The following is a 112,663-nucleotide window of genomic DNA, read 5'->3' as shown; positions in this document are numbered from 1 at the left end:
TGCCGCTGCGCGCTGCTCTTCCGAGCCGCTGCGGGCGACCTGCCGAGTGGCGCCGTGCAACTCCTCGAGCACTGCCCGCAGATCAGTGGCGGGCTCGGCGCTCGCGAAGCTGGCGAACGGATCGGTGGACGTCTCGCGACGACCCTCGACGTACTCGTTGCCGGCGTCGGTCAGGGTGACGAGCTTGCGGCCGGCGTCAGCGGTGACGCTGACCAGACCCTCGTCCTCCAGCTGGTTGATGGTCGGGTAGATCGCGCCGGGGCTGGGGGTCCAGCGTCCGCCGCTGCGGTCGGCGATGGCCTGCATCAGCTGATAGCCGTGCATCGGCTCCTCAGCGAGCAGCATCAGGACAGCCGTTCGGACATCGCCGCGTGGGGCTCGGCCGCGGCCTCCGCCGCGTGGGCCTCGGCCACCGCGTCCGCGGTGCATCGGCATGCCTTCTCCCATCCGCGGTCCTCCGCGGCGGGGATGGTGATGACCGCGTCGGCGGCCTTCTCGTTCGTTGGGGATGTTCATGGGGTCCTCCTCGATATTGTTCATGACACTAAAGATATATCGTTAGCGTCTTTAACGCAAGAGTCAGTTTGCGGGGCTTCCGTCGGCCCCTGGGGCGGGGTGTTCACTGAGCCCCATGGACGTTGAGCACGAGCTGACGATCAGCGAGTTCGGCCGCCGGGCCGGCCTGTCGATCAAAGCCCTCCGCCTGTACGACGTGTCGGGGCTGCTCGCCCCGGCCCGGGTCGACCCCGTCACCGGCTATCGCCAGTACTCCGTGACGCAGCTCGAACGCGCTCGCCGGATCAGCGTGATGCGCCAGCTCGACATGCCGCTGCGCACGATCACCGAAGTACTGGCCGGATCGGACGACGAAGGAGTGATCCGGCTGGACCGGTGGTGGGCCGCCGAGCAGGCGACCAACGAGGCCCGCCGGGCGACGCTGGAGTACCTGCGGGATCGGCTGCTGCGGTCGACCACACTCGAGTTGCCGCCTCGGCCGGTGCTCACCCGCGAAGTACCGGCCACGAAGGTCGCGTCGATCCGCGCGGACTCCGACCAGCAGTCGCTGATCGGCGTGATGGTGTCGTCGATCATCGAGATCCGCGCGCATCTCGACCAGGCCGGCGCCACGACGCCCGGTAGCTCGTGGGTGATCTTCCACGGACCGGTGACGCCGGAGAGCGAGGCGACCATCGAGGTCTGCGTGCCGTTCACCGGGCTGGTCGATCCGGCCGGGCCGATCGCGATCCGGGTCGAAGCCGCGCACGTCGAGGCGTACTGCGTGATCTCCAAGGACGAGTGCTCCTACCCGCGGATCATGCTCGCCTACGACCTGGTCGACGACTGGGTACGCCGTACCGGCCGGCTGACGACCGGGTCGGTGCGCGAGATCTACCACCCTGGCTTCCCGTCCGCCGCAGGGTCCGACCTGACCGTCGACATCGCCCAACCGATCGAAGGATCTGCTCGATGAACTACGCGTCCCACACCGCCTACAGCGACCCGGGTGCGCACGCTGCCCGCCTTGACGCACTGCCGTCGGACCTGCCCGGGCTGACCGCGGCGATCCGGAATCTGCTGATCCACTATCGCGGTGGCGGCATCGAGTTCACCGGGGATCGGTACGAGGAGATCAACCATCGCTGGGTCGAGGCGATGCTGACCACCGACGAGCGGCGGAACGGTACTTCGCTGCTGACGCCGCGCGAGCCGTTCGACCGGATCGTGGGGTGTTGTCGCGACTACTCGTTGCTGACGATCGCGGCGCTGCGGCAACGAGGAGTGCCGGCGCGGAGCCGGATCGGGTTCGCGGGGTACTTCGGGCGGGGGTTCAACTACGACCATGTGGTGGTCGAGTACTGGAACGGCGAGCGGTGGGTGATGGTTGATGCGCAGCTCGAACCGGACCCGGCCCGGAAGTTCGATTCGCTCGACATGGCGCCGGGGTGGTTCCGGTCGGCGGCCGAGGTGTGGCTGGGGTATCGCAGTGGCGCGCTGGACGGTGACGAGTTCGGGGTGGACCCGGCGTTGCCGCTGCGGGGTGGATGGTTCATCCGGAACTACGTGCTGCTGCAGTTGGCGCATCTGCGGGGTGATGAGTTGCTGCTGTGGGACGGGTGGGGCGCGATGTCGGGCGAGCTGTCGGGCGATCTGGACCTCATCGACGAGCTCGCTGGGCTTTTGGTTGCCTTTGACAACGGTGATGCCGCGGCGGGCGAGGTACTGGCTGCGCTGTATCTGGCGGATCCCGAGTTGCGCCCGGGCGAGACGGTCCTACAGCTCTCCCCGGCGGGGCATCCCCCGGTGACCGTCGACCTCAGTCGGCGAGTGCCGGTCAGGTCTCGGCGAGACAGTGGTGATGACAACCGCGCCGAAAGTGAGGGCGATGGCGAGCCAGGTCGTCGCGGGTGGGTGCTGAACGTCAAGTAGGTCGAGGAGTACGGCGCCCAGGAGCTGCCCGACGATGCTGGCGAGGCCGAAGACGAGTACTCCGAGGCGACGGACGACTGTGGTGGCGATGGCGATGATCGCTACGCCGATGAGGCCACCGCAGTACAGCCAGGGCTCGGTCGGGAGGTGGCCGGGTGGGCCGCCGCGGAGCAGGAGTTCGATCGGCAAGGCGATGCAGAGGGTGCAGCCGGCGACGACGAAGTTGACGAGCGCTGCGGCCCAGGGTGAGCCCGCGATGGCGCCGACGCGGGCGTTGAGCGCGGACTGCACGGATAGCGCCAGACCTGCTGCGACCGGGAGCGCGAGCAGCCAGAGTGAGCTGTGTTTGGTTAGTTGATCGCGCCCGGCTATTGCTACCGCTGCGACACCGGTCGCTGCGCCGATGAGTCGGCGCGTGGTGATCGGGCGTGGGTCGCCTGGGGCGAGGCCGGCGCGGTCGACGGCGAGACTGCCGGCCGACGTACCGCCTACCACTGCGACCACGAAGACGCCGACGCCTAATGAGGTGACGCTGACTCCTTGGCTGACGACGTACAGGGCTCCGCTGACGCCGCCGAGACATTGCCACCAGCGGAGGGCGTTGAGCTGGAGCGCTTCGCGGATCTGCTGGAGAGCGCGGCGGCCGACGCGGGAGGTCGGGACGATGGCGAGCAGGATGAGGATGCCGCTGCCGGTGGAGATCATCGAGGCGAGGATGCCGTCGCCGAGGCTGGCTCCTAGGCCGCCATTGAGTCTGGCTTGCACCGCCAGGCCGATACCGCCTGAGGCTGCGAGTGCCATTGCTGGCAGGCGTCGGAGTTCGGGGTGCCTCACTTGGGCGATTCTCCCATGGTGTTTTTCCCGCGCTGGCGCCACGCTCGCTCCTTCGTCGCTCACACGGCGCTTAGCTCCCACCCACCCTGGGGCGCGGGCTCCTGCGTCGCCCGCTTGGTGAGAGCGGGGTGGTTGCCGGGGCGCCGTGGTCCGGGGTGACTGTGGATTCGTGCGGGTGCTGTCTCGCGGCTGGTGATTCCCCGCGCTGGCGCCACGCTCGCTCCTTCGTCGCTCACACGGCGCTTAGCTCCCACCCACCCTGGGGCGCGGGCTCCTGCGTCGCCCGCTTGATGAAGGCGGGGCGGTTGCCGGATACCGGCTACTGGTGTGGTGCGGCTGGTTGCCGGTCAGCCGGGCGAAGGCGCCTTGGTCGTGAGTTGACTGTGGATTCGCGGGGGTGCTGTCTCGCGGATGGCGATCCCGCACTATCCCCACGCTGACCCGGAAACACTCACGCCGTTCCGGCCCAGCTCGATGCGCACCCCGTCCTCACCCCCCGGTGACCCGCTCGGCGAATAGTGTCCTAGACCAGATCTCCAGCTTCCGCCCCGAAGCTCTGGCCGAGCGATCTCGTGAGGGCGTGAAGACATCACCGTGGACCAGAACGCAGGCAACAGCCGGGCCGACCTGCCGCCGCCGCTCGACACTGCCTCGGGCAACATGCCGGGCAGGACGCAGCTCAAGGCGCCAGTCAATCGAGACGGCATGCCCGCACCGCTCGACGCAAAGGTTCGTCTGTTGGTCGGGCCGGCCAACTTCGCGGGGCAGGGCAGCCACTGGGCTCGGGCATTGGAGCAGCGCGTGCCAAACGCGAAGGCGACCTCGTTCGCGTTCTTTCGCGGCGTACTCGACTACCCGGTCGACTACGGCGTACCGGCACGCACCTACCGCCGCAACCGGCGCTGGCAGCTGACCTTCTACAACCACGTCGTGCGCAACTACACGCACGTGCTGATCGAGGCAGCCCGGCCGATCTTCGGGCCCTTGCACGGGCCGGACGCGTCCGGTGACATCACCTATCTGCTCACCAAAGGCCTCAGCGTGGGGCTGATGGCGCACGGCTCCGACGTCCGGATCCCGAGCAAACACGTCGAGTCCGAGCCGTGGTCGCCGTTCCCCGATCTGGAGCCCGAGACCGTCGAATTGCTCGAGATCAACGCCAGGCGTGCGGTCGAGCTGTTCACGTCGTACCCAGGCCCTGTCTATGTCTCGACGCCCGATCTGCTCGACTACGTTCCCAACGCCGTCTGGTGTCCGGTGATCGTCGACGTCGACGCCTGGCGCAGCGACGCTCCAGTACTCGAACACAAAGTGCCGGTGGTTGCCCACGCGCCCAGTAAGTCGGCCATGAAGGGGTCTGAGCTGATCGACCCCATCTTGGAGAGCCTCGCCGAGCGGGGGCTCATCACCTATCGACGGGTCGAAGGTGTCGATCCGGCGGAGATGCCGAACGTGTACCGCGACGCCGACATCGTTCTCGACCAGTTCCGCGTCGGCAGCTACGGGGTCGCGGCGTGCGAGGCGATGGCGGCCGGCCGGATTGTCGTGGGGCACATCAGCCCGCATGTTCGCGATCGGGTGGTTGCCGAGACCGGGCTCGAGTTACCCATCGTCGACGCGACGCCCGACACCATCGAGCAGGTCGTACTCGAGCTCATCTCGCATCCGGAGCGCGGTCGCGAGGTCGCCGCGCGTGGGCCGGCCTTCGTCCGGCAGTTGCACGACGGGCGCCGGTCGGCCGAGGCGCTCGCGCCGTTCGTCGAGCAGCCGGGTACGGTGCCGGCCGATTGGAAGCCGGCCTGGATCCGGCGCAAGGTCGTGATGATGGCCGGTAACGACATCGTCGTGGACGCGCGAGTACTCAAGTACGCGCAGACGGTGGCCAACTGGGATCTCGACGTCACCTGCATCGGCATCCCCGGGCGGCGGGTGCGCGGGACCCGCAAGCTCGGCAAGGTGACCGTGTTGTGCCCGCCGATCCAGTCGAAGGTGCTGGTGACGGGATGGCGACGCCGGCTGACTCTCCTCAAGGCCAACCTCCGGCCATGGTTCAGCACCGAGGCCGAGTACCTGCTCGCCTACGGCCGCTGGCAGTACGCGAGCCGGGAACTGCGCGGCGACCGCGGCCGCGACCGCCGCGATCTCGACCGCTCCACCAGCTCAACCAGCTCGTCCGACTCAACCGGCTCGCCCAAGCGCTCCGTCGTCGAGCGGCTCCAGCGGGCCGTGCGCTGGCGGACCCTGCGCCTGCACCGCGCCGTACTCCAAGCCCGCGTGTACTTCGTACGCCGGGCCAAACGCGACGTCGACCTGACCGATCTCGGCATCGGCAAGCGCCGCGCCCGCCTGCTCGCGCTGCATCGCCGCCTGCCGACCGGCCGCTGGCGGCGGGTGATGCCCGAACTGGTCGATCAGGAGCTGACACTGGGCCCACTGCTCGACCGGCTGCACATCGAGGTCATCCACGTGCACGACGTGTTCATGCTCGGCATCGCGGCCCGCGCGGCGCACCGGGCGGCGCTCGACGGGCGCACCATCAAGATCATCTACGACGCCCACGAGTACATCCCCGGCGTACCGGTGGTGGCGCCGCGCCGGGTGGCCGCCTACAGCGATCTCGAACGCGAGTTCATCGGTGACGCCGATCGCGTCATCACGGTGTCCGAGCCGCTGGCCCGCTGGCTGCAACGCGATCACCGGCTGGCCAGCCTGCCCGATGTCGTCCTCAACGCGCCGGTCGAGCCGCTCGCGGACGCCGAGGTCGAGGGGCTGCGCGAGCAGTTGCGGCTGCCCAAGGAGATTCCGCTGCTGGTGTACGGCGGCGGCGTCAACCGTGCTCGCGGTGTCGGGACGGTCGTCGAGGCGTTGCCGCAACTGCCCGGCGTCCATCTCGCGATCGTTGCCCGGGCCAACTCCGTCACCGCCGAGTTGCAGGCGCGCGCCGTCGAGTTGGGCGTGGGCGACCGCGTGCACCTGGCGCCGTTCGTCGACGCCGAGCTCGTACCGCTTTACTTGCGCTCGGCAACCATTGGGCTGAGTCCGCTGCTGCACGCGCCCAACCACGACATCGCGGTCACCAACAAGTTCTGCGAGTACATCGGCGCGGGGTTGCCGATCATCACCAGCGACACCCCGGCGCAGGCCGACCTGGTCACCGAACTCGACCTCGGCGCGGTCTACACCGCCGGCGACGTCGACGATTTCGTCCGGGCCGTGACGACGGTGCTCGCCGACCGCGAGCGCATCGCCCAGCGGATCGCCGACGACCCCGAACTGAAGCACCGCTTCTCCTGGGCCGCGCAGGCCGAGGTACTCCGATCCGTCTACGCCGACGTGATGGGCACCCTCCCCGACGCCGCCTGGGCGCCCGGCGCCACCACCGTCCACCAACTTCTCCCCGGCCCACCGAAGTAGCCGTTAGGTTGATCGCGTGACGGCCTACCAAGATCTGCCGGCAGAGCTCACCACCGAACGACTCCGCTTGCGACGCTGGACTCCCGCGGACGCCGAGGAGCACCGCGGCCTGTGGCTCGAGCGAGATCCCCGCGCGCTGCGGCGAATCGACGCGGACGGACGCCCGACCGTCGAGGAGATGCGCGACCGGCTCCGCGACAACCCACTCGCCGCGGCCCCGGGCCTCGGCCTGATCCCGATCGAGCGCCGAGACACCGGCGAGTTCCTCGGGTACTGCGGACTGACGATCGGCGAGGGATCTTTCGACGAGCCGGAACTCGCCTACGAACTGGCCCGCCGGGCCCACGGTCACGGCTACGCGACCGAAGCCGCTCGCGCCATCGTCGAGGCCGCGGCAGCCACTGGCCGACGACGCCTCTGGGCCACCGTTCGCGAGTGGAACACTGCTTCGTTCCGCGTTCTGGAGAAGCTGGAGTTCTACCGATCCGGCCGCGTCACAGAGGATCCGGTCCGCGGCGACTCGGTCTGGATGACCCGCGAACTGCCATAACTGCCGATCTGCAACCAATGGTTGCACTATCGGCTGACCTCCTCTAAGCTCATGTGCAACCAAACATTGCAGATGAGAAAGGCTTCACCATGAGCGACTTCAGCACCTCCGTCACCATCGCCGCCTCCCCCGCCGTGGTCTTCGCCGCGATTCTCGACACCAAGGGCTGGTGGAACCAGGACATCGAGGGTCCGACCGCCCAGATCGGTGACGAGTTCCGGTTCGAGGTCGAGGGCCTGCACCGGACCCGGATCCGGGTCACCGACGTGACGCCGGCGCAGCGGGTCGAGTGGTTGATCGTGGAGAACTACTTCGGCTTCGTCAAGGACCAGAACGAGTGGGTCGGCGACCGGCTCGTCTTCGACCTGGAGCCGACCGCCGATGGCACCACGGTGAGGTTCACGCAGTACGGGCTGGTGCCGGAGCTCGAGTGTTACGACGTCTGCTCGAACGCCTGGGGGTTCTACATCGGAGAGAGCCTCCGGACGTTCACCGAGCAGGGGCAGGGCGACCCGGAGTCGGCCGCCGGGCACGCGGCGCCGGCCGAGCAGGCCCGCGCGGCGATCAACGCACTCGAGTCAGCCTGACGCGCTCGACTCAGCAGGCTCGCTCGACTCGGTCAACTCGGTCGACTCGCTCGGCTCGCGCGATGAGCGGGTCAGCACCGACGCCTGAGCTCGCGATGACGTACGCAAGGCCCGGACCCCGGCGGCACTCTCCGCCAGTCCGGGCCTTCGTCGTCAGTCCTTCGTCGTCAGTCCTTCGTCGTCAGTCCTTCGTCGCCAGGTCCTCTGCCGTCAGGCCTTCTGCTGGTTGGCCTTGCGCTGGATGGCTTCGGCCAGCCGCTTGATCCGATTCAGCCGCGCATCCCACGCCGAACCGACCGACGCCAACTGGGCCGCCGCGCGAGCCAGCTGAGCCTCATCCACCCGGTACAACTTCTCGCGCCCCGCCGACCTGGCCTGAACCAGGCCGACACGGTCGAGCACAGTCAGGTGTTTGGCCACGGCCTGACGAGTGACCGGCAACTGCTGGCCGAGACTCGTGGCTGTGCCCTCACCGGCGGCAAGCAACAGGTCGAGGAGCTGACGCCGGGTCGGATCGCCGATCGCGGACCACAGATCGTCGTCGACGGTCGAGGCACTCATGACCGCGCACCGACCTTCTCGGCGTACGTCACCAGACGCGGCAGGAAGAAGTCCCAGCCGGTGACATGCTCGTTGTACTGCGCCTCCAGTACTGCGACCTCCCAGCCCTGCTCGCGGAAGCCGGTCTCGGTCATCCGAACTCGTGTGCCCTCCCCCGCCGGTACCAGGTCGAACCTGACCAGCAGCGAGTTGCCCTCCGCCGCGGTCTCGCCGGCGGGGTGCGTCCAGCGGAACGAGAACATCTCCGGCGGCCGCGCCTCGACCACGGTGAACTGGACGACCTTGCCACCCGCGTTGCAGTCACCGAACACGATCTCGCCCGGCGCACCCGGCGTCGCGTCGTACCGGGCGTCGTCCGGCCACCACTCCTTGAGATGGTCGGGACTGCTGACCACGTCGAAGACGATCTCGGGCGACGCGTCGATGTAGATCTCCCGCTCGAGCGTTCCGAACTCCATGCCGATCCTCCCGCAATGCTTGGTTGCGCATCAGCTTAGTCTCAGCCTCCGGCCGTTGGGAACCTCGTGCCGTCATCGCGCGTTGCGGCTGTGTGACAGCGATGGTCAGCGGACCGCCCAGCAGCGAAAGCACGGCGCCCGTGAAGCGTGAATCCGGTGGTCGAGGGTGGTTCCGGGCGTTCTGGCGATGGCATTTCTACGCCGCCTTCCTGGTCATCCCGGTGGTGTTGCTGCTGGCAACGACAGGTCTGATCTACCTGTTCCGGTTCCAGCTCGAGCCGGCCCTGCACGCCGACGTGATGAAGGTCGACCAGCCGGCCGGCCTGGTGGCACAGCCGTACGCCGAGCAACTGGATGAGGTGAAGGCAGCATTCCCGGACGCGACCGTGGTGTCGATGACCGAACCGTCCGGCCCCGATCGCTCGACGGTGTTCTCGATCGAGACCGCCGACGGCGGAGTACGGGACGTGTTCGTCGACCCGTACGAGGGCCGGGTGCTGGGCTCGCTGAACCCGGACACCACGTTGTCCGGTGCGGCGATCCGCTTGCACGGCGACCTGATGGCCGGCCGGCTCGGCGACGCCGTGATCGAGATCGGCGCGTGCTGGGCGCTGGTGATGGCCATCACCGGTTACTACCTCTTCGCCAAAGGCCGGGTCGCCCGCGCGCGACGCCGTACGGCGAAAGCGGCAGGCGCAGTACTGCGTTCGCGGCACGCGTTGACCGGCTCGATCCTGGGCGTAGGCCTGTTGTTCCTGATCATCTCCGGCCTGCCGTGGACCGGCTTCTGGGGCGCGAAGGTCCAGCAGTTCGCCACCACCCAAGGCAGCTCGATGTGGGGCGAGGACCCCGGCGCGCTCTCCGATCCGGTCTCGACCCTGGACGAGTCACTCCCCCACAGCCACACCGTCCCCTGGGCCCAAGGCGACTCGAAGATCCCACGCTCCGACCCCAACCAGGCCCGCCGCTCGACCGCGAACCTCGACACAGCCGTTGCCGTCGGCACCCGAAACGGCCTGACCCGCCCGCTGACGATCGCCCTGCCAGGCAGCGCCGAAGGCGTCTACTCGGTCATCGGCTACGCCTTCCAGAACCCTGCCAAGGAACGCTCTCTGCACGTCGACCAGTACGGCGGCGCGGTGATCTCGACCTACGGCTACGCCGACTATCCCTTGCTCGCCAAGACAGTTGCCCAAGGCATCGCTCTGCACGAGGGCCGGCGACTCGGGACGGTCAACATGGTGCTGACCACAGCGTTCTGCGTCGGCGTGATCTTCATGTGCGTCTCCGGCCCGATGATGTGGTGGCGACGACGGCCGAAGACTGCGGCTGTCGGTGCACCTCGCGGTCGGATGCCGTTGAAGAGCACGCCTTTGTTTGCAGTACTGGTGGTGGCGCTGGGGCTGTTTCTACCGCTGTTCGGGATCACGCTGGCTGTTGTGCTGCTGCTGGATCTGCTGGTGATCCGGCGAACGCCGCGGTTGCGGGAGTGGTTCAACACCACTGGTTGACGGCCGGTGGTCAGGTTGAGTTCGACCGACCTAGCATCTACCTTTGAGGTATGGCTGAGATGCAGGAAGTGACGTTCACCGACCTACTGCAACGTCCGACCGAGACCGTCGAGAAGCTGAAGTCGAGCCGCCGACGGGCCCTACGGGTGCACCGCCGCGGCAGCGAGGACGACCTCGTGCTGATCACTGCCGCCCGCTCGGCCCAGGACGACCAACTGCTGCAGGTCGCGACACGTCTCCTGCGAGCGATCCTGAGCGATCCAGTCGTGCGATCGAGTCACCTGCTGGACCTGCTTCCCCAGGTGTTCCCCTGGCTCCACTTCCTGCCCGACGGCGACCGGATCGAATTCGCCCGAGAACTCATCGCGGTCTGGGATGCCAGCGACGACCTCGACACACCTGTACCGATCCTCCAGTTGATCACCGAGTGGCGGAACACCGCCGAGATCTACGCCGACCCCGAACTGCTGACGGTCCTGCGATCGGAGGTCATCGAGGACAGCGGAGCCGTCCCAGCACCGGGCGAGCTCTCGTGACCCCAGGCAAGAAAGGTGACCGAGTAGCACCACCGGCCGAGCCTGGTCGCTGGCTTCTAAGATTCGGAACAACCGACGCAGCCAAAGGCTGGGACGACCTGGTCCAGCAGGCCGGCGCCAACCTCTGGACGGCTTACGAGACGATCCGCTCAGACCCGACGCCGTTCCCGACGACGCCGCGCCACCATCGGCTGAAGGGTTCGCTCGGCACCGTCGGTGGTCTTGAGCAGTGGCAGTACGAGGTCACCGCCGGAGGACGGATCTGGTACGTCGTCGACCCGGACAAGAAGACGGTCTGGATCAAATGGGCAGGGACTGGGCACCCGAAGGCCACGGAGTAGGCACTGGCTGGAGGGAGAAACTGGGGCTCTGCGAGAGGAACGAGCGCTGCGCCAGCGAGGGGATTCACACGCGCGAGAGCAACCCGGACGAATCCACGGCCACCCACGATCGCGGCGTCCCGGCAACCACCCCGCTTTCACCGAGCGGGCGACGCAGGAGCCCGCGCCCCAGGGTGGGTGGGAGCTAAGCGCCGTGTGAGCGACGAAGGAGCGAGCGTGGCGCCAGCGCGGGGAATCACCTACCCGCGAAACAGCACCCGCACGAATCCACAGCCACCCCACAAACCAAGCCTCCCCGGCAACCACCCCGCTCTCACCAAGCAGGCGACGCAGGAGCCCGCGCCCCAGGGTGGGTGGGAGCTAAGCGCCGTGTGAGCGACGAAGGAGCGAGCGTGGCGCCAGCGCGGGACAACAACAGAAACGCGGGTCCCGCCTAGTGAGGTAGGCGGGACCCGCGTCTTAAAGCAAAAACCTCAGAACTCGGACCCAGCCGGCAGGTCCGGGGTTTCCGGGTCCTCCGGGTCGGACGGGCCGGCCGCGAGGCCGAGCTCAGCGGGACTGGCCAGCATCGCGTGGTTCGGCAGGACACGGATCGTGTACCCGAACGGCCCGGTGCGGTCCAGCTTGAGTTCGCCCTCGTACCGATGCCGGTTGCCCTCGTACGTCTCGGCCAGTGACAGCGAGACGCGGGCGGGGTCGGTGATCTCGTCCTCCGAGTTCACCCGGCCGTGCAGAGCCTCGACATCAATATCAGCCGGAGCCAGGTCACCGAGGGTGACGAAGGCACGGATGCCGACGGTGGTACCGAGCTGAGGAACATCCCCCAGCCCCTGCAGTTCAACGTGATCGACCCGGATAGCCGGCCAGGCAGCCCGCACCTGCTTCTTCCAGGCAGCCAGCTCGCGAGCACCCTCGTACGTCGAGTTGAGCTTGCGCGACGACTCCGCGGCCGGCACGTACAGCTGCTGCACGTAGTCGCGGACCATCCGGGTCGCGAGCACCTTCGGGCCGAGCTCCTTGATCGTGTGCCGGAGCATCTCGATCCAGCGGCCGGGGACCTCGCCGTCGTAGAAGCGCGGCGCGACCTGCTTCTCGATCAGGTCGTACAGCGCGTGCGCCTCGAGGTCGTCACGTCGGTCCGTGTCCTCGACGCCTTCGGCCGACGGGATCGACCAGCCGAACTCGTCGTCGTACCACTCGTCCCACCAGCCGTCGCGGATGGAGAGGTTGAGCGCGCCGTTCAGCGCAGCCTTCATGCCGGACGTGCCGCAGGCCTCGTACGGGCGCAGTGGGTTGTTCAGCCAGACGTCGCAGCCGGGGTACATCGGCTGCGCGAGCGCGATGTCGTAGTCGGGCACGAAGACGATCCGGTGCCGGACCTCGGGATCGTCGGCGAAGCGCACCATCTCCTGGATCAGCTTCTTGCCACCCTCGTCGGCCGGGTGCGACTTGCCCGCGATGACGATCTGGATCGGCCGCTCCGGGTGCAGCAGCATCGCCTTCAGCCGGGCCGGGTCGCGCAGCATCAGCGTCAGCCGCTTGTACGACGGAACGCGGCGGGCGAAGCCCATCGTCAGCACGTCCGGGTCGAGGATCGAGTCGACCCAGCCCAGCTCGGCCTCCGAGGCGCCCCGGTTCACCCAGGACGCGTGCACCCGCGCGCGGGTGTCGTCGATGAAGCGCTGGCGCAGGATCCGCTTGGTCTCCCAGATCTGCGCGTCGGTGGTCTTGTCCAGACCCTCGAAGATGCCCTCGCCGTCGACGGCCGTGTCGGTGTTCGCGTACGTCAGGCCGTGGATCTCGCGGGCCACCCAGGTCGGCGCGTGGACGCCGTTGGTGATCGAGGTGATCGGCACGTCGGTCGGGTCGAAGCTCGGCCACAGACCGGCGAACATCCCCCGGCTGACCACACCGTGCAGCTTGGAGACGCCGTTGGCGCGCTGGGCCAGCCGCAGCCCCATGATCGCCATGTTGAAGACGGCCGGGTCGCCGTTCTCGAAGTCCTCAGCGCCGAGCGCCAGGATCCGGTCGATCGGCACCCCGTCGCCGAACACGTCGGGCGAGAAGTGCTGCTGGATCAGCTCGACCGGGAACCGGTCGATACCGGCCGGGACCGGGGTGTGGGTGGTGAAGACGGTGCCGCCGCGGGCGACCTCGAGCGCGGTGTCGAAGTCGAGGCCCTGGTCGGTGGCGAGCTCGCGGATCCGCTCGACGCCGAGGAAGCCGGCGTGGCCCTCGTTGGTGTGGAAGACCTCGGGCGCCGCGTGACCGGTGACCCGGCAGAACTCGCGGACGGCGCGGACACCGCCGACACCCAGCAGCAGCTCCTGCAGCAGCCGGTGCTCGGTCGTTCCGCCGTACAGGCGGTCGGTGACCTCGCGCTCGGCGGGCTCGTTGTCCTCCATGTCGGCGTCCAGCATCAGCAGCGGCACCCGGCCGACCTGGGCGACCCAGATCTGCGCGCACAGCATCCGGCCACCGGGCAGCGCGACGCTGATGGTGGCGGGCGCGTCGTCGGCGTCGCGGAGCAGGCTGATCGGCAGCCCGTCCGGGTCGACCAGCGGGTAGCGCTCCTGCTGCCAGCCTTCACGGTTCAGCGACTGGCCGAAGTACCCGTGCCGGTAGAGCAGACCGACGCCGATCAGCGGCACGCCCAGGTCGCTCGCGGCCTTCAGGTGGTCGCCGGCCAGGATGCCGAGCCCGCCGGAGTACTGCGGCAGCACGTGGGTGATGCCGTACTCCGGGGAGAAGTAGGCCACCGAGCTGATCGGCGAACCTGCCTCGGCCTGGAACCACCGGTCGTCGGTCACGTAGCCGTTCAGCTCGCTGACGGCCAGCTCGAGCCGTCGCAGGAAGGCTTGGTCGTTCGCCAGCTCGTCGAGCCGGGCCGCGGGGACCTCGCCGAGAAGCCTGACCGGATCGCCACCGGTGCTGCGCCACAGTTGCGGATCGACAGCCTCGAAGACGTCTTGCGTCTCCGGGTGCCAAACCCAACGCAGGTTGTTCACCAGGGTGCCGAGACCGGTCAGCGGCTCGGGAAGGACAGGGCGGACGGAGAATCGTCGTATCGCTCGCACCGGGACACCGTACCGGCCCGAAGGCCCGACGGCACCCTCGGGATGCATCGATCTTGCAACGCGAGCAAGATCTTGCAGACCAGACCACTCACCCCGCAGGTTCACTCCGTATCAGTCTGTGAGCAACCAATCCAGAGTTTGATCCAAACCGTGACGCCCGCATGGCGCGTCGTACTGGTGGGAACCGATAACGTCAGTGCTGTACTTCCCTGTTCCTGCTACTGCGGAAAGCGAAGGTTCGTTAACTCCATGACTGGGCGCATCCCGATCACCGACGTCACCCCGACCGTCGACGCCGGAGCGTATCCGGCCAAGTCCTCGGTGGGCGAGACCTTCACCATCGCGGCCACCGTGTTCCGCGAAGGCCACGACGCGGTGAACGCGAACGTCGTGCTGACGTCGCCGACGGGACAGACCAGACGGATGCTGATGACACCGGTCGGTCAGGGCTCCGACCGGTGGACCGTCGACGTCACCCTGCAGGAGCAGGGCGCGTGGACGTTCGCCGTCGAAGGCTGGAGCGACCCGTACGGCACCTGGCGGCACAACGCCGAGATCAAGATCCCGGCCGGCATCGACACCGACCTGATGTTCGCCGAGGGGGCCGCCTTCTTCGATCGCGCGGCCGCCGGCGTCCCGCCCGCGGTCCGGGTGGACCGGTCGACGCTGAGTGACGCCGCGCAGGCGCTGGCCAACGGCGCGTTGCCGGCCGAGGCGCGACTGGCCGCGGGCATCTCGCCGCAGGTGCGGTCCGCGCTCGGGCGCTATCCGGTGCGCGAGCTGATCACCTCCTCGGAGACCTATCCGGTGTGGGTCGATCGGCAACTCGCCCTGTACGGCAGCTGGTACGAGTTCTTCCCGCGCTCCGAGGGCGCGACGTACGACGAGGACAAGCAGGAATGGACCTCCGGCACCTTCCGTACTGCGACCAAGCGGCTCGACGCGGTCGCCGCGATGGGCTTCGACGTGCTCTACGTGCCGCCGATCCACCCGATCGGGATGTCGTACCGCAAGGGCCCGAACAACACCCTCGACCCGAAGCCGGGCGACCCGGGCTCACCGTGGGCGATCGGCAGCGCCGACGGCGGCCACGACGCGATCCACCCCGAGCTGGGCACCTTCGAGGACTTCGACGCGTTCGTCGCCCGGGCCCGTGAGCTCGGCCTCGAGATCGCCATCGACTTCGCCCTGCAGGCCTCGCCGGACCACCCGTGGGTGACCGAGCACCCGAAGTGGTTCAACGTCCGCGCCGACGGCTCGATCGCGTACGCGGAGAACCCGCCGAAGAAGTACCAGGACATCTACCCGATCAACTTCGACAACGACCCCGAGGGCATCTACGCCGAGATCCTGCGGGTGATGAAGCTGTGGATCGCGCACGGCGTGACGGTGTTCCGGGTCGACAACCCGCACACCAAGCCGGTCAACTTCTGGGAGTGGCTGCTCGGCGAGATCCGCAAGACCGACCCGGACGTGATCTTCCTGTCCGAGGCGTTCACCCGGCGGCCGATGATGCAGGAGCTGGCCAAGGTCGGCTTCCACCAGTCGTACACCTACTTCACCTGGCGCAACGAGAAGTGGGAGTTGGAGGAATACCTGGAGGAGCTCACCAAGGAGACCGGCCACTTCCTGCGGCCGAACTTCTTCGTGAACACGCCGGACATCCTGACGGCGTACCTGCAGTACGGCGGGCCGGGCGCGTTCAAGATCCGCGCCGCGATCGCCGCCACCTCCTCCCCCGCCTGGGGTGTCTACGCGGGCTTCGAGCTGTTCGAGCACGTCGCGCTGCGGCCGGGCTCCGAGGAGTACCTGGACACCGAGAAGTTCCAGCTCCGCCCACGCGACTGGGAAGCCGCCGCCGCGGAGAACCGCACGCTCGCGCCGTACCTGACGCTGCTGAACAACATCCGCCGCCGGCACCCGTCGCTGCAGCAGCTGCGCAACCTCAGCCTGCACACGGTCGACGACGAGCAGATCATGTGCTTCTCCAAGCGCGTCACCGGCCCGGACGGCCACAGCGACACGGTGATCGTCGTGGTGAACACCGACCCGCACGCAGTCCGCGAGTCGCTGGTGCACCTCGACATGGCCGCGCTCGGCATGCGCCCCGAGGACACCTTCACCGTGTACGACGAGATCACCGGCGCGACCTGGCGCTGGGGTCAGCAGAACTACGTCAAGCTCGACCCGAACGGCGATCCGTGTCACATCCTCGCGGTACGCCGCGGGCAGGCCTGATCGACTGACATCATGGCCCCCACACAGACGAGGTGGGGGCACTGATGTCGGTACTGGAGAAGGTCTCACCCGAGACGCGGCGCAAGACCGGTTGGCTGTTACCGGTCGTCCTGACTGTCGCGGTCGAGAACCACGCACGGGGCCACGCGCAGGTGATCGAGCGGTCGGAGCAGTTGTGGCTCGGCGGGTTGGGGCTCGCGGGTGTCGTGGCCGGCGTGCTCTGGCAGCTCTACTCGCCCCGAGATCTGGGTGAGCGGCTGCTGTTCGCAGCCGGGTCTTCGTACTGATCTCGGTCCTGTTGTTGATTCCTGTCGGTGGCGAGTGGATTCAACCCACCCGGTCTCTGGTCGTCTGGGTAGGTGTCATCAGCGGACTGGTCATCGCCACCCGCTTCACCCGGCGCGAAGCCCCGTAACCGCTGGGTTCTGGTGGTCCGTCAAACGGAAGCCGGTACCGCGTACCGCGTCGATGGTGACTGTCGTGCCGAGCTCGTCGAGTTTGCGGCGGACCCGCTTCACCAGCGAGTGCACGTCCGCAGTACCGCGTAGGTGGCGGTTTCGCCAGACTGCCTGGTGCAATGCCTCGTACGTCCAGACTCGCAGTGGCTCGGTCATCAGCCAGGTGAGCAGGTCGTGCTCGAGGTCGGTCAGCGGGACCTCGCGGTCGCACCATTGAGCAACCGATCGCGCCGAGTCGATGGTCAGCACGTCGGCCTCGGGGCCGTGACTCTCGGTACGCCGTCCTGGCACCTGGCGGGGCGGCGGTTCGGTCACCGACTCGGGCTCCGGGGGTTCGGGGTGCTCCGGTGGAACCGGAGGCGAGGGCTGCGCGGGTGTGAGCAGCTTGCGCAGCTCGTCCAGGCTGGAGACGAGCAGCAGGGGCGCGACGTCGTCGACGAGCTCGGCGAGCCGGACGCGCTCCTCCAGAGACGCTGCCACCGCGATCAGCAGTGGAAACGGCTCCTGGGCGGAACCGGTCAGATCGAGGGCGCCGTCGTTCGGGGCGGGGACACGGGCGGTGACCATCTGATTACGATGTCAACCTCTGCCTTGAATCGTCAACGCATTGACAAATACTGACGAGTTTTGCCTAGATGAGGCCGACCGTATGTCACATCTTGCTCACCAAGTGTGCTTGTTCAGACCTTCTCGTGACACATAGGGTCCTCGGCAGGATCGCCGCGTAACAGCTGGCGACCTGGGGGGCACGGAGTGTTCACAGAACCGGTTCACCACCCTGACCGCTGTGAAACCTTGCACCTCTGCACCATGACTCGGGGGAGTCGACTCGGGGTCGTACAAGTGAGGGGCTGCAGAGATGTCACATCAACGGAAGAGGGGGCTCGCCAGATCGCTGGTGAGCACTCTGGCGGCGTTGGCCGTCGTCTCCACCGGGCTGGCGGCGGCCGGCCAGGCACAGGCGGCACCGCCCACCAAGCCGAGCGGCACGCCCGCCGCAGCGGCTTCCAAGATCAAGCCTGACCTGCTGTCGAAGCTGGAGGGCAAGGACGCCAAAGGGGTCACCGACTTCTGGGTCCGGTTCAGCGACAAGGCCGACCTGACCCAGGCCAGCGCGATCGCGGACTGGAACCAGCGTGGAACGGCCGTCGCGGCCGCGCTGCGCAAGACCGCCGCCGAGAGCCAGGCCAAGGTCAAGGCCGAGCTGGACGCGCAGCACGCGACGTACAAGACCCTGTGGGCCACCAACGCGATCGTCGTCAAGGGCGGCTCGCTCGCGATGGCGCAGAGCATCGCCGGCCACGCCGAGGTCGAGGGCGTCTACAACCCGGTCAAGTACGAGGTGCCGGAGACCACCAAGAGCGCCCAGCAGAACGAGATCAACGCCGTCGAGTGGGGCATCGCCAACGTCAAGGCCGACCAGGTCTGGGCGCAGTACGGCGACAAGGGCGCCGGCATCACGGTCGCCAACATCGACACCGGGGTCCAGTACGACCACCCCGCGCTGGTCAACCAGTACCGCGGCAAGCAGGCCAACGGCACGTTCGACCACAACTACAACTGGTTCGACGCCGCCGGCACCTGCTCGGGCGCACCGTGTGACACCAACGGCCACGGCACCCACACGATGGGCACCATGGCCGGTGACGACGGCGCCGCCAACCAGGTCGGTGTCGCGCCGGCCGTCAAGTGGATCGCCGCGAACGGCTGCTGCCCGAGCGACGAGGCACTGATCACTTCCGGTCAGTGGATGCTGGAGCCGACCAACCTCGCCGGGGCCAACCCGGACGCGAGCAAGCGGCCCAACGTCATCAACAACTCGTGGGGCAGCACGCAGCCGTCCAACGACCCGTTCATGGAGGACGTCACCCTCGCCTGGACCGCGTCCGGCATCTTCGGGGTCTTCTCGAACGGCAACAGCGGCTCCGCGTGCAACACCAGCGGCTCCCCCGGCAGCTCGACCAGCAACTACTCGGTCGGCGCCTACGACATCAGCAACAACATCGCGTCGTTCTCCGGCCGTGGTGCCGGTCAGGGCGGCACGATCAAGCCGAACATCTCCGCTCCGGGCGTCAACGTCCGCTCCAGCGTTCCCGGCAACGGCTACGCGAGCTTCAACGGCACCTCGATGGCCGCTCCGCACCTCGCGGGCGTCGTCGCGCTGCTGTGGGCCGGCGCACCGACGCTGAAGGGCGACGTCGCGGCCACCCGCGCGCTGCTCAACGGCACCGCGATCGACGCCCCGAACGCACAGTGCGGTGGCACCGACGCCAACAACAACGTGTTCGGCCAGGGCCGGCTCGACGCCCTCGCCCTGCTGAACGCCGCTCCCGTCGGCGACACCGGCACGCTGGCCGGCAAGGTCACCGGCACCGGTGGCGCCGCGATCGCCAACGCTTCGGTGACGATCAAGCAGACCGGTGCGGCCGACAAGGTCGTCGCCACCACCGCCGAGGGCAACTACTCGGCCGTGCTGCCGGCCGGTGACTACTCGGTCGTCGTCGCCGCCTTCGGCTTCGTCGGCCAGACCTCGACCGCCACGGTCGCGGTGAACACCACCACGACGAAGAACTTCACCCTGGCGGCCGCTCCGACCGTCAGCGTCGGCGGTACCGTCACGGACGGCTCCGGCCACGGCTGGCCGCTGTACGCGAAGGTCAGCGTCGAGGGTCCCGGTGGCGTGTTCGACTACACCACCCCGACCAACGGCCGCTACTCCTTCAAGGTGCCGTCCAGCGCGACGTACACCCTGAAGGTCGAGTCGCAGATCCCCGGCTACACCACGGTCAGCCAGCCGATCACCGTCGGCGCGGGCAACCTGACCAAGAACGTGGCCGTCCCGGTCCGTTCCGACGCCTGCCTGACCGCTCCGGGCTACCGCAACGGCTCCGACGGCGTCTACGAGACGTTCGACAGCCAGGCTGCTCCGAGTGGCTGGACCGTCGTCGACAACAAGAACAACGGCCAGGTGTGGAAGTTCACCGATGTCGGCAACCGCGGCAACCTGACCGGTGGCACCGGCGGCTTCGCGATCATCGACAGCGACAAGTACGGCTCCGGCGGCGCGCAGGACACCTCGCTGGTCAGCCCGGTCGTGGACCTGTCCGCGGTCACCGCTCCGAAGATCAAGTTCAACCAGGACTTCAACTACCTGGCCGGCGAGAAGGCCGACGTGGACCTGTCGATCGACGGCGGGGCCACCTGGACCAACGTGCTCACCCAGGCCGCGGACGTCCGTGGCGTCAAGGAGATCGCGATCCCGCAGGCGGCCGGCAAGTCCGCCGTACAGGTCCGCTTCCACTACTCCCTCGCCTCGTACGAGTGGTGGTGGGAGGTCGACAACGTCCTGATCGGCACCACGGTCACCTGTGAGCCGACCGGCGGCGGTCTGGTCGTCGGCAACGTCAAGGACGCCAACACCGGCGGCTACATCAACGGCGCCGTCGTCACCCGTGACGACAAGCCCAGCGAGACGGCCACCACCGTCGCGACCCCGGAGGACACCGGCCTGGCCGATGGCTTCTACTGGCTGTACTCCGCCGAGGACGGCCCGCACGGCTACACCGCCAAGGCGAGCAACTACACCAGCGCGCAGGCGACGGTCGACGTCGAGGCGGACTGGGTCACCCCGGCCGACTACACCCTCAAGGCCGGCCGCATCTCGGTGGCTCCGGCAACCATCGGCGCCACCCTGAAGCTCGGCGCCAAGACCACCAAGTCGTTCGTCGTCACCAACACCGGTGGCGCGGACGTCGACCTGAAGTTCGGCGAGCGCGAGGGCGGCTTCACGCTGCAGAACGCCAACGGCAGCACGACCACGAAGTCGCAGGTGCTGAACAGCACCGGAGCCCCGCTCCAGCGTCTCCAGGTCGCCACCTCGTTCGCGAACAAGGTGTCCGGCAAGAAGGCCGAGACGCCCGCCACCCGGAACCCGCTGGCGGCGCCGTGGACCGACATCGCAACCCTCCCGGCCGTCGTGATGGACAACCGGGTGGTCAACCTGGACGGCAAGATCTACTCGATCGCGGGTGGCAACGGCTCGGCTTCGACGGGCAACAGCTACGTGTACGACCCGGCCACCCTGGCCTGGACCGCGATCGCCCCGCTGCCGGGTGCCCGTAACGCCGTCACCGTCGGCGCCGTCGGCGGCAAGCTCGTCGTCAGCTCCGGCTGGGGACCGAGTGGTCCGGACGCAGCGACCTGGTCGTACGACCCGGCCGCCAACGCCTGGTCCGCAGTGGCCAACAACCCGACGCCGCGTGCGGCCGCCGGGCAGGCTGTCCTCGACGGCAAGCTCTACGCCATCGGTGGCTGCACCACTGCTTCCTGCACCCCGATGTCCAACTCCGTGGTCGCTTACGACGCGGCTGCGAACAGCTGGTCGACCCTGGCCAACTACCCGAAGTCGGTAGCGTTCGCGTCCTGTGGCGCGATCGACGGCAAGATCTACTGCTCCGGCGGTAACGACGGCGTGGCGGCGACCAAGTCCGGCTACGTCTTCGACCCGGCTGCCAACTCCTGGACCGCTATCCCCGACTCGCCGTCCGACCACTGGGCGGCGTCCTTCGCCACCGCCGGTGGGAAGCTGCTCGTCGTCGGTGGCGTCCAGGCCACGGCCGTCACCAACGCCGGGTTCGCCTTCGACCCGGCGGCCGGCACCTGGGCCGCGCTGCCGAACGCCAACCAGCCCCGCTACCGCGGTGGTGCGGCTTGTGGCTTCTACCGGGTCGGCGGTTCGTCCGGTGGCTTCACCCCGACGGTGGAGGGCGAGGTTCTTCCTGGCCTCGACGCCTGCTCCGAGTCGTCTGCCGACGTCCCGTGGCTGAGCCTGGACAAGACCGAGGCCACCCTGGCCCCGGGCGAGAAGGTCACCGTCGCGGTGGCACTCGACGCCACTGTCGACCAGCCGGGTACCTACACGGCCTCGGTCACCATTGGCGAGAACACGCCGTACAGCGTGGACCCGGTCGACGTGAAGCTCACTGTCACGCCGCCGACCACCTGGAGCAAGCTGGCTGGTACGGTCACCGGAGTTGCTGTCTCCGGTACCACGGCTCCGCTGCCGGGCGCCACGGTCCAGGTCGACTCCTGGGCCCAGTCCTACACCTTCATCACCGACAAGGACGGCAACTACGCCTACTGGCTGGACCGTCGCAACAACCCGCTGACGCTGATCGCGGCCAAGGACGGCTACAAGCCGCAGACTCGGTCGACCAAGCTGGTCAACGGACAGACCGTCGTCGAGAACTTCGCGTTGAAGGCGACCAAGTAGTAGTCAGGTAAAAGAAAACCGCCCCCCATCCAGCTCAGCTGGGTGGGGGGCGGTTCTTTTGCTGCCTCGGACCGTCGGAATCAAGCTCCGCCGGGCCGGAGGTCTTCAGCAACTTGGTCTTGTTGGCGATCCACCAGCAGGGAGGCGGTGTCCTCGTCGACCTCCAGGCGCAGCGCGATCCGGTGCACCAGCTCCCGCAGATCGAACGTCGGGAGCACGACTCCAGCAACCTCCGAGACCACCAGATCAGCCATATACGTCTAACGCGCGGACGGCCGATTGGTCACACGCCACTTTCGAACCCGGTACTGCGGGTCAAGCGGCCGGCAACAGGTGGAACCCGACCCCGCGGACGGCGTGGATGGTGACCGTCGCGCCGATGCTGGCGAGCTTCTGCCGGAGGCGTTTCACCACCGAGTGGATGTGCGAGCCGTGACCGAGGTGCTCGTTGCCCCAGACCGCGTGGTGCAGCCGCTGGTAGGTCCACACCTTGCCCGGTTCCTCGACCAGGCAGACCAGGAAGTCGTGCTCCAGCCGGGTCAGCCGCATCTCGCGGTCCTTCCAGCGGACCACCCGGCGGTCCTCGTCGAGCCGCAGGCCGGCCACCGTCGCCGGCGACGCCGCGACCGCCAACTGGGTGGGCTGCTTCGAGCCGGCTTGCTTGGGGGCGGGCTGCTTCGAGGCGGCCTGCCCCGATCTGGGCAGCGCTGCCTCGATCTGGGCAGTGACCGCCGGCCGGCTGGTCACCGTCGGCAGCACCGCGGGCGTCAGTACGACGGGCGCGGCCGCCACCATCGTGGTCAGGTCCAGGAAGGCCCGGGCCTGCTCGGCGCTGGACACCAGCAGCAGCGCGTCGGCGCCTCCCAGCAACCGCGCGAGTTGGACCCGCTCGGCGGTGGACGTAGCCACCCCGATGATCAAGGACGAGTCCGGCAGCCTCTCCATGGAGCCCCTCCTGTCAAACGCTTGCCGGGGTCAGACGCAGGGACCAGTACGGCGAACCGCGAAGGTTAAGTCAAGGGATTCCCCGCACCCGCGGATGGCACAAATGCGACCTGTCCGAGACAGGCCAGGAACGTTCTACACAGCGCCACGGAAAGGTCCCGAAAGTCGCAGACAGTAAAAGCGCCCGGGACCTCTGCAGGACGGTGCAGAGGCCCCGGACGCCGGGAATCGCCTTCGGAACCAGGCGAAGTCTGGTCAGCCGACGGTCTTGACCGCCGTGATCAGCGAACCGTTGCTGGTGTCACCGGACAGCTCCCAGAAGAAGGCGCCGCCGAGACCCTGGGTGTTGGCGTAGGACATCTTGCTGCGGATCGTGGCGGGGGTGTCGTAGCCCCACCACTGGCCGTTGCAGAACGCGTACGCCGTACCGCCGACCGTCCCGGTGGACGGGCAACGGGTCGAGATCAGCTTGTAGTCCTCGATGCCGGCCTCGTACTTGCCCGGTGCCGCTCCGGTCGCGCGGCCACCTGGCGCGGCCTGGGTGACGCCGGTCCAGCCACGGCCGTAGAAGCCGATGCCGAGCAGGATCTTCGAGGACGGGATGCCCTTCGACTTGAGCTTCTGGATCGCGCCGTCGCTGTGGAAACCGGCCGTCGGGATGCCGGAGTAGTTGGTCAGCGGCGAGTGCGGAGCCGTCGGGCCCTGGGCGTTGAAGGCGCCGAAGTAGTCGTACGTCATCGGCATGATCCAGTCGAGCTTCTGCGCCGCGGTGGCGTAGTTGGTCGCGTCGATCTTGCCGCCGTTGGTGCCGTCGGCGGTGATCGCCGCCGTCACCAGCGCGGACGAGCCGAACTTGGTGCGCAGCGCGGAGATGATGTTGTTGAAGGCGTTCGGGCCGGAGGTGTCGCAGCTCAGGCCACAGGCGTTCGGGTACTCCCAGTCGATGTCGATGCCGTCGAAGACATCGGCCCAGCGCGGGTCCTCGACCAGGGCGTGGCAGGAGTTCGCGAACGCGGTCGGGTTCTTGGCCGCCTCGGTGAAGCCGCCGGACCAGGTCCAGCCGCCGAACGACCAGACCACCTTGATGTTGGGGAACTCGCGCTTGAGCTTGCGCAACTGGTTGAAGTTGCCGCGTAGCGCGCCGGCGTCCCAGGTGTCGGCGACGCCGTCGACCGAGCCGGCCGCGTCGTACGCCTTGTCGTAGGCGGCGTACGAGTCGCCCATCGTGCAGCGGCCGCCGGTGGTGTTGCCGAAGGCATAGACGATGTTGGTCAGCTTGGCCGCCGACCCGCTCGTCTTGATGTTCTTGACGTGGTAGTTGCGGTCGTAGACACCCCACTCGGTGAAGTAGCCGACGACCTTCTTGCCGGCGGCAACCGTGCGGGTGGTGTCCTGGACAGCCGCCGTCTGCAGCGGCGCCGCAGCGGATTCCCGGGGCTCCGCGGCAACTGCTGCCGGTACTACGCCGGTGGCCAGCATCGCCATCGCGGCGAGCAGAGTGGGCAGGGGTCGAACTCTCATGGTGTTCCTCCAAGGGGGGCGGAAGAGGGACTGTCCGCACCCTACCCAGTACGGGGAGTTAAGAAAAGGAGGAAGCGAAATAAAAGTGTCCTGCACGATCACGTCAAGTTTTTCCGGGGTGGTATGCGCGTCCCGCGCGGTACGGAGTAGTGTCCTCGCGCACGGTCACCTTTGGCCGCTCTTGACGGAGGAACAGTGCCCGGATCCTCGGACGACGATCCCGCTGCGGCCGCCCAGACGAGTACGGGACTCGTTCGGCGGCCTGGTTTTGTCTGGCTGCTGGCGGTAGTTCTCGTCCCGGTGCTGCTCACCGCGCTGGTGATCGGGATCAAGACCGGGCCGACCGAGGACGATCTTCGGCAACGCTCGCAGGCAGCGCTCGACGCGCGTGGCATCACCGGCGTACAGGTCGAGTTCTCCGGGCGGGACGCGACTGTCGTCGTACCGGCCGGGGCTGATGCCGGCGAGGCCGAGAAGGTCGTTGCGGCGGTCGACGGTGTCCGCACCGCGCATGCCGACAGCGGTGCGCGGCAGGTTGCATCGGAGCCGACCACGGCGCCGTCGACAGGCACCGCCGAGGAGCCAGTCGGTACGCCGAGCGCCGAGCTCTCGTCGCCGCCGGTCAGCACCGACGCCGCTCCCTTCGAGCTGAGCCGGACGGACGACTCGATCACCGTCAGCGCGGTCGTACGGAACCAAGCAGCGAAGGACAAACTCGTTGCCGAGGTCCAGGCGTTGCTCGACAACGGCACCGAGTTCGTCGACCAGATCACGATCGACGAGAAGACCGCCCTGCCGAACCCGACGGCGTTGACCGCACTGCTTCATGCCTTGTCGACGGCGACGGGTGCCGCGTCGGTCAAGTACGACGGCGACAAGGTGACGTTGACCGGCAAGGTCGCCGACCAGGCGACCAAGGCCACTGCTGCTCGTGCGGCCGCGGCCGCAGTACCGGGTGCCGGGATCGCCAACGAACTGCAGGTCCCGGTGATCGCGAAGCCGCCGATCAGCCAGGCCTGCCAGACCTTCGAAGCCCGGCTCGCCCAGCTGACGGTGGACGCGAAACTCGTCTTCCTGGCCGGGACCGCCAGGCTGAACGACGTCTCGAGATCCTCGGTCGCCCGCTACGCGGCGCTGCTGAAGAGCTGCACCACCTTCGACGTCGAGATCAGCGGCCACACCGACAGCTCCGGCACCACCCGCACCAGCCTCCCGCTGTCCCAGCAACGAGCGGACGCCGTCGAGGCGACGCTGATCAAGCTCGGCGTAGCCGCCGGGCGCCTCACCAGCCGCGGTTACGGCGAAACCCGCCCGCTGGCGCCCAACACCACGTCCGCCGGCCGGATCGCCAACCGCCGGGTCGAGATCCGAGTTCGTTAGTTTCCTAGGGGATCCCATGAGTTGGCTGATCGCGCAGGTCTGGTTCCTGCTGCTCGCCGCATTCGTCCTCGGCAGCGCCGCCGCCTGGCTGCTCTACCGCACCCTGCCCGCCGGCTCGAAGGGTCCCCGCTGATGGCCTACCTGTTCCGCAACAACTGGCCCTGGACCCTGCTCGCCTTCCTGATCGGCGCCATCCTCACCTGGTTCCTCCTCGCCCGCCGCACCCACCCGGCCGCTGTCCCCGAGGAGACGCCCGTCGAGGAGAAGACCCTCGTCGGCGCCGGCGTAGCAGCACCCGGTACTGCGTCCGCTCCTCCCCCACACTTCGAGGAGCCGGTCGAGCCTTTCGACCAGACCCTCCACGAGCCGGCGGAGCTGCCGGAGGAGGAAACAGGCCTCGACCCGGAGCCACTGCCGGACCCTGAGCCAGTAGATGAGCCAGTCGAAGAGCCCGAGCCCGCCAAGCTGACTGCGAAAATGGAACCCAACGGCGGCGTACTGCGGGAGCCTGCGTTCTCCGTGCGCATGGACGCCGACGAACCAACGCTTTTCGACGACCACGAATCGAACGACGTCCAGGTGACCTCCGCGCCAGCACCGGCCGGCAAGTACGGCGAGGGCTCCGCCGACGCCGTCGCGCACCAAGGACCGCCGGACGGGTTCACCATCAAAGGCAACGCGCAGTCGATGTTGTTCCACACCCCCGACTCCCCGTACTACGGCCGCACGAAGGCCGAGGTCTGGTTCCGCGCCGAGGCCGACGCCGAGCGGGCCGGCTTCACGAAGTACGTCCGCAAACCGCGGAAATCCAGCCGCCCGCGCGACTGACGCGTGAGCGGGGAAAAATAACGACCGAAACCCTGGAAAGCAACGCGTTCCAGGTCACGGTTCGCCATAGGAATAGCGCGATCAGGCCCCCATTTGCTTGTACTGGCAAACGGCCGTCACACTGAGCAGAACGTCGGCCCGGACCGCCCATCCCACGGCGTCGTTACACATCACCCGGACACCTCGGCGGCGCTGGCCGTCCCTTTTGAGAACCCGCCGAGCGGGTAAGGGAATCCAGTGCGAGCCGAAAAAAGTGTCCACCCGCGCGTCGCCGGATCGACCCGGCGGCGCAACCCCGCAGTACCGCTAGGTTTGGACCGAGGGGATGACACCCGATGGAGGTGAGCGTGACCGACATGCTGCCGGAGCAGCACCACGGACTGACGAAGAGTGACCCGCTGTGGTTCAAGCGGGCTGTCTTCTACGAAGTTCTGGTGCGGTCCTTCAAGGACTCGAACGCCGACGGCATCGGCGACTTGCAAGGCCTGACCGAGAAACTCGACTACCTCGAGTGGCTCGGCGTGGATTGTCTGTGGCTACCGCCGTTCTACCCCTCACCTCTGCGTGACGGCGGCTACGACATCTCCGACTACACGAACGTGATGCCTGAAGTCGGCACGATCGCCGACTTCGCCGCGTTCATGGAAGCGGCCCATGCGCGCGGGATGCGCGTCATCGTCGACTTCGTGATGAACCACACCTCGGACCAGCACCCCTGGTTCCAGGAGTCCCGCAACAACCCCGACGGGCCGTACGGCGACTTCTACGTCTGGTCCGACACGGACACGGCGTACTCCGACGCGCGGATCATCTTCGTCGACACCGAGACGTCGAACTGGACCTGGGACCCGGTCCGCCAGCAGTACTTCTGGCACCGGTTCTACTCCAACCAGCCCGACCTGAACTTCGAGAACCCGGCAGTCGGCGACGCGATGATCGAGGCGCTGAAGTTCTGGCTGGACCTCGGCGTCGACGGTTTCCGGCTGGACGCGGTGCCGTACCTGTTCGAGGAGGAGGGCACCAACTGCGAGAACCTGCCCAGGACGCACGAGTTCCTGAAGCGGGTCCGCAAGGAGGTGGACGCCAACTACACCGATCGCGTCATGCTCTGTGAGGCGAACCAGTGGCCTGGTGACGTGGTCGAGTACTTCGGCGACCGCGAGTCCGGTGGTGACGAGTGCCAGATGGCTTTCCACTTCCCGGTGATGCCGCGGATCTTCATGGGAGTACGCCGCGAGTCGCGGTTCCCGATCTCGGAGATCCTGGCCCAGACCCCGCAGATCCCCGACACCTGTCAGTGGGGCATCTTCCTGCGCAACCACGACGAGCTCACGCTCGAGATGGTGACCGACGAAGAGCGCGACTACATGTGGGGCGAGTACGCCCAGGACCCGCGGATGAAGGCCAACATCGGCATCCGCCGCCGGCTCGCGCCGTTGCTCGACAACGACGTGAACCGGATGGAGCTGTTCACCGCGATGCTGCTGTCGCTGCCCGGCTCGCCGATCCTGTACTACGGCGACGAGATCGGCATGGGCGACAACATCTGGCTCGGTGACCGCGACGGTGTCCGGACCCCGATGCAGTGGTCCCCGGACCGCAACGCGTCGTTCTCGACCGCGACCCCGGGCAAGCTCAGCCTGCCGGTGATCATGGATCCGGTCTACGGATTCCAGGCGGTGAACGTCGAGGCCGAGATGGAGAACGCCTCGTCGCTGCTGCACTGGACCCGGCGGATGATCCAGACCCGTAAGCAGCACCCGTGTTTCGGGATGGGTACCTTCACTGACCTAGGCGGTTCCAACCCGAGCGTGCTGTCGTACATCCGGGAGTTCGGCGACGACGTGGTGCTGTGCGTGAACAACCTGTCGCGCTTCCCGCAGCCGATCGAGCTGGATCTTCGGCAGTGGCAGGGTGTGGAGCCGGTCGAGCTGCTGGGCGGGGTGCACTTCCCGACCATCGGCGAGCTGCCGTACCTGCTCACTCTGGGTGCGCACGGCTTCTACTGGTTCCGACTGCCGGTCAACAAGGCTGCTGATCGTGAGGAGAGCTCTTCGTGACTTCCCATCTGGACCAGGTCCAGTCCTTCTGCGCCAACCAGCGATGGTTCGGTGAGAAGGGACATGACGTCCACGTCGATGCGATGGCCACTTCCACCTGGCTGTCGGACGAGGGCGTCTGGCCCGCGGTCCGGATCGGATTCGTCTACTGCGCCGGGCCGCCCGGCGCGGAGAACGCGATCCGGGTTTACCAGCTGCCGCTCAGCTACCACCAGGCGCCGGCCGACAACCTCGGCCATGCCCTGATCGGTGACTGGGCGGAGCAGGACCTCGACGACACGAGGGTCTGGGTCTACGACGCGCTGCACGACAAGGAAGCCACGCCGTACTGGCTGGATGCCCTCACCCATGGGCGGCAGCTGACCGGTCTGGAGTTCCACCCGGTGCACGCGCCGGACAGCGCGACCGTCGTACCGGACGACGCGCAGTCGCTCGTCCTGACGGTCGAACAGAGCAACACGTCGCTGGTCTTCGGCGACACCGCGCTGCTGAAGGTGTTCCGCCGGCTCGAGCCCGGGAGCAATCCCGGGGTCGAGATCGAGTCGGCGCTCACCGAGGCCGGCTCGGAGCTGGTGCCCGAGGTGCTCGGCTCGGCGCGTGGCTCCTGGCCGCGCGCCGGCGGCGGCACCGACTCGGGTGAGCTGGCGATGATGACGGCGTTCCAGAAGAACGCGACCGACGGCTGGTCGTACGCGACCACCTCGGTCCGGGACCTGTACGCCGAGGCAGATCTGCACGCCGAAGAGGTTGGTGGCGACTTCGCCGGTGAGTCGCATCGCCTCGGCGCGGCCACCGCGCAGGTGCACGCCGAGCTGGCGAAGGCACTCGGTACGGATGTCTGGGAGCCGGCCCTGATGGTCGAGCACGCGGACGCCATGCGCCGTCGGCTCGACAAGGCGGTCAAGGCGGTGCCCGAGCTCGCCGAGTTCGGTCCCGGTCTCACCCGGGCGTTCGACGCGCTCGCGGCCTCCGGCGTACCGGTGACGGTGCAGCGGATCCACGGTGACTTCCACCTCGGCCAGGTACTGCGCACCATCCACGGCTGGAAGCTGATCGACTTCGAGGGTGAGCCGGCCAAGTCGCTGGTCGAGCGGCGCGCGCTGGACACCCCGATCAAGGACATCGCCGGCATGCTCCGCTCGTTCGACTACGCGGCGCGCTCCTTGCTGGCCGACCACCTGGGCGACCAGCAGATCGCCTACCGCGCCGCCGAATGGGCCAACCGCAACCGCCGCGCGTTCTGCGACGGCTACGCGGAGGTCTCCGGCACCGACCCGCGCGACCAGGGCGTGCTGCTGAGCGCGTTCCTGGCCGACAAGGTCATCTACGAAACGCTCTACGAGGCCCGCAACCGGCCCTCGTGGCTCCCGATCCCCCTGGCCGCCGCTGCCCAACTCAGCCTCAGCGAGTAGCTCGGGCCGCACCACCAGGCGGGGTTTTGTGTACGGACTCCGGCCACGGGTACGGGGTGCAGAAGATGAGGCTTCGATCGGGCAGGATGGGGTGTATGGATTCGAGCAAGAGCGACCAAGTGGGCAAGCCGGACTCGGAGACTGTGAGCGAGCCGGTTGCGGTGGCCGCCGAGACTCCGCAGCAGGAGGCCGAGACCACACACGTCGACGCGTTCGAGCCTGCGCAGGGTAGTACTTTCCAGCCCGCCTCCGAGTCGGTGGCCAAGCCGGGATCCATTGTCGACAAGGCAGTTCGGGTCGATCGTGGTGTGCTGGAGCGGATCGTCGCCGGCACGTACCACGATCCGCACCACGTGCTCGGGCCGCATCTCGGCGACGGGGTGGTGACGCTGCGCGTGCTGCGTCCGTTCGCGAACACCGTGACCGCGGTCTTCGACAACGCGAGTGTGGAGCTGGAGCACGAGTTCGAGGGAGTCTGGGTCGGCGTCCTCGACGTCGACAAGGTGCCGGACTACCGCCTCGAGGTGACCTACACCGACGGTCCCGCGCTCGAGATCGACGACCCGTACCGCTATCTGCCGTCGCTCGGCGAGATGGACCTGCACCTGATCGGCGAAGGCCGGCACGAGCAACTGTGGACCGTGCTCGGTGCTCACGTCCGCCGGTACGACGGACCGAACGGCACCGTCACCGGTACGTCGTTCGCCGTCTGGGCGCCGAACGCGCAGGGCATCCGGCTGACCGCCGACTTCAACTTCTGGGACGGCCGCGCGCACCCGATGCGCACGATGGGCTCGTCCGGCGTCTGGGAACTGTTCGTCCCGGGCATCGGTCCCGGCACGCGGTACAAGTTCGACATCTGCGGCCGGGACGGCGTCTGGCGGCAGAAGGCCGACCCGATGGCCAACCTGGCCGAGGTGCCGCCGGCCAACGCGTCGGTCGTGCACGAGTCGACCTACGAGTGGCAGGACGCGGCCTGGCTCGACCACCGCGCTGCCTCGCAGGCGTATGCCGAGCCGATGAGCGTCTACGAGGTGCACCTCGGCTCATGGCGTAAGGGCAAGTCGTACCGCGAACTCGCCGACGAGCTGGTCGGCTACGTGACCGAGATGGGCTTCACCCACGTCGAGCTGATGCCGGTGATGGAGCACCCGTTCGGCGGCTCCTGGGGCTACCAGGTCACCTCGTACTTCGCGCCGACCTCGCGTTTCGGCGACCCGGACGACTTCCGGTACCTGGTGGATTCGTTGCACCAGGCAAACATCGGGGTACTGGTCGACTGGGTGCCGGCGCACTTCCCGAAGGACGCCTGGGCGCTGGCCAAGTTCGACGGCACCGCGCTCTACGAGCACCCGGACCCGCGCCGCGGCGAGCAGCCCGACTGGGGCACGCTGGTCTTCGACTTCGGCCGGCCGCAGGTCCGCAACTTCCTGGTCGCGAACGCGGTCTACTGGGCCGAGGAGTTCCACATCGACGGCCTGCGGGTCGACGCCGTCGCCTCGATGCTCTACCTGGACTACTCCCGCGAAGAGGGCCAGTGGGTGCCGAACCAGTACGGCGGCCGCGAGAACCTCGAGGCGGTCTCGTTCCTGCAGGAGATGAACGCGACGCTCTACAAGCGGGTGCCGGGGGTGATCACCGTCGCCGAGGAGTCGACCTCGTGGCCGGGTGTCACCCGCGCGACGCATCTGGGCGGGCTCGGCTTCGGCTTCAAGTGGAACATGGGCTGGATGAACGACTCGCTCAGCTACCTGGAGCACGAGCCGATCTACCGGCAGTACCACCACAGCGAGCTGACCTTCTCGATGATGTACGCGTACTCCGAGAACTTCGTGCTGCCGATCTCCCACGACGAGGTCGTGCACGGCAAGGGCTCGCTGCTGCGCAAGATGCCGGGCGACCGGTGGCAGCAGCTCGCCAACGTGCGGGCCTTCCTGGCGATGCAGTGGGCACACCCGGGCAAGCAGCTGCTCTTCATGGGCTGCGAGTTCGGCCAGGAGTCGGAGTGGTCCGAGAAGGGCGAGCTCGACTGGTGGCTGCTGGACCACGCCGACCACCGCGGTCTGCAGCAGCTGGTCAAGGACCTGAACCTGAACTACAAGGACACCGAGGCGCTCTGGGGTACCGACCACGCGCCTGAGCGATTCTCCTGGATCGACGCCAACGACGCGAGCAACAACGTCTTCTCCTTCGTCCGGTACGGCGACGACGGGCAGCCGACGCTCGCCTGTGTCACCAACTTCTCGGCGGTGCCGCACTTCGGGTACCGGATCGGCCTGCCGTTCGCCGGCCACTGGCAGGAGCTGGTCAACACCGACGCGCAGGTCTACGGCGGCTCGGGGGTCGGCAACTTCGGCGGCGTCGAGGCCGACGGCGAGAGCTGGCACGGGATGGCGGCCAGCGCGGAGATCTCGGTCCCGCCACTGGGCACCGTCTGGTTCCGGTACGACGCCTGACAGCTGGTCGGCAGCTGCCCCAGGAAAGTCGAAAGCGGGTGAGCCCGCGTCCGCCCCGACGCACTCTCACCCGCTTTCATAGTGATAGACGGACAGGATGCCGAAAAAGTTGGCTCTTTCGCCGAATTTCTTTCAGATATTTTTCGGCGATACTTTCTGTCGAACCGGCGATCACGGTCCGTCGAGATTTCGCGCCTCGCGGACCGCTGGTTGGCTGACAGGCGTTTGCGGGTAGCGTTCGCCGGGTGACCGCCGCGCCTCCTCCACAGCCCACTCTGACCGATGGTGAACTGACGCTGCGGCCGTGGCGGGACGAGGACGTCGACGTCGCGCACGGGCTGGCCGACGACGAGATGGTGCGCTGGTTCGACTTCCCCGGGATCCCGCCGAGGTCCGGCCTGGTCGAGGCGGTCGAGCGGTGGCGGGCGCAGTACGCCGATGATCGCGCGGTGGTGAACTTCGTGATCGAACTGGCGGGTGAGACCGGGCCGGTCGGGAGCGTCGAGCTCCGCCGCCTGTCGCCGGGTGTCGGCAACGTGTCCTGGACGACGTACAAGCCGTATCGCGGTCGGCGGGTCGCGCAGCGCGCAGTACGGATGCTGGTGGGCTATGCGTTCGGCGAGCTGGGGCTGGATCGGCTGCAGGTCGAGGTCGATCCGGAGAACCGCGCCTCGGCCCGGGTCGCGATCCGCTCGGGCTTCCGTCGTGAGGGGTTGCTGCGAGGTGGCGGGTTGCTCCAGGGTGAGCGCCGCGATGTTGCCGTCTACGGTCTGCGGCGGGACGACCCGCGGGCCGACAGTCTGCCGGGGTGGACGGCGCTAATGGATTCGGTGCTGCCGAAGAAGCGGGTGATCGCCCACGTCGTGGTTCGCGACACCGGCGGCCGGGTGCTGCTCTGCAAGGTGAGCTACAAACAAGACCTCGAACTGCCCGGAGGTGTGGTCGAGCCCGACGAGGATCCGGCGACCGGTGCTCTGCGCGAGATGCAGGAAGAGCTCGGCTTCGAACTGCCACTGCTCGGCGTGCTCGCGATCGACTGGCTGCCGCGCTGGCAGGGCTGGGGTGACGCTATCGAGATCCTGTACGACGGCGGTGTCCACGACCCGTCGCTGTTGGAGTCGCTGACCCCGGACGGCTTCGAGATCCTCGACGTCGCCTGGTACTCCGCTTCGGAGCTTGCCGCGCTGGTGTCGCCGCTCAATGCACGCCGGCTCCCGCTGGTGCTTGCCGCGCCTGACATTCTTCACAACCTGCGCGACGGGGATCCGATCACAGCGCAGCCCTGAGGTCCTCACGGTTGAGGTTGGCGACGCACCAGGTGTAGTGGCCGTCGGCGGCGGTCGGGCTGTAGATCGTGGCTGTGGCGATGGAGTAGGCGGCGCGGTACAGGTACATCCGCTCACGGTCGTGGCCGATTGCTTCGAAGCGGTCGGTGAGCAGGTCATCGATGCTGCGGGCTGCTGGGCTGTACATGTCATAGAAGGCCGCCGCGGTCGAGGCGTCGAAGGTGTTGTCGCCGGCGGTGCTCAGGAAGCCCCAGTCAAGCAAGGCAATCTGGCTGCTGTTGGTGTCGACCAGCAGGTTCGGCGTACAGATATCGCCGTGCACTATCTGCTCCTGGTCGAGGCTCACCACGGACAACCCAGCCAGGACCCGCTCCAGCAACTCCTCGAAGTCCTCGACCTCAGCCGCGAGGTATTCGCACGACTTCACCGCCCGCTGCCGCACCACCTCCGCGAGCCCTTCTCCCCACTCCCCCTGCAGCGGTCTCTCACCCAGTAGCGGCAAGGCCCTCGCCGCTGCACCCGCCTCGGTCCTTCCCAACGCGCCGACCACCTCGACAAACAGCTCGAGCCCCTCCTGCTGACTCACCGCGCCGCTCTCCAGCAGATCGCGCAGCGGCGTACCGCTCAGCCGTTTCTCCACGCTGACCGCATGCCCCTCGACACTGTCGACGACGCTGATCTCCGGAGTCCTGAACGGCAACTCCTGCTCACCGAGCTCAGCCAGGAACGCCTGCATCGGCAGGACCTCATCGGCAGTCCGGTCGAACCACACCTTGCCGACCAACCCGTTGCCGAGGTCGTAGACGGTGCCTTCCATCCCCTGCCCGAGCAGAGTCACCGGCGCGGCGGCGTGCTTCTCGAAGTACTCGATGACGTGGATTGCCATGAGTCAGGTTAGAGCCATCAGCCAGGTGGGAGCAGCGCGGCGCGGCGGCGGGTGAGGAAACGGCGTTCGGTCTCGTTGGCGGTCAGCGTGATGGCCTGGTCGTAGGCCTCGATCGCCTCGGCCGAACGCTCCAGCCGTGCCAGCACATCGGCTCGGGTGGCCGGCAAGTACGCGTAGCTCTTCAGGACCTGTTCGTTGCCTAAGGCATCTAGCTCCGCGAGTACCGCGGTCAGGTCGGCGCCGGGCACCAGACTGTGGGCGGCCGCGCGATTGAGGGCGACGATCGGCGACGGCCAGCTGAGCAGCATCGCGTCGTACATCCGGACCACCTGGTACCAGTCGGTTTTCTCCCACGAGGATGCAGTCACGTGCAGCCCCGCGATCGCTGCTTGCAGCGCGAATCGCCCGTGGCCGCGCTGAAGTGCTGCCGTCGCCCGCGAGACCCCTTCGGCCAGCAGCTTCACGTCCCAGCTCCGACGATCCTGATCCGCCAGCAGCACCAGCTCGCCGTCCGCACTGACCCGGGCGTCACCACGCGCCTGCGTCATCTGCAGCAAGGCGAGCAGCGCCTCCGGCTCCGGCTCGTCCGGCATCAACCGCACCAGCAGTTGCGCCAACTCCAACGCTCGTCCGGTCAGGTCAGCCCGAGTCAGCTCCGGCCCAGCCGCCACATGCCCCGCCGTATAGGCCAACTGCACCACGGTCAGCACGACATCCAGCCGCTCAGCGAGCTCCTCATCGGCAGGAATCCGGTACGGGATGCGGGCAGCAGCGATCTTCTTCTTCGCCCGCGTGATCCGGGCCGCCGCGGTCGCCTCGCTGATCAGCAACCCGGCCGCGACCTCACGCGTCGTCAGCCCACAGATCAACCGCAAGGTCAGCGCGATCTGCGAATCCCGAGCCAGCGCCGGGTGGCAGCAGGTGAACACCAACCGCAGCGGATCGGTCGGCTGCTCTCGCTCCCCCGGCGACCCCGGATCCTCGATCAGCAACGGCAACTTGCGCCGCAACGTCGTCTCCCGCCGCAACCGATCGAGCGCCAGCCGCCGAGCCACCGTCACCAGCCAGCCGGCCTGATTCGCAGGCACCCCATCGGGCCACGTCCGCAACGCCTGCACGAACGCGTCCTGCGCGCAGTCCTCCGCCAGATCGAGATCTCGCGTCAACCGCACCGTCGAGGCCAGCACCGTCGACCAGTACGCCCGATGCGCCGCGTCGACCAGCCCCGCGATCTCGCGCGCGCCGTATGTCCCCGACTCCAGTGCGGTCACCTCCTTCCCAGCACGATCACTGTCCCGCATCGCTCCACCCCACACCATCACCCCAGGCCGAGTGTCAGGTCAGCCGGAACAGTCTCTCCGCGTTACCGGACGCGATCTTCTCGCGATCCGCAGCGTCGGGGACGGCCGCGAAGAACTGCTCGATCGCCGCCGCGTCGGGCTGGTGGAAGGGGTAATCGGTAGAGAACAGCACCCGGTCAGCGCTGGTGAAGTCCAGGGTGTGCCGCAGCAACCGCTCCTGGAGCATCCCGCTGCTGGTGATGTGGATATTGGACTGGATGTACTCCGAGACCCGCCGGTCGAGATGCTTGGCGATCGAGGACAGGCTGTCGACCCGGTCCATCCAGAACAACAGCATCTCGCCCCAGTGACCAAGGACGAGCTGGAGATCAGGGTGACGATCGAACGTGCCCCGAAGAATCAGCCGCAGCGCGGAGAGCCCCGCCTCCAGATGCCACCCCCAGCCGAACGTCGCCAGGCCGAGATCGGTCAAGGGATCAATCCCCCGGTACGCCGCATCGCGCAGGTCGTCGGTCGGGATCTGCGGGTGAATGAAGATCGGCTGGTGCAAGCGGGCCGCGGTGGCGAACAGCTCGTCGTACGCGGGATCGTCGAGGGTGAGGCTTCCGGCGCGCCCGTGAACCATCGCGCCGACGTGCCCTAGTTGCGTGGCAGCCCGTTCGAGCTCGGCGGCGGCCGCTTGTGGATCGCTGGTCGGCAGGGTCGCGAGTGCACGGAAGCGATCTGGGTGTGCGCTGACGGCGGCTGTTGCTTGATCGTTCGCTTCGCGCGCCAGCACCACAGCCTCTGGGCCCGGCAGCGCTTGCGTGGCGGGCGTGACGACCGAGAGCAAGGAGATGTCGATCCCGGCAGCATCCATCGCCTCGATCCGGCCCTGACCGATGTCCTCGAGCCGAGCCTGGGTGTCGCCCCGGCTGTTGAAGGCGACACTCTCGTCCCGCGCTCCCTGCGGCAGGCGGTCGAGCGCGTCGCGGATGCCGACGCTGTTCCAGTGTTCTTCAATCGCGATGATCTTCATGGTGCTTGTCTCCTTCAGCCGGCGGAGGCGGGTCGTGGTTTCGCTCATCGCTTGTTGAGCCAACAGTAGCCCACTCGCTCAACGACTGTAGAGTGAGTGCTGTGAGTGAGCCGACAGACGCACAAGAGCCAACTGATCCGGGTACGCCGACTGCCGCGGGTGAGGCAGACACTGGTGGACTGCCTGCTGCGGGTGAGGCGGACACTGATGAGGTGGCTGCAGGCGAGGCGGACACCGGTGAGGTGGCTACTGTGGGTGAAGCAGATGCCGGCGAGCCGAGGAGCAGGGCCGAGAGGCGGGCTGCCACCGCCGAGCGGATTCTGGCCGCCGCACGCGAGGAGTTCGGCCAACGGGGCCTGGAGGCCACGACCATCCGCCGGATCGCCCAGCGCGCGAACGTGGACCCCTCCCTCGTCATGCAGCACTACGGATCAAAGGCCGCCCTCTTCGCCATGGCCATCCAGATGGAAGATTCCGCTCCGGAGGAGGTCGAGGCCCACCTGCACGACGTCCTGGATGTCCGACTCGCAGCCCTACCACCCGAGACCAGAGCCCTGGTCCGCTCCATGCTCACCGCCCCCGAGGCAGAGGCCGCGATGAGCTCCTTCCTCAACGAACGAGTCACCAACCTGAGCGGCGCCCTCGACGGCGAGGACGCCGAACTCCGTGCGGCCCTGATCGTCAGCAGCATCCTCGGACTCACCATCGCCCGCCACTTCCTCAAACTCGAAGCGTTCACCACCGCCTCCACCGAAGACATCACCCGAGTAGCCCGCCCTTGGATCACCACCGGAGTCACCCCCACCCCCACCCCCACCCCCACCGCCGACCTCACCACCTCCGACCCCGTCCCCACCAACGCCGCCGACCCTGCCGATCTCACCCCCACCGCCGACCTCACCCCCACCACCTCCGACCCCACCGCCGACCCTGCCGATCTCACCCCCACCGCCGACCCCACCACCACCAACCCCGCCCCCGCCGCCGACCTTGCCGATCTCGCCACCACCGCCGACCCCGACCCCACCGCCGACCCCGACCCCATCGCCGCCCCCGACCCCGGCACCGCTCAACAAGCTGCGCCACCGTCGTAGACCGCCACCGTCGCCCGCTCCTTCCCCAGCCCCTCTAACCTCCAACGGAGGCAATCAGGAGCCCCGAAGCCGGGAGCGTCGTACCCAAAGGCCGCCGCGCACGCCTAATGCGGGCCGCCTCAAAGCGGGCGAGCATGTACAGGTCAGCCCGGTACGGCCGGTGTTGTCTGTCCGGCACCGCGCGCCCGATGAGGGGCAGCCGAAGCGGGCCACTCGGTACTGAGTGCCTGGCGCGGAGTAGCCCCGTGCAGGTGTTCCCGGGCGCGGAGTGGCCGGCGCCGGGGTGCCCGACACGGAGCTGTCCGGTGCAGGTGTCCCACGCGGAGCTGCCCGGTGCAGGTGTCCGACGCGAAGCTGCCCGGCGCAGGAGTCCGACATGGAGCTGCCCGGTGCTGTGTCTGACGCGGAGCTGCTCGGTGCTGTGTCCGACGCGGAAGTGTTCGTACAGGTGTCTGGCCCAGAGGTGCCCCGTACAGGCGTCCGGCGTGAAGGTACCCCGCGCAGGTGCCCGACGCGGAGGTGCCCGGTGCAGGTGCCCGACGCGGAAGTGCCCGGTGCAGGTGTCTGGCCCAGAAGTGCCCCATACAGCCTCCGGCATGGACTACTCCGTGCAGGTGTCCGACACGGAGCTGCCCGGCGCAGGAGTCCGACATGGAGCTGCCCGGTGCTGTGTCCGACGCGGAAGTGTTCGTACAGGTGTCTGGCCCAGAGGTGCCCCGTACAGGTGTCCGGCGTGAAGGTACCCCGCGCAGGTGCCCGACGCGGAGGTGCCCGGTGCAGGTGCCCGACGCGGAAATGCCCCGTGCAGGTGTCCGGCAAAAGGGGTGCCCATGCGGTGCAGGAACTGTCCGGCCTGTGCAGGAAGTTGCCCGCCCAGGAGTTGTCCGCGCAGAGGTTGCCCGGCACAGGAGTTATCCGCGCAGAGGTTGCCCGGCACAGGAGTTGCCCGCGCAGAGGTTGCCCGGCACAGGATTTGCCCGGCACAGCGGTAGCCCGGTACAGGAGATGCCCGGCACAGCGGTAGGCCGGTGCAGAAGCAGCGCGGTCCAGGGTTGCTCCCAGTACAGCGGTGGCATCTGCGCAGCGGTGGCTCCGGCGCAGAGTTGGCGCGGTGCAGGGAATCGCCCGGGGCAGGGGCGCCGCGGCTGGGTGCGGCGGCGCCCCTTGCGGGGTCAGGCTGGGGGGCCTGATTCGCCTGAGGTGTCCATCAGGGGGCGGATTTCGATGTTGCCTGAGGGGCAGAGTTTGGCCAGGGCAAGGGCTTGGTCTAGGTCTTTGCACTCGACCAGGTAGAAGCCGCCGAGGGCTTCCTTGGTTTCGATGAACGGGCCGTCGGTGACGATGGGGTTGCCGTCGGGTTGCTTGACCGTGCTGGCCGTGGTCGAGCGGTCCAGGGCTGCTCCGCCGAAGATGCTGGCGCCGGCTGCCTCGACTGCTTCGGCGAAGGCGTTGTGCAGCTTCATCGTCGACTGCCACGCCTCGGGCGTGATGTTGTCGTACCACTCTTCGCTGTCGAACAGCAGGAACATGTACTGCGCCATTGCTGGCTCCCTCGTCTCGGGGTTTCTCTTGGACATCTTGCTGACGAACGGCCGCGGACGGAATCGACAACACCCCCAGGATCAACTTTTCGCCTACTGTTGACCATGTACTCAACAGGAACCGAGGAGGAACTCGTGGTGCACCTGGACGTGTTGATCGTCGGGGCCGGTCTGTCCGGAATCGGCGCCGCCTACCGCCTGCAGACTCAGGCGCCAAGCCACTCCTACGCGATCCTGGAGGGGCGCGCCGATCTCGGTGGCACCTGGGACCTGTTCCGCTATCCCGGCGTGCGTTCCGACAGCGACATGTTCACCCTCGGCTTCCCCTTCCACCCGTGGCGGGCCGCGAAGGCCATCGCCGACGGCCCGTCGATCCTCAGCTATCTCCACGAGACGGCGGCGACGTACGGGATCGACAAGAACATCCGCTTCAACCAGCACGTCGTACGGGCGTCCTGGTCGTCGGACGAGGCACTGTGGACAGTCGAGACGACCACGGACACCTACACCTGCTCGTTCCTCTATGTCTGCAGCGGCTACTACAACTACGACTCCGGCTATGTCGTGGACTTCCCCGGTCTCAAGGACTTCCAGGGGGAGGTCGTGCACCCGCAGCACTGGCCCAAGGACCTCGACTACTCCGGCAAGCGCGTAGTGGTGATCGGCAGCGGCGCCACCGCCGTCACCCTGGTGCCAGCCATGGCGCCCACCGCTGCGCACGTGACCATGCTGCAGCGCTCCCCCAGCTACGTCGCCTCGCGTCCTGCGGCCGACGCCTTCTCGGACAAGCTCCGGGCAGTACTGCCGGAGAACCTGGCGCACCACCTCATCCGCGGCAAGAACGTCGCCTTCAGCAGTGCCGTGTACGGCGCCTTCCGCCGCTGGCCGGCGCATGCGGCCTGGCTGCTCAACAGCACTGTCGCCAAGGAGTTGCCTGACTCAGTACCGGCCGACCCGCACTTCACCCCGCGCTACAAGCCGTGGGACCAACGCCTGTGCCTGGTGCCCGACGCTGACCTCTTCCAGGCCCTACGGGACGGTACTGCGTCAGTGGTGACCGACGAGATCGACACCTTCACCCCCGACGGCATCCGGCTGCGCTCCGGCGAGGAGCTGCCGGCAGACGTGGTGGTGACCGCCACCGGTCTGCAGATGGTCGCCCTGGGCAAGATCGAGCTGACTGTCGACGGCGAACGAGTGCATCCGCACGACACGTTCGTTTACAAAGGCATGATGCTGAGCGGCGTCCCGAACCTGGCCTGGTGCATCGGCTACACCAACAACTCCTGGACCCTCCGCTCCGACCTGACCTCGCAGTACGTCTGCCGGCTGCTCAACCACCTCGACGCCACCGGCAGCGCCATCTGCGTCCCGGAGATCGACCCGGCCGAGTACGACGCTCCGCCGCGGCCTGTGGTCGACCTGTCCTCCGGCTACATCCGCCGCGCGGCCGCCATCCTCCCCCGCCAGGGGTCATACGGCCCCTGGCGGCTCCGCCAGAACTACCCCCGGGACCTGGTCACCCTCCGCTTCGGCCGCCTTGCCGACGGCGTCATGCGGTTCAAGCCGGCAAAGGCGCTGGCGGGGGCGGGCCGACGTAGCGGGCCGACGGGCGGATGATCTTGGGATCGCCCGACTGTTCGAGGATGTTGGCGGTCCAGCCGATCACGCGGCTGGTCGCGAAGGTCGGCGTGAACATGGGCCGCGGCAGGTCGCACAGGGACATCACCACGCCGGCGTAGAACTCGACGTTGGCGTAGAGGTTGCGGCCCGGCTTCAGCTCGGCCAGCACCTCGACGATGCGCTGCTCGACCGTGGTGGCGAAGTCGACGAGGTCGCCACCGAGATCGCGGGCGATGTCGCACAGCATCAGGGAGCGTGGGTCCTCGGTGCGGTAGACGGCGTGCCCGAAGCCCATGATCCGGTCGCCGGCCGAGACCTTCGCGTGGACCCAGGCGTCGATCCGGTCCGGCGTACCGATCTCGTCGAGGCTGGCGAGAGCACGATCCGGCGCGCCGCCGTGCAGCGGCCCCGAGAAGGCGCCGATGGCTCCAGCGACCGCCGAGACGACATCGGCCCCGGTCGAAGCGATCACCCGAGCGGTGAACGTCGACGCGTTGAAACCGTGGTCGATGGTCGAGATCAGGTAGTGCTCGATCGCGCGTGCCTTGGCGGCCGTCGGCTCCTCGCCCGTCACCAGGTAGAGCCAGTTGGCCGCCGTCGACAGGTGTGCTCGCGGTTCGAGCGGCTGCAGCCCTTCGCGCAGCCGATACAGCGCCGCCAGGATCGTCGGCGTGACTGCGCAGACCAGCATCGCGTCCGCCTTCCGCCGTGCCGGGTCGGCGTCCCACAGTGGCGGGAGCTCGCGAGCAGCGGCCAGTAGCGACAGCGCAGTACGGAGGCCTGCTAGCGGATTGAAGGACGACCCTGCAGCGGCAATTGCCGCTAGAGCAGCCTGCACTTCGGCTGGCAGCATCCTCAGCGATGCGATCTCGGAACTGAAGGCATCGCGCTCAGCCGCGGTCGGCAACCGCCCCTCGTACAGCAGGAACCAGACGTCCTCGACCGTCATCGCCCGGGCCAGGTCGATCGCCGAGTACTGCCGATAGTGATAAAACCCTTCGTCACCCCGTACGTCGCCCAGCCGGGTCTCGGTGACGACGACGTTGCGCAGTCCGGGCGGTACCTCGATCGGTTCATTGACTGTGATTGACATGGAATTCAGCGTTGATTGGCAATCAAGTATTGTCAATGTTGATCCAGTCAACATCAACGCTCCGGGAGCGCGGCGATGACGCAGCAAGGTGACGAGAATTACCTGACCACGGCCGAGGTCGCCCGGCGGCTGAAGGTGAAACCAGAGACCGTCTACGCCTACGTCAGCCGCGGCCAGCTCACCAGCGTCCGGGCGCGTGGCCGCCGCGGCAGCCTGTTCGCCGCCGCCGAGGTGGAGCGCCTGGTCGGCCGCACGGTCGACCATCCAGGAGCGATCGAGCGGATCGAGACCCACCTGTCGCTGCTTCAGAACGACGAGCTGTACTACCGCGGCCACCTGGTCCGCGACCTCGTCAATGGTCACACCTTCGAGTCGGTCGCCGAGTTGCTCTGGACGGGCGAACTGGCCCCGAGCGAGCCGTTCGCGGCGCCGCCCGAGCTGGTTGACCTCGCACGCCAGGCGATGGCAGTGGCACCAGCCGGCGCCCGGACGGTCGACCGTCTGCGGATCGCGGTCGCAGTACTGGGTGCCGCGGACCCACTGCGGTTCGACCTGGACCCGGCGTCGATCGTCGCTACCGCCAGGCAACTACTCGGCGCGCTGGTCACCGCACTGCCAGGAGAGCCGCTCGACGGCGGACTCGCCGCGAGACTCTGGCCGAAGCTGTCGCCGAGACCCGCTCGCCCCCACCTGCTGAACTCCACCCTCATCCTGCTCGCCGACCACGGCCTGGCCGCATCGACCATCGCCGCACGCGTCGCCGCCAGCGCCCGGGCCAACCTGTACTCCGTGGTGTCGGCCGGCCTCGGCGCTCTCGACGGCCAGTACCACGGCGCCGCGACCACGCTCGCCTACCAGTTCCTCGACCGTGCCCTCGATGATCCCGTCAAGGCAATCTCCGACGAGCTCCGGTCAGCCAATGCACTCCCCGGCTTCGGCCATCGCATCTACCAGCGGCGCGACCCACGGGCCGAGGTGCTGTTCGGCCTGCTCGCCGACGAGCCGGTGATGGACCGCGTCCACGACATGACCGCCAAGGTCAACAGCTTCCCGAACAGCGACTTCGCCCTGGCCGCGCTGATGCACGCCTACGACCTGCGCCCCGATGCGGGCGAGGCGTTGTTCGCGCTCGCCCGCATCGTCGGGTGGACGGCCCACGCCCTGGAGGAGTACGCCGAACCAGGGCTCCGATTCCGTGCCCTAGGCAACTACACCGGCCCGGCGGTCACCTGACCTTCAAGCGCAGCAGGGTCGCCGCGCCCGGCGCCAGACTCACCGGTACTCCACTCCCCCGCAACCCGCCGTACGACTTCGAGATCGCCTGGAACACCTCGGCCCCGTAGACCTTCGCCGGGTCGACCGCCACGGCGGCGCGGGCGGACGCGCTGTGGGAGCGGTTCGCGACCAACAGCCAACGATCCTTGACCGTCGCGTCCCGGCTCCGGAAGGTGCCGACCACAACAGGTTGACCGGTGATCCCGGTGACCAGGTCGGTCGGCGTGAAACCCACGGTCCCGTTGGGAAGTGGGGTTTCGTTGGCATGGACAACCGACTCGGAGACCAACGGTTTCAGCTCCCGCCCGACCTGGTGCAGCCAGCCGGTGTTGATCTTCTTCGAGGCGTTGTAGCGGCTGGTCCGCTTGCCGTCGACGGTGATCAAGGCCGGTCCGAAACCTTCGCCGCGGGCTGCTTCCGGAGTCCAGTAGGTGAAGTACTGAATGCCTTTCGCTCCGTACGCGAGGCTGATGTTGACCTGCCACAACAGTTCGGCGGCGGTCGGCTCGCGGTGGCCGTTGTAGGCGAGTGTCTGGATGAAGACCCAGGCCGGTACGTCGCCACGAAGCGCGGCGTCGCGGACGATCGCCCAGTTGTGGAAGTAGTTCGCGTCCTCGCGCCCCTCGGACAGCAGCGGGTAGCGGTCGAAGGACACCAGCGAGGGCTTCACGATGTCGACGAAGTCGCGGTAGTAGGCGGGATCGTCCGAGGGCAGGAGGTTGATGTAGGGCAGCAGGTTGGGGGCCAGTTCGCGCGAGATGGCGAGGGTCTTCGCCAGTGGGCCGAACCAGCCTGCGCCGGGTTCGTCGTAGAAGTTGAAGCCGGCCAGGGAGGAGTAGGGGCCGTAGGCGTCGCGGGCGCGGGTGTAGAACTCGCGGGCTTCGGCCGGGGTGATGGTGAGGAAATCGGCGGGGCTGTCCGAGATGGAGAACCAGCGCGACATGTTGCGGATCTGGATGTCGTCGGAGATCAGCATCTGCAGACCGGCGTCGCGGGCGAGCGCCAGCTGGTACTGGAAGATGTTGCCATCTCCTGCGTAGTTGCCGGAGAGGACGAAATCGAAGCCGGCCTCGGCGATCTCCTCGAATCGTGATGCGGTGCTCGCGTACGGGTGTGGGGGCCAGAACAAGCCGATCGGGAAGTCCGGGCCGCCGGTCAGCGGCAGGGTGTCGGGTGATGGGATTGCAGCACCGGAAGGCAGCGCTGCGGCAGCGCCAGCCTGGCCGGCCGCGAGCCCGGCGCCGGACGCGCCGGTCGCGCCGGACGCGAGCGCGGCCGCGGTCTCGCCGGTGGCGTGCGCGGTCGCAGCCTGGCCGGTGGCGACCGCGGCGGCGGTGGCGCCGGCGCCGAGCAGCAGCGAGCGGCGGCTGGGTCCGAGGATCTGGTGCGGGCTTTGCATACGAAATCTCCTCTGTGGGCGGGCGAGGACTGCTAGCCGGGGCGTCTGGTCCGATGCGGTGACACTGCCTCGGCGGTGGCTTCGAAGAACTGTTCCGACAGGGTGTAGTCGCGTTGCGCCACACCGATGTACAACGCGTCCAGGACCAGCATCTGGGCGTGCCGGCCGGCCGGTCCGCCGGTCCGGAAGGTGACGTCGCGGGCGGCGGTGAGCAGGACGATGTCGGCGGCGCGTGCGAGCGGCGACCGTGGATAGTTGGTGATGGCAACAGTTCGGGCGCCTTGCCGGCCGGCCCGTTGCAGTGGCTCCAGTACTTCGGTCGTCTCGCCGCTGTGGCTGATGCCGACGGCAACATCTCCGACGCCGAGCAGCGCGGCGCTGGTGAGGGCGTTGTGGACGTCGCTCCAGCAGTTGGCGCCGCGTCCGATCCGATGCAGCCGCAGGCGCAGATCCTCCGCGACACAAGCGGATCCGCTGACGGCGAAGAGGTCGATCCGGCGAGCGTCGGAGACCGCGCGAACCGCCTCGCCCAGCGCGGCGACATCAAGCTCGGCGACCGTGTCCTCGAGAGCCCGCGCGTCGGCGCGGAGCAACGTGCGCAGTACTTCGCCGAGGCTGTCGTCCGGGCCGACCTCGGCGCCCGCGCCCCGCTCCCAACTCGTGCTGCTCCGGCCGCTCTCGGCCGCCAGCATCAGCCGCAGTTCGGCGTACCCGGTGAGGCCGAGGGCCAGACAGAAGCGCGTCACGCTCGGCAGTGACGTCCCGCACCGGGCCGCCAGTTCGCTGATCGTCGACGACGCCACCGCCGCCGGATCACGCAGTACCTCGTGCGCGACCCGGGCCTGTGCCGGGCTCAATCCCGGTAGCAGGCCGTGGATCCGCGCCTCGATGCTCGGCGGGGGCGATGACTCCAGCACGTTCACGTGAATGATTCTCAGAACCGATGACCAGAGATGTCAATAGTTCACAGCAGCGGATCCGATCGGCGATCCCAGGCGTACAGGCCACTGGATCACCAGAGAGGGACAGACAATGCGGAAACAGACGCTCACACCGACGATCCGGCGCGCGACCGTCGACGATCTCGGCGCACTGCACGACCTGGCCGAGCGCGCCGTCTTCGAGCTGCTCGGCAGTCACTACACCCCTGAGCAACTGAGCGCTGCGCGCGAGGTCGGGATCTACCAGGTCGAGCGCGAGCTGATAGAAGCCGGCGGGTACTACGCGGTCGAGATCGACGGCGTAGTGGTCGGCGGCAGCGGCTGGAGTGATCGAGGCGAGTTCGGTCCGCCGGGACAGCTGGCGGGCGAGGCAAGGGCGGATGAAGCCACGGCCACCATGCGGGCGACGTACGTCGATCCCGGCTGGAGCAGGCGCGGACTGGCGACGATGCTCGCCAAGGTGACGGAGGCCGCTGCCTGGGAGGCCGGCTTCCGGATCTTCGAGGCGATGTGCACTCCGGCCAGCGAGGCGTTCCGCACGACGCTGGGCTATCACCTGGTCGAGCGGGTCACCACGACCTTCTCCGACGGCACCGAGTTCCAGGGTGCGCGGATGCGGAAGGTCTGCTGAACCCATCCCAATTGATCCCGTCCCAGCTGAGCCCGTCCCGGAGAGCTGAGCCTCCGGAACGGGTCAGACAGTGCGGCTCAGAACAGTGCGGCTCAGAACAGAGCAGCCATCAGCCGGCGGCGGGCCTTGACCACTCGCTCGTCGTCGGCGCCGACCACCTCGAACAGCTCCAGCAGGTGCAGGCGAACCGTGTTGCGGTCGTCGCCCGAGGTCAGCTGGATCGTCTTGATCAACCGGGCGAACGCGTCCTCGACGTGACCGCCCATCAGGTCCACGTCGGCGACGAGCTGCTGCGCCTCGATGTCCTCGGGGTTGTCCGCGGCACGGGTGCGCACCTCGGCCGGTACGTCGCGGGTCCGCTTCACCAGCTGCACCCGGGCCAGCCCGGCCTTCGCCTCGGCGTCACTCGGGGTCTCCTGCAACAGCGCCTCGTACGCCTCGATCGCGCCGTCCAGGTCACCGGCGCCGACCGCGTTCTCGGCGGCCTCGTACCGCGGGTCCACCTCCGGCTCGGCCGGCGCTTCCGCCGCGTCGCCTACCGGGCCGACCGGGTCGGTGCGACCGGTGATGCCGTTGGCAACCGCCACGGTCAGCAACTGCTCCAGGTACTGGCGTGCTTCGGGATCGGAGACGGCACCCTGGAAGAGCGGGACGACCTGACCACGCAGTACGGCGATCACCAGCGGGACGGTCTGGACGCCAACCGCCTGAGCCAGCTGCTGGTTGGCGTCGATGTCGATCCGGGCCAGCAGGAACTTGCCGGCGTACTCGGTGGAGAGCTGGAGCAGGACCGGCGCAAGCGCCTGCGACTCCGGCGAGCGCGGCGACCAGAATTCGACCACCACGGGGACCTGCAGCGACCGCTCGATCACGTCCGCCTGGAAGGTCGGCTCGGTCACGTTCAGCACATATGCGCCACCGGCCGAGGCACCTGGTCCACCCGGCGCTCCACCAGGGCCGCCCGGGGCTCCAGGGGCACCGCCGGGCCGCGGCGCGGGCGGCCTCCGCAGGGACGACAGATCGATCGCTCCCGGTCGGGAGAAGTTCGGCTGGCTCACCGCTGTCCTCGCATTCCGTGCTGACTGCTTACGTTCATGGCTCTATCCTCCCCGACGGACCCGAACGGCGTGGCGCGCGGGTGGCCAGCAGCAGTCTGGCCAGCCCACTCCGGGTGCCGGCGACAGCGATCCGGGTGCCCGGAGTGACCTCTTCCTCGAAGCCGGGCGTCCAGTCCCACTGGCTGCCATCGCCAGTCCGGGCGAGCACTCGCAGGCCACCTGGCTCGTCCAGTTCACCGAGTCGCTTGCCGACCGCCACCGAGTCCGGCTCGACCCTGACCTCGGTGAGCAGCAGCACCCGCCGACCGGCCGGAACGGTGGTCTGACTGCGCCTGTTCGCGACGGCGGCGGCGATCGCCGGCGCGACCAGCATCGACACGGACCGGCTGTGGCCGAGCCCGAGTTGCCGCTCGACCCGCTGGGCCAGGTCGTGGTCGAACATCCGCATCGTGATCCGGGCGTCCGTGTTCAGCTCGTGCACGACCATCGCGGTCTCGAGATTGGTGATGTCGCCGTCGGTCAGCGCGAGCACCGACTGGCAGCGCTCGACCCCGGCCGACCGCAGCGTCTCCTCGTTGCTGCTGTCCCCGATGATCACCGGGATCCGCAGCCGATGCGCGGTCTGTACGCCGGGAGCGTCCTCGTTGTGCTCGACTCCCACGACGGCCACGCCACGCTCGACCAGGATCTCGAGCACCCGGGCGCCGACCGTACCGAGCCCGCAGACGATCACGTGGTTGCGCGGCCGGCCGCGCACGCCGCCGATCACCCGGGACAGCCGGGCACCGATCAGCGAGTCGACGATCACGGCGGTGAGCAGGGCCATCAGCACGATGCCGGTCAGCTGGACCACGACCGCCGCTACCTTGGCGTACGGCTTGGCGTTGGAGAACGTGTCGTCCTCGATCCCGGCCGAGGTGACCGCGCCCGCGGCCAGGTAGAGCGCGCGGAGCCAGTCGATGTGGGCGATCCAGTGCGTCAGCGCAGTACCGGCCAGCACCAGGCCGGCCATCACCGCGGCGATCGTCCGGACCCGCCGGTCGAGGACGTCCCGGGTGGCCATCAGCCAGCCCGCCCGGCGGACGTCCTTCTTCCGCCAGACAGGGCGAACACCCGAGCCGAGCACGATGTCGCCGGCCGGATCGGCGCTGTCGACCGGGAGCAGCTCCGGGGTCGCCGACGAGGTGGTGTCGGCCAGCACGGTCAGATGCGGGTCGCGGATCAGTTTGGCCGGGCCGGCCACCATCCGGCGGCCGCCGATCTCGACCCAGGTCAGCTCGTCGTCCTCCAGCGCGTCGGCCACGAACGCGGGCGCGGCCAGCGACGGGCCGGAGATCACCACGCAGTCGCCGAGCAGCTCGTGCAGCTGGCCGCCGAGCCGCGGGTTGACCATCTGGATGATGATCCGCAGTTTCGGGTCCATGTCGCGGGCGGTCAGCGCGGTGTGCACGTTGCGGACGTCGTCGGTGTCCAGCAGCACCAGGGCCCGCGCGTTCACCGCGGTGTCGTCGGCGGCATCGATCCCAGCGCGGCGCAGGATCGACTCGTTCAGCACCCGGACGCCCACCACCTGGGCGCCGAGCTCGCCGATCCGCTCGAAGTGCCGCGACTCCGGGTTGACGATCGCCGTCACGTGCTCACCCGAGCTCACCAGCTCGGTGACCACCCGGAGCATCGTCCGGTCGGAGCCACACACCACCACACCACGGCCGTCGGACGACGCGGCCGGGCCGCCACCCTCCAGTGGTTTGCCCCGGCGGCGCGGCGCCCGGCCGCTGCCGCCTGCGCCGGCCGGGTCGGCCGGCGTACCGTCGGGGTCTGCCGGAACCTCAGAAACGGGCGGGCTCTCGGTATTCGCCCCACTCGATCCGAAGAACGTGACAGATCTCCCCCATCGTGGCCTCCGCACGCGCCGCCTCCAGCATGGGTTCGATCAGACTGCCGGTCCCTCGGGATGCCTCGACCAGCGCCGATAGCGTACGACGCACCAGGGCCTCGTCGCGTTGGGTCTTGCGCGCCGCGAGCACCCGGCACTGGTCGACCTCCACCTCGTGGCTGACCCGGAGGATCTCCAGCTGGCCGGCCACCGTGTCGGTCTGGGTGTTCACGCCGACGATCTTCTTCTCGCCCTTCTCCAGCTTCTTCTGGTACTCGAAGGCCGCGTCGGCGATCTCGGCCATGAACCAGCCGTCCTCGATCCCGCGCAGGATCCCGCCGGTCATCGTGCCGTCCGGGCTCATCTCCTTGATCCGGGCGAAGATCGCCTCGGCCTCGGCCTCGATCTGGTCGGTCAGCGCCTCGACGTACCAGGAACCGCCGAGCGGGTCGGCGACGTTGGTGACGCCGATCTCCTCCATCAGCACCGACTGGGTCCGCAGCGCGATCTCGGCCGACTGGTCGGTCGGCAGCGCGAGCGTCTCGTCGAGCGCGTTGGTGTGCAGCGAGTTGGTGCCGCCGAGCACCGCGGCCAGCGCCTCGACCGCGGTCCGGACGACGTTGAGCGTGGGCTGCTGGGCGGTCAGCGAGACGCCCGCGGTCTGGGTGTGGAATCGCAGCCACTGGGCCTTGTCGGACTTGGCGCCGTACACGTCGCGCATCCAGCGGGCCCAGATCCGGCGGCTGGCCCGGAACTTGGCGATCTCCTCGAAGAAGTCCAGGTGACTGTCGAAGAAGAACGACAGGCCGGAGGCGAAGTTGTCGATGTCGAGGCCTCTGGACAGCCCCAACTCGACGTACCCGAAGCCGTCGGCCAGGGTGTACGCCAGCTCCTGCGCGGCCGTCGAGCCGGCTTCGCGGATGTGGTAGCCGGAGACGCTCAGAGGCTTGTACGCCGGGATGTTGGCGGCGCAGTACTCCATCAGGTCGCCGATCAGGCGCAGGTGCGGCTCGGGCGGGAAGAGCCACTCCTTCTGCGCGATGTACTCCTTGAAGATGTCGGTCTGCAGGGTGCCGTTGAGCTTGGTGATGTCGGCGCCCTGCCGCTCGGCCGCGACCAGGTACATCACGAAGGCCGGTACCGCGGGGCCGGAGATCGTCATCGAGGTGGTGACGTCCTGCAGCGGGATGTCCTTGAACAGCCGGTCCATGTCGGTCGCGCTGTCGATCGCGACACCGCAGTGCCCGACCTCGCCGAGCGACTTCGGGTCGTCGGAGTCGCGGCCCATCAGGGTCGGCATGTCGAAGGCGACGGACAGCCCGCCACCGCCGGAGTTGAGGATCATCTTGTACCGCGCGTTGGTGTCCTCGGCGTTGCCGAAGCCGGCGAACTGGCGGATCGTCCAGGTGCGGCCGCGGTACCCCGTGGCGTGCAACCCCCGGGTGAACGGGAACTCGCCCGGCCAGCCGATCCGCTCCATCCGTGGGTCGTCGACCCCCTCCGGCGGCCCGTAGACAGGCTGGACCTCGGTGCCCGACAGGGTGGTGAAATCGGCCTCACGGCGCCGCGATGCGTCGTACCGCTGCTGCCACCGGCTCTGTCCGGCGGCGATCTGCTCGGCGTCCACTGGGCCCTCCTCGGGGTTCGTCTCACCCCAAAGTACTTGGACGTCCTACTAAATACCACTGACGCATAGGTCTTGCACAGCTTCGGCCGCTCGGCTGACCGGGTCAGTCGTCGTCGGGGTCGAAATCGCCGGCGGTCTGGCGGAGTGGGAGCAGCACGGACCAGAGCATTTGCAGCTGGTCGTCGGTGAGCCCGCGCAGGGCGAAGTCGGCGTCGACCAGGTCGGCGGTGGCGCGCTCGACCAGCTCGCGACCCTCGGCGCTGATCTCGCAGAGAATGGCGCGGCCGTCGTCGGGGTGCGGCGTACGGGTGACCAGACCGGCCGACTCCAGCCGGCGGACGATCGAGGTGACCGAGGTCGGATGCACCTGCAGTCGCTCCCCCATCTTGCCCAGCGGCAGCGAGCCGCGGCGCGAGAAGGTCAGCAGCACCAGCGCCTCGAACCTCGCGAACGTCAGTCCGTGTTTCCTGAGGATCTCGTCGAGTTCGCCGATCACGATCTGCTGGGCGCGCATCAGCGACGTGACCGCGCGCATCTGCTCGACGGCCCCCCAACGACGCCCCCACTGCCGCGAGGCCTCGTCGATCGGGTCGAACGGCAACGGTTTCTTCCTCGCCATGGGCGCAACGTTAACCGCTGTCCCCGCGTGGTCCGGGAAACTGTCGGCGGAAGCTGTCATCCTTTCCTGCATGTCTCTGCCGCCCGAACACGCCGCCTTCTATCTGGCCTGCCTCCAGCGCGACTCCGCCCGCCTCGCCGAGGTCGGCCGCCTCGGCCTGCCGGCCGACGTCCCCAGCTGCCCCGACTGGACCGTCGAGACGGTCCTTCGGCATGTCGCTCAGGTCTATCTGCACAAGATCGAGATCCTGCGGCTGGGTGCTCGGCCCGACCCGTGGCCGCCTGCTGAGCTTGAGCAACGCGATGCCCTGGAGCTCTTCGACGAGTCCCGCTTGGCGATTGTCGACGCCTTGTCATCGGCAGGCACCGAGCTGGAGACGTGGACCTTCTCCCCGACCGACAAGACCTCGGGCTTCTGGTTCCGGCGGATGGCGCAGGAGACCGCGGTCCACCGCGTCGACGCCGAGCTCGCCCACGACGTCGTCACGTCGATCGACCGCGAGCTGGCGCTCGACGGCATCGACGAAGTACTGACCTTGATGCTCGGCGGGCCTTGGTGGGAAGAAGGCGACACCGAGCATCCTGTCGACGCGACGATCCGGATCACGTCGGTGGGACGGTCGTGGACAGCTCGGCTCGATGGGGTCAGCGCGACGGTCGTGGCTTCGGCCGAGGGTGAGGTCGACGCCGAGGTGTTTGGCGAGCCGGACGATCTGCTGCTGTGGCTCTGGGGCCGGCGTGAGCTCAACATGGAGCAGTCGGCCGGCGATGACGCCGCGGTGCGCGAGTTCCGGGCTCGGGTTGCGGAGTGCACCACCTGAGTTCGCGCCCGCCTTGGATTGCTACTGATCCTGCACGAGCCCCAGCACGTTGCCATCGAGATCGGTGAAGGACGCGACCAGCCGTCCTCCACCGACATCTCGCGGCGAGTCCTTCACCGTGGCCCCAGCAGCAGTCACCTCGGCGAGCTTCGCCTCGATGTCGTCCACATGCCAGTAGGCCAACTGCGAATCCGGACTCTGCGGCCCGGCCGGCACCAACCCGATCTGCTGCCCTGCCGTCTCGAAGCCGACGTAGTACGGCGACTCGACCTGCGGCTGGATCCCCAGCAGCGCGGCGTACAAGGCGGTGGCCTTGGCCAGGTCGGCTACCGGGTGCAGCACGGTCTTGATGCCCTGAGTCTCGCTCATCAGTACTCCCGAAGTGTGTGGGTTTCTCCTTGCCCACAAACTTAGTTCTGCCCTCGGGGCTGACGCTTCTTGATTCCTGACCGGTCGAAAACCTTTGCGGCGTGAGGCCTGGGAGGGTCTGCTGGTACCTGTAACACCGGGGACTTCCACCTGTGATGCGGACGGGTGTTTGCTGGGCGACATGGATCAGAACGTCACCTTGAACAACGGCATCACCATGCCCGTCCTCGGCTTCGGGGTCTTCCAGATCCCCGACGACCAGACCCAGGCAGCGGTCGAGGCCGCGCTGCAGGCGGGTTACCGGCATCTCGACACAGCGTCGGCGTACGGCAACGAGGAGGCGGTCGGCGCCGCGATCGCGGCCAGTGGCATCGCCCGCGACGACCTGTTCGTCACGACGAAGCTGTGGATCCAGCACGCGCCGACCGGCAGCGTCGAGGACGACACCATGCGCGCCTTCGACGCCTCGCTCCGGCGCCTCGGTCTCGACCAGCTCGATCTGTACCTGATCCACCAGCCACTCGGCGACTACTACAGCGAATGGCGCGCCATGCAACGCCTGTACGCCGACGGCCGGACCCGCGCGATCGGGGTCTCGAACTTCCACCCCGACCGGCTGGTCGACCTGATCGAGCACAACGAGATCACCCCTGCGGTCAACCAGATCGAGACGCACCCGTTCCACCAGCGCCTCACCGACCAGGAGCTGATGCGCGAGCGCGGCGTACAGCTCGAGTCCTGGGGTCCGTTCGCCGAAGGCCGCAACAACCTGTTCACCGATCCCGTCCTCACGGCGATCGCCGAGGCACACGGCAAGTCGGTCGCCCAGGTCGTCCTGCGCTGGCTCGTCCAGCGCGACGTCGTCGTCATCCCCAAGTCCGTCCGCCCGGAGCGGATGGCACAGAACCTCGACATCTTCGACTTCGCCCTCACCGACGCCCAGCTCCAGCAGATCGCCACGCTCGACACCGGCGAGAGCCAGTTCTTCGACCACCGCGACCCCGCCATGGTCAGCGCCCTCGGCGGCCGCAGGATCGACTGACCTCCCTCCGACCAGCACCTGAATGGGAATCTCATGACCACCTGGCTCATCACCGGCTGCTCCACCGGTCTCGGCCGCGCGTTTGCCGAGGCCGTTCTCGACCGCGGCCACAACGCTGTCGTCACCGCCCGCGACGTCGCCACAGTGCAGGACCTGGCCGACAAGTACCCCGGCACCGCACTCGCGCTTCCGCTCGACGTCACCGACGACGCGCAGGTCGCCGCAGCAGTCGATGCCGCCGAGAAACGGTTCGGCGCGGTCGACGTACTGGTCAACAACGCCGGTTACGGCTACCGCGCCGCCGTCGAGGAAGGCGAGGACGACGCCGTCCGGCAACTCTTCGACACGCACGTCTTCGGCACCGTCCGGACGATCAAGGCCGTTCTGCCCGGCATGCGCGCCCGCCGTACCGGCACGATCGTGAACCTGTCCTCGATCGGCGCCCGGATCTGCCCCGAGGGCTCCGGGTACTACGCGGCCGTCAAAGCGGCGATCGAAGCGCTCACCCTGTCGCTGCGCAAGGAGGTCGCGCCGCTCGGCATCACCGCCATGGTGGTCGAACCAGGCGGCTTCCGCACCGACTTCGCAGGCCGCTCACTGACCCAGGCCGCCGTACCGATCGCCGACTACGCCGACACCGCAGGCAAGCGCCGCAAGGACCAGGACACCGGCCACGGCAAGCAGCCGGGTGATCCCGCCAAGGCGGCGTCCGCGCTCATCCAGGCCGTCGAGTCCGACTCGCCGCCGTACCTGCTGCTGCTCGGCAACGACACCTCCGACGGCTTCCGCGCGGCACTCGACGCGTTGCGCGCAGAGGCCGACATCTGGGAAGACCTCAGCCGCAGTACGGACTACTCGTGATCCGGGTCGTCAGTCCAGTTCGCGCGCTCTGAGTTGAAGATCGACTTGCTCGACTGACCCACGGTCCGCGTGGTCGTCGCGTGATGACTCGGCGCGGTCGTGGTCGTGGTGCTCGTGCTGACCTCGGCCGCCGTGTTCATCCCGATCGGACCCGTGCCGTCGTCGTCGGAGTCGTCGTCGTCTCCCTGGACGACATCGACGCTGGCAGACGCCCGCAGACCGGTCCGCTGGATGACCCGCTGGATCGTCAGATCACGATCGTCGGGCCGGCTGACGAACCGGATCTCCCGGAAGCCCTGGTCCTGCGCGGCCGACTCGAAGACGAAGTGGCCGTAGCCGAACATCCGCCCGATCAGGGGCTTCTGCAGGGTGATGTCCAGGATTCGCGCGATCGGGGTGGTCGCGACGGTCTGGGAGAAGACGCCGCGGATCCGCATCACGCGCATGTTCGTGACCACGAACCGGTCACGATGCTCGGTCAGGAACTTCCAGAACGCATGGGCCAGCAACACCAGTACGATCACCAGCACCGCGCCGGCGCCTTTCGGCGGCAGCCACAACATCGCCACCAGCAGTGCGGTGGCCAGGATCACCTCGAGGATCGGTACCGCGAACACCACCCAGTGGTGCCGCACCTCGTCGATGACGACCTCGCCCTCGTCCGAGATCAGATGGCGCCTGACCTTCGGATCGAAGATCCTGAAGAGGCCTATTCCGGCCATCCGCTCACTCCCCTGTCCACCCGCTGTCGGCCCCGTGGCCTATCACCGAAGTCACTACAGCCAAGTGTCCCGCACGAATGCTCGTAACGGGACACTTGACCGAAGGCTCAGTTGAACAGCGCGGACAGGAACGTGATCACGCTCCCGAACGCATCGCCGACGGCCGAGAACGCACCTCCTACGGCATCTGCGGCGTTCTCCGGCTGTGTGAACAGATAGAACGCCGCAAAGGCGATGACCAGCCAGATCAGCAGCTTCTTCGGCATGTCACCACTCCTCGTTCGCAACCAACTCGGTCGACTGTGTTTGTATCACGGATAGTCACCAACTGTCACTGACTGAACACAGCCCACCGCACAATGCTCACCAGCTTCAAGACCCATTCTGTAACGGATCAGGGGGCAGGGTGGTCATCGGCGCGCCGCGCTGAGACGGCGACCCCGAAAACCACCGAAATGCAGGGTTACCTGCCCGTATTCGGATGTGACAGAGAGTCGCCGAGTGTGTCATTGCGCCGCCCGAGTGATCCTGCTCACTCACCAGAAACAGCAGTGGAAATCAAAGCGCGTCGAGCAGTTCGTCGGCCGCGGAGTACGGGTCGGTGCCGCCGTCGGCGACCTTCGCCGCCAGTACGTCGAGCCGCGCGTCCCCGTGCAGATGCGAGAACCGGGACCGCAGCGCCGTCATCGCGATCGCCTCGATCTCGTCCCGGGCCCGGCTGCGGCGGCGCTCGGTCAGCACGCCGTTGCCGGTCATCCAGGCCAGCCGCTCCTCGATCGCGACCACCACCTCGTCGATCCCTTCGTTGCGCGAGGCAACTGTTTTCAGGATCGGCGGGGTCCAGGCGTCCGGACCGTGCTCGGCCAGCCCGAGCATCGCGCGCAGGTCGCGGGTGACGTTCTGGACGCCGTCGCGGTCGGCCTTGTTGACCACGTAGATGTCGCCGACCTCGAGAATGCCCGCCTTGGCCGCCTGGATGCCGTCGCCCATCCCCGGCGCCAGCAGGATGATCGTCGTGTCGGCCATCCCGGCGATCTCGACCTCGGACTGGCCGACGCCCACCGTCTCGACCAGTACGACGTCAAAACCCGCCGCGTCGAGCACCCGCAGCGCCTGCGGCGTAGTCCAGGCAAGGCCGCCCAGGTGCCCACGCGAGGCCATTGAGCGGATGAACACGCCGGCGTCGGTCGCGTGGTCCTGCATCCGCACCCGATCGCCCAGCAACGCGCCACCGGAGAACGGCGACGACGGATCCACAGCCAGTACTCCGACCCGCTTACCAGTCTTCCGGTACGCCGAAACGAGCGCCGACGTCGAAGTCGACTTCCCCACCCCTGGCGACCCCGTGATGCCGATGATGTGCGCCTTGCCCGCGTGCGGCGACAGCGCCGCCATCACCTCACGCAGCAACGGCGACTCGTCCTCGACCAGCGAGATCAGCCTGGCGACAGCCCGAGCGTCTCCGCCCCGGGCACGCTCGACCATCTCGGCAACCGGGGCAGTCCGTCGGGGCATCGGCTCTTCTGTCAGTTCGGGGATGAGTTCCAGAGACTAACCCCTACGGTCAGCCCTTCTGGGGCACCCGCACGATCAGGGCGTCACCCTGGCCGCCACCGCCGCACAGCGCAGCTGCTCCAGTACCGCCACCGCGACGCTGCAGCTCCAGCGCCAGGTGCAGCACCAGCCGAGCGCCGGACATGCCGATCGGGTGACCAAGAGCGATCGCGCCGCCGTTGACGTTCACCTTGTCGAGGTCCACATCGAGTTCACGGGCGCTCGCGATACCGACGGCCGCGAAGGCTTCGTTGATCTCGATCAGGTCCAGCGAGGCAGGCTCGATGCCTTCCTTCGAGCAGGCCTTGACGATCGCGTTGGCCGGCTGGCTCTGCAGCGACGAGTCCGGTCCGGCGACCGAACCGTGCGCGCCGATCTCGGCCAGCCAGGTCAGGCCCAGCTCCTCGGCCTTCGCCTTGCTCATCACGACCACCGCACAGCCGCCGTCGGAGATCTGCGAGGCAGAGCCAGCAGTGATCGTGCCTTCCTTGCCGAACGCCGGCCGCAACCGCGCCAGCGTCTCGACCGAGGTGTCACCTCGGACACCCTCGTCGGTGTCGAAGACGATCGGGTCGCCCTTGCGCTGCGGCACCTCGACCGGCACCACCTCGTCGACGAAGACGCCGTTCTTCCAGCTCTCGGCGGCCAGCTGGTGCGACCGCGCGCTGAACTGGTCCTGCTCCTCGCGGGTCAGCTTCAGACCGGACTCGTTGGCCTGGTCGGTGAGTGCGCCCATCGCCTGATCGGTGAAGGCGTCCCACAACCCGTCGAAGGCCATCGAGTCGACCAGCGTCGTGTCGCCGTACTTGTAGCCCTCGCGCGACTTCGGCAGCAGGTGCGGGGAGTTCGTCATCGACTCCATCCCGCCGGCCACCACCACGTCGTACTCGCCGGCCCGGATCAGCTGGTCGGCCATCGCGATCGCGTTCAGGCCGGACAGGCAGACCTTGTTGATGGTGATCGCGGGCACCGACATCGGGATGCCGCCCTTCACCGCGGCCTGCCGGGCGGCGATCTGGCCGGCGCCGGCCTGCAGCACCTGGCCCATGATCACGTACTCGACCTGCTCCGGCGCGACACCGGCCTTCTCCAGCGCGCCCTTGATCGCGAAGCCACCGAGATCGGCGCCGGTGAAGCCCTTCAGGCCACCCAGCAGCCGACCGATCGGCGTCCGCGCGCCGGCGACTATGACAGTGGTGTGCTGCGAGCTGTGAGTGGTGTCAGACATGCCTTCCACGATACCTGCGAGCACACTGGTACGGGGTTGTCGATCGGATCACACTCAGTTGGAAACGGCGCGCGAACTAGGCCAATCTGGGCGCATGGACGTCACCGGCACGCAGACACTCTTCGAGGCGATCGATCACGTCGGGATCGCGGTCGCGGACTTCGACGAGGCCGTCCGGTACTACGCCGAGACCTTCGGCATGACGGTCGCGCACGAGGAGACCAACGAGGAGCAGGGTGTCCGCGAGGCGATGCTCTCGGTCGGCGACTCCGGTTCGTCGATCCAGTTGCTCGCGCCGCTGTCCGACGACTCCCCGATCGCGAAGTTCCTGACCGCCCGCGGCCCGGGCATCCAGCAACTCGCGTACCGCGTCCGCGACCTGGACGCCGTCTCGGCCACCCTGCGCGAGCGCGGCGCCGTCCTCCTGTACGACGAACCCCGCCGCGGCACCGCGGGATCGCGGGTCAACTTCCTGCACCCGAAGTCGACCGGCGGCGTCCTGATCGAGCTCGTCGAGCCCGCCTCTTGAGCGCTGTCCGTCAGTGCTCCCGAACGCTGCGTGACGACCCTCCCGCCACGCCGCCGGGTGGCCCATTCAGGACTACCCTGTTGACGTGCTGATCGACAGCGCCCCTGACGCAACGAACGGTAGTCCCGCCGGTTTCCTGCACGATGCCTTTGTCTACGCCGATGACGATGAGTTCGTGCGCCGAGCAGCTCCGTTCCTCCGCGACGGCCTGAACGCCGGCGAGGTGGTCCTCGCCGCGCTGCCCGAGGCGCGCATTTCGTTGCTGCACGGCGAACTCGGCGACCTCGCCGACCAGGTCGCCTTCGTCGACATCGCCGAGGCCGGCCGCAACCCGGCCCGCATCATCCCGCTCTGGGCCGAGCTGCTGACCGAGCATCCCGGCCGAGCGGTGCGTGGCCTCGGCGAGCCTGCCTACCCCGGCCGCACCGCTGCGGAGTACGCGGAGGCCGAGCTGCACGAAGCCCTGCTGAACGTGGCGTTCGAGCACTCCGGACCGTTCCGGCTCCGTTGCCCGTACTCCGCGACCGTGGTCGCCGCCGGACTCGATCCGGCCGGCACCCACCCGGCGGCCGATCACGACCCGTCGGCCGACTGGTCGGCGAATGCGCAGAAGCTCTTCGGCACGCCGCTCCCCGCAGTACCGGTGGGCGCTCGGCGACGCGACTTCAGGCTGACCGAGCTGACCGCAGTACGGCGCTGGGCGGCCGATTGGGCGCTCGGGCACGGCTTGCCGGCCGAGCGGGTCGACGACCTGGCGCTGGCGCTGCACGAGATCTGCACGAACAGCATCCGGTTCGGTGGCGGCTGGGGAATGTTGTCGCTGTGGCTGCAGGACCGAACCCTGATCCTCGACGTCGCCGACTACGGGCGGCTCGACAACCTGCTGGTCGGCCGGGTGCTGCCGCCGATCGACGGGCTCGGCGGCCGTGGCGTCTGGCTGGCCAACCAGCTCTGCGACCTGGTCCAGCTCCGGTCCGGCAGCGACGGCACCCAGGTCCGCCTGCACTGCCGCCTCGATTGACATCGAAAGCACTTCGGGGGGTAAGACCAGCAAACCCACTGGACTGACAAAGTGACAGTCGTCTCAACGACTGCGACCTCCATCACAGAAGCCTTCAAACCGGGGCATACTCGTCGGTAGATTCCGCTTTCACCCGGCTCCACCCACCTGGAGGTACGACGTGAAGGAAATCCTCGACGCGATCCTGGCCGGCGATACGCCCGCGGAGGACTTCGGGCAGCTCGCGGTCCCGGAGCACTATCGCGGCATCACCGTGCACGCCGACGAGACCGGGATGTTCGAGGGCCTCGCCACCAAGGACAAGGACCCGCGCAAGAGCCTGCACCTGGACGACGTGCCGACCCCCGAGCTCGGGCCGGGCGAGGCGCTGGTCGCCGTGATGGCGAGCGCGATCAACTACAACACGGTCTGGACCTCGATCTTCGAGCCGGTCTCCACCTTCAGTTTCCTCAAGCGGTACGGGAAGTTGTCGCCGCTGACCGCCCGGCACGATCTGCCGTACCACGTGGTCGGCTCCGACCTGGCCGGCGTCGTACTGCGGACCGGGCCTGGCGTGAACGCCTGGAAGCCCGGCGACGAGGTGGTCGCGCACTGCCTGTCGGTCGAGCTGGAATCACCCGACGGGCACAACGACACGATGCTCGACTCCGAGCAGCGGATCTGGGGTTTCGAGACGAACTTCGGCGGGCTGGCCGAGCTGGCGCTGGTGAAGTCCAACCAGCTGATGCCGAAGCCCGAGCACCTGACCTGGGAGGAAGCCGCGTCGCCGGGGCTAGTGAACAGTACGGCGTACCGGCAGCTGGTGTCGCCGAACGGCGCCGACATGAAGCAGGGCGACGTCGTCCTGGTCTGGGGCGCGTCGGGCGGGCTGGGGTCGTACGCGACCCAGTTCGCGCTGAACGGCGGGGCGATCCCGGTCTGTGTGGTCTCGTCGCCGGAGAAGGCGGAGATCTGCCGGGCGATGGGCGCCGAGCTGATCATCGACCGGTCGGCCGAGGGCTACAAGTTCTGGGCCGACGAGCACACCCAGGACCAGAAGGAATGGAAGCGGCTGGGCGCGAGGATCCGCGAGCTGACCGGTGGCGACGACCCGGACATCGTCTTCGAGCACCCCGGCCGGGAGACCTTCGGCGCCTCGGTCTTCGTCGCGCGCAAGGGCGGCAAGATCGTCACCTGTGCCTCGACGTCGGGCTTCATGCACGAGTACGACAACCGTTACCTGTGGATGAACCTGAAGAGCATCATCGGCTCGCACTTCGCCAACTACCGCGAGGCCTGGGAGGCGAACCGGCTGATCGCCAAGGGGATGGTGCACCCGACGCTGAGCCGCGCCTACCCGCTGGAGGAGACCGGCCAGGCGGCGTACGACGTGCATCGCAACCTGCACCAGGGCAAGGTCGGCGTGCTGACGCTGGCGCCGTCCGAGGGCCTCGGCGTGAAGAACACCGAGCTGCGGGAACAGCACCTGACCAAGATCAACCGGTTCCGGAACAGGTGAGGCTCGTTTTCCACAGGGCCGGTTGGCGTGGTGGGCGGGAGTTCTGACAGGCTTTAGGGTGAGGGATTCAACCGAGCCGCCAGAAGGGACTCTTTGGGATGGCTGACGAGTCGAGCCTGCCGTTTTTCGATCGTACTGCGACCGCCGCGGGTGGCTTCCCCGTGGGACGTCGCGGCTACGACAAACAGGCGGTGGATGACTACGTCCGCGCCCTGGAGATGCAACTCGCCGACGCCCGAGGGCGGCTGGAGGAGTCGCAGGCCAACTCCGCTCCCCTGCAGCGCCAGCTCGAGGAGGCCAAGCGCCAGCTCGACGCCAGCGCCAACCCCTCGTACGCCGGGCTCGGGGACCGGGCCGCGCAGATCCTGCGGCTGGCCCAGGACCAGGCCTCCGAGGCGCTCGAGGAGGCCCGGCGCGAGGCCGACGAACTCCGCAACACCGCTGCCAAGGAGGCCTCGGCCACCCGGGCGACCGGTGAGCGGGAGGCGCAGGACATCCGCACCGTCGCGCTGAACGAGTCCGACAGCATGCGCCGGACGGCCGAAGGCGACGCGGCGGAGATCCGCCGTACTGCCGACACGGAGGCCGCCGAGGTGCTCGCGGCTGCCCGGCGCAAGGCCGAGACGCTGCAGCTGACCGCTGAGTCCGAGTCGAGCACGATGAAGAACGGCGCGCTGCACGAGGCGGAGAAGATCCGGACCGCGATCCAGCGCGAGTCGGCCGCCCTGCGGGCCCGGCTGGCCGACGAGCGCGAGCAGCAGGCCAAGGAGCTGGCTGACAAGCACTCCAAGATCGCCGCCGACACCGAGAACCTGACCACCCAGATGCGCGAGGCCGCCGAGGCCTCGGAGCGCCGGGTCGCCGAGGCCACCGAGCAGGCCCGCAAGATCCGCGCCGAGGCGGACGAGTCCGCCGAGCGCACCCTGTCGCGCGCCCGCCGCGAGGCCGAGCAGCTGCTCACCACCGCCCGTACCCGGTCCGAGGCCGAGCTGGCCAACGCGGCCGACGAGGCGGAGCGGTCGCGCACGATCGTCGCCCGGGAGACCGAGCGGCTCGCCAAGCGCCGCGACGGCATCCTGGCCCAGATCGCGGGGCTGAACGACATCGCCAGCAACATCGCCCGTCAGGCCGCCGAGCTCGACTCCGAGACGGCCACGCCGTACAGCAACCCGTTCGCGGCCCCGGCCTCCCCGCCGCCGGCCGCACCGGCGAGCAGCTCGTACGACAGTGCCCCGGGCAGCGCCAACGCCTACGACGGCGCCGCGACCAGCAGCCCGTTCGACCCGCCGGCCAGCCCGTCGGCGAGCAGTTCGTACTCCGCGCCCGCGTCCGACAACCCGTTCAGCGAGCCGTCGGCCGCGCCGACCGGCAGCAGTGCCGCGAGCAACGCGGGAAGCAACACCGGGAGCAACCCGTTCGCGACGTCGTACGACGACGTGCCGAAGTACTCCGCCGGTGCTTCCGAGCCGACCGCGACCTACCCGAAGACCGAGGTCGAGCCGGAGGAGGCCGAGCTCGGCCGGACCGGCAACCCGTTCGCCGGTGGCAGCCCGTTCGTCGGGTCCGAGGCCGGTGACGCGCGCGTCGACGAGACCCGGATCGACAGCAACCTGCGGGTCGACGCGAGCAGCGTCGACGACCTGCGGGCCGCTGACCTGCGCGACGACGAGCCGCCGCGCGACGAGACCCGGATCGACGAGTTCCGGCTTGGCGACCTGAGCAGCGGAGCCAAGGCCGGCCGCCAGAGCGAGGCCAAAGCAGCAGCCGGGACGGGCTCCGACGCCGACCTGGACAGCCGCCCGGACAGCAACCTGGACAAGGCCTCGGACAGCGCCACGAGCACGGCGAAGGCGACCGGAGACGGCAAAGCCGCGAAGGACGAGAAGTGACGCCTGCCGGCGCCCAGGATGACAACGACAAGACCCAGGTAGCGGAGATCGAGGAAGCGGCGCGCGCGGCGAAGGCCGCCGCGGCCGAGGCCGAAGCGGCTGCCGACGACGCGGCGAAGTCGGCGGAGCAGTCCGAGACCTCGGCGGAGCAGTCGGAGACGTCGGCCGACAGTGCCGAGTCGTCCGCGGACGAGTCCGAGACTGCGGCCAACGAGTCGGAGAGTGCCGCCGAGGAGTCGGAGAGCGCGGCCGAGAGTTCGGAGCTGGCTGCGAAGACCTCGGCGATCGCCGCCCAGCGCGCCTCGGAGGCGGCCCGGGCCGCGGGCAACTCCGACACCGACTCCAACCTGGTGGGCGAGCTGCTGATCGACGAGCGGCACCCGTCCGAGGGCATGGGCCGCCCCGGCCCGCCACTGCAACGCTCGAACCCGTTCGTCTTCGGCTTCTTCGGAGCCCTCGGCGTGCTGGTCGCCTACGGGCTGTGGCACGCGCTCGGCCAGGCCCAGTCGGTGCTGATCCTGCTGATCGTGTCGATGTTCATCGCGGTCGGCCTGAACCCGCTGGTCGAGTGGTTCATGCGCCGCGGGCTCAAGCGCGGCCTCGCGGTCGGCGTGGTGTTCCTGCTGGTGGTGCTCGCCTTCACCGGCGTCGGGATCGCGATCGTGCCGGTGGTCACCGACCAGATCAACAACCTGATCAAGAACGCGCCCGACTGGCTCGACCTGCTGACCAAGTCGAAGACGCTGCAGGAGCTGGACGACCGCTACCAGTTCATCAAGAAGGCCACCGACTACATCCAGGACCCGGCGCTGGCCCAACGAGCCTTCGGCGGCGTGCTCGGTGTCGGCAAGGTGGTCGCGAACGCGCTGTTCTCGGCGTTCACGATCCTGATCCTGACGCTGTACTTCCTGGCCTCGCTGCCGACGGTGAAGCGGGCGGCGTACAGCCTGGTCCCGGCCAGCCGCCGCAACCGGGTCTCGATCCTCGGCGACGAGGTGCTCGGCCGGGTCGGCGGTTACGTCAGCGGCCAGTTCCTGGTGGCGGGCTGCGCCGGCATCTTCATGTTCATCTTCCTGGAGATCGTCGGCCTCGGGCAGTACGCCGTGGCGCTGGCGATCGTGGTGATGTTCACCGCCTTCATCCCGATGGTCGGCGGCCTGATCGGCGTCGTGCTGGTCGCACTGATCGGCTTCACCGACGGGCTCTGGGTCGGCATCGCCTGCCTGGCCTACGGGATCATCTACCAGCAGGTCGAGAACTACGTCGTCGCGCCGCGGATCATGCGCCGCGCGGTCGACATCCCCGGCGCCGTCACGGTGATCGCGGCCCTGCTGGGCGGCGCGCTGCTCGGTGTGGTCGGCGCGTTGCTGGCGATCCCGACGGCGGCGGCGATCCTGCTGATCATCCGCGAGGTGTGGGTCCGCAAGGCCGACGAGTCGTAGTACTCAACAAAGGACGACGCCCGGGGAGAGCTGTTGCTCCCCCCCCGGGCGTCGTCTTGTTTCAGGATGCGAAGCAGAGCGCCTGGGCGCCGACGCTGTAGCACTGGATCTTCTTGGTCGCGGTGCCGGAGTTGCCGGCCCGGTCCGTCACCGTCAACTGGGCCGTGTACGACGCCTGCGCGGCCGGGTAGTTGTGCGAGACCTTCGTCCCGGTGCCGGTCTGGTTGTCGCCGAACTTCCACGCGTAACCGGCGATGTCGTTGTCGGGGTCACGAGTGGTCGCGGCGTCGAAGTCGCACTTCTGGTAGAAGCAGCTCACCGAGAAGGCCGCCACCGGCGGACTGCCCGCGCTCTGCCCAACCTGCACCGACTTCACCTCGTCATCGGTCTTGCCCTCGTTGTCGGTGACCGTCAGCTTGACGCTGTAACTGCCGGCCTTCGCGTACTTGTGCGCCGCCGGCTTCACACCCTCGCCGGTGGTCCCGTCACCGAAGTCCCACCGGTACGTCGCGATCGAACCGCCCTCGTCCTTCGAGGTCGACCCGTCGAAAGCGCAGGTCAGCGTCGAGTCGGTGCAGGTCGCCGTGAACGCCGCGACCGGGATGCCGGCCGGCGGCGGGCCCGAGCCGCCGATCTTGCTGACGTCGAGCAGCTTGTTCGGGGAGCCGGTGCCCGGGTTCTTGACCACGCCGCTCAGGGCGATGGAGACGAGTCCGTCGCGGACCTGCTGGGGTGTCGCGGTCGGGTTCGCCGCGAGGTACAGGGCTGATGCGCCGGTCACGTGCGGCGCGGCCATCGACGTACCGGACATGCCCTTCGAGCCGTTGTTGCTGGAGTTGCTGGCCGAGGTGATGTTGCCGCCGGGCGCGAAGATGTCGACGCAGCTGCCGAGGTTGGAGAAGCTCGACCGGTTGTCGTTCTCGTCGGTGGACGCGACCGTGATCGCCTCGGGCACCTTGGCCGGGCTCGGCGTACAGGCGTCGCCGCCGTTGTCGTTGCCAGCAGCAACCACCCAGGTGACGCCGGCCGCGATCGAGGCCTTCACCGCGCGGTTGACGCCCTCGGGGTCGGCGTTGGCGCCGCCGGAGGTCCAGCTCGCGTTCGCGACGGCGGGCTTGACCGCGTTCCGGGTGACCCACTCGACGCCCTGGATCGAGTCGGCGTCGGGCGCGTTGCCGTCACAGCCGAGCACCTTGACGCCGATCACGGTGACGTCCTTGGCGACGCCGTAGGTCTCGCTGCTCGACGTACCGGCGGTGTGGGTGCCGTGGCCTTGGTCGAACTGGTTCTTGCACTCGTTGACATTGGCGTCCTCGTCGACGAAGTCGTAGCCGGACTTGGCCCGGCCCTCGAAGGCGACGTGGTCGGTGTTGAGCTCGGAGTCGGTGTTGTAGACGGTGACCCCGGTACCGGTGTTCGGGTACTTGTAGATCCGGTCCTTCACCCCGTCGATCCGGTCGAGCCCCCAGGACGGCGGGTTCGGCTGCTCGCCGGCGAGCTGCTTGGCCGCCTGGTAGGCAGCACTGCTGACCGTCGGGCGGGAGGCCCCGTAGACGTTGGCGGCCGGGCGGGAGGCGCCGTAGATGTTGGCGGCCGGAGTGGTTGCCCGATGCACCCACAGGGACTGCTGGACGAACTCCACCTTCGGGTCGGCCGCGAGCCGCTTGGCCTGCTGGTCCGACATCGCCGCGGAGAAGCCGCGCAGCGTCGCGGAGTACACGAAACCGATCTTGCCGCCGTACCGGTCGGTCAGGGTGCGTGCCTCACTCGCGACCACCGACTCGGCCGACGCGGTCAGCGACGTACCGCCATGCAGGCCGACGATGTAGCGCCCCGGGATGGAGTCGGGCGCCCCCTCGTTGAGAATCCGGCCGACGGGTGCCGCCGCGGCCGGTCCTTGACCGGTCAGCACCAACGCTGACGCGGCCAAGACCCCCAGGAACGTTCTCTTACGCATCGCAACCTCCGAAGTGTGGGCGGGCCATCACTGTCGGTGCAGCATCACGCGGAAACAATCCGGACCCGCATTAAGTAGGTACTACGTACTCCCGGCCCGGCTGTTCGACTTCGTTCGGGATCGGGGACAGCGGGCGGCGTGGGTCACGAGGCTGGACGGGTTGGTTCTCCCCCGCCTCGTCCCCCTGAAGGAGAAGAGTGAACAAACTCAGTCGCCGTCCTGCCCGACGGCGTTTCACCGCGATGGTCGCGATCGCCCTCGCCCCGCTACTGGTCGTCGCCGGCGTGGCCTGGGCCGCTGCCACCGACAACATGTTCCCCACCTCGCACACCGGCGGCGCCTGCATCGCCGGCATGAACGGCAGCGCGCCGTGTCAGACCGACAACAAGGAGGTCTACTTCTACATGGACAGCGCCGGCGAGTACGAGCTGGAGGCGGTCGACAAGCAGACCGTCAACAGCGCGATCGACGGCGAGTACCGGCCGACCGACCTGGCCTTCCACTACGACTCGTCGCCGGTGTTCTCCGGCAGTGGCGAGACGGACATCATCTACCAGGAAGGCTCGACCGGCCTGCCCGACTCCGCCGCCGGGATGACCTGGTGCGACGCGGTCGGCGGCGACGTCCGGGACTGCGACCAGCAGTACATCCGGATCCGCGGCAACGGCTACATCACCTACGCGCGGGTCTGCCACGAGACCGGTCACGCGGTCGGCCTGCAGCACGGCGACCTGGCCAGCCCGCAGCTCAACAAGCACACCGACACCCGGCTCGGCTGTCTGCTGACCCCCTCCGACGGTCACCCCGACCTAGGAGCCAACAACCGCGAAAACATCAACGCAACCTACTAGGAGGGGTGTCGTGAGGTCTCACATTCGTACCATGGCCGGACTCGGGATCGCCGCGGTCGCGGCGGCCGCCATCGGCATCTCCGCTAGCGGTGCCGCCACTTCCGACTCAGCCCGTACTGCGCCCGCCGACGCGCCGAAGGCGCTGCTCGCCGACGGCGACGATCGGCTGCCGAGCGGGGCCGCCGCCGACTGGGTGACCTACGCCGACCATGTCGTGGTCGTCAGCGTCACCGGCGAGAAAGCGCTCCAGCCGACTCGGACCGAACTCGACCGAGGCGAAGGACTGATCGGGCGGAAGGTCGCGCTGACGGTCGACAAGGTGCTGTGGTCCCGCAAGGACGCGGCGCGCCCTGCGCCTCGGGCCTGGGAGTACAACGCGGCCGGCTGGGCCTTCAGCGAAGGCAAGCCGGAGCAGCGCACACCGGTGGCGTTGCACGACCGGCCGCGGATGGAGAAGGGACACCAGTACGTGATCGCGTTGGCGTGGGACGGGCCGCGGTGTTCGCCCGGCGAAGCTGTCGAGGCCGGCCGCTGGATGGGGCTCGGTGAAGGTTCGGAGCTGCCGTTCGACGGTGGCGTCATCGGCCAGGGTGAGAACGAAGGTGCGCCGCAGCCTCTCGCCAAGGCGCGCACCGATGCTGCCAAGGCCGGCGCTGTCGGTGACCTCGAAGACCAACTGGCAGGCTCCGGAGCCGGTGAGCTGGTCGCCAAGTTGAAGGCGGCTACTCCCGCCACCAAGCAACTTCCGTTGGCTGCACCCTGTAGCTGACAACTCTCAGCGGGCTGGTCGCGGAGGCGGCCAGCCCGTTGTCGTGAGGTGGCTCAGGCTTGGCGGGTGTTGGCAGCAGCCAGCCGTGCGGCGGCCTTGAGCGAGTCCAGCACGTACGTCGGGATGCGCAGACCCTGACGATGCGCGTAGAGCATCTCGAGCTCGAAGCGGCCGATCTGCTGGGCGTAACGGAGCAGTTCCTCTTCGCCACCGGAGGTGATCCCGAGGTGGTGCATCACGTCGCCGAACTGCGCCCACTGCTTCTTCGTGTACGCGCCGACCGGTTCGAAGGTGTAGCGCCGCAGCGTCCGGACGAGCCACTTCTGCCAGGGGGTGATCTCCGACCACAGTCCCTGGGCAGCGATCTTGTAGTACGCGAAGTGACCGGGCTCCTGGCGACGGATCGGCGCGATGATGGTCGACGCGACGGCCTTCTCGCCGAGGTCCAACAGCCCTTGGTGGAGCCGGTTGTACGCGATGATGGCCGACTGCTCGGTGGCCACGCCGGTGAGGTAGTACAGCATCCGGCTGACGTCCTGGATCGGACTCCAGTTTCCGAGGACGCCGAGCACCTTGAAGCTGAAGTTGACGTGCGTCAGGTCCGGCGTCGCGACCGGCAGCCCGGCCAACGTCTGCAACCGGTCCAGCAGCAAGCCGTGATGGACCTCCTGCGGGAGCCAGACGTCAGCGTAGAAGTGCTTGTCCACGGCCGGCGGATCGGGCAGCAGAATGTTGAGCTCGAGCACGTTCCGCTCGACCTCCAGCTCCACCCGCGACATGTAGGTGACCACGGGCCCGAACTTCTCCGCGACCAGCTCGGGTCGCACCATCGTGTAGTCGGCGCTGTCGATCGGGATCGGCGGGTGCTCGTCGGCCAGCTTGTCGACGTGCTCGGCCAGCCGCCCCTCGACCGAGAACGGCCGCCGGCGTCCACGCCGGTCCCGCCGCGCAGACGGGGTACGCTTCGCGGTCATCGCCCACCCCCAGGCATCAGATCAAAGTCGGTCTTTCTGACCATGAGTAAGTCTCACCTTACTTTGCCGCTGGTCCAATATCCCACCATCTTTCGGAAGTACCGCGTGATCCGCCGCACTCCGGAAACCGCGGATGCCGACAGCAACCTTCGGTACCCCACCCGGACAAAACGGTGGTGCCTCCCTGGAGTTGGGAGACACCACCGTCACTGCTGGGTCAGTGCCACCGTGATCTGGTGTCCTGGCCTGGTGACACCGACCCGGTGATGCCGGACCGACGGGATCGTCAGGCCGCCGGCGGCATCAGAACGGTGTCGATCAGGTACACGGTCGCGTTGGCGGTCTTGACGCCACCACAGATCACCTTGGCGTTGTTGACCATCAGGTTGTCGCCGGAACCGGTGACCGTGACGGCGCCCTTCTCGACGCTGACCTGCTTGCCGACCACCGCGGCCGGGTCGAGCTGACCGGGGATCACGTGGTAGGTCAGGATCTTCGACAGCAGCGCACTGTCGGTCTTCAGCGTGTTGATCGTCGCGGCCGGGATCTTCGCGAACGCGGAGTCAACCGGAGCGAACACCGTGAACTCGCCGCCGTTCAGCGTCGAGACCAGGTCGACCTTCGGGTTCAGCTTGCCCGACACCGCAGCGACCAGGGTCTTCAGCAGCGGGTTACCGGACGCAGCGGTGGCCAGCGGCGCGGCCGCCATACCGTCGACCGAACCAGCGCCGGTCGGGTTCGCCTTCGCGTAGTCGGCACAGCCCGGGCCGACCAGACCAGCGGCGTTGTCCATCGACGCGGACGCCGACGGGGTCTCCATCGGAGCCGACGACGAGGAGGTGGCCGACGGGCTGTCGCCGGCCTTGGTGTCATCGCTGCCACAGGCAACAGTTGCGAAGAGCAACGAAACGGCAGAGGCGGCGAGGGCTACACGCTTGATGGTGTGGGACATGACGATGTCTCTCTTTCAGTGAGGGGCTAGGCCAGGACGACCTGACATCCCTACTTCGACACCGTCACTGGAGCGGATGGGTGGGTTGGCGAAAAAGATTTTGGGAGTGGGTGAGGTGGGGGCGGGAGGTGTTGTGCGGTTGGGGAGTTGGAGGGGATGGCAGGTGTTGTGTGGTTGAGGAGTTGGAGGGGGGTGGGGCCTGTTTAGTGGTGGGGTGGGTTGCGGACGGCAGCCACGCGACCAGGCACGAGCCCCGTCCGGAGCAACGCGAGCAACACCGGCGACTTCGGCTGAAGCATCGAGTCCATTCCGCGACCAGCCTGCCTTCACCAAGCAGGCGACGTAGGAGCCGGCGCCCAGGGCGGGTGGGAGCTCAGCGCACAGCGAGCGACGAAGGAGCGAGCGGAGCGCCGGCGCGGGAACAACCAACCACCTGCGGCGACGCCTGACGCCCACCGCCAACACCCAACCCACCAACAACCCGACCGAAAGCAATGCGACCAACCACGCCACCACCTGCTCTCACCAAGCAGGCGACGCAGGAGCCGGCGCCCAGGGCGGGTGGGAGCTCAGCGCACAGCGAGCGACGTAGGAGCGAGCGGAGCGCCGGCGCGGGGGCTTATCTACTGAGCGTGTGAGACCGCCCAGTTCAGCGCGTAGTCGGCGACCTCTTCCCAGCCGTCCTGGCTGACGATCCGGTGCGTCCGCCCGGGGAACTCCTTGAACTCCACCACCGCCGGGCTCCCCGTCTTCTTGTACTTCGCCACGATCGCCTTGCCGATCGCCGGCGGTACCACGTGGTCGATCTCGCCGACCAGGATCAGCAGCGGCGCCCGATCGGCCCGCCCGTAGTCGACCTTGCTCACCCCGGACTTCTCGTTGAGCACCGAGGTCACGCCTTCGAAGAACACCCGGTTGTAGGAGTTCACCGCGTACTCCTCCCACACCTTGTCCGACTCGGCCTGCGACAGGTCGTTGCCGAAGGTGAAGTGGAAGTGCCGCTTGGAGATCGGCTTGGCGCCGTTCTTCCCGAACGGGTTCGACAGAATCGGGAACCCGGTCCACAGCGTCGAGAGCGGCAGCGAAACCACGCCGGCGGTCTGCCCAGGCTCGACTCCGACGTACGCCGCACCCAGTCCGCGGTCGGCCAGCATCTGCGTCAGCACGCCGCCGAACGAGTGCCCCATGATGATCGGCTTGACCGGCAGCGCGCGGATGATCGCCTCGTAGTGGTCAGCGATCTGCTTCAGGCCGATCCCCTTCAGCGCTTCGGGGTTCGAGCGGATGTCCGCGACGCTGCGGTCGTCGATCCCGGGCCAGCCCGGCACGATCACCTCGTGCCCGGCGGCGCGGAACCGCTCCGCCCAGGTGTCCCAGCTGCTCGGCGTCATCCACAGGCCGTGGATCAGGACGATGGGGGTCTTGCTGTCCGGAGTCGACATCTCGGGTTCCCTTGCTCGTGAGGTAGATAGACCGTTCGTTCTTCCAGAACTGTAAGGCCACTGAAAGCACCACGTCAAGAGAAAAAGAGACAGATCGTTCTATCATGTGTTCATGGCTACCCCCAGCACCCCGCGACGGCCCTCGGAGGCCCGGGACCGCCTGATCCGCGTAGCGAGCGAGCTGTTCTACCGGGAGGGCATCCACTCCGTCGGTGTCGACCGGCTCGTCGCCGCGGCTCAGGTCACCCGGGCGACCTTCTACCGGCACTTCCCCAGCAAGGAGGATCTCGTCCTCGCCTATCTGCAGAGCGAGGACGCCGCCATCCAGGGCGCCTTCGCAGCCGCCGAGCAGTCGGGCGCCGAGCCGCGGGAACTGGTTGGACTGGTGATCCAAGCAGTGGCCGACGACGTCGAGCGTCAGCACACTCGCGGCTGCCCCTTCATCAACGCGGCCGCGGAGTACCCCGATCCCTCCTCCCCCATCCGGGTCAGGATCGCCGACCATCGCAAGTGGTTCCGCTCCACTCTCGAGCACCTGATGAAGGCGGCCGAACTGCCCGACCCGGCCGAGAAGTCCCGGATCCTCGTCCTGCTCCGCGACGCCGCCATGGTCGGCGGTTACCTCGACGGCGCGCAGACGATCCGCCCCACCTTCGAACGCACCGCCCGCGAGGCGCTCGCCCTTGATCCCCAAGCCGCCTGAGCCCCAAGCGCAACAAACAGCCGCGGCGTTCTAACGGATCTCTAACACCCGGTCGGGCATCATCTGTGGGTGACCACGTCCGATCAGCCTGCCGCCAAGACCCGTATCACCGCCAAGGCGGCGCTGACCGTCGGCGCTCTGGGCGTCGTCTTCGGCGACATCGGGACCAGCCCGATCTACACCATCCAGACGATCTTCAACCCCGGCGACCCGCACCCGGTGGAGGCCACCACCGCCAGCGTCTACGGCGTCGTCTCGCTGATCTTCTGGTCGGTGACGATCATCGTCACGCTCAAGTACGTCCTGCTCGTACTCCGCGCCGACAACGACGGCGAGGGCGGCATCCTCGCGCTGATCACCCTGATCCGGGGCCACGCCGTCTCCGGCAGCCGGCGGACCAAGGTGATCCTGGCCGGCCTCGGGATCTTCGGCGCCTCGCTGTTCTTCGGCGACAGCATGATCACCCCGGCCATCTCGGTCCTGTCCGCGGTCGAGGGGCTCAAGATCGTGCAGCCCGGCCTGGAGGACTTCATCGTCCCGATCACGGCGACGATCATCGTGGTGCTGTTCACCCTGCAACGCCTTGGGACCGCCCGGATCGGCCGCTCCTTCGGCCCGGTGATGGTGTTGTGGTTCGTGGCGATCGCCACCTGCGGCGTGTCCGGCATCGCCCGCCACCCCGAGATCCTCAAGGCCCTGTCGCCCACCTACGCGATCGGCTTCCTGACCGGCCATTTCTCGACCGCCTTCTTCGCCCTCGCGGCCGTAGTACTGGCGATCACCGGCGCCGAAGCCCTGTACGCCGACCTGGGCCACTTCGGCCGCGCCCCGATCAGGCGGGCCTGGCTGTTCCTCGTCTTCCCTGCGTGCGTGCTCAGCTATCTCGGTCAGGGCGCGCTCGTGCTCGCGGACCAGAGCGCGATCAGCAGCCCGTTCTTCCTGCTCGTCCCCGACTGGGCGCGGCTGCCGATGGTCCTGCTGGCCACCGCGGCCACGGTCATCGCCTCCCAGGCAGTGATCACCGGCGCGTTCTCGGTCGCCCAGCAGGCCGTGCAGCTCGGCTACCTGCCACGGCTGCGGATCCTGCACACGTCCTCCGACGAGATCGGCCAGATCTACGTGCCCTGGATCAACTGGGCGCTGATGATCTCCGTCCTCACCCTGGTCTTCGCCTTCGAGACGTCGGCCGCACTCGCCTTCGCGTTCGGCATGGCGGTGACGGGCACGATCACCATCACCACGTTGCTGTTCTTCTACATCGTCCGGCACCAGTGGGGTAAGCCGCTGTGGGCCGTGATCGTCGGTGTCGCCCTCTTTCTGACCGTCGAACTCCTCTTCCTGGCCGCGAACCTGACCAAGCTCGTCCACGGCGCCTGGCTCCCGCTGCTGATCGGCGTCACGGTGTTCACCGTGCTGACCACCTGGCAGAAGGGCCGCGAGCTGGTCACCAAGAAGCGCGCAGCCGACGAAGGCGAGCTCCGGGTCTTCATCGACGAACTCCACGACGCCCAGCCGCCGCTCCGCCGAGTCCCCGGTACTGCGGTCTTCCTCAACCGCGGCAAGGCAACGGTCCCGCTGGCCATGCGCGCCAACGTCGAGCACAACCACATCCTGCACGAGAACGTCATCATCCTGTCGCTCGAGACCCTCCCGGTCCCGCACGTCCCCGACGACGATCGCGTCGTCATCGACGAGCTCGGCCACACCGACGACGGCATCGTCCACGTCGCCGCCCAGCTCGGCTACATGCAGTCCCCCGACGTCCCCGCGATCCTCAGCCTCGCCGCCGCCCAGAGCCCCGAACTGTCCGGCTTCGACCTGGACGACACCTCGTACTTCCTGTCCACCATCGAGCTCCGCGTCGGCGACGCCCCCGGGATGACGCGCTGGCGCAAACACCTCTTCGTCGCCACCTCCAGCATCACCGCCGACGCAGCCGAGTACTTCGGACTCCCCCGCGACCGGGTGGTCATCATGGGGTCTCGCATCGACGTGTAGCCGGCCCGGCCAAAGGTGAACAGTTCGCAAACAACCTTGTCTCACCCAGCGCCGCGGCGTACTGCTGGAGACATGGACCGCTCAGACGAAGACCGCGCGATCGCCGAGGCAGCCGAGCGACTCACGAAGACGTTCCCCGACGTCTCCCCCGACACCGTCGAGCAGGCGGTGGCCGAGAGCCGACCAGAGTTCGACGGCAACCCGATCCGGGATTTCGTCCCGCTGTTCGTCGAACGCGCCGCGAAACAACGCCTTCGCACCCAGGTCAGCAGCAACAGCTGACCGCACTCCGGGTCAGCGATGGCAACCGTCGCAGTACTCGACAGCTGGCTGTACTACGGCGAGACGGGCACCGGTACGCCGGTCGTGTTCCTGCACGGCAACCCGACTTCGTCGTACCTGTGGCGCAACATCCTCGCCCCGGTAGCGAAGTACGGGTGCCGGTGTATCGCGCTGGATCTGATCGGCATGGGCGAGTCAGGCCGTCCCGACCTGAGCTACCGCTTCGCCGACCATGCCGCGTACGTCGACGGCTTCATCGAGGCACTCGGACTGGACGACCTCATCCTGGTTGGCCATGACTGGGGTGCGGTGCTCGCGCTGGACTATGCCCGCCGGCATCCCGACCGGGTCCGCGCGGTGGCGCTCCTCGAAGGACACCTGCACCCGATCGATCGCTGGGCCGACTTCGACGCGGGCGGTCGCGAGCTGTTCCAGAGCTTGCGGACCCCGGACCTGGCTGAACGGCTGATCCTCGAAGAGAACTTCTTCATCGAGAAGGTCCTTCCGTCTGGCGTACTGCGAACGCTGAAACCCGAAGAGCTGGACGCGTACCGCGCACCGTTCGCCGACCCACGCGACCGCCGGACGATGCTCGCCTGGGCGCGCGAGATCCCGATCGAGGGCGACCCGGCCGATGTCACCGAACTCGTCCTCGCCAACCAGTCCGTGATCGCGGACCCGGCCGTCCCGAAGCTCCTGATGCACGCGACACCGGGAGCCGTCATCGGCGCCGCCGAGGTCGAGTGGTGCCGCGACCACGGCCAGAACCTGACCATCACCGACGTCGGCACCGGCCTTCACTTCCTGCCTGAAGACCGGTCTGAGCAGATCGCCGACGCGTTGACGGACTGGCTACCCGGCGTGCTGGATCTCCCGCGAAACGGCAGGTAGTTCGAGGTAGGGAGTGACGTTGAGCAGAGCCCGGGCGACGTACTCGTCCTTCTCGCCGACCGGGGCGACGTAGTCCATCGCCTCCTTGGCGGCTTCGAGGCTGTGCAGCCGGGCGATGGTCCAGGTCGCGAGGTACGTCGATGCCAGGCAGCCGCCGGCGGTGGCGAGGTTGCCGCGGGCAAAGAACGGCTGGTTGAGGACTTCGACGCCTGCGGCAACGACCCACGGCTTGGTGGTGACATCGGTACAGGCGGGCACGTCGGCCAGCAGCCCGAGTTTGGCCAGCACGAGCGCGCCGGAACACTGGGCCGCCAGCAACTGCCGGGCCGGATCGAGCTGGCCCAGGGTCGCCATGATCGCGGGGTCCTCGACGACCTCGCGGGTTTGCTTGCCGCTGCCAACGATCACGGCGTCCGCCGTACAGGCCTCGTCGAGGTCGATCATGGCGTCGATGGTCACGCCGTTCATCGACCGCAACCGCGGCGTAGGCCCGGCGATCGACACCCGCCAGCCCGGTGCGCGGACCCGGTTGAGGATGCCGAGGGCAATCAACGAGTCGAGCTCGTTGTAGCCGTCGAAGGTCAGGATCGCGATGTGCACAGGTGCTCCTCTCCACGGTTTCCGCGCTCACGGTAGGCGCGGCAATCCATGACGATCCAGAAATTGTCCTGACTACAATCGCGGTGTGAGAGTGCCGAAGTACAAGGTCGTGGTCGATGCGCTGGCGGCGCAGCTCCGCAGCGGCCGCTGGCCGGCTGGTCATCGCCTCCCGACCCACCGCGCTCTTTCCGCCGACGAGGGCATCGCCGTGGTGACCGCCTCCCGCGTGTACGCCGAGCTGGAGGCGATGGGCCTGGTCAGCTCCGAGCAGGGCCGAGGCACCTTCGTACGCGACCTAGCTGCCACCAGTGGCGATTCAACCGACCAGCAGTCGGTGGCCGTGGATGCCCTCGACCTGAGCTTCAACTCCCCCGCGGTCCCCGGCCAAACCGACCTCCTGCGCCAGGCGCTGCGCAACCTCGCCTCGGCCGGCGACCTCGAATCGCTCCTGCACTACCAGCCCCACCGCGGCCGCACCCAGGACCGCGCGGCAATCGCTCGCCACCTCCACCGACGCGGCCTGGAGGTCGGCCGCGAACGAATCCTGATCGTCAACGGCGCCCAGCACGGCCTCGCGGTGACGGCGATGGCGATGTTCCAGCCCGGCGACGTGGTCGCGGTGGATGCCCTCACCTACCCCGGCTTCGTCGTGCTCGCCCGCACCCTCGGACTCGAACTGGCGCCCCTACCGCTGACCGAAGACGGCCCTGACCTCGATGCCTTGGAACAGCTGTGCCGCCGACGCCGGGTGCGCGCCGTTTATTCGATGCCCACCATGCACAACCCCCTCGGCTGGGTGCTGGACCAGGCCCAGCGCTCGCGCTTGGTCGCCATCGCCAGCCAGTACGACGTTTCGATCATCGAGGACGCGTCGTACGCGTACCTCGCCGAGCACGCGCCACCACCGCTGGCGATGCTCGCACCGGATCGCACCGTCTACGTCTCCGGCCTGTCGAAGAGCGTCGCCCCCGGACTGCGCATCGGCTTCATCGCAGCACCTGCCCAGCTGATGCCTTCGCTCGAGCGGGTGATCCGGGCTACCACTTGGCACACGCCGAGCCTGACCGCAGCAATCGCCTGCCGCTGGCTCGACGACGGCACGGTCGACCGACTCGAGGTCGAGAAACGAGAAGACGCACGGTTGCGGCAATCCATCGCCGCGGAGGAGCTGGCTGGGTTGCCGCTGGTGGGGCACGGTACGTCGTACTTGGTCTGGCTGCCGTTGCCGCAGGATGCGCGCCCCGATCGGATCGCGGCAGCGCTGGCGGATCGACGGGTGGCGGTGTCGACAGCTGAGCCGTTCGCGACGACGGAGGCCGTGCCGCACGCCTTGCGGCTGGCGCTCGGGTCGGTGGGGATCGAAGAGTTGCGGGGTGCGTTGAAGGCGGTGCGGGAGGAGGTTGCCGGAGATCCGTTCCGCTGAGGTGTCAGGCGAGGAACGGAGTGACGGCCGCGAGGAAGTCGTCCAGGCGTTCGGCATGAACCCAGTGGCCGGCTTCGGGGATCTCCGAGTACTCCACCGCCGGGAAGTACTGCTTGATGGTGTCCTGGAAAGACAGCTGCACGTAGTCCGACTTGCCGCCGTAGACGAACAGGGTCGGGCCGGTGTAGACGCCGTGTTCGTCGGCCGGCCAGCCGGAGATCGCGGGGAGGGCTGCTTCGATCACCGGGAGGTTCGGCTTCCAGCGCGCACCGGACTCGTCGAGGATCAGATTCTGCAGCAGGAAAGCGCGGGTGCCAGGTGACTCGACAGCGTCGACCAATTGGGCGTCGACGTCTGCTCGGCGCTGGACGGTGGAGAGATCTGCGGTGCGCATCGCCTGGGCGTAGGCAACGAAGGCAGGTGGGTAGACGACCGGCGCAGCATCGACCACCACCAAGCGGTCGACCACCTCGGGATGCCGCAACGCGGTGAGCATCGCGGTCTTGCCGCCCATCGAGTGACCCACCAGACCAACCGGCCCGACAGCCAGGTCGCTGATCGTCTCGAAGACGTCAGCAGCCATCTCCGGATAGCTCATCGTGTCGGTGTGCGGCGAGCTGCCGTGGTTGCGCAGATCGAAAGCGAACACCCGGTGCGAAGAGGCCAGCCGCCGCGCAGCCGTCATCCAGTTGCGGCCGGAGCCGAACAACCCGTGCATGACGACGACCGGCGAACCGCTCTCGCCGTACGACGTAACCGGAAGCAGCATCTCGAACCTCTCAGCGGTGGCGTTGCCAGCAGGCTTTGTGCCAGTGCCGGCGCTCGTCCAGGGACTGGCCGCCGCCGATCGCGGCGAGCAGGCTCGGTGTCTCGGGCCAGACCACGACGTGCGGGGTGGCGGGCAGGATCGTCTGGTCGCAGCCGGGGCAGCGGTACGCCTTGCCGGCCGCGGAGCCGCTGACGTGCCGCACCATCCAGTCGCCGTCGGAGCGCGATTCCCGGGTCTGGTGCCCACCGAGCAACGGCCGGTCGCTGACCGGCCGCGTGTGCTTCGAGGGCTTCTTCTTCCGGGACACCATGGCGCTACCCAGCGTATCGGCCCGCCCCAGCCGATCAGGCGGCGGGACGGGCCGAGCGAGGACCCGCTAGATCGTCTTCGCCAGCTTGTACGCCGCGGTGCCGATCAGCTCCATCGACACCTGCAGCCGCTCCAGGGAGACGTTCTTGGCGATCGTGTCCTCCGGCGAGTGGTACGGCGGCTCCAGCAGCGCCGGCGACGCTTCACCACGCCACGAGAAGTTGGCAGCAGCGATGCCGACCTCCTGGAAGGCCTGGTGGTCGCTGGAGCCACGCAGTACCGGACCGACCATCTGCGGGTCGTAGCCGAGCCGCTGGCCCGAGGCTCGTACCGACGTGGTCGCCGCGTTGGCGAGGCCGTCGAAGGAGAGCAGCCAGTAGACGATCGCCGGGTCCCAGCTGGTCGCGACCATGTCGTTCTGGAAGACCGCCTTGTACCGGTCGCGCTGGTCCTGCGGCAACTGCTTCACGTGGTACCGCGAGCCGATGATGCCCTGCTCCTCCGACCCCCAGAACGCGAACCGCAGCGTCGCCTCGGTCGGGTACTTGCTGAACACCCGCGCTAGCTCCAGCGTCAGCGCCGTCCCCGACCCGTCGTCGTTGGCGCCCGGGGCGCCGATCACCGTGTCGTAGTGGCCGCTCACCATCACGATCGGCGCGTTCGCGGTCTTGCCGGGCCGCTCGCCGATCACGTTGTTGGAGATCAGCCCACGATGCGCCGCGGTACTGATGGTCAACGGCAACGAGGTGACGACGGCCAGGGCCTCGCGCAACAACCGCTTCTGCACCTGCGCCACGCCGATCACCGGGATCGGGGCATCCGTCAGACCAGCCGGCGAGTACGCCGAAGTACGGCGCGGGAACACCTGGTCGGCAGGCAACAGGACAACCGCCACCGCGCCGCGGGAAGCCGCCTCGGCCACGAAGCCGGGTCGCGCGGCCGCGGTGTCGTCCGCGAGCACCACGGCACCGGCAACGTCAGCCGGCCAGACAGGCGCGGTCGCCGGGCCGACATCGCGAGCCGGGCCGGTCACCGTGACGTCGAGCTTGCCGCCCGGCGCGGCACCGGCCTGCCAGCAGATGTCGTTGGGCAGCAGGTTGCGCGGGTCCTCGATCTGGGCCAGGAACTTGTCGGCCACCGGGAACGGCTCGTACCGGGTCTCGTAGCCGAAGCTTCGGAGCTGCGCCGCCAGATAGTCGGCGGCGCGCTTCTCGCTCGCGGTACCGCCGATCCGCGGGCCGATCTCCTCGGACAGCACCTCGAGGTGGCGCAGCGCCCGTTCGGACGAGATCCGCCCGACGATGTGCCGGTCGTCCCGGTCCAAGGTGGGGGTCCGGGCCGCGCCCGGTCGCTGGTCGTCGACGCCCCAGGCGGGGACGGCGGGCAGAGCCGTGGCTGCGGTGACGCCGGCGACGGCTCCCAGCAGGCCACGGCGACTCAAACCGGACGAATCGTTCATACAGGGTCTCCTCACGAGATCGGCCCCGAGAAAGTCGACCGTAGTCGATACTTTTCGGGGCCGCTCGCCTACGCGGAGTGCTTCAGCTCACTTTGCTCGCGTCTTTGCTCAGGTCACGCAGTTCGCTGCCCACCTCGTGCATGTGCCCCAGGCCCATCCGGTACGACTCGATCACGCCGGTGTTCAGGTAGGGCATCCCGATCTTCGCGCAGTACCGCTCGACCATCGGCTGGGCGAACCGCAGGTTGGCGCGCGGCATGCTCGGGAACAGGTGGTGCTCGATCTGGTAGTTCAGGCCGCCCATCATCCAGTCGGTGACGAGCCCACCCTTCACGTTGCGCGACGTCAGCACCTGCTTCTCCAGGTGACCCCAGTTGGTGTCGGCGTCGGGCATCTCCATGCCCTTGTGGTTCGGCGCGAAGACGCTGCCGAGGTGCAGGCCGAACAGCGCGTGGTGCAGCGCGGCGAAGGCGATCGCCTTGCCGGGCGACATGATCAGGAACAGCGCGCCGAAGTACAGGACCAGGTGGGCGGCCATCAGGCCGAGCTCGATCCGGGCCTCGCGCTTGCCGCGCCGGCCGAGCAGGAAGATCACGCTGGAGACCTTCAGGTTCAGGCCTTCGAGGGTGAGCAGCGGGAAGAAGATCTTCGCCTGGTGCCGGGTCAGCCAGCCGTACAGGCCGGTACGGCCCTCGGCCTGCTCCAGCGTCCAGACCAGTACGCCCTCGCCGACGTCGGGGTCCTTGTCAGTGTGGTTCGGGTTCGCGTGGTGCCGGTTGTGCTTGTCGTTCCACCAGCCGTACGACATGCCGCAGACGAAGTCGCCGTGCAGCATGCCCAGGACGTCGTGCAGCTTGCGCGAGCTGCCGACCTGCTGGTGGCCGGCGTCGTGGCCGAAGAACGCGGCCCGGGTGGTGAAGATCGCCAGCGGGATGGTGAGCAGCAGTTGTAACCAGGAGTTACCGAGCAGGACGATGCCGGCCCAGGTCGCCGCGAGCAGTGCCACGTTCAGGGTGATCGCGATCACGTAGGACGCGGTCCGGCGTTCGAGCAGCCCGGCTTCCTTCACCTCGCGAAGCAACGGCGCGAAATCGCTGCCCTTCGCGGCATCGCGACGGGCGCGTTCACGGGCACGGGGAAGGGCAATGGGCTGAGCCATTGAGTCCTCATCTCAGAGCGGTGGGAGGGCCTTTGGCGTTCAGCCGCGGGCTAGCGTAGTGCAACCAGCCTCGTCTGAGGACCCTCCGAAAGCATGAGTGCTACTACCTCATCCAGGCGGGGCACAGGCACCCGGACGACAGTGGGCCTAGCACCACTGAGACCGGGCTGACTCTCCGTCATGATGGTTGGCATGACGATCACTCAGCAGGCGCCGAAGGTGCCGATGCGGTTCCCTCCGCTGGCGCAGCCCTTCATCGCGCTCGGACTGGCGGTGCTGGCCGAGGCCGGGATCGCCTTCTTCGTCCTGAACGTCGTCGCGGTGCCGCTGATCGCGGTCTGGGTCGGCATCCCGCTGCTGCTGGTGTTCGTGCCGTGCACCCGCTGGTTCGCGAACTGCCACCGGGTGCTCTACGCCAGCATCACCGGCCAGGTGATCCCCAAGCCGTACAAGAAGCCGCCGCTGCCGGGCATCCTGATGTGGCTGCGGACGACGCTGACCGATCCGGCCACCTGGCGCGACATCGCCTGGCTGCTGGTGAACGCGGTGGTCGGCTTCACCCTGACGCTGCTGTCGGCGGTGCTGTTCCTCGCCTCGATCTTCTACCTGATCTACCCGTTCCTGGTCTGGGTCACCCCGGACGGCGTCTTCACCGAGCCGTTCGGCGGGCTGTTCACGGTCAACGTGGCGACCAGCTTCGTGATGATCCCGGTCGGCCTGATCGCGTTCCTGATCTGGCTCGGCTCGGGTGAGCGCTTGCTGAAGGCCACTGCCTACATCGGCAAGTCACTGCTCGGCCCGACCGAGAGCGCGCAACTGGCGATCCGGGTCCGCGAGCTGTCCGACTCCCGGGCCGAGACCGTCGACACCCAGGCGGCCGAGCTGCGCCGGATCGAGCGCGACCTGCACGACGGCGCCCAGGCCCGGCTGGCGGCACTGAGTATGAATCTCGGGATGGCCGAGGAGATGGTGGCCCGCGACCCCGCTCAGGCGGCCGCGCTGCTGACCGAGGCCCGCCTGTCCGCCAGTACTGCGCTGTCCGAGCTGCGCGACCTGGTTCGCGGGATCCACCCGCCGGTGCTGGCCGATCGTGGTTTGGAAGGCGCGGTCAAGGCGCTCGCGCTGAGCTTGCCGTTCAAGGTCGACGTCACGATCGACCTGCCCGGCCGGCCGCCGGCGCCGGTGGAGTCCGCGGCGTACTTCGCGGTGGCCGAGGCGCTGGCCAACACGCTCAAGCACGCGGCGGCGACCACGGCCTGGGTGCAGCTCACCCACGAGAACGAGCGGCTGCACATCCTGGTCGGCGACGACGGTGTCGGTGGCGCGACGGTCCGACCCGGCGGCGGTCTGTACGGTATCGAAAGGCGGTTGGCCGCCTTCGACGGTACGTTGACCGTGGCCAGCCCGACCGGCGGGCCGACCACTGTGATCATGGAGTTGCCTTGCGAGTCGTCATCGCTGAAGATCACGCCCTCCTCCGGGACGGCCTGATCCGGCTGCTGGAAGCCCACGACTTCGAAGTCCTGGAAGCCGTCGACAACGGCCCCCGGCTGGTCCCGGCGCTCGTCGAGCACCGGCCGGACGTGGCCGTTGTCGACGTCCGGCTGCCCCCGACCTTCACCGACGAGGGCCTGAAGGCCGCCATCGAGGCGCGCCGCCAGGTCCCCGGGCTGCCGGTGCTGGTGCTGTCGCAGTACGTCGAACAGCTCTATGCCCGCGAACTGCTGACCGGTGGCGGCGGCGCAGTCGGCTACCTGCTCAAGGACCGGGTCTCGAACGTCGCCGACTTCCTCGACTCGGTCCGCCGGGTCGCGGCCGGCGGTACGGCGATGGACCCCGACGTGATCGGCCAGCTGCTGGCCCGCAACACCCGTGACGAACCGATCGGGCGGCTGACGCCGCGGGAGTCCGAAGTACTGGGTCTGATGGCCGAAGGCCGCTCGAACGCCGCCATCGCCGCTGCCCTGTTCGTCACCGAGAAGGCCGTCTCCAAGCACACCAACAACATCTTCTCGAAGCTCGACCTGCCGCCGTCGGAGGACGACAACCGGCGCGTGATGGCAGTCCTGACTTACTTGTCCTCGCGGTGATGTAGAGAACGTGCCGCCGGCTTCGTCCCCTGGGTGTAAGCGGCACAGGAATCGACAGGAGATCGACCGATGACGAAGTTTCTGCTGATCGTGGACTACCAGCCCGGCGTGATCGACACCCCGATGACCGAGTGGGCGCCGGAGGACGTCAAGGCGCACATGGCGTACTACACCGCCCTGAACGACGAGCTGAAGGCCAGCGGCGAGCTGGTCGAGCACCTCGCGCTGAGCTGGCCGGAGGAGGCCAAGACGGTGATCTCCGACGGGAAGTCCGCGCCGGTGGTGACCGACGGGCCGTTCGTGGAGTCCAAGGAGATGCTGGCCGGGTTCCAGATGGTTGATGTGGACTCGCTGGAGCGCGCGCTGGAGATCGCCGCGCAGGTCTCGCGGGTCCCGGGGCCGGGCGGGGTGCCGCTGCAGCAGCCGATCGGAGTACGGCGGGTGATGGAGGACGCGGACTTCGAGGAGCTCAACCCCCTCGGCTGACCGTCACAGCCGGATGCGGCGGAGGAACTCCTGGGTGCGCGCCTCGCGCGGGCGCTCCAGGACCTCCGCCGGTGAGCCCACCTCCAGTGGGCGGCCTTCGTGCAGGAAGCAGATCTTGTCGGCGACCGAGCGGGCGAAGGCCATCTCGTGGGTGCAGATCAGCATCGTCATGCCCTCGGAGCTGAGCTCGCGGAGTAGGTCGAGGACCTCGCCCACCAGCTCGGGGTCGAGGGCAGAAGTGATCTCGTCGAGGAGCATCAGCTTCGGGGAGTTGACCAGCGCCCGGGCGATGGCGGCGCGTTGTTGCTGGCCACCGGAGAGGTTGTCGGGTTTGGCTGAGGCCTTGTCCGCCAGGCCTACCCGGTCGAGCATCTCGAGGGCTCTGGTGCGGGCGACGTCGCGCGGTACGCCGTGGACGCGGATCGGCGCGAGGGTGACGTTGTCGAGGACCGAGAGGTGCGGGAACAGGTTGTAGGCCTGGAAGACGATGCCGATGCCGCTGCGCACCCGGTCGACGGAGATCCGGGGATCGGTGATGTCGGTGCCATCGAGCTCGATCACGCCGTCGTCGACGGTCTCGAGCAGGTTGACGCAGCGCAGCAAGGTGGACTTGCCGGAGCCGGAGGCGCCGATCAGTACGACGCACTCCCCCGCCTCGACCTCCAGGCTGAAGTTGTCGAGGACGAGGTTGGTACCGAACGATTTCCGCACTTCGCGGATGGACAACAGGCTCATACGACTCCCCCGGCGCCATACCAACCCTGCCTGCGCGCGACCCAGTCGGTCAGCCGCGTCAGCGGGATGGTCAGCGCGACGAACAGCAGGCCGGCGACGACGTACGGGGTGAAGTTGAAGTCCTCCGCGGTCTCCAGTTGCGCCGCGCGGATCGCGTCGATGACACCGAGCACCGCGATCAGGCCGGAGTCCTTCTGCAGCGAGACGAAGTCGTTGAGCAGCGGTGGAAGGACCCGGCGGACAGCCTGCGGCAGTACGACGAAGCGCAGCGTCTGCTGGTGGGAGAGCCCGAGGGAGCGCGCGGCGGCGCGCTGGGACGGGTGGATCGACTCGATGCCGGCGCGGAAGACCTCGGCGACGTACGACGAGTAGGTGAGCACGAGCGCAGCGCCACCCCAGATCACTGCCTGGTTGGGGAGGCCGCGCAGTTGCAGCGCCGGTACGCCGAAGCCGAGCAGGAAGATCACCAACAGCAGCGGGAGACCGCGGAAGATGTCGGTGTAGGCGGCGGCGAAGATGCGCAACGGGAAGAAGATCGGGCCGCGCAAGGTGCGGAGGATCGCCAACGTCAGGCCGAAGATGACGATGAGCACGGCGCAGACGAGCATCACTCGCACGTTCAGCCAGAGGCCCTGGGCAACGACCGGCAACGCGTCCCAGCCGCGATGGACATCGAAGAAGGTCGCCCGGACGCGCGGCCAGCCCGGGGTCGAGCCGACACCGAACACGACCAACGCCAGCAGGACGACGGTGCTGATGCCGGCGATCAGACCTGATCTGACCGTGCGTTGCCGCCGATAAGCCAGCCGTTGCTGCTGAAGTGTTGAAGGCTGCCAATCGCTCACGAGAGTTCGGGGGCGCCTTCTGCGGTGAGGTACTGCTTCTGCAGACTGGCCAGCGTCCCGTCAGCGCGCAACGCGTCCACCGCCTGCGACACGCAGCCGGTGAGCTTCGAGCCCTTCTCCAGCACGAAGCCGAACTGCTCGGGCTTGTCGGAGGCCGGCAACTGACCGACGATCTTGCCGTCGTCGAGCTGCGCCGCGGTCATGTAGAAACCGGTCGGCAGGTCGACCACGATGCCGTCGATCTGCTTGTTCTTCAGCGCCTGCACCGCCAGGTCGTTGGTGTCGAAGACGGCCGGCTGCTGCTTCGTCTTGATCACGTCCCGGAGCGAGGTGTAGCTGGTCGTCCCCACCTGCGCGCCGAGCTTCGCGTCGACCAGTCCGGCCACCGAGGTGACCCCGGCGATCTTGCTCCCGGCCGTGGTGATCACGGTCTGCCGGACGTCGTAGTACCCGGTGGAGAAGGCGACAGCCTTCGCCCGCTCCGGCGAGATCGACACCTGGTTGACGTCGAGGTCGAACTTCTTCGGCCCCGGCGCGAAAGCCGCGTTGAACTGCACGGTCTGCCACTTCACCTCGGCCGTCTCGAAGCCGAGCTTCTTGGCCAGCGCGTAGACGACGGCCGACTCGTACCCCTTGCCGTTCGTCGGGTCGTCCTTCGAGAACCACGGCTCGTACGCCGGTTTGTCGGTGCCGACCGAGAACGCCCCGGCGGTCTTCAGCGCGAGCTTGTCCTTGCTGCAGTCGGTCGACGGCGACGCCGTCCCACCGGCCGAGTCATCTTCCGGAGCACAGGCGGCAAGCCCGACGACAGCGAGGGCGGCCACCACGACGAGGGCTGTGCGAGCAGTCATGGCAGAAGCGTAGACCTGTACTGCGTGGGGCTGTGGCTGGTGTGAGCGCGGAAGCGGGTGGAGAAGTACAGCGGATTGCTGAAGCCGACGTCGTGGGCGATCGCCGCGACCGGCCGGCTGGTGAGTTCGAGCAGTCGAGCCGCGGCGTCCAGGCGGCGGCGCTCGACGAACTGCTGCGGCGTCACGCCCAGCTGCGACCGGAAGAGATGGGCGAAGCGCGAGACGGAAAGGTTGCCGACCCGAGCCAGTACTGCGATCGCCAGGTCGCCGCGGAGATTTCTTTCGACGTACTCGATGACGCGGAGCAGGCGGTCATCGATCTGCGCGGCCTTGGGGTTCTGGGTGTCGCACCACAACAGCGCTGCCTCGAGGGTGTTGAAGCTGAGCAACTCCCCCTGCGGCAGGACGCTGTCCTGGTGGCGGACCGCGTCGGAAAGCGCCTGGGTGATCCGCTCGGCCGCGCTCGGGCTCGGCGTCAGCTGAAGGATGCCGGGGGCAACGGCCGGCCAGTCGAGCAGCGGCAGCCAGTCCGGTCGGGGATGGAAGTGGGCGAAGAGGAAGTGCCAGCGCTCACCCACCGTGCCGTACTCCTGCAGAGCGCCCGGACGGGTCAGCGTGGTGACGCCCGGACCGGCGTACACGCCGCTGCCGAAGCTGCCGCGGCCGTCGAGCGTGTGGATCAGCAGCCAGTCCGACGTACCGCGGCGGCGGTAGGTCGCGTAGGCCGGACCCTCGTCGAACTCGCCGGCCAGCAACCGGCGGACGATCGGCGTGTAGGAGTCCTGTTTAGCAGGATCTCGAAGGTTCACAGTTCAATAGGCTATCCCCGATCGACGCCTGGCGGCGGATGCTGGAGACATGACCAGCACAGTTGCAGAGGTGTACGGCCGGGACGGGATCGTCCAGGTGCCCGGGGTGCTCAGTCCCGCCGAGGTCGAGCAGATCAGGGCGGCATACATGACCCAGGTCGAGCTGGACCTCTCGCTGGCGATCGACGACGGCGTACCGGCGGACGACCCGCTCGCGAAGTACCCGCGGTTCGTCCACCCGCATCGGCGGACCGAGGTGGAGGCCGGCCGGCTGGCCCTGGAGTGGATGGTCGACAGCCGGATCCTCGATGTCGTCGAGACGCTGATCGGCCCGGCGCTGGGCGCCCAGTCGATGTTCTACTTCAAGCCGCCGGGCGCGCGCGGGCAGGCGATGCACCAGGACAACACCTTCCTGCGGTCGCACCCGGAGACCTGCCTGGCCGCCTGGATCGCGATCGACGACGTGGACGCGGAGAACGGCGGCCTCGCGGTGGTCCCCGGCTCCCACGAGGTCGAGCTGCTCTGTCCCGAGGAGGCCGATCTGACCGAGTCGTTCACCAATGCCGAGGTGGCGATCCCCGACGGCCTCAGCAAGGTGCAGACGCGGATGAAGGCCGGTGACGTGCTCTTCTTCCACGGCAGCGTCGTGCACGGCTCCCGGCCGAACACCAGCGCCGACCGCTTCCGCCGCGCGCTGATCTTCCACTACATCCCGGCGGAGAGCACCGAGATCGCCACCTTCTACAACCCGCTCGTCCGTCCGGACCGCCGAACCACTGTGATCCCCGAAGCGATCGGCGGCGGCCCGTGCGGCGACTACGCCACCGCGGAGCCCTGAGCCGGCCGCGGTCGTGACGCGAGGCCGCAACCGATTGCGACGGTGATCAGTACGACGGCGCTGATCACCAACGCCTGCAGGGGTTGAGCGGGCTCGAAGTCGATGCCGGTGGCATGTTTCTCGGCTGTTGCTGCGAGCAAGCAAGCGGCGAGTGTCGCCCCGAGCAGACCTGTCGACAAGGCGACCAGGCGCAGGACGAACGCGCCGGGCGAGGAACTCCACGGCGGTCCGCTGAAGCGTAGGCGGGAGCTGGTCGCGGTACCTCGGTAGGTGCCCCATTGGTCGAGGACGTGGGGTGGCAGGACTGTCTGCAGACGCTGGATTGTCGTGATGCCACGGACGAGCGAGGCGGCGTCGAGACCACCCGCGTCGTACGCCGCGAGCGCATCTCCGGCAACCACCAAACCGATCGGGCGGCCGTCGAGCAGGATCTGCATCGCCCGCGGATGCAGCATCGCCATCACGTACCGGCTGTCCTCCCCGAGCACGTCGAACGAGCGGTTGAACTCAGCGCTCTCCAACGACAGATCCGACCTGGTCAGCGCGCTCCCCGGCCGCACCTCCAACGGCGGAAGCTTCGCCGCCAGTTGCCGCCCGACGAAGACCGCAAGCCGCCGACGCCGTACCAGCGGCCCATGCCACTCCAGCCAGCGAACCTCGAACGCGATCCCCTCCGGCGTCCGTACGACGTTGCGCACGACCGTCGCCCGACCGACCGGCAGCGGAAGCTCGCTGGTCGGGAAGATCAGCTCCTTGGGCAGCTCGCGAGACGACTGCCACCCGTTGGCCTGGGCAACCTTCGCGAGCTCGGCGGCAACTGACCGCGGCCACGCGTAGACGAGCAGCAGGACGGCCAGTACGAGGAGCACGAGGAAGGGCGCGACGGCGATCGCGGCGTACCCGGCTCGCGTGCCCGCGTCGTACAGGCTCCAGATCACCCGGATGACACACGCCCTGACGGCCGCAGCCAGGAACCAGCGGGCGATCTTGCTGACCCCCGCTGAGATCCCGGTCAGCACCCAGGTCGCGGGCAGGAAGGTCAGGCAGACCAGCACCATGGTCGACGACCAGTTCGGCCAGTCCGCGCCGACCAGGCCGTCCATCCCGATCAGACCGATCGCCGTGGCCACGGCCAGCAAGTAGAAGACGACGCTCAACACGCTCCGGAGTTTGTCAGCTCCGGAGCTCAGCTGGAGTAGTCGCGGAAGCCTCGGCCGGTCTTGCGGCCTAGGTAGCCCGCGGTGACCAGGTGTTCGAGCAGCGGGGCCGGGGCGAAGCCTGGCTCGCGGAACTCGAGGTACAGGGTGCGCTGGATCGCGAGCGAGACGTCCAGGCCGACCACGTCGAGCAGCTCGAACGGGCCCATCGGGAGGCGGCAGCCGAGCTTCATCGCGGCGTCGATGTCCTCGACGCCGGCGTAGTGCGCCTCGAGCATCCGAACCGCGTCGTTCAGGTACGGGAACAGCAGCGCGTTGACGATGAAGCCGGCCCGGTCGCCGCAGCGCACCGGGTGCTTGCCGGCGGCAACTGCCAGGGCGGCGACGGTGTCGGCGACCTCGGGGGCGGTGCTGACGGTGCTGACCACCTCGACCAGCTTCATCACCGGGGCCGGGTTGAAGAAGTGCAGGCCGACCACGTCGGCGGGGCGCTTGGTCGCCATCGCCAGGTCGATCACCGGCAGGCTGGAGGTGGTGGTGGCCAGGATCGCGCCCGGCTTGCAGATCTCGTCGAAGGTCTCGAACAGCGCCTGCTTGACGCTGAGCTCCTCGACCACGGCCTCGATCACCAGGTCGGCGGTGGCCAGGTCGTCGAGCTTCGCCGTACCGGTGATCCTGGACAGCGCCGCGTCGCGCTCCTCCGAGGAGAGCTTGCCGCGCTGGACGCCCTTCTCCAGTGAGCGTTCGAGGCCGGCCTTGACCTTGTCGACCTTCTCGGTGCCGCGGGCGACGTACAGCACCTCGTACCCGGCCTTGGCGCAGACCTCGATGATGCCGACGGCCATCGTGCCCGACCCGACCACGGCAACCTGCTCGACGCGGCGGACCGCGGGCGGCCCGGCCGAGGTGGACGGCGTGAGGTCGTCGTCGACGACAACCGGCGAGTCGGCCGACTCGTAGGTGTAGAAGCCGCGGCCGGTCTTGCGGCCGAGCAGCCCGGCGGTGACCATCTGCTTGAGGATCGGCGACGGCGCGTGCAGCCGGTTACGGCCTTGCTTGTACATCGTGTCGAGGATCTCGTACGCCGTGTCGAGGCCGATCAGGTCCAGCAGCGCGAGCGGACCCATCGGGTAGCCGCAGCCGAGCCGCATCGCCGCGTCGACGTCCTCGCGAGTGGCGTAGCGCGACTCGACCATCGAGACGGCGTGGTTCAGGTAGCCGAACAGCAGCGCGTTGGCGATGAAGCCGGCCCGGTCGGCGGCGACCACCGGGACCTTGTCGAGCCGACGGGCCAGCTCGAGCACGTCCTCGACCACGTCCGGCTCGGTGACGACGGTCTTGATCACCTCGACGAACTCCTGCACCGGGGCCGGGTTGAAGAAGTGCATCCCGACCACGCGACGCGGACGCTGGGTGGCGACCGAGATCTCGGTGACCGACAGACTGGAGGTGTTGGTGGCCAGGATGGCGTCCTCGCGGACCACCTTGTCGAGCGCGGAGAAGATCTCCCGCTTCAGCTCCAGCCGCTCGATCACGGCCTCGATCACCAGGTCGCAGTCGGCCAGCGCCTCGATCTCGGTGGCGAAGGTGACCCGGTCGAACAGCGCCTGCTGGTCCTCGACCGACAACTTGCCGCGCTTGACCGCGCGATCGGTCGAGTGCTGGATGTGCCCGCGCCCACGGTCCACCGCACCCTGGTCACGCTCCACCCCGACGACGCTCAGCCCGTGCCGGGCGAACACCTCCGCGATACCGGCCCCCATCGTGCCGAGACCGACCACTCCGACCGTCTTCAGTTCGCGCGCCATGGCTCGAAGTGTGCCAGTCACCCCAGTGGTCCGCACATGAGCTGTGTCACCAGAGAGTGGAACCTCACACCTCGTCGCTGAGCAGCGGGGTCCGCAGCCAGTCGTCCAGCAGCCGGGCGTGGTCCGTCGCAGCGGCCAGAGCTTTGGCGATCGAGGCCGGCCGCACATCCAGTACTGCGAGCTGCCTCGGCTCGATCCACACCGCCTTGTAGCTCCCAGCCTTCGAGTCAGCCGGACTGCTCAGCTCCTCGCCGGCCCCGGTCCCGAACTCCCCACCGAGCACCTCAGCGCGGTAGTAGTACTGCGTACTCCCCCGGAAATGCACCGCAGCGACCAGCCCATCCACCCGCACGATCAGTCCGAGCTCCTCATGCGTCTCGCGAATCGCCGCCTCCTGCGGACTCTCGCCGTCCTCGACTCCCCCGCCGGGCAGCGTGTAGTAGGTCATCCCGTCCCTGACCCGCTCGATTGCCGCGATCCCGTCGGCTCCGAGCAGCACCACTCCCGCGCGGATCATCTCGCCGGGCCGGACACCGGTACGACGACCCAGCCATCGCCTTCGTGCTCGATCACCGCCGGAAGCTGAAGACCGAGATCCAGCGTGAGGGCGATCACCACCACGGTCTCACCACGATGCTGATCGGCAATCTCCCGAACCACCACCTCGGCCGGGGCCGGCATCGGCAGCAGGGTCAGCCGGATGCCGAGTTCCTCGGCCAGCCGGGCGGCCGGCTCCTCGGCGTCCGGGGTCGCGTAGACCCCGGCAACCCGCTCACCGGCGAGATAGGCCCGCGAGCCGGGTGGCAGCAGGATCAGCCTCGCCGGGCACATCAGGTTCACGGCCGGACGAACTCCAGGGCCTGTTCGGCGTACCCCGGCCAGCGGTCGGCGTGCTCGAGCGGGACCACCACCCACTCCTTCATCGGCTGGCCCATGCCTGGGTCGAACGCCTCCGCGCCGCTCAGCTCCAGGGCTTCGGCGCGCGGCTCCGGGGGGAGCTTGAAGGTCATCGCGTCGCCGAACAGCCCGGCCAGCATCTTCTTCTCGATCTTCAGGCACGGCATGCCGAACATGCTGCCCTCGACCACGCCGGCGTCGGCGAGCCCCTTGGCGACCGCGTCGTACTCCAGCCGGGTCTTCAGGCTGATCTTGGGCTTCATGCCGACCAGCCTCTCACCGCCACACGGCCGGGCGCCATGCGCGTTGGGTACCGGGTGGACTACGGTGCTTTCTCGTGCGCCTGGTGATTGCTCGTTGCTCAGTGGACTACTCCGGCCGGCTGACCGCCCATCTTCCGATGGCGCCCCGGCTGCTGATGGTGAAGGCGGACGGCTCCGTCCTGATCCACGCCGACGGCGGGTCGTACAAGCCGCTGAACTGGATGTCCCCGCCGTGCAAGCTGACGGAGGAGGAAGGCGTCTGGAGCGTCACCAACAAGGCCGGTGAGGAGTTGCGGATCACCTTCGAGGAGGTGCTCAGCGATTCGTCGTACGAGCTGGGCCTGGACCCAGGGCTGATCAAGGACGGCGTCGAGGCGCACCTGCAGGAGCTGCTGGCTGAGCACGTGCACACCTTCGGCGAAGGCTTCACCCTGGTACGCCGGGAGTACCCGACCGCGATCGGCCCGGTCGACCTGCTCTGCCGCGACGCCGACGGCAAGCACGTGGCGGTCGAGATCAAGCGCCGCGGCGAGATCGACGGCGTCGAGCAGCTCACCCGGTACGTCGAACTGCTCAACCGCGACCCGCTGCTGGCCCCGGTGCGCGGCATCTTCGCCGCCCAGCTGATCAAGCCGCAGGCCCAGTTCCTGGCCACCGACCGCGGCCTGGAGTGCGTCACGGTCGACTACGACCTGCTCCGCGGCATGGAGTCCGACGTACTCCGTCTCTTCTGAGTCAGGTAAAGATTGCCCGAATTCGGGCAGATCTTTGCCAATGCACCCCGTTTCACTGCAGAGTGACCGGGTGATGAGTGAGGCGGCAGACCCCAGCGAGGACCTCGTTGACCAGGTCAGCCGCACCACCGGTTTGACGCCGGACGACGCCCGACGGGTGGTCGCCGACGTCCTCGCCTACTTCACCGAGACGACCGAGCAGTACGTCCGGCGCCGGCACCGCGAGCTGCAGACCTACGGCGCCCGCAACGAAGAGATCTTCGCCAAGCTCGGCACCGAGCTGCAGCACTGGCCCGTCCGCTCCCCCGAGCTGTCGGCCCGCCAGCTGCGCCGGATCGTCTACGGATAACCAGTACCCCCACGAAAGGAACACCCCTCCCCATGTGCGGAATCGTCGGATACGTCGGCACCAAACCTGCCGCGCCGATCCTGGTGGACGGCCTGGCCCGGCTGGAGTACCGCGGCTACGACTCGGCCGGAGTGGCCGTGCTCGGGTCCAGCGAGCTGAAGGTGCACAAGGACGCCGGCCGGGTCCGTGAGCTGGAGGCGTCGCTGCCCAAGCGGTTCGGCGGCAAGCTCGGCATCGGCCACACCCGCTGGGCCACCCACGGCGGCCCGAGCAAGGACAACGCGCACCCGCACGCCAGCGGCAACGAGCGGATCGCCGTCGTCCACAACGGCATCTTCGACAACGCCGGCGCGCTGCGCCGTCAGCTCGAGGACGCCGGCGTCAAGCTGCGCTCCGAGACCGACACCGAGGTACTCGCGCACCTGATCGAGCAGTCCGACGGCGCCACCCTCGAGGAGAAGGTGATGGCCGCGCTGCGCCGGATCGAGGGCACCTACGGCATCGCCGTGGTCGACCTGGACTTCCCCGACCGGATCGTGGTCGCCCGTAACGGCAGCCCGCTGATCCTCGGCATCGGCGACGGCGAGATGCACGTCGCCTCCGACGCGGCCGCGCTGATCCGCTACACCCGGCAGGTCGTCTACCTGGCCGACGGCGAGCTGGCCACCGTGAAGGCGGACGGCTACCGCACCTTCACCCAGGACGCGTCGCCGACCACGAACACCCCGAAGACGGTCGAGTGGAGCGCCGACGAGTACGAGCGCGGCCTGCACGAGCACTTCATGATGAAGGAGATCCACGAGCAGCCGGAGGCCGTCCAGCGCGCCCTCCGCGGCCGCCTGGACGAGCGCTTCCACACCGTCCACCTGGGCGGGCTGAACATGGACGCGCGGGAGGCCCGGGAGATCAAGCGGGTCAAGATCCTCGGCTGCGGTTCGGCGTACTACGCCGGCCAGATGGGCGCCCAGTTCATCGAGGAGGTGGCCCGGATCCCCGCCGACGCCGAGCCGGCGTCGGAGTTCCGCTACCGCAACCCGGTGGTCGAGCGCGACACCCTGTACGTCGCGGTCAGCCAGTCCGGCGAGACGCTGGACACGCTGGTCGCAGTACAGGAGCTGAAGCGCAAGGGCGGCCGGGTGATCGGCCTGGTCAACGCGGTCGGCTCCAGCATCGCCCGTGAGGTCGACGGCGGCGTCTACCTGCACGCCGGCCCTGAGGTCTCGGTCGCGTCCACCAAGGCGCTCACCAACATGGCCGTCGCGTTCGCCATGCTCGGCATCCACCTCGGCCGGATCCGCGACGTCTCGCCGGCCGACGGCCGCCGCCTGATCGAGGGCCTGAAGAAGATCCCCGACCAGATCCAGGCGATCGTCGACCAGGAGGAGGAGCTGGGCAAGATCGCCGGCCGCCTCTCCAAGCACGAGAGCATCTTCTTCGTCGGCCGCACCCGCGGCTACCCGGTCGCCCGCGAAGGCGCGCAGAAGCTCAAGGAGATCTCCTACCGGCACGCCGAGGCGTACCAGACCTCCGAGCTGAAGCACGGCCCGCTGGCCCTGATCTCCCCGGACGTCCCCAGCGTCGCGATCGTCCCCAAGGACGAACTGCTGGACCGCAACATCGGCGCCCTGCACGAGATAGCCGCCCGCTCCGGCCCGCTGTACGTCGTCACCCACCCCGGCGTCGACGTCCCGGACGGTGCCGCGGCCGTGATCGAGGTCCCGAAGAACGAGCCGGAACTCGACCCGATCCTGCTCACCATCCCGCTCCAGATCATCGCGTACTACGCCGCCGTCGCCCTCGGCCACGACGTCGACAAGCCCCGCAACCTGGCCAAGTCGGTCACCGTCGAGTAGCTGGCACCGATCGTTGCCTTCAGCCACTCCCACGCAGGTAGCGGGAGTGGCTGAAGGGCGACACAATGCGTGAATGCGCGTCATCGTGGTCGGAGCTGGAGTGATCGGGCTCAGTTGTGCTGTCAGGTTGGCCGAGTCGGGGTACGACGTGGCGGTGTTCGCGAGGGATCTGCCATTGGAGACGACCTCGGCGGTGGCGGCCGCGATCTGGTATCCGTTCCTGTCGGCGGGTGATCGGGTCGCGGGGTGGGCGCGGTCGTCGTACGACGAGTTCGTGAAGCTGGCCGGGTCGGAGCCGTCGGTGCAACTGCGGCACGGCAAGGAGTATCTGCGGGAGCCGTTGGCTGATCCGGTCTGGGCGGATGTGCTGCCTGATCTGGAGCGGATCGGTTCGCCGCTGCCGGGGTTCCGGGACGGCTGGGCGTTCACGACGCCGGTGGTGGAGATGCCGAGCTACCTGCAGTACTTGGTGAAACGGCTCGAGACAGCCGGCGGGACACTCAACCGGGCGGCGTTGTCGGCGCTGCCGAACACGGCCGACATCGTGGTGAACTGTGCTGGCATCGGTGCCAGGCTGACGGCGGCCGACTCGACCGTGACGCCGATTCGCGGGCAGGTGTTCACTGTCGAGCAGTTCGGGCTGACCGAGTGGATGATGGCCGACACCAGCGCCGAAGAGCTTTGTTACGTCGTACCGCGTTCGCAGGACATCGTGGTGGGCGGCACCGGCCAGCCGGGCAACTGGGATCTCAAGGCCGACGAGAAGACCGCCGCGGAGATCCTCGAGCGCGCGATCACGCTGGTTCCCCAACTGCGTAAGGCGAAAGTGCTCAAGCACCGGGTCGGGCTGCGACCGGCGAGGCCGACCGTGCGCTGCGAGAGCGTGCGGACCGGAGACCGTCAGGTCATCCACTGCTATGGCCACGGCGGTTCCGGCGTCACGTTGTCCTGGGGCTGCGCGGACGAAGTACTGGCGCTGGTCAATCAGGCTGCTTGAGCCGCGCCGGCCAGGCGGGCGTAGCGGCCGTTGCTGTCGAGCAGGCTGGCGTGGGTTCCGGACTCGATCACCCGACCGTGGTCGATCACGGCGAGCTGGTCGGCATCCCGCACCGTCGAGAGGCGGTGCGCGATGGTGATCGTCGTACGGCCCTCGGCGAGGCGGTCGAACGCCTGCTGAACCGCGCGCTCGGTCTCGGTGTCCAGCGCACTGGTCGCCTCGTCCAGGACCAGTACTCGGGGGTTGCGCAGCAGCGTGCGGGCGATCGCGATCCGCTGCTTCTCGCCGCCGGAGAAGCGGTGGCCCCGGGACCCGACCATGGTTTCGTAGCCGTCCGGGAGGCCGGCGATCAAGTCGTGCACCTGGGCGGCGCGGGCCGCGTCCTCGATCTCGGCGTCGGTGGCGTCGGGCTTGGCGTAGCGCAGGTTCTCGCGCACCGTCGTGTGCAGCAGGTAGGTCTCCTGGCTGACGACGCCGACCACGGAGGCCAGATCGGCCAGCCGCAGGTCTCGCAGATCGATTCCGTCGATGGTGACGCGTCCGCTGGTCGGGTCGTAGAGCCGCGCGACCAGTGAAGCGAGAGTGCTCTTGCCCGAGCCGGTCTCGCCGACCAGGGCCAGCGTCGTACCGGCCGGGACGTCCAGGCTGATGCCGGCCACCGCGGCGGTTTCGCTGCCCGGGTAGACGAAGGTGACGTCCTCGAAGCGCACATGGCCTTGCAGACGGGACGGATCGAGCTCGACCGGGTCGGCCGGGTCGTTCACGTCGATCGGGAGGTCGAGGTACTCGAAGATCCGCGCGAACAGGGCCAGCGAACTGGTCAGCGCGACGCCGACGTTGAGCAGCCCCATCAGCGGCCGGAACAGCCCGGCCTGCAAGGTGGTGAAGGCGATCAGGGTGCCGATGGACAGCGTTCCGGCCGTCATCGGCAGGCCGGCGCTCAGGTAGATGATCGCCGGGATGGCGGCGAAGATGACGCTCATCGACGCCATCCGCCAGCGACCGGCCAGCTCCGAGCGGAGCTCCAGGTCGATCAGCCGGGTCGACGACTCGGTGAAGCGCTCGATCAGGCTGTCCGAGGTGCCCATGGTCTTGCTGAGCTGTACGCCGCTGATCGACAGGCCTTCCTCGACCGTGACGTTGAGATCGGCCAGTTCACGCTGCCGTTGCGCGGTGATCTCGCGGCGCATCCGGGCGACCTTGCGAGTCAGGTAGATGGACGGCGGCATCACGACGAGCGAGATCAGCGAGAGCTGCCACGACAGCGCGAGCATGGCGACGCTGGTGGCGATCGCGGTGGTCAGGTTGGCGGCGATCGAGGTGGCGGTCGAGGTGACGACCGGCTCCATCCCGCCGATGTCGTTGGTGATCCGCGACTGCACCTCGCCGGTACGGGTCCGGGTGAAGAAGGCGATCGACTGGCGCTGCAGGTGGGCGAAGACGCCGGTGCGCAGGCGGTGCATGATCTGCTGGCCGACCCTGGTGCTGATCCAGGTCTGGACGACGCCCAGGGCCGAGGTGACCGCGGCGACGGCGACCATGCCGATCACCAGCCAGATCAGCAGCTGGAGGTCCTGTTGCGGCAGGGCCGTGTCGATGACGGCGCGCAGCAGAAAGGGGGATGCCATCGCCACCACGGACGAGGCGACGATGATCGCCGTGACGACGGCGAGGGAGAGTTTGTGGGGGGCGAAGAGCCGGCCGATCCGGCCCAGCGACACCTCGCGGGCCTGGGCCTTCTCGGCGGCTGTGGCTGACTTCCGGCCGCCTCCGGGGCGACCTCGTTCCTGGTTTTCGTGATCCAAGGCAAGCACCGTTCTACTGGAAGAATTTGCTGAGGTTACCTCACTATGAGGGTACAACAGGATTGGTTGGTACGGTATTCCCATGGCCGATGACGACGAGGAGACGCTGCCCGAGATGTTCTGGGGGGTGGCTCATCAGCTCCGCCATCTGCGCAAGGAGACGCTGGCGCCGTGGGACATCGCGCCGTCCCAGGCGCGTGCCCTCGGCGTACTGCTCCGGGAGGGTTCGCTGCGGCTCAGCGAGCTCTCCGAGCACCTGCGCATCGCGGCCCGCTCAACCACGGAGGTGGTTGACGCGCTGCAGGATCGAGGGCTGGCCGAGCGGCGCCCCGATCCACAGGACCGGCGGGCGACGCTGGTGGCGCCGACCGGCGAGGGGTCTCGGGTCGGCGAGGCGATTCGCGCCTCTCGTGATGCAGAGGCCGAGGCCTACTTCAGCGTCCTCGACGAGGCGGAGCGGGCTGACCTCGCGGCCATCCTTCGCAAACTCCGGCGCTAGACCGCCAGGACCTGACAGAGCAGGTCGAGAGCGCCGTTGTACGAGTGGTCGGGCGGGGTGCCGTAGCCGACGATCAAGGCTTGCCGGGCCGCTGGGTCCGGGGTGAAGCGATACCTGTCGAGCGAGGCGATCAGCAGGCCCTGGCGTTCGGCGCGGGCGACCATGTCGGCGGCTTCACCCGTTACGTCGAGGAGCACGTGCAGGCCGGCCGAGATGCCGGCGACTGTGACCCCGGGAGCCCTGACTGCGAGTAGCTCGACCAGGTGGTCGCGGCGACGGCGGTAGTGCTGGCGCGTACGGCGTACGTGGCGGTCGTAGTGGCCGGAAGCGATGAACTCCGCTAGGACGAGCTGGTCGAGGGTGGCGGTCAGCAGGTCGGTGGTGCGCTTGACCTCCAGGACCGGCTCCATCAGGTGCTCCGGCAGGACCATCCAGGCGAGCCGCAGGGCGGGGGCCAGGCTTTTGCTCGCAGTACCGGTGTAGACGACGCGCTCGGGGTCTAGGGCTTGCAGCGCACCTACTGGCTGGCGGTCGTAGCGGAACTCGCCGTCGTAGTCGTCCTCGATGAGGATCGCGCCGGTTTCGCGGGCCCACTCGACGGCTTTGGTACGGCGGTCTGGGGCTAGCGGGACGCCCAGTGGCATCTGGTGGGCTGGGGTGAGGAGGGCTGCTTGGCCTGTGAGTTGGTCGGCCTGGACGCCGTGTTCGTCGACCGGCACCGGGGTTGGTTGCAGGCCGCGGGAGCGGATGACGTCCCAGTGCAGGTTGTAGCCGAACTCCTCAACCGACATGGTGGTCGCGCCTTGCTGGCGGAGTACGTCGGTGAGCAGGTTGAGGGCCTGGACGTAGCCGGAGCAGATCAGGATGCGGTCGGGATCAGCCCGTACGCCGCGGGCGCGGGCGAGGTAGTCGGCAAGGTTCTCGCGCAGCTCGATCCGGCCGCGGGGGTCGCCGTAGCCGAAGGCGTCGTTCGGTGCTGCCGGGATCGCTTTTCTTGCTGCTGCCAGCCATTCGCTGCGGGGGAAGGTAGAGACGTCCGGGGAGCCTGGGGTGAGGTCGTACCGGAATTTCCTTGCCTGCGGCAAGGAAATTCCGGGAGAAGAAGAGGAGGCGCGGGCGGGGGCGCTGCCTGCTGTGGGCGCGGCGGAGCCGCGAGATGCTCCGTCGGGCGTGCGGGCGCCACGGTCCCCGGGCGCGGGGACGCCACCGCCCCCGGGCGTGGGGGCGCCGCCGGGTCTGCGAGCCGCGGGGGGCGGCGGGAGCACTCGGTCTGCGACGAGCGTGCCGGACCCCTGCCTCGCCGTCAGCCAGCCTTCGGCTACCAGCTGACCGTAGGCGTCGGCGACGGTGTTGCGGGCGATGCCGAGGTCTTTCGCCAGTGAGCGGGAGGAGGGCAACTGGGTGCCGGCCGGGAGGCGGCCGGAGCGGATCGACTCGTGCAGCGCCTGCACCAGGTCGTTGCGGCCCCGGCTCTGCGCCAGGTCCAGATGCAGGTCGGCACCCGCAGAATTGGCCCCTCGTTCTTCCATAAGATTGGACCATACACCTGGGCCGATCCACGACTAGCGTTCTCCACATGAGCACAAACACAGTTCGCAGAGTCAAGCTCGCCAGCCACGCCCCGGAGTTCTACCAGGCGTTGATCGCGCTGGACGAGGTGTCCGCGCTCGGGATCGACCCGAAGCTGGCGCACCTGGTCCGCATCCGCGCCTCGCAGCTGAACGGCTGCGCCTACTGCCTCGACATGCACGCCCTGGACGCCCGGCACGAGGGTGACACCGAGCAGCGGGTCAACCTGGTCGCCACCTGGCGGGAGGCGCGCAAGTTCTACACCGAGCAGGAGCAGGCGGCGTTCGAGCTGACCGAGGCGATCACGCTGATCAGCGTCGACCACGTCCCGGACGCCGTCTACGAGATCGCCGCGAAGGCGTTCGACCAGAAGGAACTGGCGCAGCTGATCGGCCTGATCATCATGATCAACGCCTGGAACCGGGTCGGCGTCAGCTGCCGCCTCGAGCCCGGCCACTACGACCCGAGCTGACCGCGATGCCGACCCAGGCAGAGGCGTTCCGCGCGCTGCACCACGGCCCCACGCCGCTGATCCTCCCGAACGCGTGGGATCCGGTCAGCGCGCGGGTCATCGCCGAGGCCGGCTACCCGGCGATCGCCACCAGCAGTGGTGCGGTCGCCCGGGTGCTCGGGTACGACGACGGCCAGCTGACCCCGCCGGCAGAGATGTTCGAGGCGGTCGCCAGGATCGTCCGCGCGGTCGACGTACCGGTGACGGCCGACATGGAAGCCGGCTACGGACTCGCGCCGCAGGAGTTCGCCGAGCGATTGCTGGCGACCGGCGCGGTCGGTTGCAATCTCGAGGACTCCATCGACGACAAGCTGGTCGATGTCCAGCAGCACGCCGACCACCTGTGCGCTGTACGGGCTGCTGCCGGGGCTGATCTCGTCATCAACGCCCGCATCGACAACTTCTTCACCGGCGGCACGGTCGAGGACGCGATCACCCGCGGCCGCGCGTACCGCCGGGCCGGCGTCGACTGCGTCTACCCGATCTTCGCGCCGGCAGAGATCTTCCAGACGCTGGCCGACGAGATCGGCGGCCCGATCAACGCGCACGCCAGCCCGGACGGCCCGACCGCGGCCGACCTGATCGCGCTCGGCGCCACCCGGATCTCCTACGGCACCAGCCTGCACGCGTTCGCCACCACCGCGCTGCGGGAGCTGCTCAGAGGCCCAGTAAACGCTGGGCTTCCGCACGACAGGTCGACCAGGCTCGGTCTTGTGGATCGATGAGCTCGAAGTGGCCGACCTTGTCGAGCTCGGTCAGCTTCACCTGATCGCCGGCCTTCTCAGCGGCATCGCGATAACGGCGACTCTGCTCGATCGGCACTTGCCCGTCGCGCTTGCCGTGCACGAGCGCGACCGGCACCTTCAGCGGCAACCTCTCGTACGGCGACGCCAACTGATAGCGCGCCCGATCCTTGGCGGGCGTCGTACCGAGGAAACTGGGGACCGCGTCACCACCGACCTGCTCGTCGTACGCGTTCACCAGATCCAGTACTCCGGCCTGCGACACCGCTCCGGTCAGCGGGACCCGAGGCTTGGCGCCCGGAGCGTCCTGCGGCAGCCCGGCGCGACTCGCGGCCCAAACGGCAAGATGCCCGCCCGCCGAGTGGCCGACGGCAACCACCTTGGTGAGGTCGACACGTGGCTGGTCGGCCAGCTTGTCGATCGCCGCCGCAACGTCCTCGAAGGTCGCGGGCCAACCGCCCCCGTTGCCGACCCGGCGATACTCGATCGCGTACCCGGCGATGCCCTGCTTGACGAGATCCTCGGCCAGCGGCGTCGCGAGTTCCTTGCCGTAGCCGCTCATCCAGAACCCGCCGTGGATCACCACGGCAACCGGCACCTTGCCACTGCCGGGCGGCAGGTAGAGATCCGCGACCTGCGATTCGTCGTCGCCGTACGAGATCGTCACCGGCTCGCTCCCAGGCTGACCCGTCGACCCGCCGGAGCCTTGGCCGCTACAGCTGGACTGGATCACCAGTCCGGCCAGCGAGGCGGCACCAACTCCGGCCAGCAGGATGTTGCGTCGCGTGATCACGAGAGGAGGTTCGGCGCGACCGGCCCGAGGGATGGGTGATGATGGCGGCCATGACTTCCCAGAGGCCCGCGTACGTCGAACTGAGTCACGTGATCCGCGCCGGGATGGTCACCCTTCCGGACCTGCCGGGACCCGAACTCGGCAAGCACCTGACCCGTGAGGCGTCGCGGGAGATCTATGCACCTGGCACCGAGTTCGAGATCGGCCGGATCAGCATGGTGACGAACACCGGGACCTACCTGGACAGCCCGTATCACCGCTATCCCGACGGGCACGACCTGACCGGCTTCAGTCTCGAACGCACCGCTGACTTGCCGACGGTCGTGGTCGCGATTGGTGAGCAACGCGGGATCGACGCGGCGGTGCTGGCTGCTCACGAGGTCGAGGGGAAGGCAGTTCTGCTGCACACGGGCGATGACGCGCGGTTCGGCACTCCGCAGTACGTCGAGAACCCGCACTTCCTGACCCGCGACGGCGCCGAGTGGCTGATCGCCCATGGTGCGGTGCTGGTCGGGATCGATGCCGCCAACATCGACGACATGACCGACGGCACCCGGCCGGCGCACACGCTGCTGCTCGGCGCGGGGATCGCGATCGTCGAACACCTCACCAGCCTGGCACGAGTTCCGTCCAGCGGTGCGCTCTTCACCGCGACCGCGCCGCGGATCGACGGCCTCGGCACCTTCCCGGTCCGCGCCTACGCGAAGCTGCCGAACCTCAGCGCGTAGACGAGGGCCCAGTCCTGGTCGTTGGCCAGCGGGTCGGCGACGTGGGCCGGGCGGCCGTTGACGCAGCTCGGGTAGACGAACGCGCAGGTGGCGGAGCCGTCCTGATGGAAGTTGACCAGGTTGGCCTTGAGGATCGCGTCGCCGGCGGCGGCGAGCCAAGCGTTGTCCGAGCCGAGGTCGCGCGGCCAGGTGAGGTAGACCGCGGCACTGAGAATCGACCAGTAGTGCGGGAAGACGTCACCCCACTGGCGCAGTACGCCGAACCAGTAGCCGTCCCAGTGCCGGATCGGAACGTGGCGCATCCGGACGTCGGGCTGGTCTGCGGCAAAGGCGGTCAGCCAGGGCAGGCGGCGGGTGAGCTCTGCTGGATCAATTGCGTCGGGGGCTTCCTGGCGGGCGGCGATCAGGAGCTCGAGCAGCGGGGCGACCATCGACTGCTCGTAGTTGACCTCGTGGGGCGGGAGGTCGTCGCCGTACTCGAGGAAGGCCTGCGCGTGGTTGGTGAGGTGATCGCGCATCCTCGGCTCCACCTTGGCCAGCTCGCGCAGGATCGGGCCGAGGTCGAAGGCGAGGAAATGGGCGCCGCCGAGTTCGTAGTACCGGTCGATGATGCGGATCGCTGTGCTGGTGTCGCCCTGGCCGAGGAAGAAGCGGGCGAACCAGGGGAAGTTGTAGAGCCGGACGCTGGACTCGTGCAGGCTGTCGTCCTTGATCGTTCCGTCGTCGCCGAGCAGGTGGTCGGTGACGAACTGCTGGTAGCCGGTCAGCGCCTCGTCCAGCTCGGCGCGATCACCCCAGCCCTGGTCTCTGGTTGCCTGTAGCAACAATGCGGTGCCGATCCGCTCGCGGGCGTCGGACCAGTCGCGCCAGGCGCCGGAGAGAACCCGTAGGCCGGTCTCGGTGTCGTAGGGCACGAAGGAGAAGCGGCGGCTGTCCGACTGCTCGATCGGCCGCTGGTGGTCGAGGACGAACCGCACGCGGCGCTCGACGATCTCGCGCAACGGCTCGTGGAACAGGACGTTGATCCGCGACGTGACCTTGCCATCGGTCGCTTCGACGTACTGCGTGCCAGGCTGGTCCGAGGTGATCGTCGCGGGGCCTTGCGCGTGGTCGGCGACCTGGAGGGGGATCTCCTCGCCGACCTCCGCCGCGAGCGTCGTCGCGTCGATCATCGGCCGGCGAGTGGCGTGGAACGCTTCGAGCGTGTCGTGCCAGCCCAGCTGCCACGTCCAGCGGTGCGACTCGCCGGGCTGCAGGACGATCTGCGGCTGACCGCCCATCGCGTGTGGCGCGCGGGCGTGGTCGGTCGGATGGAGGTAGAGGTGGCCGCGGATATTGCTGCCGGTGCCTGCGTCGCGAGACTCCACGGAGTACGCCCACAACTCGCCCTCGGTGAGTTGCAGGCCGAGCCCGGGTCCGCTGCCGTCCATCGGCACTGCCCAGGTCCAGGAGTCGGCGCCGCCGGTCCAGACATGCGCGTGGACAGCGCCGTTGAGGCTTTCGCGGCTCGAGCTGTAGAGGTCGCGGTACGGCGTACTGATCGCGAGTGACCCGATGGTTGTTGCTTCTGCACCGGTGTTCCGTACTTCGTACGTCTCGGTCCAGTGCTCCCCGAACCGGCGGCCGACCCGCAACTCCAGCTCGCCCAGGCGGTAGAGCAGGTCGATCCCGGTCTGCCGCCAGCGGGTGAAGTCGGGCGCGTCGAAGCGGTGGCTGCCGTGGCTGGTGATCACGAAGCCCTTGCCCCAGTAATGCGCCGGGTCGTGCACCACCCCATCATCGAGCAGCATGGCGCGCCCCCTCGGGTGCAGCACCGCCGCGACCGCCCCGTCCTCGCTCAGCTCGACCCGCCCGGCACCGAACGCAAAAGTTTCCCGCATTTCCTCAACCTAGCGATGTAGAGAAGTACTGGGCAGCTTCGTCTCCTGGGTGAAAGCACCCATCGACCGGAAGGATCAGCACCATGAACCAGACCGAGATCGCCGAGATCCTGGCCAAGCCGTACGCGCAGGACCTGCTGAACGGCTCCGAGCCGGCCCGGCTGGCCTACGACGGCCTGGACGGCGACCCGCGAGTGATCCCGATCGGCTTCTGGATGGAGGGCGAGAAGCTGGTGATGGCGACCGTGCCGAAGGCGGCGAAGGTCGCGGCGCTGCGCAGGAACCCGAAGGTCGCGCTCACCATCGACACCGGCGCCTTCCCGCCCAAGGTCCTGCTGCTGCGCGGCGTGACCGAGGTCGAACTGATCCAGGGCATCCCGGAGGGCTACCTGGTCGCGGGCCGCAAGGTGATGACCGAGGAGCAGTACGGCGGCTGGCTCGAAGGCGTGAAAGCGCTCTACGACGAGATGGTCGTCCTCACCGTCACCCTGACCTGGGCCAAGCTCCTCGACTTCGAGACCACCATCCCGAAGGCCGTCGAGGACCTGATCGCGACCAAGCAGGGCTAGAGGTTGTTCGCGCGGCGGATCACGTCGACGACGCTGCCCATCATCCCGGTCAGGTCGTAGTCCTTCGGGGTGTAGACGGCGGCGACGCCGGCCGCCTGGAGGGCTCGGGAATCGGCGTCGGGGACGATGCCGCCGACAACGACCGGTACGTCCTCCAGGCCGGCTTCGCGCAGTCCCTTGACGACCTGCGGGACGAGCTCCATGTGCGAGCCGGACAGGATCGACAGGCCGACACAGTGCACGTCTTCGGCGACCGCGGCGGCGACGATCTGCTCGGGCGTCAGCCGGATGCCCTGGTAGATCACCTCGAAGCCGACATCACGAGCCCGTACCGCGACCTGCTCGGCGCCGTTCGAGTGGCCGTCGAGGCCGGGTTTGCCGACCAGGAAACGCAGCCGGCCGCCTAGTTCCTCCGAGGTCTCGGCGACCTTCACGCGCACAGCGGCGATCGCCTCGCCGCCGCCGGAGACGCCGACCGAACTCGAGACGCCGGTCGGTGCGCGGTACTCACCGAACATCTCCCGCAGTACGCCCGCCCACTCCCCCGTCGTCGCGCCGGCGCGGACGCAGGTGAGGGTGGCCTGCATCAGGTTCTCGGTGCCCTTCGCGGCCTCACGGAGTCGGGAGAGCGCTTCCTCGACCGCCTTCGGGTCCCGCTGCTCGCGCCATTTGGTTAGCGAGGTCAACGCGGCCGCCTCGGCCTGCGGATCCGCCGTCTGGATCGCGGTGTCGAGGTCGGCGGTCAGCGGCGACGGGTCGGTGTTCTCGAACTTGTTGACCCCGACAACGACCTGCTCGCCCGACTCGATCCGCTGCCTGCGCTCGGCGTGCGACGCGACCAGCGCCTGCTTGAGATAGCCGCTCTCGACCGCGACCACCGCACCTCCCATCGCCTGGACGCGATCGATCTCCTCCTGCGCCCCGGCGACGAGCTCGTCCACCTTGGCCTCGATCACGTGTGAGCCGTCGAAGATGTCCTCGTACTCGAGCAGGTCCGACTCGTACGCGAGCACTTGCTGCATCCGGAGCGACCACTGCTGATCCCACGGTCGCGGCAATCCGAGCGCCTCGTTCCAGGCAGGCAGTTGGACGGCGCGGGCGCGGGCATTCTTGGAGAGCGTGACGCCGAGCATCTCCAGCACGATCCGCTGCACGTTGTTCTCGGGCTGCGCCTCGGTGAGGCCGAGCGAGTTCACCTGTACGCCGTACCGGAGCCGACGGGCCTTGGCGTCGGTCACGCCGTACCGGTTGAGACAGATCTCGTCCCACAGGCGCACGAAGGCGCGCATCTTGCAGGTCTCCTCGATGAACCGCACGCCCGCATTGACGAAGAACGAGATGCGTTGAACCACATCGCCGAACCGCTCCGCCGGGACCTGACCGCCGTCACGCACCCGATCCAGTACTGCGATCGCCGTCGAGAGCGCGAACGCCAACTCCTGCACGGGCGTCGCGCCGGCCTCCTGCAGGTGGTAGCTGCAGATGTTGATCGGATTCCACTGCGGGACGTTGGAGACGGTGTAAGCGATCAGATCGGTGCTGAGCCTGAGCGACGCGTCCGGCGGGAAGGCGTAGGTGCCGCGGGACAGGTATTCCTTGACGATGTCGTTCTGGGTGGTGCCGGTGAGCTCGTCCGGCAACGCACCCTGCTCCTGCGCGGCGACCTGGTAGAGCGCGAGCAGCCACATCGCGGTCGCGTTGATCGTCATCGAGGTGTTCATCTGCGCCAGCGGGATCTGGTCGAAGAGCGCTCTGACGTCACCGAGATGCGCCACCGGCACCCCGACCTTGCCGACCTCACCCTTCGCCAGCGGGTGATCAGCGTCGTACCCGGTCTGGGTGGGCAGGTCGAAGGCAACCGACAGCCCGGTCTGCCCCTTGGCCAGATTGCGCCGGAACAACGCATTGGATTCCGCGGCCGAGGAGTGGCCGGCATACGTCCGCATCACCCAGGGGCGGTCCTTCTGGCTGCTCATGTACTCGAGAGTAGGACTCTGTGCTCTTGTGAGTCCTACTCTCGTGACTGGTGTCATAGCGGAGTAGGTCACACCGCCGTGGCTAGGACAGACCAAGGCAGAAACTGGGAGCTGAGAGATGACCACTCCGGATGCTGGAAGCGTCGTCGAGGACCGCTGGATCATCGACAGCAACTTGCGGCCGCTGTGCGAGTCGGTGGCGGAGTTCGTCGGGTACGGGTTCGACGAGTCGGACTGGCAGGCCATCGAGAGCGCCCTGCCTATGACCGATGTCGAACAGGGCGTCTGGTACGACTACCCGCTTGCAGGCCGGGCGTCGGTGACGTTGTTTGTTGCCGCCGACCCGGGGACCTCCGTGATTTTTGTCAGGGTGGTTGGGGTGTCGGACAACCGTACGAAGGCGCAGATCGAGGCAGCGCTGCAGATCTTCGCAAGGTGGGAGTTGGGCTGACGGAGTCGCCGTCTGCCTCGCTGGATCGGCGCGCCACTGACCACCCGCGACGGAGGAGCCGAGGGGTGGATTGGAGCGCCAAGGAGGCGGGCGCGCAGCTAGGCGGAGATCGGGAGTGGGGTCCTCTCCACGTGCAGGATTCGGTGCAGTCGGGTGACCGCGAGGATGCGGATCACCGACGGCAGCGGGTGGCGTAGTACGAGTTGGCGGCCGAGGAGTTGGGTGCGGCGATGGGCTGCCACCAGGAGGCCCAGGCCGGTCGCGTCCAGGGCGTCGAGGGATTCCAGGTCGACGATGACGTCGCCTTCGGAGTTGTCGATCAGGTAGTTGAGTTGCTGTCGTACGTCGCCTACCGACCGGACGTCCAGTAGCCCGGTCAGGTAGATCACGTGGGTCGGTGCGAGCATGTCCGTGCCCTCCGCTCTTCCGGCGGCCCCCGAGAATCGGCCGCGCTTGCAGCGTGTGTTGGTAGAGGGTGTCTGGGGGCTCCGCGCCGTAGCGAGCATGTGCTCGGTGCGGTAGCTCGCCGTGCTGGAGTGAAGGCCTCGATGTTTTTCCATCGTGGCCTTTGCTCCAGTGCGGCGAGATGCCGTGCCGAGTGCAGCGCAGTAGGCGCGGAGTCCCCAGACACCCTCTAAAGACTCCCTGGCGACACGGAAGGTTGCCAAGGGCTCGGGACCTTTCAATCACTGAGACAATGGTGTCCGTGTTCGCTGAGCACTACTTTCTCTTCCCGGTCGTGGCCCTGGTGCTGATCGGGGGCATGGTGCTGCTCACTCGCTGGGCCTTCTCCAAGGCCAAGGGTGGGTCGCTGGTGCGCCGTACTGACTACTCCCCCGCTCAACCGGACAGTTTCGGACTGTTGGTCGAGGTGAAGATGGTCGGCAGCTACAACGAGGCGCGGGTGAAGGTGTCGATGCTGAAGGATTTCGGCATCAAGGCGACCGCGGCCCGGACCAAGACCGGGAACAAGCAGGGCTGGAGCGTCTACGTCTGGCCGGCCGACGAGCAGGCGGCCCGGGGGTTCCTGAAGAGCTCCTGACCCTGCACTGTCATCCGGATCGCTCCCCAGGGCGTCACTGACACGAACTGTCGGTGGGGTCGAGAAGGGTGCCGGGGAGATCGGACAAGTACAGGGTGAGCCGGACGGCAGTACGAGCGCTGCCCCGGGATCCATCGATCCCGGCGAACGTCCGGCCGGCAGCTTGAGGAGTCCGATGACGCCCGACCTCGCCTTGGCGACGCTCGCGTTGCCCGGTCGGCCGGTGGTGTCCAGAGCGGCTGGGGCGGTGATCCCGGACGAAGACGCCCGCACCCTCGAGGCGTCGGCACGCGAACCGGACCGGTTCACGCTGATCTTCGACCGCTACTTCCCGCAGGTGCACTCGTACGTCGCCCGCCGGCTGGGCAGCGACCTGGCCGACGACCTGGCCGCGGAGACGTTCCTGATCGCGTTCCGGCAGCGCGCGAAGTTCGACAGCCGCAGCGGCGTCGTGCGCGCCTGGCTGTACGGGATCGCGACCAATCTGATCCGGCGGCACCGGCGGGACGAAGTACGGGCCTGGCGGGCTGCTGCGAAGTTGCCGCTGCCTGCGCCGTCCGGCGGGCATGAGGAGCGGGTCGCCGCCCAGGTGACGGCTCAGGGCGCGAGTCGCGAACTGGCCGCTGCGCTGGCGAAGGTCTCGGCGAAGGACCGCGAGGTACTGATGCTCGTGGCGCTCGGCGAACTCACGTACGACGAGGTCGCGGCCGCGCTCGGCATTGCCTACGGGACGGTCTGCTCACGCCTGTCCCGGGCCCGCCGGGTGGTCCGCGAACAACTCGGCCACACCGATCCGACCGCCACTCGTGACGAGGTCTGAGATGAACGAGTTCGACAAGATTCGCTCGGCGTTCCCCGAGCAGCCGGGGCCGTCCAGGGAGACGACCGCCGCCGCTCGCCGACAGGTGCAGGCGTTGATCCGTGAGGCGGGGGACAGCCGGCGACGCGATCGCTGGTACGCCGCTGCGAAATCCGGTCGAGTGGGAATCGCGTTGACCGCGACCACCGCCGCGGTGGCGCTCGCTGCACTCGCCACGCCGCTGTTCCTCTCCCCTGGACCTGGGGCCGGTGATGCAGGGCCGGTGCCGAGCACGGTCAGCCCGACGACTCCTCGGCTGGTCACGGTCAGCCAGGCGCTGGTTCAGCTCGCGATGAAGCAGGAGAGCAACGAGAAGGTGTCCGGGAAGTACTTCCGGGTGCGCAACCTGCAGATCCGCGGGCTGTTGCGGGTCGGCTCGCCGAAGTACAGCATCGCGCAGAGGTCGATCACCGAGAGCTGGATGCCGATGCGCCAAGGGGTCGAGTCGTGGTTCGGGTGGGTTGAGCTCGGGGCTCGGCCGGCGACTGCCGCGGACACGGCCAAGTGGCGGGCGCAGGGGGCGCCGACGCAGTGGCCGATGACTGAGACGGATCCGGTGACGATGGCGCCGAGTGAGCCGGTCGTCAACAAGATGACGTTCGATCAGGTGCCGCCGGGCTACTACCTCAGCGGGGTGAAGCCGGTGACCGCCCAGCAGATCCAGGCGCTGCCCACCGATCCCGCGAAGCTCTATGCGGTCCTTGCGGCCTCCGCTGAGCCCGGTCTGACTGCGGACGACGTCAACTATCAGGTCTTCAGTGCGGCTGGACGGCTGCTGTTCGAGATGCCGTCGCCGCCGAAGTTGCGCGGGGCCGCGCTGCGGGTGCTGTCGATGCTGCCGGGGGTTCGGTTGGAGGAGGGCGTCAAGGATCCGATCGGGCGAGTTGGTACGCAGATCAGCCTGGATTGGGCGAAACGCGGTCAGCCTTCCGGCAGCCCGACCAGGGCGTACGACGGGCGCACCAACTACATCGTCGATCCGGGCACCGGGCGGCTGCTGAGTTCGGAGTACGACGGGCTCAAGCAGGGCGCGAGTGTGGTGCTCGAGTCGGGGTGGACCGATGAGAAGCCGGCGCCGCCTTCGCGCGCTGTTCGCTAGTGCTCCTGGCGGCTCGCGGCAGGGGGGCTTCGGGCCGCCAGGGCCTCGTTGGTGATCTCCAGGCCGGGGAAGCGGCGGCGCATGGCGGCCTCGTAGCGGTCGGCGTGCGCCGCCTCGCCGATGTAGTCGCCGATCTGGTGCGGACCGAACCACAGCCGGACCCGGCGCCGGGACGAATCTGTCACCCCGGTGAAGCTACAAGCCACATTGATCAGCCGTGTTTCCGCCGGTTACAGCCAGAAGTCCGCTGCCTGGCTCGCGGAAACGAGGGGCGAAGATCGTGCCGGGCAGGGACAATTCACTGCATGCTGTTGGTACCGGGCGACCCGCTGAACCCACGTCGAGTGGATCCGCATTTCGCCGCGCAGGCTGCTGCCGCGCGCGACGGCGGCGTCGCCGTGGCGCGGATCGACCATGACGCGCTCGGGCGGCCGGACGAGGCGGTGGCCGGAGTACCGGCTGGTGATGACGTGGTCTATCGCGGCTGGATGATGACGGCGACCGAGTACTACGGGTTCGCCAAGGCACTCGATGCCCGGCGGGTGACGCTGCGGACCAGCGGCGACGAGTACAAGGTGGCGCATGAGTTGCCGGGGTGGTACGAGGCGTTGAGGCCGTTGACGCCGGACTCCGCGTGGACCGAGGGGCCGGATCTGGCGGGACTGGACGCCGTCTGCGAGCGGCTCGGCGGCGGGCCCGCAGTACTGCGTGACTATGTGAAGTCGATGAAGCACTACTGGTCCGAGGCGGCGTTCATCCCCGAGCTCGCCGACCGGGAGGCCGTCCAGCGGATCGCGACGCGGTTCCTGGAGTTGCGGGGCGACGCGTTCACGGGCGGGTTCGTGCTGCGGCGGTTCGAGGAGTTCACCGGCGCCGAGGCGAGGACCTGGTGGATCGGCGGTCGCTGCGCGCTCGTCACGCCGCATCCCGACACCCCGGACGAGCTGCCCGACGGGCTCGACCTGATCGAGGTGGAGCCGCTGGTCAGCGATCTGGCGCTGCCCTTCGTCACCGTCGACCTGGTACGCCGTACCGACGGCGCCTGGCGGATCGTCGAACTCGGCGACGGCCAGGTCAGCGACTGGCCCGCCTCGCGGGACCCCGCAGACCTGGTGGCGGCTCTCTTCTGACCGATGCGGGACAATGGCAGAGATGACGCTGACCGAGAAGCTGCCGGAGACCCCTGAGCCCGATGCCCTGTACGACGCCTTCGCGACCTGGGTGGGCGAACAGGGCATCACGTTGTATCCGGCGCAGGAGGAGGCGCTGATCGAGGTGATGACCGGATCGAACGTGATCCTGTCCACCCCGACCGGGTCCGGGAAGAGCCTGGTCGCCACCGGCTCGCACTTCGCCGCGCTCGCGCACGGCAAGCGCACCTTCTACACCGCGCCGATCAAGGCGCTGGTGTCGGAGAAGTTCTTCGCGCTCTGCGACGTCTTCGGCGCCGACAAGGTCGGCATGCTGACCGGTGACGCCTCGGTCAACGCCGGCGCCCCGATCATCTGCTGCACCGCCGAGGTGCTGGCCAACATCGCCCTGCGCGAGGGCGCGGCCGCCGACGTCGGCCAGGTGGTGATGGACGAGTTCCACTTCTACGCCGAGCCCGACCGCGGCTGGGCCTGGCAGGTGCCGATCCTGGAGCTGCCGCACGCGCAGTTCATCCTGATGTCGGCGACGCTCGGCGACGTCGACCGGTTCAAGCTCGACCTGGCCCGGCGGACCGGACGGCCGACCTCGATCGTCTCGTCGGCCGAGCGCCCGGTGCCGCTGATCTACA

The 112,663-nt window shown here is 68.2% G+C and carries 104 protein-coding genes and 1 pseudogene (2 of these 105 only partly in view); 55 read left to right on the top strand and 50 right to left on the bottom strand.

What is annotated here, in order from left to right:
* Positions 1–345 carry the 5' portion of a PadR family transcriptional regulator gene (locus AB0P21_RS35420; protein ID WP_363702745.1) on the bottom strand. The gene continues 78 nt to the left of window position 1, outside the view, so the window shows 345 of its 423 coding nt (coding positions 1–345); its start codon is at positions 343–345; its stop codon lies off the left edge, out of view.
* Positions 346–631: 286 nt separating this feature from the next.
* Between AB0P21_RS35420 and AB0P21_RS35415 the strand changes: the two genes are divergently transcribed.
* Together AB0P21_RS35415 and AB0P21_RS35410 are read left to right on the top strand one after the other, a co-directional pair.
* Positions 632–1,471: a MerR family transcriptional regulator gene (locus AB0P21_RS35415; RefSeq protein ID WP_363702743.1), complete on the top strand. Its 840-nt coding sequence runs from the start codon at positions 632–634 to the stop codon at positions 1,469–1,471.
* Entirely contained in the window at positions 1,468–2,427 is a 960-nt protein-coding gene (locus AB0P21_RS35410; RefSeq protein WP_363702741.1) for a transglutaminase domain-containing protein, read from the top strand. The genes AB0P21_RS35415 and AB0P21_RS35410 overlap by 4 nt, the downstream gene beginning before the upstream one ends.
* On the opposite strand, the pseudogene AB0P21_RS35405 reads toward AB0P21_RS35410, so the two are convergent.
* Positions 2,419–3,228 (bottom strand): annotated as a pseudogene (locus tag AB0P21_RS35405) (DMT family transporter); the annotation flags it as partial. The gene AB0P21_RS35410 and the pseudogene AB0P21_RS35405 overlap by 9 nt on opposite strands.
* Before the next feature lie 627 nt (positions 3,229–3,855).
* Between AB0P21_RS35405 and AB0P21_RS35400 the strand changes: the two are divergent.
* The 3 genes from AB0P21_RS35400 (at position 3,856) to AB0P21_RS35390 (ending at position 7,812) form a co-directional block, all read left to right on the top strand.
* Positions 3,856–6,675: a glycosyltransferase gene (locus AB0P21_RS35400; RefSeq protein WP_363702739.1), complete on the top strand. Its 2,820-nt coding sequence runs from the start codon at positions 3,856–3,858 to the stop codon at positions 6,673–6,675.
* Positions 6,676–6,691: 16 nt separating this feature from the next.
* Positions 6,692–7,225: a GNAT family N-acetyltransferase gene (locus AB0P21_RS35395; RefSeq protein ID WP_363702737.1), complete on the top strand. Its 534-nt coding sequence runs from the start codon at positions 6,692–6,694 to the stop codon at positions 7,223–7,225.
* Positions 7,226–7,314: 89 nt separating this feature from the next.
* The gene (locus tag AB0P21_RS35390) at positions 7,315–7,812 is read left to right on the top strand and encodes an SRPBCC domain-containing protein (protein ID WP_363702735.1); all 498 of its coding nucleotides are present in this window, start codon (positions 7,315–7,317) and stop codon (positions 7,810–7,812) included.
* A gap of 210 nt (positions 7,813–8,022) precedes the next feature.
* Here the strand turns inward: AB0P21_RS35390 and AB0P21_RS35385 are convergent, their stop codons facing one another.
* Both AB0P21_RS35385 and AB0P21_RS35380 read right to left on the bottom strand, forming a co-directional pair.
* Positions 8,023–8,373 carry a metalloregulator ArsR/SmtB family transcription factor gene (locus AB0P21_RS35385; RefSeq protein ID WP_363702733.1) on the bottom strand — a complete coding sequence of 117 codons (351 nt, stop codon included), beginning with the start codon at positions 8,371–8,373 and terminating at the stop codon, positions 8,023–8,025.
* Entirely contained in the window at positions 8,370–8,831 is a 462-nt protein-coding gene (locus tag AB0P21_RS35380; protein ID WP_363702731.1) for an SRPBCC family protein, read from the bottom strand. Before AB0P21_RS35380 ends, AB0P21_RS35385 begins: the two co-directional genes overlap by 4 nt.
* 140 nt (positions 8,832–8,971) lie before the next feature.
* On the opposite strand from AB0P21_RS35380, the gene AB0P21_RS35375 reads away from it, so the two are divergent.
* From AB0P21_RS35375 to AB0P21_RS35365, 3 genes are read left to right on the top strand one after another with little or no spacing between them, the layout of a single operon-like run.
* Positions 8,972–10,342, top strand: a complete 1,371-nt coding sequence (locus AB0P21_RS35375) for a PepSY domain-containing protein (protein ID WP_363702729.1) — start codon at positions 8,972–8,974, stop codon at positions 10,340–10,342.
* A gap of 50 nt (positions 10,343–10,392) precedes the next feature.
* Entirely contained in the window at positions 10,393–10,878 is a 486-nt protein-coding gene (locus AB0P21_RS35370; RefSeq protein ID WP_363702727.1) for a hypothetical protein, read from the top strand.
* The gene (locus AB0P21_RS35365) at positions 10,875–11,219 is read left to right on the top strand and encodes a hypothetical protein (protein ID WP_363702725.1); all 345 of its coding nucleotides are present in this window, start codon (positions 10,875–10,877) and stop codon (positions 11,217–11,219) included. The genes AB0P21_RS35370 and AB0P21_RS35365 overlap by 4 nt, the downstream gene beginning before the upstream one ends.
* 473 nt (positions 11,220–11,692) lie before the next feature.
* On the opposite strand, the gene glgP is transcribed toward AB0P21_RS35365, so the two are convergent.
* Entirely contained in the window at positions 11,693–14,296 is a 2,604-nt protein-coding gene (gene glgP / locus AB0P21_RS35360; RefSeq protein WP_363702723.1) for an alpha-glucan family phosphorylase, read from the bottom strand.
* Between the two features lie 249 nt (positions 14,297–14,545).
* Between glgP and AB0P21_RS35355 the strand changes: the two genes are divergently transcribed.
* Together AB0P21_RS35355 and AB0P21_RS35350 are read left to right on the top strand one after the other, a co-directional pair.
* Positions 14,546–16,534, top strand: coding sequence for an alpha-1,4-glucan--maltose-1-phosphate maltosyltransferase (locus AB0P21_RS35355; RefSeq protein WP_363702721.1), 1,989 nt, complete (start codon positions 14,546–14,548; stop codon positions 16,532–16,534).
* Positions 16,535–16,578: 44 nt separating this feature from the next.
* Positions 16,579–16,821, top strand: coding sequence for a hypothetical protein (locus AB0P21_RS35350; protein WP_363702719.1), 243 nt, complete (start codon positions 16,579–16,581; stop codon positions 16,819–16,821).
* Between the two features lie 105 nt (positions 16,822–16,926).
* Here the strand turns inward: AB0P21_RS35350 and AB0P21_RS35345 are convergent, their stop codons facing one another.
* Positions 16,927–17,559 carry a winged helix-turn-helix domain-containing protein gene (locus AB0P21_RS35345; RefSeq protein ID WP_363702717.1) on the bottom strand — a complete coding sequence of 211 codons (633 nt, stop codon included), beginning with the start codon at positions 17,557–17,559 and terminating at the stop codon, positions 16,927–16,929.
* A gap of 331 nt (positions 17,560–17,890) precedes the next feature.
* Here AB0P21_RS35345 and AB0P21_RS35340 point away from each other — a divergent pair, with 331 nt between their 5' ends.
* Positions 17,891–22,264, top strand: a complete 4,374-nt coding sequence (locus tag AB0P21_RS35340; protein ID WP_363702715.1) for a S8 family serine peptidase — start codon at positions 17,891–17,893, stop codon at positions 22,262–22,264.
* Positions 22,265–22,344: 80 nt separating this feature from the next.
* Here AB0P21_RS35340 and AB0P21_RS35335 read toward each other — a convergent pair whose 3' ends face one another.
* The 3 genes from AB0P21_RS35335 to AB0P21_RS35325 form a co-directional block, all read right to left on the bottom strand.
* A complete protein-coding gene (locus tag AB0P21_RS35335; protein ID WP_363702713.1) occupies positions 22,345–22,518 on the bottom strand; it encodes a hypothetical protein in 174 nt (57 codons plus the stop codon).
* Between the two features lie 61 nt (positions 22,519–22,579).
* A complete protein-coding gene (locus AB0P21_RS35330) occupies positions 22,580–23,209 on the bottom strand; it encodes a winged helix-turn-helix domain-containing protein (protein ID WP_363702711.1) in 630 nt (209 codons plus the stop codon).
* Positions 23,210–23,464: 255 nt separating this feature from the next.
* Positions 23,465–24,730, bottom strand: a complete 1,266-nt coding sequence (locus tag AB0P21_RS35325) for a glycoside hydrolase family 18 protein (protein ID WP_363702709.1) — start codon at positions 24,728–24,730, stop codon at positions 23,465–23,467.
* 195 nt (positions 24,731–24,925) lie between these two features.
* Between AB0P21_RS35325 and AB0P21_RS35320 the strand changes: the two genes are divergently transcribed.
* The 6 genes from AB0P21_RS35320 (at position 24,926) to AB0P21_RS35295 (ending at position 34,152) form a co-directional block, all read left to right on the top strand.
* Positions 24,926–26,110 (top strand): OmpA family protein, encoded by a 1,185-nt coding sequence (locus tag AB0P21_RS35320; protein WP_363702707.1) that lies wholly within the window; start codon positions 24,926–24,928, stop codon positions 26,108–26,110.
* 132 nt (positions 26,111–26,242) lie between these two features.
* Positions 26,243–26,938: a hypothetical protein gene (locus tag AB0P21_RS35315; protein WP_363702705.1), complete on the top strand. Its 696-nt coding sequence runs from the start codon at positions 26,243–26,245 to the stop codon at positions 26,936–26,938.
* A 356-nt stretch (positions 26,939–27,294) separates the two neighbouring features.
* On the top strand, positions 27,295–28,998 hold the full coding sequence (treS, locus tag AB0P21_RS35310) for a maltose alpha-D-glucosyltransferase (protein ID WP_363703299.1): 1,704 nt from the start codon (positions 27,295–27,297) through the stop codon (positions 28,996–28,998).
* Complete coding sequence (locus AB0P21_RS35305; protein WP_363702703.1) at positions 28,995–30,410, top strand: aminoglycoside phosphotransferase; 1,416 nt, start codon at positions 28,995–28,997, stop codon at positions 30,408–30,410. Before treS ends, AB0P21_RS35305 begins: the two co-directional genes overlap by 4 nt.
* Positions 30,411–31,003: 593 nt before the next feature.
* The gene (gene glgB, locus AB0P21_RS35300; RefSeq protein ID WP_363703297.1) at positions 31,004–32,866 is read left to right on the top strand and encodes a 1,4-alpha-glucan branching protein GlgB; all 1,863 of its coding nucleotides are present in this window, start codon (positions 31,004–31,006) and stop codon (positions 32,864–32,866) included.
* A gap of 245 nt (positions 32,867–33,111) precedes the next feature.
* Positions 33,112–34,152 carry a GNAT family N-acetyltransferase gene (locus tag AB0P21_RS35295; RefSeq protein ID WP_363702701.1) on the top strand — a complete coding sequence of 347 codons (1,041 nt, stop codon included), beginning with the start codon at positions 33,112–33,114 and terminating at the stop codon, positions 34,150–34,152.
* Here the strand turns inward: AB0P21_RS35295 and AB0P21_RS35290 are convergent.
* The 3 genes from AB0P21_RS35290 to AB0P21_RS35280 form a co-directional block, all read right to left on the bottom strand.
* A complete protein-coding gene (locus AB0P21_RS35290; protein WP_363702699.1) occupies positions 34,136–35,038 on the bottom strand; it encodes an aminoglycoside phosphotransferase family protein in 903 nt (300 codons plus the stop codon). The genes AB0P21_RS35295 and AB0P21_RS35290 overlap by 17 nt on opposite strands.
* A 17-nt stretch (positions 35,039–35,055) precedes the next feature.
* The gene (locus AB0P21_RS35285; protein WP_363702697.1) at positions 35,056–36,309 is read right to left on the bottom strand and encodes a sigma-70 family RNA polymerase sigma factor; all 1,254 of its coding nucleotides are present in this window, start codon (positions 36,307–36,309) and stop codon (positions 35,056–35,058) included.
* 64 nt (positions 36,310–36,373) lie between these two features.
* A complete protein-coding gene (locus AB0P21_RS35280) occupies positions 36,374–37,357 on the bottom strand; it encodes an amidohydrolase family protein (RefSeq protein WP_363702695.1) in 984 nt (327 codons plus the stop codon).
* Positions 37,358–37,458: 101 nt separating this feature from the next.
* Here AB0P21_RS35280 and AB0P21_RS35275 point away from each other — a divergent pair, with 101 nt between their 5' ends.
* Positions 37,459–38,451, top strand: coding sequence for a TetR family transcriptional regulator (locus AB0P21_RS35275; RefSeq protein ID WP_363702693.1), 993 nt, complete (start codon positions 37,459–37,461; stop codon positions 38,449–38,451).
* A 1,172-nt stretch (positions 38,452–39,623) separates the two neighbouring features.
* Here the strand turns inward: AB0P21_RS35275 and AB0P21_RS35270 are convergent.
* Entirely contained in the window at positions 39,624–39,992 is a 369-nt protein-coding gene (locus AB0P21_RS35270; RefSeq protein WP_363702691.1) for a YciI family protein, read from the bottom strand.
* Positions 39,993–40,097: 105 nt separating this feature from the next.
* On the opposite strand from AB0P21_RS35270, the gene AB0P21_RS35265 reads away from it, so the two are divergent.
* Positions 40,098–41,612: an NAD(P)/FAD-dependent oxidoreductase gene (locus AB0P21_RS35265; protein ID WP_363702689.1), complete on the top strand. Its 1,515-nt coding sequence runs from the start codon at positions 40,098–40,100 to the stop codon at positions 41,610–41,612.
* Here the strand turns inward: AB0P21_RS35265 and AB0P21_RS35260 are convergent.
* The gene (locus AB0P21_RS35260; protein WP_363702687.1) at positions 41,554–42,708 is read right to left on the bottom strand and encodes a citrate/2-methylcitrate synthase; all 1,155 of its coding nucleotides are present in this window, start codon (positions 42,706–42,708) and stop codon (positions 41,554–41,556) included. The two genes, AB0P21_RS35265 and AB0P21_RS35260, sit on opposite strands and share 59 nt — an antisense overlap.
* A gap of 75 nt (positions 42,709–42,783) precedes the next feature.
* On the opposite strand from AB0P21_RS35260, the gene AB0P21_RS35255 reads away from it, so the two are divergent.
* Positions 42,784–43,941, top strand: a complete 1,158-nt coding sequence (locus AB0P21_RS35255; RefSeq protein WP_363702685.1) for a citrate/2-methylcitrate synthase — start codon at positions 42,784–42,786, stop codon at positions 43,939–43,941.
* Here the strand turns inward: AB0P21_RS35255 and AB0P21_RS35250 are convergent.
* Together AB0P21_RS35250 and AB0P21_RS35245 are read right to left on the bottom strand one after the other, a co-directional pair.
* Positions 43,934–45,382, bottom strand: a complete 1,449-nt coding sequence (locus AB0P21_RS35250) for a hypothetical protein (protein WP_363702683.1) — start codon at positions 45,380–45,382, stop codon at positions 43,934–43,936. The two genes, AB0P21_RS35255 and AB0P21_RS35250, sit on opposite strands and share 8 nt — an antisense overlap.
* 32 nt (positions 45,383–45,414) lie before the next feature.
* Positions 45,415–46,305, bottom strand: a complete 891-nt coding sequence (locus AB0P21_RS35245) for a MurR/RpiR family transcriptional regulator (RefSeq protein ID WP_363702681.1) — start codon at positions 46,303–46,305, stop codon at positions 45,415–45,417.
* A 109-nt stretch (positions 46,306–46,414) separates the two neighbouring features.
* Between AB0P21_RS35245 and AB0P21_RS35240 the strand changes: the two genes are divergently transcribed.
* Positions 46,415–46,954: a GNAT family N-acetyltransferase gene (locus tag AB0P21_RS35240; RefSeq protein WP_363702679.1), complete on the top strand. Its 540-nt coding sequence runs from the start codon at positions 46,415–46,417 to the stop codon at positions 46,952–46,954.
* A 92-nt stretch (positions 46,955–47,046) separates the two neighbouring features.
* Here the strand turns inward: AB0P21_RS35240 and AB0P21_RS35235 are convergent, their stop codons facing one another.
* The 4 genes from AB0P21_RS35235 to AB0P21_RS35220 form a co-directional block, all read right to left on the bottom strand.
* Positions 47,047–47,853: a tetratricopeptide repeat protein gene (locus AB0P21_RS35235; protein ID WP_363702677.1), complete on the bottom strand. Its 807-nt coding sequence runs from the start codon at positions 47,851–47,853 to the stop codon at positions 47,047–47,049.
* 193 nt (positions 47,854–48,046) lie between these two features.
* Positions 48,047–49,921: an NAD-binding protein gene (locus AB0P21_RS35230; protein ID WP_363702675.1), complete on the bottom strand. Its 1,875-nt coding sequence runs from the start codon at positions 49,919–49,921 to the stop codon at positions 48,047–48,049.
* A complete protein-coding gene (locus tag AB0P21_RS35225; RefSeq protein WP_363702673.1) occupies positions 49,842–51,515 on the bottom strand; it encodes a methylmalonyl-CoA mutase family protein in 1,674 nt (557 codons plus the stop codon). The genes AB0P21_RS35230 and AB0P21_RS35225 overlap by 80 nt, the downstream gene beginning before the upstream one ends.
* A gap of 103 nt (positions 51,516–51,618) precedes the next feature.
* The gene (locus tag AB0P21_RS35220) at positions 51,619–52,134 is read right to left on the bottom strand and encodes a MarR family transcriptional regulator (protein WP_363702672.1); all 516 of its coding nucleotides are present in this window, start codon (positions 52,132–52,134) and stop codon (positions 51,619–51,621) included.
* A gap of 70 nt (positions 52,135–52,204) precedes the next feature.
* Here AB0P21_RS35220 and AB0P21_RS35215 point away from each other — a divergent pair, with 70 nt between their 5' ends.
* A complete protein-coding gene (locus AB0P21_RS35215; RefSeq protein ID WP_363702670.1) occupies positions 52,205–52,954 on the top strand; it encodes a maleylpyruvate isomerase family mycothiol-dependent enzyme in 750 nt (249 codons plus the stop codon).
* A 21-nt stretch (positions 52,955–52,975) separates the two neighbouring features.
* Here AB0P21_RS35215 and AB0P21_RS35210 read toward each other — a convergent pair whose 3' ends face one another.
* Positions 52,976–53,323 (bottom strand): VOC family protein, encoded by a 348-nt coding sequence (locus AB0P21_RS35210; RefSeq protein WP_363702668.1) that lies wholly within the window; start codon positions 53,321–53,323, stop codon positions 52,976–52,978.
* Between the two features lie 181 nt (positions 53,324–53,504).
* Here AB0P21_RS35210 and AB0P21_RS35205 point away from each other — a divergent pair, with 181 nt between their 5' ends.
* Both AB0P21_RS35205 and AB0P21_RS35200 read left to right on the top strand, forming a co-directional pair.
* Complete coding sequence (locus tag AB0P21_RS35205; RefSeq protein ID WP_363702666.1) at positions 53,505–54,365, top strand: aldo/keto reductase; 861 nt, start codon at positions 53,505–53,507, stop codon at positions 54,363–54,365.
* A gap of 33 nt (positions 54,366–54,398) precedes the next feature.
* Complete coding sequence (locus AB0P21_RS35200; protein ID WP_363702664.1) at positions 54,399–55,226, top strand: oxidoreductase; 828 nt, start codon at positions 54,399–54,401, stop codon at positions 55,224–55,226.
* Here AB0P21_RS35200 and AB0P21_RS35195 read toward each other — a convergent pair.
* From AB0P21_RS35195 to AB0P21_RS35180, 4 genes are all read right to left on the bottom strand, one after another.
* Entirely contained in the window at positions 55,217–55,948 is a 732-nt protein-coding gene (locus AB0P21_RS35195) for a PH domain-containing protein (RefSeq protein ID WP_363702662.1), read from the bottom strand. The genes AB0P21_RS35200 and AB0P21_RS35195 overlap by 10 nt on opposite strands.
* Before the next feature lie 107 nt (positions 55,949–56,055).
* Complete coding sequence (locus tag AB0P21_RS35190) at positions 56,056–56,214, bottom strand: hypothetical protein (protein ID WP_203590655.1); 159 nt, start codon at positions 56,212–56,214, stop codon at positions 56,056–56,058.
* 292 nt (positions 56,215–56,506) lie between these two features.
* Positions 56,507–57,463 (bottom strand): methylmalonyl Co-A mutase-associated GTPase MeaB, encoded by a 957-nt coding sequence (meaB, locus tag AB0P21_RS35185; protein WP_363702659.1) that lies wholly within the window; start codon positions 57,461–57,463, stop codon positions 56,507–56,509.
* A 49-nt stretch (positions 57,464–57,512) separates the two neighbouring features.
* Entirely contained in the window at positions 57,513–58,730 is a 1,218-nt protein-coding gene (locus AB0P21_RS35180) for an acetyl-CoA C-acetyltransferase (RefSeq protein WP_363702657.1), read from the bottom strand.
* Between the two features lie 94 nt (positions 58,731–58,824).
* On the opposite strand from AB0P21_RS35180, the gene mce reads away from it, so the two are divergent.
* From mce to AB0P21_RS35155, 5 genes are all read left to right on the top strand, one after another.
* Positions 58,825–59,259: a methylmalonyl-CoA epimerase gene (gene mce, locus AB0P21_RS35175; RefSeq protein WP_363702655.1), complete on the top strand. Its 435-nt coding sequence runs from the start codon at positions 58,825–58,827 to the stop codon at positions 59,257–59,259.
* An 85-nt stretch (positions 59,260–59,344) separates the two neighbouring features.
* Positions 59,345–60,280: a sensor histidine kinase gene (locus tag AB0P21_RS35170; RefSeq protein WP_363702653.1), complete on the top strand. Its 936-nt coding sequence runs from the start codon at positions 59,345–59,347 to the stop codon at positions 60,278–60,280.
* Between the two features lie 160 nt (positions 60,281–60,440).
* Positions 60,441–61,778, top strand: a complete 1,338-nt coding sequence (gene ccrA, locus AB0P21_RS35165; protein WP_363702651.1) for a crotonyl-CoA carboxylase/reductase — start codon at positions 60,441–60,443, stop codon at positions 61,776–61,778.
* Between the two features lie 98 nt (positions 61,779–61,876).
* A complete protein-coding gene (locus AB0P21_RS35160; protein WP_363702649.1) occupies positions 61,877–63,667 on the top strand; it encodes a transposase in 1,791 nt (596 codons plus the stop codon).
* Positions 63,664–65,109, top strand: a complete 1,446-nt coding sequence (locus AB0P21_RS35155) for an AI-2E family transporter (RefSeq protein WP_363702647.1) — start codon at positions 63,664–63,666, stop codon at positions 65,107–65,109. The genes AB0P21_RS35160 and AB0P21_RS35155 overlap by 4 nt, the downstream gene beginning before the upstream one ends.
* Positions 65,110–65,170: 61 nt before the next feature.
* Here the strand turns inward: AB0P21_RS35155 and AB0P21_RS35150 are convergent, their stop codons facing one another.
* Positions 65,171–67,066 (bottom strand): S8 family serine peptidase, encoded by a 1,896-nt coding sequence (locus AB0P21_RS35150; RefSeq protein WP_363702645.1) that lies wholly within the window; start codon positions 67,064–67,066, stop codon positions 65,171–65,173.
* A 197-nt stretch (positions 67,067–67,263) separates the two neighbouring features.
* On the opposite strand from AB0P21_RS35150, the gene AB0P21_RS35145 reads away from it, so the two are divergent.
* Together AB0P21_RS35145 and AB0P21_RS35140 are read left to right on the top strand one after the other, a co-directional pair.
* Positions 67,264–67,917 carry a hypothetical protein gene (locus tag AB0P21_RS35145; protein WP_363702643.1) on the top strand — a complete coding sequence of 218 codons (654 nt, stop codon included), beginning with the start codon at positions 67,264–67,266 and terminating at the stop codon, positions 67,915–67,917.
* Between the two features lie 31 nt (positions 67,918–67,948).
* Positions 67,949–68,686 carry a hypothetical protein gene (locus tag AB0P21_RS35140; RefSeq protein ID WP_363702641.1) on the top strand — a complete coding sequence of 246 codons (738 nt, stop codon included), beginning with the start codon at positions 67,949–67,951 and terminating at the stop codon, positions 68,684–68,686.
* A gap of 53 nt (positions 68,687–68,739) precedes the next feature.
* On the opposite strand, the gene AB0P21_RS35135 is transcribed toward AB0P21_RS35140, so the two are convergent.
* From AB0P21_RS35135 to AB0P21_RS35125, 3 genes are all read right to left on the bottom strand, one after another.
* Positions 68,740–69,660, bottom strand: coding sequence for a GTP-binding protein LepA (locus AB0P21_RS35135; protein WP_363702639.1), 921 nt, complete (start codon positions 69,658–69,660; stop codon positions 68,740–68,742).
* Positions 69,661–69,946: 286 nt separating this feature from the next.
* Positions 69,947–70,612, bottom strand: a complete 666-nt coding sequence (locus tag AB0P21_RS35130) for a fasciclin domain-containing protein (RefSeq protein ID WP_363693832.1) — start codon at positions 70,610–70,612, stop codon at positions 69,947–69,949.
* 623 nt (positions 70,613–71,235) lie between these two features.
* A complete protein-coding gene (locus AB0P21_RS35125) occupies positions 71,236–72,054 on the bottom strand; it encodes an alpha/beta hydrolase (protein ID WP_363702637.1) in 819 nt (272 codons plus the stop codon).
* 112 nt (positions 72,055–72,166) lie between these two features.
* Between AB0P21_RS35125 and AB0P21_RS35120 the strand changes: the two genes are divergently transcribed.
* From AB0P21_RS35120 to AB0P21_RS35105, 4 genes are all read left to right on the top strand, one after another.
* Entirely contained in the window at positions 72,167–72,757 is a 591-nt protein-coding gene (locus tag AB0P21_RS35120) for a TetR/AcrR family transcriptional regulator (RefSeq protein ID WP_363702635.1), read from the top strand.
* Between the two features lie 69 nt (positions 72,758–72,826).
* The gene (locus AB0P21_RS35115; protein WP_363702633.1) at positions 72,827–74,755 is read left to right on the top strand and encodes a potassium transporter Kup; all 1,929 of its coding nucleotides are present in this window, start codon (positions 72,827–72,829) and stop codon (positions 74,753–74,755) included.
* Positions 74,756–74,827: 72 nt separating this feature from the next.
* A complete protein-coding gene (locus AB0P21_RS35110; RefSeq protein WP_363702631.1) occupies positions 74,828–75,037 on the top strand; it encodes a three-helix bundle dimerization domain-containing protein in 210 nt (69 codons plus the stop codon).
* A gap of 18 nt (positions 75,038–75,055) precedes the next feature.
* A complete protein-coding gene (locus tag AB0P21_RS35105) occupies positions 75,056–75,928 on the top strand; it encodes a haloalkane dehalogenase (protein WP_363702629.1) in 873 nt (290 codons plus the stop codon).
* Here AB0P21_RS35105 and AB0P21_RS35100 read toward each other — a convergent pair.
* Entirely contained in the window at positions 75,890–76,528 is a 639-nt protein-coding gene (locus AB0P21_RS35100) for a DJ-1/PfpI family protein (protein ID WP_363702627.1), read from the bottom strand. The two genes, AB0P21_RS35105 and AB0P21_RS35100, sit on opposite strands and share 39 nt — an antisense overlap.
* 85 nt (positions 76,529–76,613) lie before the next feature.
* On the opposite strand from AB0P21_RS35100, the gene AB0P21_RS35095 reads away from it, so the two are divergent.
* On the top strand, positions 76,614–77,951 hold the full coding sequence (locus tag AB0P21_RS35095) for a PLP-dependent aminotransferase family protein (RefSeq protein WP_363702625.1): 1,338 nt from the start codon (positions 76,614–76,616) through the stop codon (positions 77,949–77,951).
* A 4-nt stretch (positions 77,952–77,955) separates the two neighbouring features.
* Here AB0P21_RS35095 and AB0P21_RS35090 read toward each other — a convergent pair whose 3' ends face one another.
* The 4 genes from AB0P21_RS35090 to AB0P21_RS35075 form a co-directional block, all read right to left on the bottom strand.
* Positions 77,956–78,720: an alpha/beta fold hydrolase gene (locus AB0P21_RS35090; protein WP_363702623.1), complete on the bottom strand. Its 765-nt coding sequence runs from the start codon at positions 78,718–78,720 to the stop codon at positions 77,956–77,958.
* A 10-nt stretch (positions 78,721–78,730) separates the two neighbouring features.
* Positions 78,731–79,030: a hypothetical protein gene (locus tag AB0P21_RS35085; RefSeq protein WP_363702621.1), complete on the bottom strand. Its 300-nt coding sequence runs from the start codon at positions 79,028–79,030 to the stop codon at positions 78,731–78,733.
* 66 nt (positions 79,031–79,096) lie between these two features.
* The gene (locus tag AB0P21_RS35080) at positions 79,097–80,488 is read right to left on the bottom strand and encodes a M28 family peptidase (protein WP_363702619.1); all 1,392 of its coding nucleotides are present in this window, start codon (positions 80,486–80,488) and stop codon (positions 79,097–79,099) included.
* An 82-nt stretch (positions 80,489–80,570) separates the two neighbouring features.
* Positions 80,571–81,647: an acyl-CoA desaturase gene (locus tag AB0P21_RS35075; protein WP_363702617.1), complete on the bottom strand. Its 1,077-nt coding sequence runs from the start codon at positions 81,645–81,647 to the stop codon at positions 80,571–80,573.
* 192 nt (positions 81,648–81,839) lie between these two features.
* On the opposite strand from AB0P21_RS35075, the gene AB0P21_RS35070 reads away from it, so the two are divergent.
* The 3 genes from AB0P21_RS35070 (at position 81,840) to AB0P21_RS35060 (ending at position 84,223) form a co-directional block, all read left to right on the top strand.
* On the top strand, positions 81,840–83,138 hold the full coding sequence (locus tag AB0P21_RS35070) for a sensor histidine kinase (protein ID WP_363702615.1): 1,299 nt from the start codon (positions 81,840–81,842) through the stop codon (positions 83,136–83,138).
* Positions 83,090–83,737, top strand: coding sequence for a response regulator transcription factor (locus AB0P21_RS35065; RefSeq protein ID WP_363702613.1), 648 nt, complete (start codon positions 83,090–83,092; stop codon positions 83,735–83,737). The genes AB0P21_RS35070 and AB0P21_RS35065 overlap by 49 nt, the downstream gene beginning before the upstream one ends.
* A 69-nt stretch (positions 83,738–83,806) precedes the next feature.
* Positions 83,807–84,223, top strand: a complete 417-nt coding sequence (locus AB0P21_RS35060; protein ID WP_363702611.1) for a YciI family protein — start codon at positions 83,807–83,809, stop codon at positions 84,221–84,223.
* 3 nt (positions 84,224–84,226) lie between these two features.
* Here the strand turns inward: AB0P21_RS35060 and AB0P21_RS35055 are convergent, their stop codons facing one another.
* Genes AB0P21_RS35055 through AB0P21_RS35040 form a run of 4 tightly spaced genes read right to left on the bottom strand, consistent with a single transcriptional unit; the run spans position 84,227 to position 87,463 of the window.
* Positions 84,227–84,958, bottom strand: coding sequence for an amino acid ABC transporter ATP-binding protein (locus AB0P21_RS35055; protein ID WP_363702609.1), 732 nt, complete (start codon positions 84,956–84,958; stop codon positions 84,227–84,229).
* Positions 84,955–85,803, bottom strand: a complete 849-nt coding sequence (locus AB0P21_RS35050; protein ID WP_363702607.1) for an amino acid ABC transporter permease — start codon at positions 85,801–85,803, stop codon at positions 84,955–84,957. The genes AB0P21_RS35055 and AB0P21_RS35050 overlap by 4 nt, the downstream gene beginning before the upstream one ends.
* The gene (locus AB0P21_RS35045; protein WP_363702605.1) at positions 85,800–86,654 is read right to left on the bottom strand and encodes an ABC transporter substrate-binding protein; all 855 of its coding nucleotides are present in this window, start codon (positions 86,652–86,654) and stop codon (positions 85,800–85,802) included. The genes AB0P21_RS35050 and AB0P21_RS35045 overlap by 4 nt, the downstream gene beginning before the upstream one ends.
* Positions 86,651–87,463 (bottom strand): helix-turn-helix domain-containing protein, encoded by an 813-nt coding sequence (locus AB0P21_RS35040; protein ID WP_363702603.1) that lies wholly within the window; start codon positions 87,461–87,463, stop codon positions 86,651–86,653. The genes AB0P21_RS35045 and AB0P21_RS35040 overlap by 4 nt, the downstream gene beginning before the upstream one ends.
* A gap of 49 nt (positions 87,464–87,512) precedes the next feature.
* Here AB0P21_RS35040 and AB0P21_RS35035 point away from each other — a divergent pair, with 49 nt between their 5' ends.
* Positions 87,513–88,301 (top strand): phytanoyl-CoA dioxygenase family protein, encoded by a 789-nt coding sequence (locus tag AB0P21_RS35035; RefSeq protein WP_363702601.1) that lies wholly within the window; start codon positions 87,513–87,515, stop codon positions 88,299–88,301.
* Here the strand turns inward: AB0P21_RS35035 and AB0P21_RS35030 are convergent.
* The 5 genes from AB0P21_RS35030 to AB0P21_RS35010 all read right to left on the bottom strand — a co-directional run bounded on the left by AB0P21_RS35030 (position 88,280) and on the right by AB0P21_RS35010 (position 92,426).
* Entirely contained in the window at positions 88,280–89,461 is a 1,182-nt protein-coding gene (locus AB0P21_RS35030) for a hypothetical protein (RefSeq protein ID WP_363702599.1), read from the bottom strand. The two genes, AB0P21_RS35035 and AB0P21_RS35030, sit on opposite strands and share 22 nt — an antisense overlap.
* Positions 89,462–89,487: 26 nt before the next feature.
* On the bottom strand, positions 89,488–91,266 hold the full coding sequence (locus AB0P21_RS35025) for a 3-hydroxybutyryl-CoA dehydrogenase (RefSeq protein WP_363702597.1): 1,779 nt from the start codon (positions 91,264–91,266) through the stop codon (positions 89,488–89,490).
* 64 nt (positions 91,267–91,330) lie between these two features.
* A complete protein-coding gene (locus tag AB0P21_RS35020; protein ID WP_363702595.1) occupies positions 91,331–91,783 on the bottom strand; it encodes an NUDIX domain-containing protein in 453 nt (150 codons plus the stop codon).
* Positions 91,780–92,106, bottom strand: a complete 327-nt coding sequence (locus AB0P21_RS35015; RefSeq protein WP_363702593.1) for a hypothetical protein — start codon at positions 92,104–92,106, stop codon at positions 91,780–91,782. Before AB0P21_RS35015 ends, AB0P21_RS35020 begins: the two co-directional genes overlap by 4 nt.
* Positions 92,103–92,426 carry a hypothetical protein gene (locus tag AB0P21_RS35010; protein WP_363702591.1) on the bottom strand — a complete coding sequence of 108 codons (324 nt, stop codon included), beginning with the start codon at positions 92,424–92,426 and terminating at the stop codon, positions 92,103–92,105. Before AB0P21_RS35010 ends, AB0P21_RS35015 begins: the two co-directional genes overlap by 4 nt.
* Positions 92,427–92,500: 74 nt before the next feature.
* On the opposite strand from AB0P21_RS35010, the gene nucS reads away from it, so the two are divergent.
* From nucS to AB0P21_RS34990, 4 genes are all read left to right on the top strand, one after another.
* Positions 92,501–93,160, top strand: a complete 660-nt coding sequence (gene nucS, locus AB0P21_RS35005) for an endonuclease NucS (RefSeq protein ID WP_363702589.1) — start codon at positions 92,501–92,503, stop codon at positions 93,158–93,160.
* 73 nt (positions 93,161–93,233) lie between these two features.
* Positions 93,234–93,509, top strand: a complete 276-nt coding sequence (locus AB0P21_RS35000) for a hypothetical protein (protein ID WP_363702587.1) — start codon at positions 93,234–93,236, stop codon at positions 93,507–93,509.
* A gap of 32 nt (positions 93,510–93,541) precedes the next feature.
* Positions 93,542–95,362: a glutamine--fructose-6-phosphate transaminase (isomerizing) gene (gene glmS / locus AB0P21_RS34995; RefSeq protein WP_363702585.1), complete on the top strand. Its 1,821-nt coding sequence runs from the start codon at positions 93,542–93,544 to the stop codon at positions 95,360–95,362.
* Positions 95,363–95,435: 73 nt separating this feature from the next.
* On the top strand, positions 95,436–96,359 hold the full coding sequence (locus tag AB0P21_RS34990; protein ID WP_363702583.1) for an FAD-dependent oxidoreductase: 924 nt from the start codon (positions 95,436–95,438) through the stop codon (positions 96,357–96,359).
* On the opposite strand, the gene AB0P21_RS34985 is transcribed toward AB0P21_RS34990, so the two are convergent.
* Complete coding sequence (locus tag AB0P21_RS34985; protein WP_363702581.1) at positions 96,347–98,164, bottom strand: ABC transporter ATP-binding protein; 1,818 nt, start codon at positions 98,162–98,164, stop codon at positions 96,347–96,349. The two genes, AB0P21_RS34990 and AB0P21_RS34985, sit on opposite strands and share 13 nt — an antisense overlap.
* Before the next feature lie 82 nt (positions 98,165–98,246).
* Here AB0P21_RS34985 and AB0P21_RS34980 point away from each other — a divergent pair, with 82 nt between their 5' ends.
* Positions 98,247–98,663, top strand: coding sequence for a MarR family transcriptional regulator (locus tag AB0P21_RS34980; RefSeq protein WP_363702579.1), 417 nt, complete (start codon positions 98,247–98,249; stop codon positions 98,661–98,663).
* On the opposite strand, the gene AB0P21_RS34975 is transcribed toward AB0P21_RS34980, so the two are convergent.
* Complete coding sequence (locus tag AB0P21_RS34975) at positions 98,660–100,192, bottom strand: PLP-dependent aminotransferase family protein (RefSeq protein WP_363702577.1); 1,533 nt, start codon at positions 100,190–100,192, stop codon at positions 98,660–98,662. The two genes, AB0P21_RS34980 and AB0P21_RS34975, sit on opposite strands and share 4 nt — an antisense overlap.
* Before the next feature lie 47 nt (positions 100,193–100,239).
* On the opposite strand from AB0P21_RS34975, the gene AB0P21_RS34970 reads away from it, so the two are divergent.
* Positions 100,240–100,704 carry a carboxymuconolactone decarboxylase family protein gene (locus AB0P21_RS34970; protein WP_363702575.1) on the top strand — a complete coding sequence of 155 codons (465 nt, stop codon included), beginning with the start codon at positions 100,240–100,242 and terminating at the stop codon, positions 100,702–100,704.
* 5 nt (positions 100,705–100,709) lie between these two features.
* Positions 100,710–101,468: an isocitrate lyase/phosphoenolpyruvate mutase family protein gene (locus tag AB0P21_RS34965; RefSeq protein WP_363702573.1), complete on the top strand. Its 759-nt coding sequence runs from the start codon at positions 100,710–100,712 to the stop codon at positions 101,466–101,468.
* Here AB0P21_RS34965 and AB0P21_RS34960 read toward each other — a convergent pair.
* Entirely contained in the window at positions 101,401–102,279 is an 879-nt protein-coding gene (locus tag AB0P21_RS34960; protein ID WP_363702571.1) for an alpha/beta fold hydrolase, read from the bottom strand. The two genes, AB0P21_RS34965 and AB0P21_RS34960, sit on opposite strands and share 68 nt — an antisense overlap.
* A 50-nt stretch (positions 102,280–102,329) precedes the next feature.
* On the opposite strand from AB0P21_RS34960, the gene AB0P21_RS34955 reads away from it, so the two are divergent.
* A complete protein-coding gene (locus AB0P21_RS34955; protein ID WP_363702569.1) occupies positions 102,330–103,007 on the top strand; it encodes a cyclase family protein in 678 nt (225 codons plus the stop codon).
* Here the strand turns inward: AB0P21_RS34955 and AB0P21_RS34950 are convergent.
* The gene (locus AB0P21_RS34950) at positions 102,977–104,887 is read right to left on the bottom strand and encodes a hypothetical protein (protein WP_363702567.1); all 1,911 of its coding nucleotides are present in this window, start codon (positions 104,885–104,887) and stop codon (positions 102,977–102,979) included. The genes AB0P21_RS34955 and AB0P21_RS34950 overlap by 31 nt on opposite strands.
* 83 nt (positions 104,888–104,970) lie before the next feature.
* On the opposite strand from AB0P21_RS34950, the gene AB0P21_RS34945 reads away from it, so the two are divergent.
* A complete protein-coding gene (locus AB0P21_RS34945) occupies positions 104,971–105,456 on the top strand; it encodes a pyridoxamine 5'-phosphate oxidase family protein (RefSeq protein WP_363702565.1) in 486 nt (161 codons plus the stop codon).
* Here AB0P21_RS34945 and AB0P21_RS34940 read toward each other — a convergent pair.
* Positions 105,453–107,432 carry a protein meaA gene (locus tag AB0P21_RS34940; RefSeq protein WP_363702563.1) on the bottom strand — a complete coding sequence of 660 codons (1,980 nt, stop codon included), beginning with the start codon at positions 107,430–107,432 and terminating at the stop codon, positions 105,453–105,455. The two genes, AB0P21_RS34945 and AB0P21_RS34940, sit on opposite strands and share 4 nt — an antisense overlap.
* A gap of 118 nt (positions 107,433–107,550) precedes the next feature.
* On the opposite strand from AB0P21_RS34940, the gene AB0P21_RS34935 reads away from it, so the two are divergent.
* On the top strand, positions 107,551–107,883 hold the full coding sequence (locus AB0P21_RS34935; RefSeq protein ID WP_363702561.1) for a hypothetical protein: 333 nt from the start codon (positions 107,551–107,553) through the stop codon (positions 107,881–107,883).
* 98 nt (positions 107,884–107,981) lie between these two features.
* On the opposite strand, the gene AB0P21_RS34930 is transcribed toward AB0P21_RS34935, so the two are convergent.
* Entirely contained in the window at positions 107,982–108,290 is a 309-nt protein-coding gene (locus AB0P21_RS34930; RefSeq protein WP_363702559.1) for an STAS domain-containing protein, read from the bottom strand.
* A gap of 290 nt (positions 108,291–108,580) precedes the next feature.
* Here AB0P21_RS34930 and AB0P21_RS34925 point away from each other — a divergent pair, with 290 nt between their 5' ends.
* The 3 genes from AB0P21_RS34925 to AB0P21_RS34915 all read left to right on the top strand — a co-directional run bounded on the left by AB0P21_RS34925 (position 108,581) and on the right by AB0P21_RS34915 (position 110,883).
* Positions 108,581–108,925: a hypothetical protein gene (locus AB0P21_RS34925; RefSeq protein ID WP_363702557.1), complete on the top strand. Its 345-nt coding sequence runs from the start codon at positions 108,581–108,583 to the stop codon at positions 108,923–108,925.
* A 175-nt stretch (positions 108,926–109,100) separates the two neighbouring features.
* Positions 109,101–109,745, top strand: a complete 645-nt coding sequence (locus tag AB0P21_RS34920) for an RNA polymerase sigma factor (protein ID WP_363702555.1) — start codon at positions 109,101–109,103, stop codon at positions 109,743–109,745.
* A 1-nt stretch (position 109,746) separates the two neighbouring features.
* Complete coding sequence (locus AB0P21_RS34915) at positions 109,747–110,883, top strand: CU044_5270 family protein (protein ID WP_363702553.1); 1,137 nt, start codon at positions 109,747–109,749, stop codon at positions 110,881–110,883.
* Here AB0P21_RS34915 and AB0P21_RS34910 read toward each other — a convergent pair.
* Positions 110,880–111,068 (bottom strand): hypothetical protein, encoded by a 189-nt coding sequence (locus AB0P21_RS34910; protein WP_363702551.1) that lies wholly within the window; start codon positions 111,066–111,068, stop codon positions 110,880–110,882. The two genes, AB0P21_RS34915 and AB0P21_RS34910, sit on opposite strands and share 4 nt — an antisense overlap.
* Positions 111,069–111,188: 120 nt before the next feature.
* Between AB0P21_RS34910 and AB0P21_RS34905 the strand changes: the two genes are divergently transcribed.
* Both AB0P21_RS34905 and AB0P21_RS34900 read left to right on the top strand, forming a co-directional pair.
* Entirely contained in the window at positions 111,189–112,013 is an 825-nt protein-coding gene (locus AB0P21_RS34905) for an ATP-grasp domain-containing protein (protein ID WP_363702549.1), read from the top strand.
* 22 nt (positions 112,014–112,035) lie between these two features.
* A protein-coding gene (locus tag AB0P21_RS34900) for a DUF3516 domain-containing protein (RefSeq protein ID WP_363702547.1) crosses the window boundary here: on the top strand, positions 112,036–112,663 show its beginning. 1,874 nt of this gene lie beyond the right edge of the window; the window shows 628 of its 2,502 coding nt (coding positions 1–628); the start codon lies at positions 112,036–112,038; its stop codon lies off the right edge, out of view.

This window comes from Kribbella sp. NPDC056861, assembly GCF_040687575.1.
Classification (GTDB): Bacteria; Actinomycetota; Actinomycetes; order Propionibacteriales; family Kribbellaceae; genus Kribbella.
This window is presented reverse-complemented; position numbering and strand designations above follow the sequence as displayed.

What these genes read in the sequence shown, in the direction of transcription:
- AB0P21_RS34990 (WP_363702583.1), top strand. Translation starts at nt 95,436, where the DNA reads ATGCGCGTCATCGTGGTCGGAGCTGGAGTGATCGGGCTCAGTTGTGCT.
- AB0P21_RS34915 (WP_363702553.1), top strand. Translation starts at nt 109,747, where the DNA reads ATGAACGAGTTCGACAAGATTCGCTCGGCGTTCCCCGAGCAGCCGGGG.
- AB0P21_RS34930 (WP_363702559.1), bottom strand. Translation starts at nt 108,290, where the DNA reads ATGCTCGCACCGACCCACGTGATCTACCTGACCGGGCTACTGGACGTC.
- AB0P21_RS34940 (WP_363702563.1), bottom strand. Translation starts at nt 107,432, where the DNA reads ATGAGCAGCCAGAAGGACCGCCCCTGGGTGATGCGGACGTATGCCGGC.
- AB0P21_RS35260 (WP_363702687.1), bottom strand. Translation starts at nt 42,708, where the DNA reads ATGTCAATCACAGTCAATGAACCGATCGAGGTACCGCCCGGACTGCGC.
- AB0P21_RS35345 (WP_363702717.1), bottom strand. Translation starts at nt 17,559, where the DNA reads ATGGTCACCGCCCGTGTCCCCGCCCCGAACGACGGCGCCCTCGATCTG.
- AB0P21_RS34950 (WP_363702567.1), bottom strand. Translation starts at nt 104,887, where the DNA reads ATGCGGGAAACTTTTGCGTTCGGTGCCGGGCGGGTCGAGCTGAGCGAG.
- AB0P21_RS35255 (WP_363702685.1), top strand. Translation starts at nt 42,784, where the DNA reads ATGACGCAGCAAGGTGACGAGAATTACCTGACCACGGCCGAGGTCGCC.
- AB0P21_RS35090 (WP_363702623.1), bottom strand. Translation starts at nt 78,720, where the DNA reads ATGCTGCTTCCGGTTACGTCGTACGGCGAGAGCGGTTCGCCGGTCGTC.
- AB0P21_RS35000 (WP_363702587.1), top strand. Translation starts at nt 93,234, where the DNA reads ATGAGTGAGGCGGCAGACCCCAGCGAGGACCTCGTTGACCAGGTCAGC.
- AB0P21_RS34925 (WP_363702557.1), top strand. Translation starts at nt 108,581, where the DNA reads ATGGTGTCCGTGTTCGCTGAGCACTACTTTCTCTTCCCGGTCGTGGCC.
- AB0P21_RS35135 (WP_363702639.1), bottom strand. Translation starts at nt 69,660, where the DNA reads ATGACCGCGAAGCGTACCCCGTCTGCGCGGCGGGACCGGCGTGGACGC.
- AB0P21_RS35140 (WP_363702641.1), top strand. Translation starts at nt 67,949, where the DNA reads ATGGCCGGACTCGGGATCGCCGCGGTCGCGGCGGCCGCCATCGGCATC.
- AB0P21_RS35035 (WP_363702601.1), top strand. Translation starts at nt 87,513, where the DNA reads ATGACCAGCACAGTTGCAGAGGTGTACGGCCGGGACGGGATCGTCCAG.
- AB0P21_RS35410 (WP_363702741.1), top strand. Translation starts at nt 1,468, where the DNA reads ATGAACTACGCGTCCCACACCGCCTACAGCGACCCGGGTGCGCACGCT.
- AB0P21_RS35325 (WP_363702709.1), bottom strand. Translation starts at nt 24,730, where the DNA reads ATGAGAGTTCGACCCCTGCCCACTCTGCTCGCCGCGATGGCGATGCTG.
- AB0P21_RS35250 (WP_363702683.1), bottom strand. Translation starts at nt 45,382, where the DNA reads ATGCAAAGCCCGCACCAGATCCTCGGACCCAGCCGCCGCTCGCTGCTG.
- AB0P21_RS35160 (WP_363702649.1), top strand. Translation starts at nt 61,877, where the DNA reads ATGGCTGACGAGTCGAGCCTGCCGTTTTTCGATCGTACTGCGACCGCC.
- AB0P21_RS35315 (WP_363702705.1), top strand. Translation starts at nt 26,243, where the DNA reads ATGGCCTACCTGTTCCGCAACAACTGGCCCTGGACCCTGCTCGCCTTC.
- AB0P21_RS35085 (WP_363702621.1), bottom strand. Translation starts at nt 79,030, where the DNA reads ATGGTGTCCCGGAAGAAGAAGCCCTCGAAGCACACGCGGCCGGTCAGC.
- AB0P21_RS34945 (WP_363702565.1), top strand. Translation starts at nt 104,971, where the DNA reads ATGAACCAGACCGAGATCGCCGAGATCCTGGCCAAGCCGTACGCGCAG.
- treS (WP_363703299.1), top strand. Translation starts at nt 27,295, where the DNA reads ATGCTGCCGGAGCAGCACCACGGACTGACGAAGAGTGACCCGCTGTGG.
- AB0P21_RS34975 (WP_363702577.1), bottom strand. Translation starts at nt 100,192, where the DNA reads ATGGAAGAACGAGGGGCCAATTCTGCGGGTGCCGACCTGCATCTGGAC.
- AB0P21_RS35080 (WP_363702619.1), bottom strand. Translation starts at nt 80,488, where the DNA reads ATGAACGATTCGTCCGGTTTGAGTCGCCGTGGCCTGCTGGGAGCCGTC.
- AB0P21_RS35120 (WP_363702635.1), top strand. Translation starts at nt 72,167, where the DNA reads ATGGCTACCCCCAGCACCCCGCGACGGCCCTCGGAGGCCCGGGACCGC.
- AB0P21_RS35380 (WP_363702731.1), bottom strand. Translation starts at nt 8,831, where the DNA reads ATGGAGTTCGGAACGCTCGAGCGGGAGATCTACATCGACGCGTCGCCC.
- AB0P21_RS35415 (WP_363702743.1), top strand. Translation starts at nt 632, where the DNA reads ATGGACGTTGAGCACGAGCTGACGATCAGCGAGTTCGGCCGCCGGGCC.
- AB0P21_RS34935 (WP_363702561.1), top strand. Translation starts at nt 107,551, where the DNA reads ATGACCACTCCGGATGCTGGAAGCGTCGTCGAGGACCGCTGGATCATC.
- AB0P21_RS35355 (WP_363702721.1), top strand. Translation starts at nt 14,546, where the DNA reads ATGACTGGGCGCATCCCGATCACCGACGTCACCCCGACCGTCGACGCC.
- AB0P21_RS34920 (WP_363702555.1), top strand. Translation starts at nt 109,101, where the DNA reads ATGACGCCCGACCTCGCCTTGGCGACGCTCGCGTTGCCCGGTCGGCCG.
- AB0P21_RS35125 (WP_363702637.1), bottom strand. Translation starts at nt 72,054, where the DNA reads ATGTCGACTCCGGACAGCAAGACCCCCATCGTCCTGATCCACGGCCTG.
- AB0P21_RS34980 (WP_363702579.1), top strand. Translation starts at nt 98,247, where the DNA reads ATGGCCGATGACGACGAGGAGACGCTGCCCGAGATGTTCTGGGGGGTG.
- AB0P21_RS35180 (WP_363702657.1), bottom strand. Translation starts at nt 58,730, where the DNA reads ATGTCTGACACCACTCACAGCTCGCAGCACACCACTGTCATAGTCGCC.
- AB0P21_RS35055 (WP_363702609.1), bottom strand. Translation starts at nt 84,958, where the DNA reads ATGAGCCTGTTGTCCATCCGCGAAGTGCGGAAATCGTTCGGTACCAAC.
- AB0P21_RS35220 (WP_363702672.1), bottom strand. Translation starts at nt 52,134, where the DNA reads ATGGCGAGGAAGAAACCGTTGCCGTTCGACCCGATCGACGAGGCCTCG.
- AB0P21_RS35205 (WP_363702666.1), top strand. Translation starts at nt 53,505, where the DNA reads ATGGATCAGAACGTCACCTTGAACAACGGCATCACCATGCCCGTCCTC.
- AB0P21_RS35025 (WP_363702597.1), bottom strand. Translation starts at nt 91,266, where the DNA reads ATGGCGCGCGAACTGAAGACGGTCGGAGTGGTCGGTCTCGGCACGATG.
- glgB (WP_363703297.1), top strand. Translation starts at nt 31,004, where the DNA reads ATGGACCTGCACCTGATCGGCGAAGGCCGGCACGAGCAACTGTGGACC.
- AB0P21_RS35370 (WP_363702727.1), top strand. Translation starts at nt 10,393, where the DNA reads ATGGCTGAGATGCAGGAAGTGACGTTCACCGACCTACTGCAACGTCCG.
- meaB (WP_363702659.1), bottom strand. Translation starts at nt 57,463, where the DNA reads ATGCCCCGACGGACTGCCCCGGTTGCCGAGATGGTCGAGCGTGCCCGG.
- AB0P21_RS34905 (WP_363702549.1), top strand. Translation starts at nt 111,189, where the DNA reads ATGCTGTTGGTACCGGGCGACCCGCTGAACCCACGTCGAGTGGATCCG.
- AB0P21_RS35060 (WP_363702611.1), top strand. Translation starts at nt 83,807, where the DNA reads ATGACGAAGTTTCTGCTGATCGTGGACTACCAGCCCGGCGTGATCGAC.
- AB0P21_RS34965 (WP_363702573.1), top strand. Translation starts at nt 100,710, where the DNA reads ATGCCGACCCAGGCAGAGGCGTTCCGCGCGCTGCACCACGGCCCCACG.
- AB0P21_RS34970 (WP_363702575.1), top strand. Translation starts at nt 100,240, where the DNA reads ATGAGCACAAACACAGTTCGCAGAGTCAAGCTCGCCAGCCACGCCCCG.
- AB0P21_RS35075 (WP_363702617.1), bottom strand. Translation starts at nt 81,647, where the DNA reads ATGGCTCAGCCCATTGCCCTTCCCCGTGCCCGTGAACGCGCCCGTCGC.
- AB0P21_RS35195 (WP_363702662.1), bottom strand. Translation starts at nt 55,948, where the DNA reads ATGGCCGGAATAGGCCTCTTCAGGATCTTCGATCCGAAGGTCAGGCGC.
- mce (WP_363702655.1), top strand. Translation starts at nt 58,825, where the DNA reads ATGGACGTCACCGGCACGCAGACACTCTTCGAGGCGATCGATCACGTC.
- AB0P21_RS34955 (WP_363702569.1), top strand. Translation starts at nt 102,330, where the DNA reads ATGACTTCCCAGAGGCCCGCGTACGTCGAACTGAGTCACGTGATCCGC.
- AB0P21_RS35385 (WP_363702733.1), bottom strand. Translation starts at nt 8,373, where the DNA reads ATGAGTGCCTCGACCGTCGACGACGATCTGTGGTCCGCGATCGGCGAT.
- AB0P21_RS35010 (WP_363702591.1), bottom strand. Translation starts at nt 92,426, where the DNA reads ATGAAGCCCAAGATCAGCCTGAAGACCCGGCTGGAGTACGACGCGGTC.
- AB0P21_RS35290 (WP_363702699.1), bottom strand. Translation starts at nt 35,038, where the DNA reads ATGGCAATCCACGTCATCGAGTACTTCGAGAAGCACGCCGCCGCGCCG.
- AB0P21_RS35280 (WP_363702695.1), bottom strand. Translation starts at nt 37,357, where the DNA reads ATGAAGATCATCGCGATTGAAGAACACTGGAACAGCGTCGGCATCCGC.
- AB0P21_RS35070 (WP_363702615.1), top strand. Translation starts at nt 81,840, where the DNA reads ATGACGATCACTCAGCAGGCGCCGAAGGTGCCGATGCGGTTCCCTCCG.
- AB0P21_RS35335 (WP_363702713.1), bottom strand. Translation starts at nt 22,518, where the DNA reads ATGGCTGATCTGGTGGTCTCGGAGGTTGCTGGAGTCGTGCTCCCGACG.
- AB0P21_RS35390 (WP_363702735.1), top strand. Translation starts at nt 7,315, where the DNA reads ATGAGCGACTTCAGCACCTCCGTCACCATCGCCGCCTCCCCCGCCGTG.
- AB0P21_RS35350 (WP_363702719.1), top strand. Translation starts at nt 16,579, where the DNA reads ATGTCGGTACTGGAGAAGGTCTCACCCGAGACGCGGCGCAAGACCGGT.
- AB0P21_RS35265 (WP_363702689.1), top strand. Translation starts at nt 40,098, where the DNA reads ATGTACTCAACAGGAACCGAGGAGGAACTCGTGGTGCACCTGGACGTG.
- AB0P21_RS35150 (WP_363702645.1), bottom strand. Translation starts at nt 67,066, where the DNA reads ATGCGTAAGAGAACGTTCCTGGGGGTCTTGGCCGCGTCAGCGTTGGTG.
- AB0P21_RS35215 (WP_363702670.1), top strand. Translation starts at nt 52,205, where the DNA reads ATGTCTCTGCCGCCCGAACACGCCGCCTTCTATCTGGCCTGCCTCCAG.
- glmS (WP_363702585.1), top strand. Translation starts at nt 93,542, where the DNA reads ATGTGCGGAATCGTCGGATACGTCGGCACCAAACCTGCCGCGCCGATC.
- AB0P21_RS35020 (WP_363702595.1), bottom strand. Translation starts at nt 91,783, where the DNA reads ATGATCCGCGCGGGAGTGGTGCTGCTCGGAGCCGACGGGATCGCGGCA.
- AB0P21_RS35110 (WP_363702631.1), top strand. Translation starts at nt 74,828, where the DNA reads ATGGACCGCTCAGACGAAGACCGCGCGATCGCCGAGGCAGCCGAGCGA.
- AB0P21_RS35105 (WP_363702629.1), top strand. Translation starts at nt 75,056, where the DNA reads ATGGCAACCGTCGCAGTACTCGACAGCTGGCTGTACTACGGCGAGACG.
- AB0P21_RS35190 (WP_203590655.1), bottom strand. Translation starts at nt 56,214, where the DNA reads ATGCCGAAGAAGCTGCTGATCTGGCTGGTCATCGCCTTTGCGGCGTTC.
- AB0P21_RS35045 (WP_363702605.1), bottom strand. Translation starts at nt 86,654, where the DNA reads ATGACTGCTCGCACAGCCCTCGTCGTGGTGGCCGCCCTCGCTGTCGTC.
- AB0P21_RS35200 (WP_363702664.1), top strand. Translation starts at nt 54,399, where the DNA reads ATGACCACCTGGCTCATCACCGGCTGCTCCACCGGTCTCGGCCGCGCG.
- AB0P21_RS35270 (WP_363702691.1), bottom strand. Translation starts at nt 39,992, where the DNA reads ATGGCGCAGTACATGTTCCTGCTGTTCGACAGCGAAGAGTGGTACGAC.
- AB0P21_RS35330 (WP_363702711.1), bottom strand. Translation starts at nt 23,209, where the DNA reads ATGGAGAGGCTGCCGGACTCGTCCTTGATCATCGGGGTGGCTACGTCC.
- AB0P21_RS35240 (WP_363702679.1), top strand. Translation starts at nt 46,415, where the DNA reads ATGCGGAAACAGACGCTCACACCGACGATCCGGCGCGCGACCGTCGAC.
- AB0P21_RS35210 (WP_363702668.1), bottom strand. Translation starts at nt 53,323, where the DNA reads ATGAGCGAGACTCAGGGCATCAAGACCGTGCTGCACCCGGTAGCCGAC.
- AB0P21_RS35130 (WP_363693832.1), bottom strand. Translation starts at nt 70,612, where the DNA reads ATGTCCCACACCATCAAGCGTGTAGCCCTCGCCGCCTCTGCCGTTTCG.